Annotated in this window: 111 protein-coding genes, 1 pseudogene and 1 riboswitch (1 of these 113 running past the window's edge); of the genes and pseudogenes, 59 read left to right on the plus strand and 53 right to left on the minus strand. The window is 59.7% G+C overall.

The window, feature by feature from the left end; genetic code table 11:
• The 3 genes from RTCIAT899_RS25820 to RTCIAT899_RS25830 form a co-directional block, all read right to left on the minus strand.
• A protein-coding gene (locus RTCIAT899_RS25820) for a glycoside hydrolase family 5 protein (protein WP_015342772.1) crosses the window boundary here: on the minus strand, positions 1–919 show its 5' portion. It extends 338 nt beyond the left edge of the window; only the first 919 of its 1,257 coding nucleotides appear in the window; its start codon is at positions 917–919; its stop codon lies beyond the left edge, outside the window.
• Between the two features lie 76 nt (positions 920–995).
• The gene (locus RTCIAT899_RS25825) at positions 996–1,478 is read right to left on the minus strand and encodes a YybH family protein (RefSeq protein WP_015342773.1); all 483 of its coding nucleotides are present in this window, start codon (positions 1,476–1,478) and stop codon (positions 996–998) included.
• A 17-nt stretch (positions 1,479–1,495) separates the two neighbouring features.
• On the minus strand, positions 1,496–2,734 hold the full coding sequence (locus RTCIAT899_RS25830) for a YbfB/YjiJ family MFS transporter (RefSeq protein ID WP_015342774.1): 1,239 nt from the start codon (positions 2,732–2,734) through the stop codon (positions 1,496–1,498).
• 104 nt (positions 2,735–2,838) lie between these two features.
• Between RTCIAT899_RS25830 and RTCIAT899_RS25835 the strand changes: the two genes are divergently transcribed.
• A complete protein-coding gene (locus RTCIAT899_RS25835) occupies positions 2,839–3,711 on the plus strand; it encodes a LysR family transcriptional regulator (RefSeq protein WP_015342775.1) in 873 nt (290 codons plus the stop codon).
• On the opposite strand, the gene RTCIAT899_RS25840 is transcribed toward RTCIAT899_RS25835, so the two are convergent.
• The 5 genes from RTCIAT899_RS25840 to RTCIAT899_RS25860 form a co-directional block, all read right to left on the minus strand.
• Positions 3,708–5,438 carry a M14 family metallopeptidase gene (locus RTCIAT899_RS25840; protein ID WP_015342776.1) on the minus strand — a complete coding sequence of 577 codons (1,731 nt, stop codon included), beginning with the start codon at positions 5,436–5,438 and terminating at the stop codon, positions 3,708–3,710. The two genes, RTCIAT899_RS25835 and RTCIAT899_RS25840, sit on opposite strands and share 4 nt — an antisense overlap.
• 4 nt (positions 5,439–5,442) lie before the next feature.
• Complete coding sequence (locus RTCIAT899_RS25845; RefSeq protein WP_015342777.1) at positions 5,443–6,291, minus strand: ABC transporter permease; 849 nt, start codon at positions 6,289–6,291, stop codon at positions 5,443–5,445.
• A gap of 4 nt (positions 6,292–6,295) precedes the next feature.
• Positions 6,296–7,219 carry an ABC transporter permease gene (locus RTCIAT899_RS25850; RefSeq protein ID WP_015342778.1) on the minus strand — a complete coding sequence of 308 codons (924 nt, stop codon included), beginning with the start codon at positions 7,217–7,219 and terminating at the stop codon, positions 6,296–6,298.
• A 63-nt stretch (positions 7,220–7,282) separates the two neighbouring features.
• Positions 7,283–8,809, minus strand: coding sequence for an ABC transporter substrate-binding protein (locus RTCIAT899_RS25855; RefSeq protein WP_376766878.1), 1,527 nt, complete (start codon positions 8,807–8,809; stop codon positions 7,283–7,285).
• A 53-nt stretch (positions 8,810–8,862) separates the two neighbouring features.
• Complete coding sequence (locus tag RTCIAT899_RS25860; protein WP_015342780.1) at positions 8,863–10,689, minus strand: ABC transporter ATP-binding protein; 1,827 nt, start codon at positions 10,687–10,689, stop codon at positions 8,863–8,865.
• Between the two features lie 442 nt (positions 10,690–11,131).
• Here RTCIAT899_RS25860 and RTCIAT899_RS25865 point away from each other — a divergent pair, with 442 nt between their 5' ends.
• From RTCIAT899_RS25865 to RTCIAT899_RS25880, 4 genes are all read left to right on the plus strand, one after another.
• On the plus strand, positions 11,132–11,824 hold the full coding sequence (locus tag RTCIAT899_RS25865; protein WP_041678176.1) for a GntR family transcriptional regulator: 693 nt from the start codon (positions 11,132–11,134) through the stop codon (positions 11,822–11,824).
• A 157-nt stretch (positions 11,825–11,981) separates the two neighbouring features.
• Positions 11,982–13,187, plus strand: a complete 1,206-nt coding sequence (locus RTCIAT899_RS25870; protein WP_015342782.1) for an MFS transporter — start codon at positions 11,982–11,984, stop codon at positions 13,185–13,187.
• A gap of 85 nt (positions 13,188–13,272) precedes the next feature.
• Positions 13,273–13,950, plus strand: a complete 678-nt coding sequence (locus RTCIAT899_RS25875; protein WP_015342783.1) for a FadR/GntR family transcriptional regulator — start codon at positions 13,273–13,275, stop codon at positions 13,948–13,950.
• A complete protein-coding gene (locus tag RTCIAT899_RS25880) occupies positions 13,947–15,218 on the plus strand; it encodes a CynX/NimT family MFS transporter (RefSeq protein WP_015342784.1) in 1,272 nt (423 codons plus the stop codon). Before RTCIAT899_RS25875 ends, RTCIAT899_RS25880 begins: the two co-directional genes overlap by 4 nt.
• A gap of 193 nt (positions 15,219–15,411) precedes the next feature.
• On the opposite strand, the gene RTCIAT899_RS25885 is transcribed toward RTCIAT899_RS25880, so the two are convergent.
• Positions 15,412–15,885, minus strand: coding sequence for a Ros/MucR family transcriptional regulator (locus RTCIAT899_RS25885; RefSeq protein WP_015342785.1), 474 nt, complete (start codon positions 15,883–15,885; stop codon positions 15,412–15,414).
• A 248-nt stretch (positions 15,886–16,133) separates the two neighbouring features.
• A pseudogene (locus tag RTCIAT899_RS25890) lies at positions 16,134–16,552 on the minus strand (NUDIX hydrolase).
• Positions 16,553–16,779: 227 nt separating this feature from the next.
• Here RTCIAT899_RS25890 and RTCIAT899_RS25895 point away from each other — a divergent pair.
• The 4 genes from RTCIAT899_RS25895 (at position 16,780) to hpaR (ending at position 19,064) form a co-directional block, all read left to right on the plus strand.
• Positions 16,780–17,106 carry a PadR family transcriptional regulator gene (locus RTCIAT899_RS25895; RefSeq protein WP_015342786.1) on the plus strand — a complete coding sequence of 109 codons (327 nt, stop codon included), beginning with the start codon at positions 16,780–16,782 and terminating at the stop codon, positions 17,104–17,106.
• Positions 17,103–17,675, plus strand: coding sequence for a DUF1700 domain-containing protein (locus RTCIAT899_RS25900; protein WP_015342787.1), 573 nt, complete (start codon positions 17,103–17,105; stop codon positions 17,673–17,675). The genes RTCIAT899_RS25895 and RTCIAT899_RS25900 overlap by 4 nt, the downstream gene beginning before the upstream one ends.
• A 34-nt stretch (positions 17,676–17,709) precedes the next feature.
• Positions 17,710–18,417 carry a GIN domain-containing protein gene (locus RTCIAT899_RS25905; protein WP_015342788.1) on the plus strand — a complete coding sequence of 236 codons (708 nt, stop codon included), beginning with the start codon at positions 17,710–17,712 and terminating at the stop codon, positions 18,415–18,417.
• Positions 18,418–18,542: 125 nt separating this feature from the next.
• On the plus strand, positions 18,543–19,064 hold the full coding sequence (gene hpaR / locus RTCIAT899_RS25910; protein WP_015342789.1) for a homoprotocatechuate degradation operon regulator HpaR: 522 nt from the start codon (positions 18,543–18,545) through the stop codon (positions 19,062–19,064).
• Positions 19,065–19,134: 70 nt separating this feature from the next.
• Here the strand turns inward: hpaR and hpaI are convergent, their stop codons facing one another.
• The 13 genes from hpaI to RTCIAT899_RS25975 form a co-directional block, all read right to left on the minus strand.
• Positions 19,135–19,941, minus strand: coding sequence for a 4-hydroxy-2-oxoheptanedioate aldolase (gene hpaI, locus RTCIAT899_RS25915; RefSeq protein ID WP_015342790.1), 807 nt, complete (start codon positions 19,939–19,941; stop codon positions 19,135–19,137).
• Positions 19,942–19,952: 11 nt separating this feature from the next.
• Positions 19,953–20,756, minus strand: coding sequence for a 2-oxo-hept-4-ene-1,7-dioate hydratase (hpaH, locus tag RTCIAT899_RS25920; RefSeq protein ID WP_015342791.1), 804 nt, complete (start codon positions 20,754–20,756; stop codon positions 19,953–19,955).
• Positions 20,756–21,628, minus strand: coding sequence for a fumarylacetoacetate hydrolase family protein (locus tag RTCIAT899_RS25925; RefSeq protein WP_015342792.1), 873 nt, complete (start codon positions 21,626–21,628; stop codon positions 20,756–20,758). Before RTCIAT899_RS25925 ends, hpaH begins: the two co-directional genes overlap by 1 nt.
• 23 nt (positions 21,629–21,651) lie before the next feature.
• Positions 21,652–23,106, minus strand: a complete 1,455-nt coding sequence (gene gabD, locus RTCIAT899_RS25930) for an NADP-dependent succinate-semialdehyde dehydrogenase (RefSeq protein ID WP_015342793.1) — start codon at positions 23,104–23,106, stop codon at positions 21,652–21,654.
• Between the two features lie 68 nt (positions 23,107–23,174).
• The gene (gene hpaD, locus RTCIAT899_RS25935) at positions 23,175–24,155 is read right to left on the minus strand and encodes a 3,4-dihydroxyphenylacetate 2,3-dioxygenase (protein WP_015342794.1); all 981 of its coding nucleotides are present in this window, start codon (positions 24,153–24,155) and stop codon (positions 23,175–23,177) included.
• A gap of 39 nt (positions 24,156–24,194) precedes the next feature.
• The gene (hpaE, locus tag RTCIAT899_RS25940) at positions 24,195–25,712 is read right to left on the minus strand and encodes a 5-carboxymethyl-2-hydroxymuconate semialdehyde dehydrogenase (protein ID WP_015342795.1); all 1,518 of its coding nucleotides are present in this window, start codon (positions 25,710–25,712) and stop codon (positions 24,195–24,197) included.
• A gap of 41 nt (positions 25,713–25,753) precedes the next feature.
• Entirely contained in the window at positions 25,754–26,140 is a 387-nt protein-coding gene (locus tag RTCIAT899_RS25945) for a 5-carboxymethyl-2-hydroxymuconate Delta-isomerase (protein WP_015342796.1), read from the minus strand.
• Positions 26,141–26,194: 54 nt separating this feature from the next.
• Entirely contained in the window at positions 26,195–27,214 is a 1,020-nt protein-coding gene (locus tag RTCIAT899_RS25950; RefSeq protein ID WP_015342797.1) for a homoserine kinase, read from the minus strand.
• Positions 27,215–27,220: 6 nt separating this feature from the next.
• Entirely contained in the window at positions 27,221–28,504 is a 1,284-nt protein-coding gene (locus RTCIAT899_RS25955) for an aspartate aminotransferase family protein (RefSeq protein WP_015342798.1), read from the minus strand.
• A 2-nt stretch (positions 28,505–28,506) separates the two neighbouring features.
• Positions 28,507–29,862 (minus strand): aspartate aminotransferase family protein, encoded by a 1,356-nt coding sequence (locus tag RTCIAT899_RS25960; RefSeq protein WP_015342799.1) that lies wholly within the window; start codon positions 29,860–29,862, stop codon positions 28,507–28,509.
• Between the two features lie 16 nt (positions 29,863–29,878).
• A complete protein-coding gene (locus tag RTCIAT899_RS25965) occupies positions 29,879–30,529 on the minus strand; it encodes an HAD family hydrolase (protein WP_015342800.1) in 651 nt (216 codons plus the stop codon).
• On the minus strand, positions 30,526–31,779 hold the full coding sequence (locus RTCIAT899_RS25970; RefSeq protein ID WP_041678177.1) for a Tm-1-like ATP-binding domain-containing protein: 1,254 nt from the start codon (positions 31,777–31,779) through the stop codon (positions 30,526–30,528). The genes RTCIAT899_RS25965 and RTCIAT899_RS25970 overlap by 4 nt, the downstream gene beginning before the upstream one ends.
• Positions 31,779–32,564, minus strand: a complete 786-nt coding sequence (locus RTCIAT899_RS25975; protein WP_015342802.1) for an IclR family transcriptional regulator — start codon at positions 32,562–32,564, stop codon at positions 31,779–31,781. Before RTCIAT899_RS25975 ends, RTCIAT899_RS25970 begins: the two co-directional genes overlap by 1 nt.
• A gap of 317 nt (positions 32,565–32,881) precedes the next feature.
• On the opposite strand from RTCIAT899_RS25975, the gene RTCIAT899_RS25980 reads away from it, so the two are divergent.
• Positions 32,882–34,336: an APC family permease gene (locus RTCIAT899_RS25980; protein WP_015342803.1), complete on the plus strand. Its 1,455-nt coding sequence runs from the start codon at positions 32,882–32,884 to the stop codon at positions 34,334–34,336.
• Between the two features lie 56 nt (positions 34,337–34,392).
• Complete coding sequence (locus tag RTCIAT899_RS25985) at positions 34,393–35,871, plus strand: aldehyde dehydrogenase (RefSeq protein ID WP_015342804.1); 1,479 nt, start codon at positions 34,393–34,395, stop codon at positions 35,869–35,871.
• A gap of 89 nt (positions 35,872–35,960) precedes the next feature.
• On the opposite strand, the gene RTCIAT899_RS25990 is transcribed toward RTCIAT899_RS25985, so the two are convergent.
• Together RTCIAT899_RS25990 and RTCIAT899_RS25995 are read right to left on the minus strand one after the other, a co-directional pair.
• Positions 35,961–36,473, minus strand: coding sequence for a flavin reductase (locus tag RTCIAT899_RS25990; protein ID WP_015342805.1), 513 nt, complete (start codon positions 36,471–36,473; stop codon positions 35,961–35,963).
• Positions 36,474–36,483: 10 nt separating this feature from the next.
• Positions 36,484–38,046 (minus strand): 4-hydroxyphenylacetate 3-hydroxylase N-terminal domain-containing protein, encoded by a 1,563-nt coding sequence (locus tag RTCIAT899_RS25995; RefSeq protein WP_015342806.1) that lies wholly within the window; start codon positions 38,044–38,046, stop codon positions 36,484–36,486.
• Positions 38,047–38,141: 95 nt separating this feature from the next.
• On the opposite strand from RTCIAT899_RS25995, the gene RTCIAT899_RS26000 reads away from it, so the two are divergent.
• On the plus strand, positions 38,142–39,035 hold the full coding sequence (locus RTCIAT899_RS26000) for a helix-turn-helix domain-containing protein (protein WP_015342807.1): 894 nt from the start codon (positions 38,142–38,144) through the stop codon (positions 39,033–39,035).
• A 42-nt stretch (positions 39,036–39,077) separates the two neighbouring features.
• Here the strand turns inward: RTCIAT899_RS26000 and RTCIAT899_RS26005 are convergent, their stop codons facing one another.
• Positions 39,078–39,905, minus strand: a complete 828-nt coding sequence (locus tag RTCIAT899_RS26005) for a helix-turn-helix domain-containing protein (RefSeq protein ID WP_041678178.1) — start codon at positions 39,903–39,905, stop codon at positions 39,078–39,080.
• 97 nt (positions 39,906–40,002) lie between these two features.
• Between RTCIAT899_RS26005 and RTCIAT899_RS26010 the strand changes: the two genes are divergently transcribed.
• Positions 40,003–40,926: a phytanoyl-CoA dioxygenase family protein gene (locus tag RTCIAT899_RS26010; protein ID WP_041678179.1), complete on the plus strand. Its 924-nt coding sequence runs from the start codon at positions 40,003–40,005 to the stop codon at positions 40,924–40,926.
• Position 40,927: 1 nt separating this feature from the next.
• On the opposite strand, the gene RTCIAT899_RS26015 is transcribed toward RTCIAT899_RS26010, so the two are convergent.
• Positions 40,928–41,560, minus strand: a complete 633-nt coding sequence (locus tag RTCIAT899_RS26015) for a putative nucleotide-diphospho-sugar transferase (protein WP_135488114.1) — start codon at positions 41,558–41,560, stop codon at positions 40,928–40,930.
• 742 nt (positions 41,561–42,302) lie between these two features.
• Between RTCIAT899_RS26015 and RTCIAT899_RS26020 the strand changes: the two genes are divergently transcribed.
• A complete protein-coding gene (locus tag RTCIAT899_RS26020) occupies positions 42,303–42,527 on the plus strand; it encodes a hypothetical protein (RefSeq protein WP_015342812.1) in 225 nt (74 codons plus the stop codon).
• A 74-nt stretch (positions 42,528–42,601) separates the two neighbouring features.
• Here RTCIAT899_RS26020 and RTCIAT899_RS26025 read toward each other — a convergent pair whose 3' ends face one another.
• Together RTCIAT899_RS26025 and RTCIAT899_RS33705 are read right to left on the minus strand one after the other, a co-directional pair.
• Positions 42,602–43,081, minus strand: a complete 480-nt coding sequence (locus RTCIAT899_RS26025; protein ID WP_015342813.1) for a pyridoxamine 5'-phosphate oxidase family protein — start codon at positions 43,079–43,081, stop codon at positions 42,602–42,604.
• 62 nt (positions 43,082–43,143) lie between these two features.
• A complete protein-coding gene (locus RTCIAT899_RS33705) occupies positions 43,144–43,410 on the minus strand; it encodes a hypothetical protein (RefSeq protein ID WP_135488115.1) in 267 nt (88 codons plus the stop codon).
• A 280-nt stretch (positions 43,411–43,690) separates the two neighbouring features.
• Here RTCIAT899_RS33705 and RTCIAT899_RS26035 point away from each other — a divergent pair, with 280 nt between their 5' ends.
• The 3 genes from RTCIAT899_RS26035 to RTCIAT899_RS26045 all read left to right on the plus strand — a co-directional run bounded on the left by RTCIAT899_RS26035 (position 43,691) and on the right by RTCIAT899_RS26045 (position 45,669).
• Positions 43,691–43,981 (plus strand): hypothetical protein, encoded by a 291-nt coding sequence (locus RTCIAT899_RS26035; RefSeq protein WP_015342815.1) that lies wholly within the window; start codon positions 43,691–43,693, stop codon positions 43,979–43,981.
• A 50-nt stretch (positions 43,982–44,031) separates the two neighbouring features.
• The gene (locus tag RTCIAT899_RS26040; protein WP_015342816.1) at positions 44,032–44,574 is read left to right on the plus strand and encodes a DUF1269 domain-containing protein; all 543 of its coding nucleotides are present in this window, start codon (positions 44,032–44,034) and stop codon (positions 44,572–44,574) included.
• A 225-nt stretch (positions 44,575–44,799) separates the two neighbouring features.
• Positions 44,800–45,669 carry an FUSC family protein gene (locus tag RTCIAT899_RS26045; RefSeq protein ID WP_051043338.1) on the plus strand — a complete coding sequence of 290 codons (870 nt, stop codon included), beginning with the start codon at positions 44,800–44,802 and terminating at the stop codon, positions 45,667–45,669.
• A 40-nt stretch (positions 45,670–45,709) separates the two neighbouring features.
• On the opposite strand, the gene RTCIAT899_RS26050 is transcribed toward RTCIAT899_RS26045, so the two are convergent.
• Positions 45,710–46,906 carry an IS256 family transposase gene (locus tag RTCIAT899_RS26050; protein WP_004110519.1) on the minus strand — a complete coding sequence of 399 codons (1,197 nt, stop codon included), beginning with the start codon at positions 46,904–46,906 and terminating at the stop codon, positions 45,710–45,712.
• 54 nt (positions 46,907–46,960) lie between these two features.
• Between RTCIAT899_RS26050 and RTCIAT899_RS33580 the strand changes: the two genes are divergently transcribed.
• From RTCIAT899_RS33580 to nrdF, 5 genes are all read left to right on the plus strand, one after another.
• Positions 46,961–47,263 (plus strand): hypothetical protein, encoded by a 303-nt coding sequence (locus tag RTCIAT899_RS33580; RefSeq protein WP_041678181.1) that lies wholly within the window; start codon positions 46,961–46,963, stop codon positions 47,261–47,263.
• A 121-nt stretch (positions 47,264–47,384) separates the two neighbouring features.
• A riboswitch (cobalamin riboswitch) is annotated at positions 47,385–47,602 on the plus strand.
• Between the two features lie 247 nt (positions 47,603–47,849).
• Positions 47,850–48,071 (plus strand): glutaredoxin-like protein NrdH, encoded by a 222-nt coding sequence (gene nrdH, locus RTCIAT899_RS26065; RefSeq protein ID WP_015342817.1) that lies wholly within the window; start codon positions 47,850–47,852, stop codon positions 48,069–48,071.
• 11 nt (positions 48,072–48,082) lie between these two features.
• Positions 48,083–48,478 carry a class Ib ribonucleoside-diphosphate reductase assembly flavoprotein NrdI gene (nrdI, locus tag RTCIAT899_RS26070; RefSeq protein WP_015342818.1) on the plus strand — a complete coding sequence of 132 codons (396 nt, stop codon included), beginning with the start codon at positions 48,083–48,085 and terminating at the stop codon, positions 48,476–48,478.
• 116 nt (positions 48,479–48,594) lie between these two features.
• A complete protein-coding gene (nrdE, locus tag RTCIAT899_RS26075) occupies positions 48,595–50,676 on the plus strand; it encodes a class 1b ribonucleoside-diphosphate reductase subunit alpha (RefSeq protein ID WP_425281489.1) in 2,082 nt (693 codons plus the stop codon).
• A gap of 20 nt (positions 50,677–50,696) precedes the next feature.
• On the plus strand, positions 50,697–51,671 hold the full coding sequence (gene nrdF, locus RTCIAT899_RS26080; protein ID WP_015342820.1) for a class 1b ribonucleoside-diphosphate reductase subunit beta: 975 nt from the start codon (positions 50,697–50,699) through the stop codon (positions 51,669–51,671).
• 156 nt (positions 51,672–51,827) lie between these two features.
• Here nrdF and RTCIAT899_RS26085 read toward each other — a convergent pair whose 3' ends face one another.
• Positions 51,828–52,106 (minus strand): HU family DNA-binding protein, encoded by a 279-nt coding sequence (locus tag RTCIAT899_RS26085; RefSeq protein ID WP_015342821.1) that lies wholly within the window; start codon positions 52,104–52,106, stop codon positions 51,828–51,830.
• 355 nt (positions 52,107–52,461) lie between these two features.
• Here RTCIAT899_RS26085 and RTCIAT899_RS26095 point away from each other — a divergent pair, with 355 nt between their 5' ends.
• From RTCIAT899_RS26095 to RTCIAT899_RS26160, 15 genes are all read left to right on the plus strand, one after another.
• Positions 52,462–52,683 carry a hypothetical protein gene (locus RTCIAT899_RS26095; protein ID WP_015342823.1) on the plus strand — a complete coding sequence of 74 codons (222 nt, stop codon included), beginning with the start codon at positions 52,462–52,464 and terminating at the stop codon, positions 52,681–52,683.
• A gap of 161 nt (positions 52,684–52,844) precedes the next feature.
• Entirely contained in the window at positions 52,845–53,843 is a 999-nt protein-coding gene (locus RTCIAT899_RS26100; RefSeq protein WP_015342824.1) for a Tim44 domain-containing protein, read from the plus strand.
• A gap of 317 nt (positions 53,844–54,160) precedes the next feature.
• Entirely contained in the window at positions 54,161–55,171 is a 1,011-nt protein-coding gene (locus RTCIAT899_RS26105; RefSeq protein ID WP_015342825.1) for a zinc-dependent alcohol dehydrogenase family protein, read from the plus strand.
• Between the two features lie 507 nt (positions 55,172–55,678).
• The gene (gene kdpF / locus RTCIAT899_RS26110) at positions 55,679–55,768 is read left to right on the plus strand and encodes a K(+)-transporting ATPase subunit F (RefSeq protein WP_041678183.1); all 90 of its coding nucleotides are present in this window, start codon (positions 55,679–55,681) and stop codon (positions 55,766–55,768) included.
• A gap of 27 nt (positions 55,769–55,795) precedes the next feature.
• Positions 55,796–57,499 carry a potassium-transporting ATPase subunit KdpA gene (gene kdpA, locus RTCIAT899_RS26115; protein ID WP_015342828.1) on the plus strand — a complete coding sequence of 568 codons (1,704 nt, stop codon included), beginning with the start codon at positions 55,796–55,798 and terminating at the stop codon, positions 57,497–57,499.
• Between the two features lie 11 nt (positions 57,500–57,510).
• A complete protein-coding gene (locus RTCIAT899_RS33585) occupies positions 57,511–57,672 on the plus strand; it encodes a hypothetical protein (protein WP_154660810.1) in 162 nt (53 codons plus the stop codon).
• Between the two features lie 48 nt (positions 57,673–57,720).
• Positions 57,721–59,808 carry a potassium-transporting ATPase subunit KdpB gene (gene kdpB / locus RTCIAT899_RS26120; RefSeq protein WP_015342829.1) on the plus strand — a complete coding sequence of 696 codons (2,088 nt, stop codon included), beginning with the start codon at positions 57,721–57,723 and terminating at the stop codon, positions 59,806–59,808.
• A 12-nt stretch (positions 59,809–59,820) separates the two neighbouring features.
• The gene (locus RTCIAT899_RS26125; protein ID WP_015342830.1) at positions 59,821–60,426 is read left to right on the plus strand and encodes a K(+)-transporting ATPase subunit C; all 606 of its coding nucleotides are present in this window, start codon (positions 59,821–59,823) and stop codon (positions 60,424–60,426) included.
• 59 nt (positions 60,427–60,485) lie between these two features.
• A complete protein-coding gene (locus tag RTCIAT899_RS26130) occupies positions 60,486–63,197 on the plus strand; it encodes a sensor histidine kinase (protein ID WP_015342831.1) in 2,712 nt (903 codons plus the stop codon).
• Positions 63,194–63,886, plus strand: a complete 693-nt coding sequence (locus RTCIAT899_RS26135; RefSeq protein WP_015342832.1) for a response regulator transcription factor — start codon at positions 63,194–63,196, stop codon at positions 63,884–63,886. Before RTCIAT899_RS26130 ends, RTCIAT899_RS26135 begins: the two co-directional genes overlap by 4 nt.
• Positions 63,887–63,985: 99 nt before the next feature.
• Positions 63,986–64,441, plus strand: a complete 456-nt coding sequence (locus RTCIAT899_RS26140) for a PTS sugar transporter subunit IIA (RefSeq protein WP_015342833.1) — start codon at positions 63,986–63,988, stop codon at positions 64,439–64,441.
• Positions 64,442–64,602: 161 nt separating this feature from the next.
• Positions 64,603–65,631, plus strand: a complete 1,029-nt coding sequence (locus RTCIAT899_RS26145; protein WP_015342834.1) for a sulfate ABC transporter substrate-binding protein — start codon at positions 64,603–64,605, stop codon at positions 65,629–65,631.
• 6 nt (positions 65,632–65,637) lie between these two features.
• Entirely contained in the window at positions 65,638–66,495 is an 858-nt protein-coding gene (cysT, locus tag RTCIAT899_RS26150; RefSeq protein WP_015342835.1) for a sulfate ABC transporter permease subunit CysT, read from the plus strand.
• Entirely contained in the window at positions 66,485–67,357 is an 873-nt protein-coding gene (cysW, locus tag RTCIAT899_RS26155) for a sulfate ABC transporter permease subunit CysW (protein ID WP_015342836.1), read from the plus strand. The genes cysT and cysW overlap by 11 nt, the downstream gene beginning before the upstream one ends.
• 11 nt (positions 67,358–67,368) lie before the next feature.
• Entirely contained in the window at positions 67,369–68,415 is a 1,047-nt protein-coding gene (locus RTCIAT899_RS26160) for a sulfate/molybdate ABC transporter ATP-binding protein (RefSeq protein ID WP_015342837.1), read from the plus strand.
• Positions 68,416–68,418: 3 nt separating this feature from the next.
• Here RTCIAT899_RS26160 and RTCIAT899_RS26165 read toward each other — a convergent pair whose 3' ends face one another.
• The 3 genes from RTCIAT899_RS26165 to RTCIAT899_RS26175 form a co-directional block, all read right to left on the minus strand.
• Positions 68,419–69,216 carry an NAD-dependent epimerase/dehydratase family protein gene (locus RTCIAT899_RS26165; RefSeq protein WP_015342838.1) on the minus strand — a complete coding sequence of 266 codons (798 nt, stop codon included), beginning with the start codon at positions 69,214–69,216 and terminating at the stop codon, positions 68,419–68,421.
• A 102-nt stretch (positions 69,217–69,318) separates the two neighbouring features.
• The gene (locus tag RTCIAT899_RS26170; RefSeq protein WP_015342839.1) at positions 69,319–70,161 is read right to left on the minus strand and encodes an endonuclease/exonuclease/phosphatase family protein; all 843 of its coding nucleotides are present in this window, start codon (positions 70,159–70,161) and stop codon (positions 69,319–69,321) included.
• Between the two features lie 123 nt (positions 70,162–70,284).
• The gene (locus tag RTCIAT899_RS26175; RefSeq protein WP_015342840.1) at positions 70,285–71,748 is read right to left on the minus strand and encodes a phospholipase D-like domain-containing protein; all 1,464 of its coding nucleotides are present in this window, start codon (positions 71,746–71,748) and stop codon (positions 70,285–70,287) included.
• A gap of 325 nt (positions 71,749–72,073) precedes the next feature.
• Between RTCIAT899_RS26175 and RTCIAT899_RS26180 the strand changes: the two genes are divergently transcribed.
• The 5 genes from RTCIAT899_RS26180 (at position 72,074) to RTCIAT899_RS26200 (ending at position 74,712) form a co-directional block, all read left to right on the plus strand.
• Entirely contained in the window at positions 72,074–72,343 is a 270-nt protein-coding gene (locus RTCIAT899_RS26180; protein WP_015342841.1) for a DUF2934 domain-containing protein, read from the plus strand.
• A gap of 293 nt (positions 72,344–72,636) precedes the next feature.
• Positions 72,637–72,828 (plus strand): hypothetical protein, encoded by a 192-nt coding sequence (locus tag RTCIAT899_RS26185; RefSeq protein ID WP_135488117.1) that lies wholly within the window; start codon positions 72,637–72,639, stop codon positions 72,826–72,828.
• A 38-nt stretch (positions 72,829–72,866) separates the two neighbouring features.
• The gene (locus RTCIAT899_RS26190) at positions 72,867–73,181 is read left to right on the plus strand and encodes a hypothetical protein (protein ID WP_015342844.1); all 315 of its coding nucleotides are present in this window, start codon (positions 72,867–72,869) and stop codon (positions 73,179–73,181) included.
• Between the two features lie 223 nt (positions 73,182–73,404).
• Positions 73,405–74,142 (plus strand): glutathione S-transferase, encoded by a 738-nt coding sequence (locus RTCIAT899_RS26195; protein WP_015342845.1) that lies wholly within the window; start codon positions 73,405–73,407, stop codon positions 74,140–74,142.
• 3 nt (positions 74,143–74,145) lie between these two features.
• Positions 74,146–74,712 (plus strand): methyltransferase family protein, encoded by a 567-nt coding sequence (locus tag RTCIAT899_RS26200; protein WP_015342846.1) that lies wholly within the window; start codon positions 74,146–74,148, stop codon positions 74,710–74,712.
• A 2-nt stretch (positions 74,713–74,714) separates the two neighbouring features.
• On the opposite strand, the gene ligD is transcribed toward RTCIAT899_RS26200, so the two are convergent.
• Positions 74,715–75,608 (minus strand): non-homologous end-joining DNA ligase, encoded by an 894-nt coding sequence (gene ligD / locus RTCIAT899_RS26205; RefSeq protein ID WP_376766874.1) that lies wholly within the window; start codon positions 75,606–75,608, stop codon positions 74,715–74,717.
• Positions 75,609–75,691: 83 nt separating this feature from the next.
• Positions 75,692–76,486: an SDR family NAD(P)-dependent oxidoreductase gene (locus tag RTCIAT899_RS26210; RefSeq protein ID WP_015342848.1), complete on the minus strand. Its 795-nt coding sequence runs from the start codon at positions 76,484–76,486 to the stop codon at positions 75,692–75,694.
• A 353-nt stretch (positions 76,487–76,839) separates the two neighbouring features.
• Here RTCIAT899_RS26210 and RTCIAT899_RS26215 point away from each other — a divergent pair, with 353 nt between their 5' ends.
• The 8 genes from RTCIAT899_RS26215 (at position 76,840) to RTCIAT899_RS26250 (ending at position 85,502) form a co-directional block, all read left to right on the plus strand.
• On the plus strand, positions 76,840–77,235 hold the full coding sequence (locus tag RTCIAT899_RS26215) for a RidA family protein (RefSeq protein WP_081598470.1): 396 nt from the start codon (positions 76,840–76,842) through the stop codon (positions 77,233–77,235).
• Positions 77,236–77,643: 408 nt separating this feature from the next.
• Positions 77,644–79,332, plus strand: coding sequence for an ABC transporter substrate-binding protein (locus RTCIAT899_RS26220; RefSeq protein ID WP_041678184.1), 1,689 nt, complete (start codon positions 77,644–77,646; stop codon positions 79,330–79,332).
• A gap of 22 nt (positions 79,333–79,354) precedes the next feature.
• Positions 79,355–80,338, plus strand: coding sequence for an ABC transporter permease (locus RTCIAT899_RS26225; RefSeq protein ID WP_015342851.1), 984 nt, complete (start codon positions 79,355–79,357; stop codon positions 80,336–80,338).
• On the plus strand, positions 80,335–81,237 hold the full coding sequence (locus tag RTCIAT899_RS26230) for an ABC transporter permease (protein WP_015342852.1): 903 nt from the start codon (positions 80,335–80,337) through the stop codon (positions 81,235–81,237). Before RTCIAT899_RS26225 ends, RTCIAT899_RS26230 begins: the two co-directional genes overlap by 4 nt.
• The gene (locus RTCIAT899_RS26235; protein ID WP_015342853.1) at positions 81,234–82,049 is read left to right on the plus strand and encodes an ABC transporter ATP-binding protein; all 816 of its coding nucleotides are present in this window, start codon (positions 81,234–81,236) and stop codon (positions 82,047–82,049) included. The genes RTCIAT899_RS26230 and RTCIAT899_RS26235 overlap by 4 nt, the downstream gene beginning before the upstream one ends.
• A complete protein-coding gene (locus RTCIAT899_RS26240) occupies positions 82,046–82,969 on the plus strand; it encodes an ABC transporter ATP-binding protein (protein WP_015342854.1) in 924 nt (307 codons plus the stop codon). The genes RTCIAT899_RS26235 and RTCIAT899_RS26240 overlap by 4 nt, the downstream gene beginning before the upstream one ends.
• Before the next feature lie 12 nt (positions 82,970–82,981).
• Positions 82,982–83,452 (plus strand): GNAT family N-acetyltransferase, encoded by a 471-nt coding sequence (locus tag RTCIAT899_RS26245; protein WP_015342855.1) that lies wholly within the window; start codon positions 82,982–82,984, stop codon positions 83,450–83,452.
• A 22-nt stretch (positions 83,453–83,474) separates the two neighbouring features.
• Positions 83,475–85,502, plus strand: a complete 2,028-nt coding sequence (locus tag RTCIAT899_RS26250; RefSeq protein WP_015342856.1) for a beta-N-acetylhexosaminidase — start codon at positions 83,475–83,477, stop codon at positions 85,500–85,502.
• A gap of 82 nt (positions 85,503–85,584) precedes the next feature.
• Here RTCIAT899_RS26250 and RTCIAT899_RS26255 read toward each other — a convergent pair whose 3' ends face one another.
• The gene (locus RTCIAT899_RS26255) at positions 85,585–86,805 is read right to left on the minus strand and encodes an ROK family transcriptional regulator (RefSeq protein ID WP_015342857.1); all 1,221 of its coding nucleotides are present in this window, start codon (positions 86,803–86,805) and stop codon (positions 85,585–85,587) included.
• A gap of 275 nt (positions 86,806–87,080) precedes the next feature.
• Between RTCIAT899_RS26255 and RTCIAT899_RS26260 the strand changes: the two genes are divergently transcribed.
• Positions 87,081–87,329, plus strand: coding sequence for a hypothetical protein (locus RTCIAT899_RS26260; protein WP_015342858.1), 249 nt, complete (start codon positions 87,081–87,083; stop codon positions 87,327–87,329).
• Between the two features lie 149 nt (positions 87,330–87,478).
• Here RTCIAT899_RS26260 and RTCIAT899_RS31775 read toward each other — a convergent pair whose 3' ends face one another.
• A complete protein-coding gene (locus tag RTCIAT899_RS31775) occupies positions 87,479–88,060 on the minus strand; it encodes a lysozyme inhibitor LprI family protein (RefSeq protein ID WP_244441558.1) in 582 nt (193 codons plus the stop codon).
• Between the two features lie 199 nt (positions 88,061–88,259).
• Here RTCIAT899_RS31775 and RTCIAT899_RS26270 point away from each other — a divergent pair, with 199 nt between their 5' ends.
• On the plus strand, positions 88,260–88,784 hold the full coding sequence (locus RTCIAT899_RS26270) for a hypothetical protein (protein WP_041678185.1): 525 nt from the start codon (positions 88,260–88,262) through the stop codon (positions 88,782–88,784).
• A 79-nt stretch (positions 88,785–88,863) separates the two neighbouring features.
• On the opposite strand, the gene RTCIAT899_RS26275 is transcribed toward RTCIAT899_RS26270, so the two are convergent.
• Positions 88,864–90,132: an FAD-dependent monooxygenase gene (locus RTCIAT899_RS26275; protein WP_015342861.1), complete on the minus strand. Its 1,269-nt coding sequence runs from the start codon at positions 90,130–90,132 to the stop codon at positions 88,864–88,866.
• Between the two features lie 39 nt (positions 90,133–90,171).
• Between RTCIAT899_RS26275 and RTCIAT899_RS26280 the strand changes: the two genes are divergently transcribed.
• The 3 genes from RTCIAT899_RS26280 to RTCIAT899_RS26290 all read left to right on the plus strand — a co-directional run bounded on the left by RTCIAT899_RS26280 (position 90,172) and on the right by RTCIAT899_RS26290 (position 93,491).
• Positions 90,172–90,654, plus strand: coding sequence for a MarR family winged helix-turn-helix transcriptional regulator (locus RTCIAT899_RS26280; protein WP_041678391.1), 483 nt, complete (start codon positions 90,172–90,174; stop codon positions 90,652–90,654).
• Between the two features lie 102 nt (positions 90,655–90,756).
• Complete coding sequence (locus RTCIAT899_RS26285) at positions 90,757–92,367, plus strand: sensor domain-containing protein (protein WP_015342863.1); 1,611 nt, start codon at positions 90,757–90,759, stop codon at positions 92,365–92,367.
• A 161-nt stretch (positions 92,368–92,528) separates the two neighbouring features.
• Positions 92,529–93,491, plus strand: a complete 963-nt coding sequence (locus tag RTCIAT899_RS26290) for a S1C family serine protease (RefSeq protein ID WP_015342864.1) — start codon at positions 92,529–92,531, stop codon at positions 93,489–93,491.
• A gap of 59 nt (positions 93,492–93,550) precedes the next feature.
• Here the strand turns inward: RTCIAT899_RS26290 and RTCIAT899_RS26295 are convergent, their stop codons facing one another.
• From RTCIAT899_RS26295 to ltnD, 6 genes are all read right to left on the minus strand, one after another.
• Positions 93,551–94,327 (minus strand): SDR family oxidoreductase, encoded by a 777-nt coding sequence (locus tag RTCIAT899_RS26295; protein ID WP_015342865.1) that lies wholly within the window; start codon positions 94,325–94,327, stop codon positions 93,551–93,553.
• Positions 94,324–95,310 (minus strand): D-erythronate dehydrogenase, encoded by a 987-nt coding sequence (gene denD / locus RTCIAT899_RS26300; RefSeq protein WP_015342866.1) that lies wholly within the window; start codon positions 95,308–95,310, stop codon positions 94,324–94,326. The genes RTCIAT899_RS26295 and denD overlap by 4 nt, the downstream gene beginning before the upstream one ends.
• Positions 95,311–95,511: 201 nt before the next feature.
• A complete protein-coding gene (locus tag RTCIAT899_RS26305) occupies positions 95,512–96,276 on the minus strand; it encodes a hydroxypyruvate isomerase family protein (protein ID WP_041678186.1) in 765 nt (254 codons plus the stop codon).
• Between the two features lie 2 nt (positions 96,277–96,278).
• Positions 96,279–96,929 (minus strand): 3-oxo-tetronate 4-phosphate decarboxylase, encoded by a 651-nt coding sequence (gene otnC, locus RTCIAT899_RS26310; RefSeq protein WP_015342868.1) that lies wholly within the window; start codon positions 96,927–96,929, stop codon positions 96,279–96,281.
• Positions 96,926–98,200, minus strand: coding sequence for a 3-oxo-tetronate kinase (gene otnK, locus RTCIAT899_RS26315; protein WP_015342869.1), 1,275 nt, complete (start codon positions 98,198–98,200; stop codon positions 96,926–96,928). The genes otnC and otnK overlap by 4 nt, the downstream gene beginning before the upstream one ends.
• Positions 98,201–98,203: 3 nt before the next feature.
• Entirely contained in the window at positions 98,204–99,112 is a 909-nt protein-coding gene (gene ltnD, locus RTCIAT899_RS26320; protein ID WP_015342870.1) for an L-threonate dehydrogenase, read from the minus strand.
• A gap of 168 nt (positions 99,113–99,280) precedes the next feature.
• Here ltnD and RTCIAT899_RS26325 point away from each other — a divergent pair, with 168 nt between their 5' ends.
• The 3 genes from RTCIAT899_RS26325 (at position 99,281) to RTCIAT899_RS26335 (ending at position 101,369) form a co-directional block, all read left to right on the plus strand.
• Positions 99,281–100,279, plus strand: coding sequence for a LacI family DNA-binding transcriptional regulator (locus tag RTCIAT899_RS26325; RefSeq protein WP_015342871.1), 999 nt, complete (start codon positions 99,281–99,283; stop codon positions 100,277–100,279).
• Between the two features lie 171 nt (positions 100,280–100,450).
• The gene (locus tag RTCIAT899_RS26330; protein WP_148289264.1) at positions 100,451–100,822 is read left to right on the plus strand and encodes a hypothetical protein; all 372 of its coding nucleotides are present in this window, start codon (positions 100,451–100,453) and stop codon (positions 100,820–100,822) included.
• Between the two features lie 157 nt (positions 100,823–100,979).
• Positions 100,980–101,369 carry a hypothetical protein gene (locus RTCIAT899_RS26335; protein ID WP_041678188.1) on the plus strand — a complete coding sequence of 130 codons (390 nt, stop codon included), beginning with the start codon at positions 100,980–100,982 and terminating at the stop codon, positions 101,367–101,369.
• Between the two features lie 141 nt (positions 101,370–101,510).
• Here RTCIAT899_RS26335 and RTCIAT899_RS26340 read toward each other — a convergent pair whose 3' ends face one another.
• From RTCIAT899_RS26340 to RTCIAT899_RS26350, 3 genes are all read right to left on the minus strand, one after another.
• Complete coding sequence (locus RTCIAT899_RS26340; protein ID WP_244441559.1) at positions 101,511–102,080, minus strand: VOC family protein; 570 nt, start codon at positions 102,078–102,080, stop codon at positions 101,511–101,513.
• Between the two features lie 63 nt (positions 102,081–102,143).
• Positions 102,144–102,365 carry a hypothetical protein gene (locus tag RTCIAT899_RS26345; RefSeq protein WP_015342875.1) on the minus strand — a complete coding sequence of 74 codons (222 nt, stop codon included), beginning with the start codon at positions 102,363–102,365 and terminating at the stop codon, positions 102,144–102,146.
• A 278-nt stretch (positions 102,366–102,643) separates the two neighbouring features.
• Positions 102,644–103,747, minus strand: a complete 1,104-nt coding sequence (locus tag RTCIAT899_RS26350; RefSeq protein ID WP_015342876.1) for a helix-turn-helix domain-containing protein — start codon at positions 103,745–103,747, stop codon at positions 102,644–102,646.
• A gap of 666 nt (positions 103,748–104,413) precedes the next feature.
• On the opposite strand from RTCIAT899_RS26350, the gene RTCIAT899_RS26355 reads away from it, so the two are divergent.
• Positions 104,414–105,451, plus strand: a complete 1,038-nt coding sequence (locus RTCIAT899_RS26355; protein ID WP_015342878.1) for a dipeptidase — start codon at positions 104,414–104,416, stop codon at positions 105,449–105,451.
• A 49-nt stretch (positions 105,452–105,500) separates the two neighbouring features.
• Here the strand turns inward: RTCIAT899_RS26355 and RTCIAT899_RS26360 are convergent, their stop codons facing one another.
• The 5 genes from RTCIAT899_RS26360 to RTCIAT899_RS26380 form a co-directional block, all read right to left on the minus strand.
• The gene (locus RTCIAT899_RS26360; protein WP_015342879.1) at positions 105,501–106,898 is read right to left on the minus strand and encodes an LLM class flavin-dependent oxidoreductase; all 1,398 of its coding nucleotides are present in this window, start codon (positions 106,896–106,898) and stop codon (positions 105,501–105,503) included.
• Positions 106,899–106,934: 36 nt separating this feature from the next.
• Complete coding sequence (locus RTCIAT899_RS26365; protein WP_015342880.1) at positions 106,935–107,912, minus strand: ABC transporter permease; 978 nt, start codon at positions 107,910–107,912, stop codon at positions 106,935–106,937.
• A 3-nt stretch (positions 107,913–107,915) separates the two neighbouring features.
• Positions 107,916–108,935 carry an ABC transporter permease gene (locus RTCIAT899_RS26370; RefSeq protein WP_015342881.1) on the minus strand — a complete coding sequence of 340 codons (1,020 nt, stop codon included), beginning with the start codon at positions 108,933–108,935 and terminating at the stop codon, positions 107,916–107,918.
• Positions 108,925–110,475: a sugar ABC transporter ATP-binding protein gene (locus tag RTCIAT899_RS26375; RefSeq protein WP_015342882.1), complete on the minus strand. Its 1,551-nt coding sequence runs from the start codon at positions 110,473–110,475 to the stop codon at positions 108,925–108,927. Before RTCIAT899_RS26375 ends, RTCIAT899_RS26370 begins: the two co-directional genes overlap by 11 nt.
• 61 nt (positions 110,476–110,536) lie before the next feature.
• Complete coding sequence (locus tag RTCIAT899_RS26380; RefSeq protein ID WP_015342883.1) at positions 110,537–111,544, minus strand: sugar ABC transporter substrate-binding protein; 1,008 nt, start codon at positions 111,542–111,544, stop codon at positions 110,537–110,539.
• Positions 111,545–111,960 lie beyond the last annotated feature (416 nt).

Here is a 111,960-nt window from a genome sequence, read left to right on the forward strand (position 1 = left end):
CGCGCAGCTTCAGGAAGGGTTCGATCGATTCCTGCGTCGTCGGCGTCCAGTATTTGTGGAAGCTGAGCGTCGTGTTGCGGTCATCGATCGGCAGCACGCCGGCATAATTGTTGCCCCAGCAATTGCCCTCAATAATAAGCATGTGGTTGGTGTCGATCGCGCGGATGGCGCGGATGGTGCGCTGATAGATGTCACGCAGTGGCCGGTTTTCGGTCTCGCGGCAGCCGCCTTTGTCTTTTTTGTCCTGAAAGCCCCAGTTCGGCTCGTTGAGCAGGTCGTAACCCGCGATTGTCGGCTCGTCCCTATAGCGACGGGCGATCTCGCTCCACAGCGCGATCATTATTGCCTGGTTCTCATCGCTGTGCCAGAGCGAGGACTTGTCCGGATCGCGGTCGGAAATGGCGATGTCGTGACCCTGGCCGCCGGGTGCCGCATGTAGATCGAGGATCAAATACATGTCGTTGGCTCTCAGCCAGCGGATCAGTGCATCGACCCGCCGAAAGCCCTCTTCGTTCCAGACAATGCTTTTTGACGTGCTGTTGCCTTTGATGAAGAGCCGCCAGTGCATCGGCAGGCGCACGCTGTTGAAGCCCCATTTGGCCATTGCGTCGATATCGGTTTTCGTCACGGCATTATCGAGCCAGGATCGATAGAATTGCTCGGTCCTTTTCTCGCCGATGATTTCGGAAATGCGGCGGCGAATGATGTGCTGCGCCTTCAGATTGGCAAGCCCCATCATGTAGCCTTCCTGCACCATCCAGCCGCCGAGGCCGAGACCGCGCAGGATCAGCGGATTGCCCTTGCCGTCGACGATCTGCTGATGATCGGCGCGAACGAATCCCTCGGCATGTGCCGGCGGCGCAAATGACCCCAGACAAATAATAGACAGGCTGGCGAGCAACAGCAGAAAATGCCTCATGAATCCCAACTCGCGTGAAACTTTGGCGCCATGTGGGCAAGGTAGCGCGCCGAGGGCCAAAGTCTCGTGACAACATCTACGCCGGTCGCTCCAATGGTGCGCCGAAGATGATCTCCTGATAGGCAGCAAGCAGGGCAGGTTCCTCAATGGAGCCGTGATGGTGAAGCTGACGCCAGACGCCGTCGATCCGGGTGAACCAGCGTGTCGTGCGAATGCGAAGCTCGATACTCCTGTCGGCCGTGACGCAACGTCCCCTCTCACGCCCGACGAACAGGTGCCAGTCATCGCCGCCCTGGCTGCTAAAATCGTGGAATGCGACCTGGACTTTCGCCTTTCCACCAAACAGCTTCGCATAGCCCTCGCGGATCGACGGCCATCCGCGCCGAATGCCTCCGATCGGATTGTCCATGCTTGGCTTGTCGCCATCGGCCCAGTTGGCAGCGAGTGCTTCCAGGTCGCCGGCATTGAAGGCGCGATAAAAGCCGATGAGCGCATCAAGGGCGCCGCCATCGCCCAACATGTTTTCGCGGCCGGTAATCTCGGTCAAGTGTTCTGTCATGTCCAATTCTCCTGCTGTTATGAATCATGATCCTGGGCGTGTTTCTGCGGAGTGCGGATAAACACCGCGACAGAGAGGTCGATCGCCAAAGCGAGAACCATTGCACCGGCTCCGACAAAGAAGAGCACGCCGTAGTTTCCGCCGGTTCGGGCAAAGACGAAGGAAAGTCCGTAGGCGGCTGCCGCCTGAAACAGGGCGAAGAATACGGTTGCCAGGCTCCAGGCGACTTTCTGTTGTGCCGGATGGTGTGGAAGCAGTTCTGCGATCCTTCCGAGCATTAGGGGAACCGTGCCGGTTACGAAGGCGCCGACGATCAGGCTCGAGGCAATAAGCCACGCCTGCCCGAGGCCAGAGGCGGGAATGGCGACCGCGACTGCCTCGAGAAGAAAGGCGAACCGCAGTGCTGCGGCGAAATCCGTGCGATCCGCGAGATGGCCGGCGAGAATCGGGCCGATGGTGGCGCCGAGGCCAAACAGCACCCAGTATTCCGCGCCGACCTGCAAGCCCTCTCCCAATCCGCGGGCAACGAAATCCACGAGGAAGATCATGTGCGGAACCCAGCCGGCGGCATTCAGTGCATATTCGATGTAGAGCGCACGCAGCGTCCAGCGTTTCGGGACATGCGTGGCATTATGGCTTGTGGCGGTGTGGCCGACGACATCGCGCGGCCATCCGGACCAGGCAATGATCGTGAGCAGCAGCGATAGGGCGCCGAGGCCAAGCCATGTTTCGCGCAGCCCCTGTTGCAGCAGCAGGGGAACCAATGTGCCCGATAGTGCGACGCCAGCACCGATGCCCATGAAGATTATACCGCTGGCAAGCCCTCGGCGAGACGGTGCGATCAGCGGCAGGACGGTCGGCGCCGCGAGTACCATCAGGGCGCCACCGGCAAGGCCGGCTGCGAAACGCCATGCGAAGAACCATAGAAAGCTGACAGGAAAGGCGCAGGCAAAGAAGGCTGCCGTTGCGGCAAGCATCATGATCCTGAGCGTCAGGACAGTGGAGGCACGCGCGGCGATCGTCCGCCCGAGCAATGCGCCGACCAGATAACCGGAAAGATTTGCGGCGCCGAGATAGGCGGCAGCCGAGGCTTCGAACCAGTGGGCATCGACGATGGCAGGCAGAAGCGGCGTATAGGCGAAGCGCGCAAGGCCGATGCCGATCAGGCAAGCACAGAATGCCGACAGGATGGCACGCCATGCCATCCGGGCATTCTGATGGTTCCGGTCGGTTTCATGCGCGGTAGTGTCGGTCATGGGAACTCTCTCAGCGATCTGTGCTTGAGAGAATACGCCGCGCGTTATATCATAAAAACTGAATTATTATGAGAGCAGTTATCTCAATTGGAGATAAGGCAAAGATGGACGTATCCGATCTCAGGGTTTTCGAAGCGGTATCGCGGCACGGCAGCATGAACCGGGCGGCACAGGAGCTGCACACGGTTCAATCGAATGTGACGGCGCGCATCCGGGCGCTGGAAGAGGAGCTGGGCGTCAGCCTGTTCCAGCGGCATGCAAGGGGCGTATCGACCACGCCGGCGGGACAACGAATTCTGCCATTTGTCGGTCGCATCACCAGGCTTCTGGCCGATGCCCGCACCGCCGCCAAGGATGATGGTGAGCCGGGCGGGACGCTTTCACTCGGCAGCCTGGAAACAACCACGGCGCTGCGATTGTCGCCGCTTCTCGGCCAATTCGCCAAGACCTATCCACAGGTACGTCTTGTCGTGACAACAGGTACGACCCGCCGGCTGATCGACGATGTCGTTTCATGCCGGGTCGAGGGTGCCTTCGTGGCGGGTCCCGTCAACCACCCCGATCTCGATCATGAGGTGATCTTTCAGGAAGAGCTTGTCCTCGTTACAACACCTGCCATTCGTAGAGTGGAAGATCTGGCCGGCATTGTCGATCTGAAGACTATCGTCTTCCAGATCGGATGTTCTTATCGGCAGCGGCTGGAGTCGCTTCTTGCCGATATGGGTATCGTCACGTCGAAGCCGCTGGAATTCGGTTCTCTCGACACGATCATAAGCTGCGTGTCGGCCGGCGTCGGCATCACTCTTCTGCCGAGAGGCGTCGTCGCTGCTGCTGTCCGGGAGGACAGGGTTGCAATCCACGAGCTCTCGCCGGAACGGTCGCTGGTGGATACGCTCTTCGTACGCCGATCGGACGCCTATACGACGAGCGCCATGACCGCGCTTCTCGATATGCTCGGTTCGACGCGTACGGCCTAGCTCGAAGCCATGATTTCCTGCCAGGCGCTATAGGCGGAAAGCACTGTTTCCATCTGCGCGGTATGGCCGGCGATGAATGCGTCGCCATAAATGGTCTCGTCTGGATATTCGGTGATCAAGGTCATAGGCACCGTATGGCGATCGTCGATACTGGCGAGGCAGGGGAAGCCGTTGATGATGCGGAAGCCTGTTTCGCCGGCGTGTATTTCATAGAGTGCGATCTGGCGGTCGTTGTAATCCAGCAGACCCGGTGTGGCGCCGAGGTGCCGGGTGACCTTGTCGAGAAGCTGCTCCGCCTGAGCGGCCCAGCCGGAATGATAGCGAGCAATCAGGAAAAAGCCTTTGGGCAGTGTCCACATGGCGAAATTGCGGGGAACGTAGCCGGAGAGCGGGCGCGTCCATTCATGGGTGGGGTAGCCGTGGAGATTGACGTGCAGCCGCGCGCCGCTCAGACTTTCCGCCTGGAAGCGGATTTTCTTTTCAAAGAGGTAGGGGCCGGCGGTCTCTTCGCTCCGATATTCGAGATCGTCGCCGAGCGCGGTATAGCGGGCGGCATGATACATGTGCCGCGGGCTGTCCTGGCGCAGGCGCTGATGAAGGGCGTAACCGTCGGGATTTTCGAGGGGCGAAATAGTGAAATGCGCGCCTTCGAGCTTGGCAAGCCGACGCGCGGCACGCAGAGCTCCCGCGCCGCCGGTTGTCTCGTTGGCGTGCTGTCCGCCGCTGATCATCACGGCTGCATCGCGGCCCTTGATATAGCGGGCTCTGACGGTGCGGCCGGAGCGAGTAAGGGCCTCAAACGCTTCGCCGCCAATCTTGTCAAGCTCGGCCTCGATCTGCTGTACGGCCACAGGTTCCGTTGCTGTCTCGATCTGCTGTTCGGCTCCATCCCAATAGCGAGACGTCAGCGGCTGCGTTTCCACTCGGACGAAAATATCGCCGGAGGAGGGCAGAATCTGCGGAACGATCTGCCCCGGCTTCAAACCGCGGTCGCCGAGCGGGCGGCCTGACTTTTTCTGGAAGAATTCGAGCAGCGAAAAATAGAAGTCCTCGTGCAGCGCCTCGCGAAGGCTCATGACTTCGTCGCCGATAGGCAAGGCCTCATCCAACGCCGGCAGGGCAACGCGAATGTTCAGTTCCTGGAAATAGGGTTCGGTTGCGCCCCAGTCGAAGTGCGTGACCGCGTTGATGGTCTCCTCGAAGAGCTGCTCATAGTCCGTGGCGAGCCGTTCGCCCGTCGCATTGCCGTTCCTCATGAGCCAGCCGGTCGGGGAGACGCTCGTTTCGCCGGCGGCATCAATATGGACGCGATTGGGCGCCAGCACCTTCAGCCGGCGCTCGCTGCCTGCAACGCTCTTCAAAAGAACGTCATAGTCAAAGTCGCTGTCGGCTCTTGCGACGAAGGTGATCGGGCGATTTCCGACCATGGCGGCAAGCGGATAGGCTTCCAGCCTGAAGCGGTTTTCCGGTGCATTGGGATGGACGGGATAGCGGACTTCGATCGCCTCCACATCCTGCAGATCGATCTCTTCGATGAAGGCGTTCACCAGCGGCTTGTAGGCGTTCCGAATACGCGCCCTTACGCCCTTTTCCTTGAGCGTGCGCTCGGCCTGCTGGCGGCTTTCCCTGTCATCGAAGGTCCAGGCCTCGAAATTCTGGCCGTTCGTGGCATCGGCGACGAGCCGTGCGAGCGTGCGCTCAAAGCTTCTTTCGAAAATCACAGTCATGATGTCACCTTGTCGTTCTGCCAGTCGGGTCGAGGCTGTCGCGCAGCCAGTCGCCCAGGAGATTGAGACCGAGCACGGTCAAAAGGATCGCGAGACCGGGGAAGAGGCTGACCCACCATGCCGTCTGCAGATAGGTGCGGCCATCGGCCAACATGCCGCCCCAACTCGGAATTGTCGGGTCGACACCCATGCCAAGGAAGGTCAGGCTGCTTTCCAGTAGGATGTTGTTGGCGATGTTCAGCGTCATCAGCACGATCACCGGCCCGACAAGGTTCGGCAGCAGATGCTGGAAGATGATACGCCAGTCTTTGACGCCGATGGCGCGTGCCGAGAGGATGAATTCCCGCTCGCGCAGGCTCAGCACCGAGCCGCGCACGAGGCGGGCATACTGCACCCATTGCGAGACGATCAGCAGGATGATGGTGTTGGTCAGGCTGCCGCCGACGATGGCGATAAACGTGATCGCCAGCAGGATGAAAGGCATGGCGAGCTGGATATCGGCAAAGCGCATGAGGATCATATCCCAGATGCCGCGATAATAGCCCGCGGCAAGCCCCACAAGCACGCCGAAAACAACGCCGCCGATCACGGAAATAAGGCCGACCGTCAGCGATATCTTGCCGCCCGCAACGACGCGGGCAAGCACGTCGCGTCCGAGCGGATCGGTGCCGAAGGGATGGGCGAGGCTGACAAAGGGTCTGGCAAGCCTGGCCATCAGGTCGATCTTTTCGGCCCCGCCGGGAAAGAGGACGTCTGAGAGCAGAACAGCAAGGCAGATGACGACCGTGAGCAACGTACCGAATATGAACTCGAAGCTCAGGAAACGCGAACGGCGTGAAATCGTGGCGGCCATCGGCTTACTCCGTGCGGATACGAGGATCGACGAGGCCGTAGGCGATGTCGACGAGGAGGTTGACGCCGACGATGAACAGCGCCAGCACGGTGATCACGCCCTGCAAGACCGGGTAGTCGCGGGCGCCGACGGCGTCGAATGCCAGGGTGCCGAGGCCAGGCCAGTTGAAGACACGCTCGATGACGACGATGCCGCCGAGCAGGCCGCCGAACTGGATGCCGAAATAGGTGATGAGCGGTATCGCGCAATTGCGCAGCGCGTGCTTGTAGAGCACCTTGCTTTCGCTGAGGCCCTTGGCGCGAGCGACCATGATATATTGCGACTGCAGCGTTTCCAGCATGGCAGTGCGCACCAGGCGCACATTCGTTGCCGTCAGGATGACGCCCATCGTCACCGCCGGCATGACGTAGCTCGAAATCCCGACCATGCCGCTCGGGGGCAGCCAGCCGAGCGTGATGGAAAACAACAGCACCATCATCAGCGCCAGCCAGAAATTTGGGAAGGAAAGGCCGAGCAGCGAGAGAACGCGAATGATCTGGTCTGCCGTCTTGCCGCGCGCCGTCGCAGCCTTGATCCCGAGCGGGATGGAGAGCGCAATCGAGACCACCATGGAGATGAAGGCAAGCAGCAGCGTCGCGGGCAGGGCGTTGGCAATCAGCTGGGAAACCGGCGTGCCGCCGGTGAAGCTGCGGCCGAAATTAAGTGTCAGCAGTCCCTTTAGGAAGCTGAAATACTGCACGAGGAAGGGCTGATCCGTGCCGAGGGCTGTGCGGATTCGGGCAAGATCCTCTTCCGTCATGCTGCCGCCACCCTGAAACATCATCACTGCAGGGTCGCCGGTGAGGCGGATGGCGAATGAGACGAGAAGAGTGATGGCGATCACGACGAAAATCGCCTGCAGCAATCGCTTGATGAGAAAACCGGCCACGTTCTTACCCTAAGAGCTTTCTGGGGACGCCGCCGACCGAGCCGACGGCGTCCTTCTGGATGTTTAGTCGACGGAGACTTCGTTCAGCTTGATGCGGGTATCGGGAGCGGGCACGAAGCCCTTGACCCGCTTGCTGACGCCGTAGATCGCGTTGCTATTGTAGAGCGGCAGTTCGAGCGCCTTCTCGGCGACATACTTGCCAATGTCCTTCAGCACCTTTTCGCGCTCGGCGCGCTCGGTGAGCGGGCGCTGCGATTCCAACAGCTTGTCCAGCGTCGTATCCTTTTCGTACGGATTCCACTTTTCGCCGGAGTGGTACATCGAATAAGCGGTGTTGTCGTAGTCGAAGGTCCAGCCGCCCCATTTCTGCTGGAACATCGCGCCGGTCTTGCCCTGCGGGATGATGTCGTTCAGCAGAACGTTGGTTTCATACGGCTTGATGGTGGCGGTGAGGCCGACCATCTGCAGATAGCTTGCCACGACCTGCGCCACCTCGTTCATCGTCGCGTCGTTGCCACGAATGTCGATCTGCAATGCCGCGCCCGGCTTCACGCCGGCCTCGGCAAGCAGCTTCTTGGCGCCTGCCGGATCATAGGGAAGCGGCTTCAGGTCGGGATCGTAGCCGAAGGACAGGGAGTTCTGGAAGCTGACGATTTCGGTTCCCTGTCCAGCGAGGATCGACTTGACGATCGTGTCGCGGTCGACGGCCATGATGATCGCCTTGCGCACGCGCGGATCGGTCGTGATGCCGTCGCGGGTGTTGAAGCGCAGCGCATCGACGGTCGGGCCGGGAACACTGGCGATTTCCAGCTTGGAATCGCCCTGGATGACCGGCAGCATGCCGATCGGAATGGTCGGCGGGATGACGATATCGACGCGGCCGGCCTGAAGCTCGGCAACGGCCGTCGCCGGCTCGCTGATGAAGCGGTATTCAAGCTCGGAAAGTTTCGGTGCGCCGCCCCAATAATCCGGATTGGCTTCGAGCTTGATGTTCACCTTCGGCGTATAGGAGACGAACTTGAAGGCGCCGGTACCGACCGGGTTGAGGTTGAAATAATCCTCGCCCTTTTCCTTGATGTATTTCGGCGGAACGATCATCGCGCCATAGCCGGCAAGCTTCGTCAGGAGCACGGGGTCAGGCGTCTTCAGCTTCATGTCGATCGTGTAGTCGTCGATGATGTCGATGCTTTCGATCGCGGTGTAGTTCGAGCGCTGCGGTCCCTTGGCACCTTGTTCGCCGAGCAGGCGGTCGAAGGTGAATTTCACTGCTTCGGCATTGAAGGGCTCGCCGTCATGGAACTTCACGTTATGACGCAGCTTGAAGCGGATGCGCTTGCCCTGATCCAGCTCTTCCCAGAATTCGGCAAGGCCCGGAACCAGCTTGAGATCGGGGCCACGATAGGTGAGGCCATCGAAGATGTTGGTCGAAACGGCAGCCCATGCCACCAGGAAGGTGTCGATCGGATCCCAGCTGCCCGGATCTTGCGACGATGATACCGTCAGCTTGCCCGCGGCCAGCGCCGGCGAGGCGGTGATGGCGACGCTCGACATGACGAGTGCGGTCAGAGCGGTCTTCAATCCCCATTTCATTCTTTTCATTGAACCTGTTTCCTCTTCAGATCGATATTACGGTTTGCTGTCGTTTAGGCGCTCTTGGCGATGAAATGGCCTGAAGTGATTTCCTCGTGAGCCAGGATCGGCGGTTCGTCGCCGACGCGGCGGACGGGATTGGGGATCTCACCTTCCAGCAGGGCAGTTCGGCGCTCCTGTGTCGGATCGGCGATCGGCACGGCCGAGATCAGGCGCTGCGTATAGGCGTGCATCGGCGTTTCGAAGACCTGGCGGCGACTGCCGATCTCCATGATCTGGCCGAGATAGAGCACGGCGACGCGGTGGCTGATCTTTTCCACTACGGCCATGTCATGGCTGATGAACAGATAGGCGAGCCCCCGTTCGGCCTGGAGATCCATCAATAGGTTGATGATCTGCGCCTGGATCGACACATCCAGAGCGGAAAGCGCCTCGTCAGCGATGATGAGTTTCGGATTGGATGCGAGCGCGCGGGCGATGCAGACGCGCTGACGCTGGCCGCCGGAGAATTCGTGCGGATAGCGATCGGCATGGGCAGATGTCAGGCCGACGCGCTCCAGAAGCTCATCCACCCTGCGGCGCACCTCTTTCGATCCGGAAATGATGCCGTGGGTATTGATCGGTTCGGCAATGGAGAATCCCACAGTCTTGCGCGGGTCGAGCGAGGCGAAGGGATCCTGGAAGATATACTGCACGTCGCGGCGAAGCCGGAAGCGTTCGAGCTGCGACATGGCGGCAAAGCTCTTGCCATTGAAGGTGATTTCGCCCGAACGTGCCTTCTGCAATTGCTGGATCGTGCGGCCGATCGTCGATTTGCCGGAGCCGGATTCGCCGACGAGGGCCAGCGTCTCGCCGGGATGAATATCGAAAGCGACCTTCTGGACGGCGCTGCAGCGATGCGTGACCTGGCCGAATATGTTCTTCTTGATATCGAAGCGCACGAAGAGATCGCGCACCGACAGGAGCGGCTGCTGGTCGTAGCGGGCGGTGTTCTGTACACGCTCCTCGCCGACGATTTTGGGCTCGCCGCCATCGAGCACGGTCAGCGGCATGCGTTTCGGAAAATCCTGGCCGGTCATGCTGCCAAGTTTGGGGACTGCGGCGAGGAGCGCCTTCGTATAAGGGTGCTGCGGATTGGCGAATATCTTGCGAACCGGGCCTTCCTCGACCTTCTTGCCCTTCCACATGACCACGACATCATCAGCCATCTCGGCAACCACGCCCATGTCGTGGGTGATGAAGATCATACCCATGCCGAGATCCTTCTGCAGATCACGCATGATGTTGAGAATCTGCGCCTGGATCGTCACGTCGAGCGCCGTCGTCGGCTCGTCTGCGATCAAGAGCTTCGGACGGCAGGCAAGCGCCATGGCGATCATGACGCGCTGGCGCATGCCGCCGGAAAGCTGATGTGGATAGCGGTTCAAAAGGGCGGCCGCATCCGGCAGGCGTACCATCTCCAGAAGGCGACGGGCTTCTGCCATGGCGGCGGATTTGCCGAGTTTCTCATGAAGAAGAAGGACCTCGCAGATCTGGTCACCGATGGTGAAGACGGGATTGAGCGAGGTCATCGGCTCCTGGAAGATCATGGCGATCTCCTTGCCGCGAACTGCGCGCATGTCCTTCTGCGAGAGCTTGAGCAGGTCCTTGCCATTGAAGAGGATGCTGCCCGTCTCGAAGCGCGCGCCCATCATGTCGGCAAGGCGCATGACCGAAAGCGAGGTCACCGATTTGCCGGAGCCGGATTCGCCGACGACTGCGAGCGTTCTGCCTGGCTCGACCGAAAATGAAAGCTCTTCTACCACGCGGTTTTCGCCGAACCGCACAGTCAGATCCGCTACGGACAGAAGCGGTTTATTGTCGCTTGCGGCCTTGGTCATGCGCTTACCTCGGTATTGGGCACGTCGTTCATGGCATCCGGGATGATGGCCATATTGCTCTTTGCATCGATGATGCAAACGCATTCGCTGGGATCGCTACCAAAATCGGACCGCAGCATACTCATGCCGACACTCGTTGCAGCCTGGCAAAAGCAGGCGATGTTTTTCTAAGAAACAGGCGTCTCATGAACATCTGTATCTGCGTTCCCATTATATTTGTTAGAGCTTGAGATAGCATCAAACGACAATCTGGTCTATATTGTTCAACAATTTTCATATTGGCAATCAAAATGAGGACAAATCTGCGCAAAATCGCCCGAGGGACTTGCCGTTGAAACAGGCCGACAGCCTCAGACGAGCACAGAATAGCAACCCGCTTTCCGGCAAGTGGCTGATATAGGCGGACGTTGGAGACGATTGGGCGCAGATGCCGGGAGAGCGAATGAAGCAGACAAATCTTGCCAGCATCGAGCCGGCAGTCGTCGCGGAAGCAGGGCAGACCGTTGCAGAACTGACCGCCGCCCGCATCCGAGAGCGCGTGATCAGCGGCACGCTCTCACCCGGCAGCCATTTATCGGAGGCGGCTCTTTGCGAGGAGTTGCAGGTCTCGCGCAATACGCTGCGCGAGGTTTTCCGGCTGCTGACGAAAGAGGGCGTGCTGCGCCACGAGGCCAATCGCGGCGTCTTCGTTTCCACGCCGAGCATTTCGACGATCATGGATATCTTCCAGATTCGTCGTCTGATCGAGTGCTCGGCACTCGCCAATGCACATCACCGCCACCCAAGCGTCGACAAGATGCGTGCCGCCATCGATGCCGCCGTCCAGCATCGTCAGCGTGGCGAATGGCTGGAGGTCGGCAGCGCCGATATCGCCTTTCATGCCGCGATTGTCGAGCTTGCCGACAGTCCCAGGCTTTCGGCCTTCTATGCGCAGATCTCGCTGGAGCTGCGCCTCGTCTTTGGGCTGATCCGCGATCCCGAATATCTGCACGCTCCCTATGTCGGCCAGAACGCGACCATTCTTGCGCATCTGGAGGAGGGGGCTCCGGCGAGCGCCGCCGACGCACTGGAGAAATACCTGTTCCAGGCCGAACGCTTCATTCTGGCCGCCTATTCGCGAGCGATGCCTGGCTGAACGCCCAGTTGTCCCGATTGATATGATGAATAATGTGGACAATCCACGTCGGAAGGGTGCAAGCGCAATGCAACCATTTGCGTCTCGATCAGCTTTGACGGATGGATATCCAGCGCCTCGGATGAAGGCGTGATTTGCAACATCCTCGATCCCGCTAATGACCCGCCTTCTTCCCGACGTTTTTCGCGACCCGACCATACGGGTGAGCATGCTTGCCATTTTTGCCTTTGGTTTTGCCGGCGCCGCGACGTCGCCCTATCAATCGGTCGTCGGCATCCGCGAGCTCGGCCTCAGCAACGGGCTCTATTCGACGCTGATCTTCTGCGCGGCGGCGGTGAATGTCGTCGTCAGTATTCTACTTGGAAATCTGGCGGACAGGCTCGGCCAATATAAAATGATGATGCTGACGGTCGCCACTTTCGGCGTGCTGGGCTATGGCGCCGTCTATATCGTGCCGGCGCAGGCGACTTTCGTGCTCAGCGCCTTGTTCTTCCTGCCGATCTATGGCTCGCTCAACTCGCTGCTCTTTGCCAATGTCCGCGTTGCGACGAGGGGAATGGAGCGCAACGATATCGCCACGGTCAATTCGGGCGTGCGGGCGATGATCTCCCTTTCCTGGGTACTGGTTCCCGGCATAACCGGAGCATTGCTTGCCAATTCGGCGAGCATGCTTCCGGCCTATCTGTTCGCAGGTCTCGCCTGCGTCGCCTGTTTTGGATTGATCGCGATTTTCCTGCCGCGCCAGGATGGCATAGACAAGGCGGCGGCACATCACCTTTCCTATCTTGCCGCGCTTGGCGAGGTCATTTCGCCGCCGGTCTTTCTGCGCCTTATCGCCGTCGCGCTGATCAGCAGCACGCTGCATGTCAACGGCGCCATCCTGCCACTTATTGTCACCGGTGCGGCACACGGAACCGTGGCGGACATCGGCATTTTGGTTGGGATAGTCGCCCTTCTCGAAATCATCTTCATCGTCGTTTGGGGACGTGCGCAGCGGATTATGAGCCACGTCGTGGCGCTGGCGATCGGTACCGTGATCTATATCATCTATCTGGTCCTGCTCGGATTGGCGTCGGCGCCCTGGCATGTCTATGCGCTGACCCTCATCAGCGGGATCGGGGCGGCTGCCCTGATCAGTATTCCGATCACCTATCTGCAGGATCTGATTGCCGAGCGCCCGGGTTTGGGCAGCGCCTTGATCTCGGTCAATATCTTTCTAAGCGCAGGGCTTAGCGCCCTTCTTTTCGCAATCGGCACGGCCGTCAGCAATTATTCCGGAACGGCGCTTATCGGGGCCGCTGCCGGTTTGCTGGGGCTTGCCTTGCTGCTCTTCTTCGAAAGAGCGAAGCTGCATGGCTGGTGATCGTTCGTCTACTGAAATTGATTGACGAGGCATCGAGTATTGCCTAAGTGATAAAGTCATCTGATGATTTGATGAAAATTCAGCCATGCGCGCTCTGACAAAAATGACGCTCGCGGATACCGCCGTTGAAGCAATCCGCAACGAAATCACCGCCCGACGTTGGCTGGTCGGGGAAAAGCTGCCGAACGAAGCCTCCCTTTCATCCATGCTGTCGGTCAGCCGCGGTACGATCCGCGAGGCGGTGAGGGTGCTGGTGTCGCAGGGTTATCTCGAAACTCGGCAGGGATCCGGGACCTATGTTCGGTCTAACAGGGATGTCAGTCTCCCCCTGGATATGGCGCGTCGCGCTGGATTGAGGGATCAGTTCGAGGCCCGGCTTGCGCTGGAGGTCGAGGCCGCGCGGCTTGCCGCGCTGCGCCACTCACCGGACGTTGTTTCCCAGTTGCGCGCCTTGCTGGTTGCTCGCGGCAATTATACGGGCGGCGATAAGGCCGCATTCGTCGAGCGCGATCTTGCCTTTCACAGGGCGGTCGTTGCTGCCTCGCAGAACAGGGCCATGATCGAAATCTACGAGTTCTTCTCTTTCTCGATTGCCGAAACCATCGAGGCGACGCTCGGCGAGGATATTCCCGAGCCGGATATGCAGGCGCATATCGCCATCGTCGATGCCATCGAAAGCGGCAGTCCCGAAGCGGCCGACAGAGCCGTGCGCCACTTCATGGCCCCCATCGTCGCTACTCTTGATCGGTTGCTTATGTCATGACCATGCCGTCGCAAAATCCCGCCTCGGTCGAATTGATCGATGCCGAGGCCGATGAAATTCCAGCACCGCTGCCGCATGGAGGCAAATCGCCGATCGGCAGGTTTCTGCTGGGTGCGAGCCTTGTGCTCATCGCTTTCAATTTGAGGCCGGTCTTTTCCAGCGCATCGACACTTTTGCCGGAGATACGGGCCGGACTTGGTCTCTCCGCCTTCGGCACCAGCATTCTCACGACCTTGCCCGTCATCTGCATGGGACTGTTTTCACCACTTGCGCCAAGGCTCGCACAACGCATGGGCACCGAGCGTGTTCTGCTCGGCGTCGTTTTCCTTCTTGCACTCGGTACGACGCTACGGGGCTTTTCCTCGATATCGCTGCTGTTCTTGGGAACGGGCTTGGCCGGTGCCTGCATTGCGATCGGCAATGTGCTGCTGCCGGGCGTCGTCAAGCGCGACTTCCCCGACAGGGCGGCGCTGATGACGGGTTGCTATACGATGGCGCTATGCGCGGGTGCTGCGAGTGCGGCCGGGTTCACCCTTCCCGTCGAACATGCTCTCGGCGGTTCGCTGGGCGGCGCGCTCGCCATCTGGGCCCTGCCTGCCTTCGCAGTCGGACTTCTCTGGTTGCCGCAGGTGATCAGAGCGCACAGCCAGGCGCGGCGCACCGGCTTTCGCGTGACTGGTTTATGGCGTGACCGCATTGCCTGGCAGGTGACGCTTTTCATGGGGCTGCAATCGGCGCTCGCCTACTGCATCTTCGGCTGGCTCGTGCCCATTCTGCGCGAGCGTGGTCTCGACGGCGTGACGGCTGGCGTCATCGTGTCGGTCTCGGTCATGGTGCAGGCGGCCGCCTGTCTGGTGGCCCCACATATCGCCGTTAAGGGTAAGGATCAGCGCGCCATCAACGTCAGCCTCTGCGCGATCGCAGTCATCGCCTTGCTGGGTCTGCTTTTCGCTCCGCTTTGGACAGTCTGGTTCTGGGCCGTACTTCAGGGCATCGGTCAGGGTGGATTGATCGCGGTGGCGCTGACGGTCATTGTGTTGCGTTCGCCCGACGCGCATGTGGCGGCGCATCTCTCCGGCATGGCGCAATTCGTCGGCTATTTGCTCGCTGCAATTGGCCCCCTCGTCGTCGGCATGATTCATGGCTGGACGGGAAGCTTTGCCTGGTGCGCAGTGTTGTTCGTGCTGCTCGGTCTCGGGGCTGCGATCAACGGCTGGTTTGCCGGCCGCGCGATCACCGTCAATACGAGGACAATCGAAACCCCATGATGGAATAAGTGCTTGTCGCTTGCAGAGTGATGGGTGAGGGCGCGGAAGCGCCGGGGCAGATCACATATGGGGTCGCCGGCAGAGGGCGGTTCTATCGATGCGCCAGCAGCCGGGATGAATTTGCTCACGCAAGAGCGATCGCTCATTAAAAAACGCAGTGCACGCTCACGGCGCCTGGCGAAGCGCCCGGGGATTATCCGATCTTGCGTTGCCGGCGGGGCGGCTCAACCACCGGAGGAATCTCGGTCGCGCCCTTGGCGTGGCCAAGGAGAGCCTTCTTGGCCAGCGTCGATCTTGCGGCGGCATAGGAGGCACACACCATTGGATAATCCGCAGGCAAGCCCCATTTCCTTCGGTATTCTTCGGGCGTGAGACCATACTTGCTGTTCAAGTGCCGTTTTAGGGATTTGTATTTCCCACCGTCTTCCAGGCACACAAGATAATGATCCGTGATGGATTTCTTGATCGGGACCGCTGGCTTCTGAGACTTTTCCATCGGCGCTGTCGACGGCACAAGTTGCTGAGAGCCTGCGAGTGCGGAATAAGTTTCCGCAATGAGCCTCGACAAATCTTTCATCGCGAGCGTATTGTTAAGGACGTAGGCGGAGACGATCTTGCCCGTCAGCTCAAGAAACCTTTCGCCAGCGACAGTATTTCCTGTTTTCATTTCCCGCCTCCCACGATTACTTTAATTATTTATGCAATATGGTTTCGGCTTTCAATGGAAGATTGAGCGATTTTGGAGATTATTTTTTAGGGTTATTGTTATAGTAAATATGAGGGGCTTAGGATCTGCAAATTGTTATTTGCTCTGCATGGGCGTTCTCGAACTCACGGTCTCTGCTGCTTGACCGAAAGTCGATAGATTTCCACGAGGTAAGCCATATCGTGCTTTGGCTCTGCCGGAGTCGAATGTTAGTTGCCGGGGGATAGACTATATTGTCGATGAAATGGCAGGACGTGATGTTCGGTAAGCGGCGCCATGACGATATCAGGCGGATTTTGTGGTGAAATCCAGCGAATCTCCTCGATCTCGGCCGTTGCTCCGATTTCGGCATCGCCCACGTGCAGCCGGAATATATCCGCAATGACGGTATGGTCCGGCTCGTTGGCGGCCGGCGCCTGGAAGCGGCCGATGAAAGTCAAATCGCTTGTGTTTACCGTGAGGCCGAGCTCTTCGAAAGCTCTCTGACAACGGCTGCCTCTGCCGTTTCCCGCGGCTCGATCTTGCCTCCCGGTTGCATGAAGGCAATCGTGCCGCGCTTGCGCACAAGCAGCGTTTTTCCATCCGGGCGTAGTACCAAGGCCGCCGCTATCCGTATCGTTTTCGCCATGCCGTGATCTGAGCGGATTCGCCGGTAAGTTTCAACGCTCATAATGTCTGCGCATGGTGCCTTACGATAGCCGTTTGGCGCCCGGCAACGTTCATCGTTACGATGCTGTCAGATGCTGCGGGAAAAATGCGACGATCGCAGTACCGAACTACTTGTGGGATGCGCCGCGTTGCTACCTTGCATAAACAGATAGCTTGTTATATTCTTTCTATAAAGTTGAGGCGTTCATGACCGACTCGATCCAAGTTCAATTGCGGAAGGGCGTGCTCGATCTTTGCGTCCTGGCCGTACTCTCCCGGGGCGAAAGCTACGGCTATGAAATTGCGAGCACACTTGTCGCGGCGGTCGGCATGGGTGAAGGAACGATCTACCCGCTGATGCGCAGGATGCAGAATGACGGCTTGGTCGCGACCCGCATCGTCGAGTCGAGCAACGGGCCGCCGCGTAAATATTATCGGCTCACGCCGCTGGGGCGTTCGATTTTCGAAGCGCATCGCCGCGATTGGCTGACGTTAGCAGGCTCCGTCGACAAGCTACTTGAGGATTTACCATGAGCAGGGAAGCCTTTTTGCGCACGCTGAGATTGGGGCTTGCAGGCCTGCCTCCGCACGAGATCGATGATATCGTGGCCGACTATTCTGCCCATTTCTCCGAATCCGAGGCGTCAGGCCGAAGCGAGGAGGAGGTTTGCTCCGCGCTCGGCGATCCCGCCAGGGTCGCAAGGGAATTGCGTGCAGATGTCGGGCTGCGTCGTTTCGAGGCGCAGTGGAGCGTACCGAACCTCTTGGCCGCCATGATGGCTCTGGCGGGCCTTGCCGTCGTCGATATCTTCTTCCTGCTACCTTTGCTGTTTGCGGCGATTTTCGTGACGCTCGGCCTTGCGATCGCTTTGGTAGCCGTTGGCGCCGTCGGTCTGAAGATTGTCGTGACGACCGTGCTGTTTCACGTCGGCTTGCCCTCCGTCGGCATGCTGGCTCGTCTGCTTGTTGGCGCCGGGCTGGTGAGTTGCTTCGTGGGCGGCGGGGCCTTGCTGCTGATGGGGTTGAGTTTGGGTATCCGCATGCTTGGGCAATATGCCCGCCTGCATTTCCGCTTGGCGCAGGTAGACGAAAGCCGCGCTTGAACGCTGGGCCGCGAATCCTTGGAGGAAATGAACAATGAACGGGAAATTGGCGACTATCGCGACGACCGGACTGATTTGTGCATTCGTCTTTCTTGCGCTCGGCATCGGGCTTTCGGGGCCGGATTGGGCCAATGCAGGGCATTGGTGGGGTGGCACGCAATCCAGTTGCGGATCTGCCGCATCCGGTGGACAGCAGGTTATCCTGCCTTTCAGCTCCAATGGCAGCCTGACGATCGATATTCCGGCCTCTGTACACTATCAGCCGGGCGGAAGGGCGGAGGCCGTCATAACCGGCGATCCAGCGCTGCTCAATCATGTGCGGCTGGAGGGCGGAAGGCTGAGCATGGATTGCAATCCGGGTTGGTCCAATTCCAAATTCGACGTCAGCCTGTCAGGACCGCTCGTCACTGATTGGAGAGTACGGGGCAGCGGCGATCTCGCTCTGTCGCAGCTCGATCAATCAGACCTGCGCCTGAGGATATCCGGAAGCGGCAGCGTCACGGCCACGGGAAGCGCGCGCTCGGTCGATCTCGATGTATCCGGTTCGGGCACCGCGCGCCTAAAGGACCTGGCCGCTCAATCCGCGAAGATCAGAATTCAGGGCAGTGGCGACGCGGAAGTCGCCGCTGCTGCGGATGCTGATGTTTCGATCAGCGGAAGTGGCAATATCGAACTCTACGGGCATCCGGTGCTGCGGCGTTCCGAGATCAGAGGCAGCGGCCGCCTGGTTGAGGTGCCATGAGGTCAGTGCGACGAAACTTCTCGTGATAGCTTTGACCTCTTATAGGGCCCGTATTCAGCGCTCACCTTGCTTTGGGTGATTCTCATGTTAATCAGTGAGAATCGTAATCGAAGCGAATATGCCGAATGCAGAGCAAAACAGACGCTAATGCCAAGCCACGCCCGGAGCCTGACACGAGAAAGGCACAATCAAAGAGACTGCTGAGCGACCGCCGCCGTTCTCTGGCGATCGGACTTCTGCGCGCCCGTGAAGCGGTCATGAGCCATTTCCGACCGATCCTGGTGGCGCATGATGTGACCGAGCAGCAATGGCGTGTCATTCGCGTTCTCTATGAAGGCGGAAAGCTCGATGCCACGGAACTCGCAGACAAGGCATCCATTCTTGCCCCGAGCCTGACGCGCATGATCCGTTCGCTCGAAGAGCGCGGCTTTATCACCAAGCATAAGGATGATGCCGACGGCCGCAGGGTATTGTTGCAGATCACGGCGGCCGGGGAGGCGGTTGTCGAGGACGTTATGCCGGAAAGCCTGAAGGTCTATGCAGATATCGATGCCCGGTTCGGTGTGGAGCGCGTCGAGAAGCTTCTCGATATGCTGGATGAACTGGCGGCATTGAAATTGGAGAATGGCTCGGTCGGCGAGGAGTGATGGGCCGCTTCGGTTTTATTGATCCGCAAAATACGCAATAGGCGAACGACGACCGCCGTGGCCCCTGCTGTTAATAGACCTTGACGTCCTCAGGCGGCTTGGCTGCATCCGCCTTCTTGAAATCGTCAAGAAGCTTGATGGTAGCATTGGCAAGCAGTGTGACGTCGTTGCCGATCGCGACGAAGGTCGCGCCGAGCTCCAGATAGCGTTTTGCCAGAGAGAGATCGCCGATCAAGATGCCTGCCGCCTTGCCATGCGACTGGATTTTTGCGAGCGCCTTTTCGACTTCTGCCTGCACTTCAGGGGCACCCGGCTTGCCGAGATAACCCATGTCTGCGGCGAGATCGGATGGTCCGATAAAGACGCCGTCGACGCCTTCCGTCGAGGCGATGTCGTCGAGCGCCGCAAGTCCGGCGTGGCTTTCCACCTGCAGAAGCAGGCAGATCTCGTCATTGGCCGTCGCAAGGTAGTCCGGAATGCGGTTAAAGGCGGAGGCGCGGGCGAGGGCTGCGCCGACGCCGCGTACGCCATGCGGTGGGTATCGCACCGCCTTGACCATGGTCTCGGCCATCTCCTTGCTGTCGACCATCGGGATGAGCAAGGTCTGCGCGCCGATGTCGAGCATCTGCTTGATGATCCAGGTTTCGCCGATCGGCGGACGGATCACCGCATGGCTGGGCGTGCCTTTCATCGCCTGCAGTTGCGAGACGAGAAGCGGCACGTCGTTCGGGGCATGCTCGGCATCGAGCAGCAACCAGTCGTAGCCGGCGCCCGCGCAGATTTCGACCGTGTAGGCATTGGCGAGCGCCTGCCAGAGGCCGATCTGCGCCCGACCTTCCTTCAGAGCCTGTTTGAAGAGATTTTTAGGCGCCGGCATACTTCACTCCTTCATGCGAAAAACAGGCTGACCGATCCGTAGGGGCCGAAATCGGCATTGATCGTATCGCCATGCCGCGCCTCGATCGGGCGGATGAAAGACCCGGCGAGCACGATCTGACCGGCTTCGATGCCGTCGCCATATTGCGACAGGCGATTGGCAAGCCAGGCGATCCCGCGCGCGGGCTGGTTGAGCACACCGGCGCCAAGCCCGGTTTCCTCCACTTCGGCATTGCGGCTGACGATCGCGCCCATCCAGCGCATGTCGATCTCACCCGGCCGCACAGCACGGCCGCCGGTGACGATGCCGGCATTGGCGGCATTGTCGGAAATAGTGTCGACGATGGTGCGCGCCGTCTTCGTCTCCGGATCGACGCGAAGGATGCGTGTGTCAAGGATCTCGAGGGCTGGCGTCACATAGTCGGTGGCATTCAGCACATCGAAGATCGAGATATCAGGCCCCTTGAGCGGCGCCTTCATGACGAAAGCGATCTCGGCTTCGATACGCGGCTGGATGAAGCGGTCGGCCGGCACTGTCGCGCCATCTTCGAAGACCATATCGTCAAAGAGCACCCCGGAATCGGGGATGTTGATGTTCAGCGCATATTGCATCGCTTTCGACGTCAGCCCGATCTTCCAGCCGATGGGTTTGCGGCCACTCGCGATCTTCTTCTGCACCCAGGCGCTCTGGACGGCATAGGAATCATCCATGGTCATCTGGGGATACTTGAGCGAAAGGAGCCCTGTCTGGACGCGCGTCCGCTCGGCCTGATCGAGGTTTTCGGCCGCGGCCTGGATTTCATCTTGCGACAGCATCAGCGCACCTCATCGGCGATGGTGTTTCTCAGGATGCCAAGGCCATCGGCCTCGACTTCGACGACATCGCCGGGCTTCAGCCAGATCGGCGGATCGAAGCGGGCGCCGGCACCGGTCGGCGTGCCCGTGACGATCACGTCGCCGGGCACGAGCGTTGTGAAGGTGGAGATATAGTTGATGATCTTGCGGAAAGAGAAGATCATCCGGCTGGTACGGTCGCTCTGGCGCACTTCGCCATTGACGCGCGTCGTGAGCGCAATGTCGTCGAGCTGCGCTGCATCGGTGAAGGGGATCAGCCAGGGGCCGATCCCGCCGGTATTGTCGAAGTTCTTGCCCTGGGTGACGTTGAATTTTGCGTGCCGCACCCAGTCGCGGATCGTGCCCTCGTTGCAGAGCGACAGGGCCGCGATATGGGAGAAGGCATCGGCTTCGGCAATCCGGCGGCCACCCTTGCCGATGACGATGACGACCTCGCCTTCATAGTCGAGCTGCGGGCTTTCCGGCGGCCGGATCAAGGGCTGTTCGTGCCCTGTAAACGACCGCGGAAAGCGGATGAAGAGAGAGGGATTGGAGGGGGCGGCCTGCCCATCCTTGTATTCCTCATTGCGGTCGGGGAAATTGACCCCGACGCAAATGATCTTTTCCGGCGACGGAATGGGAATCTCGAAGCGGATGTCGTCAAGTGCGAAATCCGGCTTCAATGATTTGGCTTCTTCTGCGAGCCGAGCGAGGCGACCGGCCTCGATCACCTCCCGCAGCGTCGGCCAAGTCGCGCCGTGGCGCGCGGAGAGGTCGACGACACCGTTGCCGACCGCAAGTCCATAGCCATGACGGCCGTTTCTCGAAAAGGACAGGAATCTGGGATGGGTCATGCTTTCACGGCCTTCTCTTGACCTCAGACGACGCCGCCGAGGCAGACATATTTGATTTCGGTGAATTCCTCGATGCCGTAGCGCGAACCTTCGCGACCGAGGCCGGAGAGCTTGACGCCGCCGAAGGGCGCTTCGGCCGTCGAGATCAGGCCGGTATTGACGCCAACCATGCCGTATTCCAGGGCTTCGGCAACGCGGAAGACGCGGGCGAGGTCCTTGGCATAGAAATAGGAAGCAAGGCCGAACTCGGTGTCGTTGGCCTGGGCGATGACGTCGGCCTCGTCCTTGAAGCGGAAGAGGGGAGCCACCGGCCCAAAGGTCTCTTCCTTCGCGACGGCCATGGCAGGCGTGACATCGGCAAGTACGGTTGCCTCATAGAAGCGCCCGCCGAGCTGATGGCGATGCCCACCGGCAATGACACGGCCGCCCTTGGAAAGCGCATCGGCGACATGCTCTTCGACCTTGGCAAGGGCCGCCTCGTCGATCAGCGGGCCGAGATTAATGCCTTCGTCGAAGCCATTGCCGGTCTTAAGCCCGCCGACCGCCTTCGAGAGCTTCTCGGTAAAGGCGTCGTAGACGCCCTCCTGCACGTAGAGCCTGTTTGCGCAGACGCAGGTTTGGCCATTGTTGCGGAACTTGGCGATCAGCGCGCCTTCGACGGCGGCATCGAGATCGGCATCGTCGAACACGATGAAAGGCGCATTGCCGCCAAGCTCCAGGCCGAGTTTCTTGATGGTCGGCGCGCTCTGCTTGTAAAGTTCCGCACCGACCTCTGTCGAGCCGGTGAAGGTGAGCTTGCGCACGACCGGGCTTGCGGTCATCTCGCCGCCGATGGCACGGGCCGAGCCTGTCAGCACACTGAAGAGGCCCTTGGGCAGGCCGGCACGTTCGGCCAGGATCGCGATCGCAATTGCCGAAAACGGTGTCTGCGAGGCCGGCTTCAGCACCATGGCGCAGCCGGCTGCAAAGGCCGGACCGGCCTTGCGGGTGATCATCGCATTCGGGAAGTTCCAGGGCGTGATCGCCGCGACGACGCCAATCGGCTGCTTCATGATCAGAATGCGCTTGTCTTTCTGGTGGCCGGGAATGATGTCGCCATAGACGCGCCGGGCTTCTTCCGCAAACCATTCGATGAAGCTCGCGCCATAGGCGATTTCACCCTTGGCTTCGGGCAGCGGCTTGCCCTGTTCGGCTGTCAGGATGCGTCCGAGGTCATCCTGGTTTTCCATCATCAGCTCGAACCAGCGGCGCAAGATGCCGGAGCGTTCCTTGGCCGTGCGGGCCGCCCATTCCCTCTGCGCGACTTCGGCTGCGGCAATCGCCTTTTTGGTCTCGGCAGCACCTAGATTGGGAACGAGGCCGATGATTTCGCCCGTTGCGGGATTGTCGACCTTGATCGCATTGGATGGATCGGCCTCGATCCACTCTCCGCCGACCAATGCGGCCTGCCGGAACAATGTTGCGTCTTTCAATTTCATGACTGCCTCCTCGCGCTTTCGAACGTTGGTGAGAGCGGGCGTTTTCCACCCGCTCTCAAGGGTAACGCTTAAGGAGCGATAATCGGCTGTGCCTTCAGATCAGGCTCGGCCACTTCCGCACCGGCAAACAGGCTACCATGTTCGAACCAGGATTTGGGAGCGGGTGCGCCCCACAATGTCTGGCGCTGCGGATCCTTGAGATCCCATTTGATCGGTTCCAGATCGGGATCGACGGTCTGGTAGTCCGAGCAATAGATCTCGATGCGGTGGCCGTCGGGATCGAGAATATAGAGGAAGAAGGCGTTGGAGATGCCGTGGCGGCCCGGGCCGCGCTCGATATTGGTGACCCAACCTGTTGTTGCCATCAGATCGAGCAGATCGATGATGTTGAGCGGCGTCGGCACCCAGAAGGCGGTGTGGTGCAGGCGCGGGCCGCGGCCATTGGTGAAGGCGATGTCGTGGACGCCGCCCTTGCGATGCGTCCAGGCCGCCCAGAGACGGCCGGTTTCTTCGTCCTCAGTATATTCGGTGACGCGGAAGCCGAGCTCGTTGTAGAAAGCGACGCTTTCGTCAACATTGGTCGAGAAGCAGTTGAAGTGGTCGATGCGCAGCGGCTTCACGCCCTTGTAAAGCGCGTATTTCTGATGGATCGGCGGCAGGCGGTCCATCTTCGAATAGAACTCAAGCGGGATGCCGTGCGGGTCGCGGGTGCGGAAGGTCCGTGCCTGGTAGGGACGTTCGACCCATTCAACCGGCAGGTCCTTGTCCTTGAAGAAATGCGCCGCCTTGTCGAGATCCTCGTCACTGAAGACCTTGAAGCCGAGATCGCGGGCTTCGGCCTTATCGGACTTTTTCAGCACGATGCAATGATGGCCGCGCTCTTCCATCGCACGCAGGTAGATCGTGTCGGCCGTCTCGTCCGTCACCTGAAGGCCGAGCGTGTCGACATAGAAGGCGCGCGACTTGGCAAGATCGGTGACGCCGAACTCGATGTGGCTGAGGCGCACGATGTTGAAGGGCGGATAGAGATTGGGTTTCGGCAGGGGCATTTGTTCCTCCTCTTATGCGTATTTATGTGCGTTGGCGGCTCAGCCGCCGAGTTTCTGGATCGCGTGCGGCTTGGTGGCGAAGGCGACGTTCTTGGTTTCCATGTAAAAATCGAAGGACCAGTCGCCGCCGTCGCGGCCGATGCCGGAGCTCTTGACCCCGCCGAAGGGCGTGGGCAGGTGACGGACGTTTTCCGAATTGACCCAGATCATGCCGGCTTCGAGATGATCGGTGAAACGGAACGCGCGAGTGACGTCGGAGGTCCAGAGATAGCCGGTCAGGCCGTATTGCACGTCATTGGCCAGTGCCAGCGCGTCGGCTTCATCCTTGAAGGGAATGGCGGTCAGCACGGGACCGAAGATTTCTTCCTGCGCAATGCGCATCTGGTTGTTGGCACCGGTGAAGAGTGTGGGCGAGACGTAGCAGCCACCGCCCGGGCCGTTGACCTTCTCGCCGCCGGCGGCAAGCGTGGCACCTTCCGAACGGCCGATCTGAATGTATTCCAGCACCTTCTTTTCATGCACGGGATGGACGAGCGGGCCGACGACCGTTTCAGGATCGAGGGGATGGCCGACCTTGATGCGCTTGGCCTTTTCGGCGACGATCGCGGTGAATTTGTCGTAGACGCTTTCCTCGACCAGCAGGCGCGAGGACGAGGTGCAGCGCTCGCCGTTTAGCGAATAGATCATGAAGACGGCGGCATCGGCGGCGCGCTCGAGATCGGCATCGGCAAAGACGATGACCGGGTTCTTGCCGCCAAGCTCGAAATGCACCCGCTTCAGCGTATCTGCCCCCTGCTTCATGATCATCGAGCCGGTGCGGCTTTCGCCGACAAAACCGATCGCCTTGATCAGGGGATGTTCCGTCAGCGCACGACCGGCATCTTCGCCCATACCGTTGACGAGGTTCCAAACACCCTTCGGCAGGCCGGCTTCCTCGGCAATTTCGACAAGCAGGCGGGCCGTCAGCGGCGAGAATTCTGCCGGCTTGTGGACGATGGTGCAACCGGCGGCAAGCGCCGGCGCGATCTTCCAGGTCGACAGCATGAAGGGCGTATTCCAGGGCGTGATGATGCCGACCGGGCCGATCGGAACGCGCGTTGTCAGGTTCACCTGGCCGTCGGCGCGGATCGCCTTGCCGTCACGCGCTTCTGGTGCGCGGTCGGCGAAGAAACGGAAGTTTTCCGCGCCGCGCAGGGCGGCCTTGGCCATGAACTTCAGCGACTGTCCGGTGTCCATGCACTCGACAAAAGCGATCTCTTCGGCGCGGGCGACGATCGCGTCGGCAATCTTGTGAAGGAGTTTCTTGCGCGCGTCACCGGGCATCGCAGCCCATTCAGCAAAGGCGGCTTTTGCGGCCTTTGCGGCGCGATCGATATCGGCAGCCTTACCGTGAGCAACGGTTGCGAGCGGCTTCAGATCAACGGGGGATATGGTCTCGAATGTGGAGCCATCATCGGCACGCACATCCTCGCCATTGACGTGGTTCAGTACGCCGTTATCCTTGAATCGGGCGAGAAAGCCTTCGGCCTTTGCGATGTTTTCCTGCAGTTTGGACATCGTCTATTCCTTTGGTGTTATGTCGTCCCACGAAGGGAATGTCATTTGCCGCGCAGCCGCGGATGAATGGCGTTCTTTTTCCAGCTCAGCTCCGCATCGATCTCGCGGATCTCCAGCGAAAGCGCGAAATGCGGCGTCTCGAATAGGGGGGCGAGAACGTCGATCGCGGCGGCAAAGATTGCTTCGCCGGTGCGCTTCTTCTCTTCGTCCGTGCGGCCCTTGCCGATGCGGAAGTTCAGATCGACGAAGGCGTTTTCCGGCAGCTTGTCGGCGATGGCGTAGTGATCGGCGCGAAAGGCGCGCACCCGCACGGCACCGATCTCGAAAAGGCCGGTGTCCAGAACCGTCTTCAGCAGCCGTTTGCAGAGCGCGCCGATATCGGCGCGGCCCTCCAGATTGGCCGAATATTCGATGGCGAGATGTGGCATTGAGTCCTCCCGATCTCTTATTTATTTAACACGTTAACAATTGTGTCGAGGATGTCAAGCGGCTGCCTTGAGCATTCTTGCCATATCGAGGCTTTCATCGACGTAACGCGACAGACGCTCGGCGCTGTCCGGAATTTCCGGGCGTTCGGCGAGCCATCCGATATATGTAAGGCTCCGCAGCAGCATGAATAGAGGCAGGCTCGCCAGCGTTGCGTCGGAGAGCACCCGTCGACTGCGATAGCCTGATATCAATGCTTTCTCGATTGCGGGATAGGCGGGTTCGCTGCGGTTCTTGAGCAGAGTCGTCGCGAGATCGAACAGGCGGAAGCCATGCCCCGCATCGTCGAAATCGATGAAAGCGACATTGCCGTCAGTTCCTGTCAGGAAGATGTTTTCCCGCACGAGGTCGGCATGGATCAGCCCGCAATCGAGAGTTTGACTGTTCGCGTTCGCAAGGGCGTGGCGTAGCTCGTCGCGCAAAGCCGAGAGCGCGATGATGCTGTCGGATGGAAGGCCTCGGCAATCCCAGAAGCGGCCCCAGAGCGGCTTTTCGCCGAGCAGCCCATTGATGTCCCAAACCGGGCGGCGAAAACGTTCCGGTGGTTCCCACGCATCGGCAAGCGCGTGCATGGTGGCCATGTTCTGCCCGATACGGAAGAAGATTGCTTCCTGCAACTCGACAGACTGCGATAGCGGCACGCCACTTTGGCCAAGCGGCACACCATCGATCCAGCTCACCACATCGGCATGCTGCTCGGCAAAATGCCTGTTGGCCGGCAGTCGGACGAGGCTCTGCTTTCTGCTTGTCGGCACAGGGCTCGGCACATCCAGGCCGCCGAGCTTGAGGGCGGCCATGAAGTGCAGCTCCGAGCGCAGGCTCGTTTCATCATGATAGCCCGGGCGATGCAGCCGGAGCGCGGCGAATTGCCCGTCTTCCAATGTAATGCGGAAGACGGCGTTCTCCCGATATTTCATCAGCATGGGCTCGTGCGCCCGCACGGACCAATTGTCGAGCGCCTCAAGCGCCCGCTTCTGCAAGGCGTCGTGGATGTTTTGCGGCAACTGATCAGCCATATCGCCTCACAGGCCAGACAGGACGTCGTCGAAGATCGACAACATGTAGTCGGCATTTTCCCGCGTGAACGGCATGGGCGGGCGGATCTTCGTGGCGCATTGGTGAATGCCGATCTTGCCCATCAGCACGCCGCGTTCGCGCATTTCGTTGACGATGCGGGTCGCCTCAGCGGTTGCCGGCTCCTTCGTTTGCCTGTCGAGCACGAATTCCGTACCCATGAAGAGGCCGCTGCCGCGCACGTCGCCGATGATCGAATGTTTCTCGGCCAGCCGCTGGAAGGCATGGCGGGTGTATTCGCCGACATTGCGGGCATTCTCGATGAGGTTTTCGTCCCCGATGACATCGAGCACGGCCATGGCAGCCGCGCAGGAGACCGGATTGCCGCCGAAGGTATTGAAATAGCGGAACGCCTTGCGAAAGGCGTTTATCGTGTCGAGATTGGCAATCACGCCGCCAACAGGGTGGCCGTTCGCCATCGGCTTGCCGAGTGTCACGATATCGGGAACGATGCCGGCGTGCTGGTGACCCCACATATGCGTGCCGGTACGGCCAAAACCGGGCTGCACCTCGTCGGTAATCACGAGGCCGCCGGCTTTGCGTACGGCTGTGACCGTCTTGTCGAGAAAGCCCGGCGGCAGATCCGGAAAGCCTTCATTGGCAAAGAACGGATCGATGATGATCGCCGAGAATCCGTGAGGTGTGTCTTGAAGCGAGGCGATCGCCCTCTCGACTTCGGCCGCGAAGGCCGTAGCAAAGGCCTCTCCGCCCTCGCCATCGAGCGGACGGTAGCTGTCGGGAGCCGGCACATGGCGGACATGGCCGCCGAAACCGCCAACCGGCGGCATACGGGTCGAGAGCTGCGATACCGCGGTCGTATTGCCATGATAGGTGTGGTTCGTGGCGATGACGCCGGTCTTGCCGGTCACAGCCTGCGCCATGCGCAGGGCCACGTCGTTCGCCTCGCTGCCGGTGCAGGTCAGGATCGCAGCATTGAGGCTTTTGTCGAAGGTTGCAGTCAGCCGCTCGACATAGTCGAGAATGCTTTCATGCAGGTAGCGGGTATGCGTGTTCAGCGTCGAAGCCTGCCGCGCGATCGCTTCCACCACACGGGGGTGGCAATGGCCGACATGCGGCACATTGTTGTAGCAATCGAGATATTTACGGCCGTCGGCATCCCATAGCCAAACGCCTTCCCCCCGCACGAGATGCACGGGGTCGTCATAGAAGAGCGACATGTTGCGGCCTAAAAGTCGTTCACGGCGCGCGATAAGGGCGGCATTGTCGGACATGGTTAGCCCCTTGCGGCGGTGAGACCTGCGTCGAGCGCGGTCAGCATGGTCTGGACATTCTCGGCGGTCACGATCAGCGGCGGCGACATGATGACGTTGGCGCCCGAGGTGCGCACGAGAACGCCGGCGTCGTAGGTCGCGTCCTGCACCTTCTGGATCACATCCTTGGCGGCGCCACTCTTTTTGGCACGGTCGCTGACGAGCTCGAGGGCGCACATCAGGCCTTTGCCGCGAACGTCGCCCACCAGTTCATGCTTGTCCTGCAGCTTCTTCAGGCCGGCGAGCAGTTCTTCACCACGCGCGGCAGCGTTATCCGCGACGTTGAGCCGCTTGGTTTCCTTCAAGGTGGCAAGGGCTGCTGCGGCGCCAACCGGATGGCCGGAATAGGTGTAGCCGTGACCGATGCTTCCGACCGCGCTCTTGTTGCTTTCGAAGACCTGAGCGACCTTGTCGGAGATCATCACGGCTCCGAAGGGGAAATAGCCGTTGGTGATCGCCTTGGCCGTCGACATCATGTCCGGCTGTACGCCCCAGAGGCGCGATCCGGTCCACGCGCCGGTGCGGCCGAAAGCGGTGATGACCTCGTCGGCGATCAAGAGAATGCCGTGACGGTCGCAGATTTCACGCATCAACGGCAGGAAGGTTTCGTGCGGGACGATGACGCCGCCGGCGCCGAGCACCGGTTCGACGATCAGCGCGGCAATGGTATCGGCTCCCTGGAAGGCAATCTCGTCCTCGAAGAGCCTGCCGATGGCAGCCGCAATCTCGGCGCCATCGGTGGTGTTGAATGGGTTGCGATAGGGGAAGGGCGCGGGCAGATGGATGACGCCCGGGAGCAGCGGTTCGTAATTGCGGCGGAAATTCTGGTTGCCGTTGACGGAAGCGCCGCCAAAATGCGTGCCGTGATAGCCCTTCTTCAGCGCAAAGAATTTGGTGCGCTCGGGCTGGCCGTTGACCTTGTGGTATTGCCGAGCCAGCCGCAGGCAGGTCTCGACCGAATCCGAGCCGCCCGAGGTGAAGAAGGAACGGCTGAGGCCATCCGGCTTGAACCATTCGGCAAGCTCGTAGGACAGTTCGATCAGCGGCGAGTTGGTCGTGCCGCGGAAAGTCGAATAATAGGGCAGATCGTCGAGCTGGTCGCGGATCGCCTTCTTCACCGGCTCGCAGGAGTAGCCGAGATTGACGTTCCAGAGGCCGCCGACGGCATCAAGTACCTTCTGGCCGTGAATATCGACTATTTCGACGCCTTCGCCGGAATTGATGATGCGAGGCGGATTGGCCTGCATCTCGGCTGGATGGGCCATCGGGTGCCACAGGTGGCGTGCGTTATTTTCGATGATGAAATTGGTCTCACGCATGTCAAATTCCTCTTGTTCAGAGCCCCAGCATCGCAAGTGCGCGGGCATAGCTTTCGGCAGGGCGGGTCACGTCGAAATGCACGTGAGGCAGGTTCACGGCTTCGGCACCCTCGATGTTCTTCCTCTGGTCGTCGACGAAGACGCAGGCCTCGCGTGCCAAATTGAGCTCGGCAAGAACGAGCTCGTAGGCGCGGAGATCGGGTTTCAGGATCTTCGTATAGGTCGCATCGACGATGACGTCGAAAAGCTCGATCAGCGGAAAACGTTGGCGGAATTCGACGCCATAGAAGAGGTCGAGCTCGTTCGACAGGATCGCCAGCTTCAGGCCGGCTTCTTTCGCACGCAGGATAGCGTCGCGGGCTTCCGGGCGCAGAACCAGCTCCGGTTCGGCTCCGCGCGCCCGGCGCACGAAGGTCTGCATGTCCGTCCAGTTTTCGCCGACCATCTTGCCGACTTCGCCGGCCCGCGTGAGCCAATAGTCGCGTTCTGTAATCTCGCGGTTCTGCATTGCGACCCAAAGCGGGTCTGTCGCCGTGTCGAACGGCCCGAGCCAGGTCAGCGATCCCGGGGGAAGGCCAAGCGTGCGCTCGGTGATGTCATGGGTTTCGAACAGCGTGCGGGTAACGACGCCGCCAAAATCGAGGATAAGTGCGCGATCTTGGGTCATGGCCGTCCCTCCGGAATGACGCCTTCGGCGACCCATCGATCGAAGATGGCAAGGGCGGCGGCAGAGAAGGCGGGCGCATTGATATGGGCGTCAACTTCGTGAAGAGCGACAGAGGGCGGAACGGCGCGGCGCATCTCATCGATGAATGCGTCAAGGCCTTCCGGATCATGGAGGGGCTCATCCGGCTTGTCCCATTCCTGCAATCCTTCGGTCGGCAGCAGGAAGGCGACTTTCGCTTCTGCGCGTTGCAATTTCCGTCCGATCAGCCGCGCGACTTCACGCCGGCCTTCAGGCGAGGTCGTCACCGATCCGATCAGCCGGTTATGAGCGTGGTAGGGTCGATCCGCGAAGATTGTGGGCAAGTCCTGCCACGCCTGGAGATCGACCATATCGACGGCACCGGGTGCGACGATCTGCGGAATGCCGGCCCGCCCTGCGTTTTCCAAACGATCGGGTCCAGAGGTGACGACGCTGCTATAATGATGATTGCTGACTTCCTGGATGCAGAAATCGAAGACGGCGGCAAAGTCTCCCTTCGCAGCGATTGCTTCATAGGCGCGCCCGCCCATGCCGGTGGAATGGAATACGGCGACGTCATAGCCGCGCTTTTCCAGCTCGGGCCGCAGATATTTCATATATTTGAGGCAGGACGAGCCGAGCGAGGTCATGCCGACGAGGGGTCGTTCTCGATCGGGCTTGGTGCCGTGCTTGGCAGCGCCGACGACCGCGCCGCAGGCTTGCGAGAGCACGGAGCGGCAGATGCTGTTAAGGCCGTAGAGACCGCCAGCCCACAGAATCATCATCAGATCGGGGGCAATGCGTTCGGGCGGAATGAGGTGGGAGTAGGCAATGGTCGAGACCACGAATTTGGGGACGCCGAGCGGCAGGATGGCGGCCACATCGAGCGCCAGGTCCGTTCCCATGGAGCCGCCGAGCACGATGATGCCGTCGATGAGCCCGTCTTCATAGAGGCGGAGGGTCAGGACCGACGCACCCTTCGCCATAGCCGCCATGGCGCTGTTTTCATCGCCGCTTTCGGCAATCGCCGCAATCGTGGTTCCGGCAGCCTCGGCAATGTCGTGCTTGGAATAATCAGGATTATAGGGCGGATCGCTGAGAATGCTGACATCCATCATCACCGGGCGGCCGCCCGCTTCGGAGATGACGGATGCCATAAACTGCAGTTCGTCGCATTTGGTGTCACCGGTTCCGATGACGAGTATCCGTGGTGAGGGAGCCTCCGGGCTCATCAATCCGTCCTCTTGGGTTTCGCAATGGTTTCCGTGGGTCTTTCCGACCCGTAGTATTTTTCTGAGATAGCGTTGGCTGCAGCAGCTGTCTGCGCGCCGAATTCGTGAATGGCGGCCGTGTTGGTGCGCGAGAGCGGAGCGGCGATCGCCACACAGCCAATCGGTCGGCCGGCTGGGGTGCGCACGGGTGCCGCCGTGCTGATGACGCCGGCCTCCAGGCCCTGGTCAATGATGGAAAAACCTCGTGCTGCGGTTTCAGCGAGCATCTTACGCAGCAATTGGGGATCGGTGACGGTGTGATCGGTAAATTTCTCAATCGGCTTTTTAAGCGCTGCGTCGATTTCTGCCTGTGGACAGAAGGCCAGAAAGGCGAGGCCCGATGCCGTCGCATGGAAGGGAAGGAGGCTGCCGACATCGACGATGATGCGGTGCGCGCGTGCCGAATCCTCGACGTGAATGGTCGAGAGCTGTCCGCCTGAAAACTCCGAGAGATGAACGGTCTCGGTCGAGGCTTCGGCAAGCGCCTTGATGAAAGGAATTGCGATCCGCAGGAAGGGAAAGCGCGCTTCCCGGATGCGAGCGAGGCGGACCGGCGCCGAGCCGATGCGGTAGCGGCGCGTGTCCTGATCCTGCTCGACGAAGCTGTGTTTTTCCAGCTCCACGAGAAAGCGTCGTGCCGTTGCCTTGTCCAGCGCGCACAGGCGAGCGATGTCGGTCAGACCCGCCTCCTTGTCCAGCCGTGACAGGGTGTCAAGCAATGCCAGCGCCTTTCCGATCGTGCTCATTGTTCCTCCTCTTGGGTTGGTCAGGTTCTGATTCTGTGCGTTCCAGCCTCGGCTTCCGTCAAATCAGCTTGCTGACCCTGCACCACGGCACGATAGCAGTGACCCAAGATACTTAACATGCGAAATAACTTGACAGAGGCCGGCAATGTTTGCAAGTCTATATTTGAAGCTGTGGTTCAAATAATGAACCATAAGCGCTGACGACGGCTAAATCAACAAAAGCATAAGCCCGCTCGTCAGTCCGGTTTTTGGTGGAGGTCGCACGCGTGCAATCGCAGCGATGATCGGATGTTCTTAAACAAGGGGAACGAACGCAGATGAACACGCAAAATTCGCAAGGTGCGGCTGAAAACCAGCTGCGCAAAAACAGTCTCGGCGTCGGTGCCGTGACCTTCCTCGTCGTTTCGGCTGCCGCGCCGCTGACGGCTGTTGCCGGCGGCGTGCCGCTTTCGATGATGCTCGGCAACGGGCCGGGTATTCCGCTCACCTTCCTACTGGTGACGGCTATTCTGTTGCTGTTTGCAGTCGGCTACGTCGCCATGGCGCGTCATATTCGCAATGCTGGTGCCTTCTATGCCTATACGGCGCAGGGCCTTGGCGGTCTCATGGGCGGTGCCGCCGCGCTCATTGCCATTCTCGCCTATAATGCCATGCAGGTCGGCGTTCTCGGGCTTTTCGGTGCCGCGACCAAGGGCTTCTTCGCCGAGCAGCTCGGTCTCGATCTTCCGTGGTGGGTCTGGAGCTTCATCGGCATCGCCTTCGTTGCCGTCTTCGGCTATCGGCGCGTCGATCTGTCGGCCAAGGTGCTGACCGTGCTTGTCATTCTCGAATATCTCGTCGTGCTCGTCATCGACGCCGCGATCTTCGCCAAAGGTGGCGATGCCGGCCTCTCGGCATCGCCTTTCACGCCGACCGCCTTTTGGAGCGGAACGCCGGCCATCGGCCTCCTGTTCTGCTTTGCCGCCTTCATCGGCTTCGAAGCGACGACCATCTATAGCGAAGAGGCCCGTGAGCCGGAAAAGACCGTGCCGCGCGCCACCTATATCTCCGTTCTCATCATCGGCCTTTTCTATATGCTGACCTCCTGGCTGATGGTGACGGGCGCCGGCGTCGACAAGCTCGTGCCGACCCTGCAGGGCCTCGCCGATCCCACCACCTTCCTCTTCGGCCTTGCCGAGCGCTATGTCGGCCATTGGATTACCGTCGTGATGAGCGTGCTCTTCATCACCAGCCTGTTTGCCGGCATTCTTGCCTTCCACAACGGCGTGGCGCGCTACATGTATGTCGCCGGCCGCGAAGGCCTGCTGCCGAAGTCGGTCGGCGTCACGCATCCGGTCTTCCAGAGCCCGCATGTCGGCTCGATCATTCAGACCGTTATTGCTATTCTGGTGATCGCGCTTTTCGCGGTGACAGGCCAGGATCCAGTGCTGGCGCTCTTCTCCTGGCTCACCAATGTTGCGACGCTGGCGATCATCCTACTGATGGCCTTCACCGCCTTCTCGATCGTGGTGTTCTTCAGCCGCAATCCGGGGTTCGAGAGCAATGTGCTCGTTATCAAGGTGCTTCCGATCGTGACGGGACTCATTCTGCTCGCACTCGTCTATTATATCTCGGCGAATTTCGGCGCGATTGCCGGCGCCAATGGCGTGCTTGCGGTGGTCTTGCCGGGCCTGGTGCTGATTGCCGGCATCATCGGCTTTATCGCGGCGGCTCGCCTGAAGTCGTCCGATGCGGCAGGCTATGCCCGCCTCGGCGCCGGCCAGGAAGCCTGAACCAGTTCCAATCACGGTGGCGGGAAAACCCGCCACCCTCTCTGTGAGACAATGAGATGCAGGAAAAGATCGACCAGCTCCGGACTTTATCCGTTTCGCCGCAGGCATTGTTCATCGCAGGCGCCTGGCGCCAGCCGATCAGCGGCGCTGCGATGGACGTCACTTCGCCGATCGACGGAACAAAGCTGACCACCATTGCCGATGCCGGCACTGATGATGTCGATCTGGCCGTCAAGGCTGCACGCCATTCCTTCGAAAAGGGCAGTTGGTCGAAGGCGGCGCCGGCCGAACGCAAGAAGGTGTTGCTGAAAATTGCCGAACTGATCGAGAAGAACGCGCTTGAACTCGCCGTACTCGGCGTGCGTGACAACGGCACGGAAATTTCGATGGCGCTAAAGGCCGAGCCCGGCAGCGCCGCCGGCACGTTCCGTTACTATGCCGAGGCGGTCGACAAGGTCTATGGCCAGATCGCGCCGACGGCTCAGAATATTCTCGGTCTCGTCCATCGCGAGGCCATCGGCGTCGTTGCCGCTATCGTGCCGTGGAATTTCCCGATGATGATCGGCGCCTGGAAGATCGCGCCGGCGCTTGCTGCCGGCAATTCCGTCGTGCTGAAGCCCGCCGAGGGCGCGTCGCTGACGCTGCTGAAGCTTGCCGAAATTTGCGCCGAGGCCGGATTGCCCGAAGGCGTGCTCAACGTCGTGACCGGGCGCGGTGCGGTCTGCGGCGAGGCACTGGGGCTGCACATGGATATCGATGTCCTCGCCTTCACCGGTTCCGGCCCCGTCGGACGGCGGCTCCTGGAATATTCGGCGCGCTCGAATCTGAAGCGTGTCTACCTGGAGCTTGGCGGCAAGTCGCCGAACATCGTCTTTGCCGATGCGCCCGATCTCGATCAGGCGGCCAAGGTTTCCGCCTATGGCATTTTTCGCAATTCCGGCCAGGTCTGTGTCGCCGGTTCCCGGCTGCTTGTGGAGAAGTCGATTCATAAGGCCTTCTCCGAGAAAGTGACCGGCATTGCCGAAAGCATGAAAGTTGGCGATCCCCTGCAGCTTTCGACGGAAGCCGGAGCTATCTCCAGCGAGGTCCAGCTGAGAAAAGACCTTGGCTATGTCTCGCAGGCGGTATCGGAGGGTGCATCGCTGCGCACCGGTGGTTCGCGTATTCTTGAGGAGACGGGCGGCTATTACATGCGGCCGACCGTATTCGATGCGACGCCGTCGATGACGCTGGCGCGGGAAGAGGTCTTCGGCCCGATCCTGTCGATCATCCCCTTCGAAACGGAGGCCGAGGCACTTGAGATCGCCAATGCCACTGAATACGGCCTTGCCTCGGCCGTCTGGACGTCGAACATGTCGTGCGCCCATCGGATGGTGCGGGGCATCCGCGCCGGCGTGGTGCATGTCAACACCTATGGCGGCAGCGATAACAGCGTGCCGCTCGGCGGCGTCAAGCAATCCGGCAATGGTCATGACAAGTCGCTGCATGCGCTCGACAAATATGTCGATCTGAAGACGGCTTGGATTCAGCTCTGACGGATTGCTTGCTCATGCAAACAGGGTGCCGCGTTATCGCGGGCACCCTGTTTTCGTTTCTCGTGATCGCCAGCCATTCCATGCGGCACTCAGCCGCCGAAGCTGCCCGTCTGGGTCGGCACATGCACATAGTTGCGGTCAAAATAGAGCAGGGCATGCCCATCCTTGCGGCTGCGGATATCCATGACTTCACCGATGAAGATATGGTGCGTGCCGACCAGGCGCGCTTCCGTCAGACGGCAATCGAAGGAGACGATCGCATCGGAAAGCGCCTGGCTGCCGGAGCGGAAGTTGATCCATTCCGCCGCGGCATAGCGCTCCTCCATGTCGGCGCGTTGGCCGGCGAAATAGCCGGCCAGTTCCTTGTGCTCCTGCGTCAGGACATTGACGCAGAAGCGACGATTATCAAGGAAGAGGCTTGTTTGCGCCGAGCGGCTGTTCATGCAGACCAGCAGCGTCGGCGGCTCGTCGGTGACGCTGCACATGGCGGTCGCGGTAAAGCCGCCGCGGCCGGCAGGGCCGTTGGTGGTGATCACGTTGACCGGCGCGCAAACCCTGGCCATGGCGTTGCGAAATTCGGTTTTCGAGAGTTGCTCCTCCATGGCAACGTCCTCACTCGGCAGCGCTGCGGACTGGGGAGGTGTCACCGAGGGGTGGCAGCCACGTATCTCCGGTCCAGCCGTTCTCGTCGTAATCGCTCATGCACTGATCGACGAGCGCTTCCATTTCCTTCAGCCGCCCGCCGCGCTCGGCGCCCTTCAGCACCTGCAGACGGACTTCCTCCGGCGCGCCGGCATAGTTGAGCTCATAGAGGGCATGGCGTCCGCCGAATTCGGTGCCCGTTGCGTCCCACAGCAGCTTCATGATCTTGATGCGCTCGATATGGCCCATATCGTTGGAACCGCGCACATATTGCGCGAGGTAGCGGTCGATCTCCGGATTGCCGAAATCCTTGGCCGAGGAAGGCAGGTAGATCAGCCCCGAAGCGATGACCCTGCGTACGGTTTCGATGACGCGCGGATAGGCCTCCGACATGAAGGTGCGATAGGAGAGGGCTGCTTCCATGTTCGGCAGCACCGCGCCATTGGCCCAAGGCTGCGGATTATAGGCCATGGCGTTGGAAAACGACCAGAACATGTGGCGAAGCGCGATGATTTCGCCGAGTGCCGCCTGGTTGCCGCGGAAGGCATCGCCGCCGGTCGCGCGCAGCGCCTTGGCGAGCAGCCCGGCGATGAAGTCGAGCTTCACGGCAAAACGGGTGCAGCCCTGGAAGCAATAGCCATGCATGAAGCCCGAGGCCGGATGAAAGGAGAGTATCTTGGCCGCATCGCGCAGCACGAGCACGTCCTCCCAGGGCACGAAGACATTATCGAGCACCAGGATCGCGTCGTTCTCGTCAAAGCGAGAAGACAACGGATAGTCGAAGGGATGTCCCACGGTATTGGCGGTCTGCTCGTAGGAGACGCGGCAGAACATCTTGATGCCAGGGGCATTCATCGGAACGATGAACATGACCGACAGAGACGGGTCTTCCGTGACCGTCGCCGAGCTCTGGGCAAGGAAATTATAGTGGGTCAACGCCGAAGACGTCGCTACCACCTTGGCACCGGAGACGTAGATGCCGGCATCGGTCTCCTTGGTGATGTGGACGAAAACGTCCTTAACGGCATCGGCCGGCTTGTGACGGTCGATCGGCGGATTGACGATCGCGTGGTTCATGAAGAGCACGGATTCCTGCGCCCGCTTATGCCAGGAAAGCGCATTGTCCTTGAACGGCCCATACCAGTCGGCATTGGCGCCGAGCGTGTTCATGAGGGCCGCCTTGTAATCGGCGGTGCGGCCCATCCAGCCATAGGACATGCGCGCCCAATCGGCGATGGCGCCTTGCTGGGCGACAAGCTCGGCGGAGGATTTTGCTACCCGGAAGTATTTGTGGGTATAGCCGCCTGAACCGGTATCGGTCGGGGATGTCAGACGATCCTTGGTCTTTTCATCGTGCAGCGCGTCGTACATGCGGGCGAGCGAGCGGACGGAATTGCGCATGGCTGGATGCGCAGTTACATCGGCGATGCGCTCGCCATTGATATAGACTTCGCGGCCGTCGCGCAGGCTTTCCAGATATTCGGCGCCGGTAAATGGGCGGGTCTTGTCGCTGCGGTGATCTTCAGCTCGCATCTCGTATTCCTCCCTTGAGATCATGGCTGACGCTACGTCCGGAGCCTTGCCGCGACCATGGACAAAGAGGGCAATTCGCTGGTACTTTTTCCGGCATGTCGCAGAAGAACGAAATCCCGAATTTCTTTGTCTATGGCGTGCCGAGCCGGGCGCTGGATGTCGGATTCCTGCATGTGGAAACGGTCATGGACCGAAAAACACTGCATTTTGGGCATGTCGCATCCCATAAACACCCGCTGATGGGGCAGATCACCTATTGGTACAAGGGCGGTGGTCGCTACAGGATCGAGGATCGGACTTGGAATTTTTCCGCTCCGACGATCAGTTTCGTGCCGAGCAACATCATTCATGGATTCGATGTCGATGATCAGTCCGATGCCATCGTCCTTTCGATATCGGACGATACCTTAAAGGCTTTGGCACCCCAGGTGGATCTAAGCCTTGATGTGCCCACCTTTCTGACAGCGCGGCCGGACGATCCTTCCTGGCAAAAGCTCGACACGCTGCTGCAGATGGTGAGTGCGGAATATCGCGAGCGTAGCGGCCAGAGTGAAAAGGTCATGTTGGGTCTGATCGGCGTTGTACTGTCGCTGATGAGCCGGCTTGGCGGCAGCGCGGCGCTGCCTTCGGCTTCGCCGACCGTGGCGCTCGCGCTCGCGTTGCGGAGCGCCATCGACCGGCATTACAAGAGCGATTGGCCGGTCGGCACCTATGTCGACCTGCTCGCCACGACGCCGCATCTGCTCGATAAGGCGGCGCGCGAGGTGTTTGGACACAGCGTAAAGGAGATGCTTTTGGACCGGCGGCTGCTGGAAGCCAAGCGCCTCTTGATGTTCACCATCCGCTCCGTCGAGGATATCGGCCGCGAAGTGGGTTTTGAAGACCCCGCCTATTTCTCGCGCTTCTTTCGCAAGCGGATGGGGGAGGCGCCGGCGGCCTGGCGGCGCCGGAATTTGGAACGGGAGCCATCGGGTAATGATGCGGCGTAACACGGGCGGGTCGCAGCGACATGTTCGAGATATCTTGATCGATCAGCTTCTCCGATAGCGGGCGCGGAATTCGCGCGGCGTGCAGTTTTCGCGCTCATGGAATAGTCGGGAGAAATAGAACGGATCATCGAACCCGACTTTCGAGGCGATGATCTCGATCTTGTCGTCCGTCATCGTCAGCAACTCCTTGGCACGGTCCATGCGCACACGAAGCTGAAAGCCCTTTGGCGGAAGCCCGACTTCCGCCGTGATTTTCCGCCGTAGCGTTGCGGATGACATGCCGTATTCAGCGGCAAAAGCTGCCATATCAAGGGATTGTGTCGCTCTTTGGCGAAGCGCCTCGATGATTTCCCCGATATCCGAGCCTTGCTGAGGGGAGGGAACGGCCTGGCTCGCCTGCCGTGCGGCCAGAATGACCATCTGATGAAGAGCGGCGGCGGCGGCTGCTCTCGACAGGTTGGTATCCTCGATGAGATCGTCTTGGATCGTGCCGAAAAGACGCTGCACGCTGTCGAGATTACGTAGGGTAATGAGCGGATTCTGCTCGCTGATGAGGCGAAGGCGCAGAAAGTCGCGCACGAGAGAGCCTTCGAAAAGCGCCCATCGTTCGCTCCAACCTTCAGCATCAGGGCCGTACGAATGCTGGCGGTTCGGGAAGAGCCAGAAGAGCGCCGGGCCTTTCACGCTTCTGCGGCCGGCGGCATCCGTTTCGAGAAAGCCCTGGCCGCTCTCGACGAGAACCACCGCATAGCTCGGCAGCTTCCGCGCGGTGACGGCATGCATGGCGTGTTGCCTGCCGCTGCCGGTGACCGACAGTCCTCCCGTGGCTGCAAGCGGTGAGCGGTAGATGGCATGTTTTGCCGGCTTCATGGTGAGCGAAAAGTCCAGTATCACTTTCGTCCATGTAGTGAACCATCGCTGACAGCTAGATTCAATGGGCAATCAGTTCAAACCATAGGCGAGTGAAATGTCGATTCCCATGCAGGCCGTGCCCTCCGGCGAGAATGCACTCAACCTTGTTGCCAATGGAAAGATTCTCTCTACTGCGGCTCATCGGCTCGGCTATCTCACCCCGACCGATCCAGGCATCGGTATGGAGCCAATCCGTCGGCTTTACGAGGAGAACGGCTATGTATGGCTCAAGGGTTTCCTGCCGCGTAGGGACGTGATCGATTTTCGCGGCTGGGTCTTCGGCCATATGGCGAAGACAGGGCTGATTGCGGAAGGAACGGACCCGAGGGATGGAATCGCCTCGGCGGCGGAAGGCCGGGATGTCGATCGTTGCCTGATGTCGCTCGTGCGCTCGGTCGCCTATGAGGGCTTTTGCGCCCAGCCGCGTCTTTCGCGCTTCATGGACGAATTCCTCTCGGGCATCTCCTATCTGCACAAGCGCAAGATCATGCGCCATGTGCGGCCGGGAACGACGACGGCGACGCCAGCCCATTACGATCTGGTCTATCTTCGCGGCGGCACCAGCCGGATCGTGACGGCATGGATACCGATCGGGGATATCCCGATCGAAATGAGCGGTCTGACCTATTTGGAAGGATCGCACGCCATCGGTGCCCGAATGGAGCACGAGTTCAGCGAAAAGAACAAGGATCTCAGTCCTGAGGAACGCGTGAGCGCCTATAATCGAAACATGACGGAGGGTGGCTGGGTCTCGAAGGATCTGCCGGATATGGCGGAACGCTTCGATACGCGCTGGCTGGTCGCCGACTATGAGGCAGGCGACGTCATGCTCCATTCACCGTTCATGATCCACGCCTCGACCACCAATCAGGACAGGCAGCACAGATTGCGCCTTTCCACCGACATTCGCTATCAGAACGTCGAGGACGAGATCGATGCGCGATGGAACAACCACTGGACGCTCGGCGACATGCTGTGAGTCAGGTTTGATCCTGTTGCAGGCTCGTTCGAAGCGTGCCCCAATTGTCATCCTTTAGCACGCGTTCGATTTCCTCGACCCGATCGCGACGGCGCTTCAGCCGTTTGCCGATGCGGCCAAACCAGCGTTTGCGCTTGGTCGCCTCGCGGCTTGCCTGTAGCTGCTCGATGAAGACTTCGCCGACGGACCCATTTTCGAGCCGGTCGAATATCCAGCAGAAGGCGGCAGGCAGTTTCGCCACCTTGAATTGCGGCTTCGTGCTTGCCGCATCCTCGGTGATGATTTCCTCCAGAACGACCTGATCCCACACGTCGGGCTTGGCAAGGCATCCTTCCCGCCAGCGCTCGATGAGCTGCGCCGCGCCAGGCGTATCGTTGATGAGAATGGTCGCGCTGATAAGGCGTTCATCGCCTTCATAATAGACGGCAATATCGCATTCGAGCTTACGAAGCTCCGGCCAGGGATTGCGGTGGAAGACGGCATCGACGTCGACATAGAGCAAAGGCCCGCGCAGCCTTGCCCTTTCCTGAAGCAGGAAACCTGGTTTCAGCCCGGCATTCAATACCCAGCTGCCGGCGCTGGGGACTGCCGTTGCAGAGACCTTCAGCCCGATCCGCTCCGCTGAATGGGCCATACGTTCCTTTTCCTGTTCGTAAAAACTGCCCTCGGTAAAAAATGCCACAATCGGGCCGTCGGCGCTGGTTGCCTTGGATGTGCGTTCGGCCAGATCCCGTGTGGCTGGGAAGGGGACAATCAATGCACGCTGCTGCGGACTCCAGGGGCGAATTTTATTGAGGATATTCAAGAAGGCACCTTCGGGGTTTGTAAGCTTCAATCGATATCCGCCACCTTGAAAGCGTTGCGGACGAGATTGAGAGTTTGGATGAATGGGCATTTTGGCTGGCCGATGGCGGATAGGTCACATCGCTGGCGTTCGTACCGGATTGGCAAACCGTTTGATCTTCGCTAATCGATTGTCATGTCCGATAATGTCATCAAGTTTGAACGTCGTCCGAAGCCGAAACCACCGAGACAAACGCCTCCCTGGCTCAAGCGTTTGTTGGCGATCCTGGCCGTCATTGCGTTTTTCGTAGCAGCCTTTGCTTATTTCACGCTGAAGAGCGGCGCAGCCGGCCCAACATTCTGAGCAGTTCAAGACTGCTCCCCTTGCTTTTCGTAGAAAGCCGTTGAGCCTGGACACAGTTCATCTCGGCAAGATTTTCTTTTGCTGGAAATGAAGGTTTTTATCTAGATATTTCAATTATTTAATGGAGATACTTTGTGTCTCCGCAGCTTGGTCGCGGGTGGAAGTTGATCCCAGCGTTTCTATATTTCAGGGATGTTCATGGTCTGACAAACAGGAAGAGGAGCAGGACATGACATTGACCTCGCAAGACGTCACCACCGTACTCGGCCCTGTCGACGAGACCCTTATCGCCGATATCGTTGCGACAGGCGCAACGCCGACGGATCTGTCCGAGGCATGGGCTTGGGTCAATAGCGATGAGGCTTTGATCGGCGAGGGCCGCCATCTGCCTGATGGTAAGGTGGCAGCGCTGGTGGATCTGCTTTCCGCCGACGATGAGGAGTGGGAAGAGTAGCAATTGGCGTTTTCAAGGCCTGATGCTAGCCATGCCGCCACCTATATACGGCATGGCTGCAGGCTCTAATATTCCTAAAGCTCAACCTTTGCATTGTCGCCCATGTCGGGTCTCGAATTCGAGATAGCTGCCGCCGCCATCTTGATGTAGCTGATGACGCTGCCGGGGCTATCCCAATATTCAGCGAAGACAGGCGTCACTTTCAAAACGCGGATCGAGGGATCGTCGGCGCTGTCCCACCAGGCCCTGGCTCCCGTGGACCAGAGATCCCTAACGCGTTCACGGTCGTTGCTGACTTCAGCCGTCCCGGAGATCGAAACATATTTTTGACCCCGGGTGTCGGCGAAGGCGAGGCAGACATTCGGCCAGCGGGCGATCTCCTCATCCTTGTGGCCCGCGACATCCGTCAGGAAATAAATCGCATTTTCGATCGGTTCGGGATGTGCAGCCATCGGCCGTGCGCGCAGGCTTCCGGATATTTGCGTGGTCAGCATGCAAAAGCCGATCTTGTCGACCAATTCCCAAACGCGCGCGTTCTCGTCGGTGTCCGTCATGGCTGTCTCCTGGTTTTGATTGCAAAGAGAGGGAGTTGAGTTGAGATCATCCGCTGAAGGATCTATGGCTGCTCGCGAGTGCCCGGTGTAGCCTCACGCTGGTCCGCATCGTCAAGATCGCTCTTCACGACGAAGGCGTCGCCATGCTGGCGAACGGCTTCTTTTTCCGCTTCGATATTGGGCACGTCGTCAGCAGCGCGCTCTTTGACGTGTTCCGACGCCGCGTCGATCTCACCTTTGGTCTGGTCGGCGGGAACCGATCCAGCGCGATTGCGGGTGGCGTCATGCTCGGTCTTCGAGTTGCCATTGTCGCGTCGCGTGTCTGTCATTTCGCTCATCCTGTTCGTCTGCTCCGCGAAGTCTCGCGTCATTTTGAAGATGGCGCGGCCGAGAGCCTTCCTTAGTGCGGGGGCGACTGGCCACGTCGGTCAAACCGCGCGGCGCGCCCATTGTTCCGTACTCGCGAGGCAAACGCGGATTTCCTTTGTCGATGGAGGCCAGAAGGCTGGGCGGAATGGAACCTTGAACCCGAATTTGCGTCTTCCTAAGTGAGTGACAGCCGAGGCTTTATGAGCTCGGTCACAATCACGTCTCTCAGGAGTGACCAAAATGGAAGTAAGAACAAAAACCATCGAAGAACTCAGCGTCGAAGAGCGCGAGGAAATTCTCATCGATGTTGCGAAGACATTGGAAGGCAATGCACGCGAGGCCCTCGTCGAAGGCAACAAACAATTCGCCATCCTGTCCACCAATATGGCGGAAGCGATCCGCGTCAATGCAGACGAGCTTGCCCGCGACGATCCGGAAAATGCCGAACGGCTTTTGCAACAAGCTGTCGCAATGATCTCGCAGTTCAATGCTACTCATCCTTACCGATTGGTCAGCACGGCTGTTCACTAAGGGCTGCACGCCTCACTTCTCGTTTCGACAACACGACCCGGAGGATTTCGATGTCAGAACTTATTGTGCTTGGTTTCGATGATGCCGACAAAGCGGACGCTGTCCTGAACCGCCTCGTTCAGCTCGAAAAAGAATATTTGATCGATCTGGAGGATGCCGTCATCGCCGTTCGTGATGAATCCGGAAAGGTTCGTCTGAAGCAGAGTGTCAATCTGACGGCGGCAGGCGCTGCAAGCGGTGGTCTTTCGGGCGCTCTCTGGGGTTCGCTCGTTGGTCTACTTTTCCTCAATCCTCTTGCTGGGCTCGTCGTCGGCGGCGCAATCGGTGCCGGCTCCGGCGCTCTTGCCGGATCGATGGCCGATTACGGTATCGACGACGATCTCATGAAGCGCCTGGCCGAAACCATTCCGGCGAAGAGTTCCGCGCTTTTCCTCCTGATCCGCAAGGTTCAGCCGGAAAAGGTGCTTGCCGAATTCAAGGGCGAGCATGCGCGGCTGCTGCGCACCTCGCTGTCGCCCGAGCAGGAGGCGCGGCTGCGCCAGGTGCTTGTCGACGAGACCTCACCGACGCCTGAGGCTTCCGCCACCGTCTGAACGTAATTCCGATCTCTACTCCTGTCGTCGGCGGAGGCCGTGCTTTCGTCCAGGAAGCACGGTGGCTCGAGGATTGAACGGTGCGCTCGCCATTACCTGCGCGCCTTCCCTAATCGGGCAAATACTGCCATTGTAGGTCATGCGGTCATTCACTAGCCGCAGCAGGGAGAGGGCAAGCCCCGGACGGCCATTGTCAGCACATGTTTCCAGGCGAAAACTTGCGCGATGACCGATCCTGTAATTCGTCAAAACCAGCCGCCGGAAAAACCCAAAATATCGCTGATTCAGACCAAACGCGCGACGCTGCAGGCGCTAAGAGTCATGATCGCGTGCACGATCACCTATGCCATTTCACAGCATCTCCATCTCCAGCAGGGCTATTGGGCCGTCTTCACGGTACTGATCGTCATGCAGGCGTCGGTGGGCGCGACCGCTGGAGCGGCTTTCGACCGGCTGATTGCGACGGTCGCAGGCGCCGTGCTCGGAGGTATTGCGGTCTTCGTCACGCCGCAGGAGCCGCTTGCGATTGGCATTGCCCTGATCTGCGTCGTCGGCTTTTCAAGTTTCGTGGCGGCGCGCGTGCCTCGTCTGCGCAATGCCGGACTGACGGCCGCGATCGTCATGTTGACACATTCCGCCGCCGTTCCCGTCGAGATTTTCGTGATCGATCGCATTGCCGAGATTACGCTCGGCGGTGTCGTCGGCGTGCTCGCCAGCCTGTTCATCCTGCCGACGCGCTCGCGGACCATGGTGTTGGATCGCTTCGGGTCGGCACTCGACCTCATGGCGCAGATCTTGCGAAGGCTTGCAGCCGGCGTCGAAAAGGGTGAGCCTGTATCGGCCACCGAGGCAAATATTGCCCTGCGTCAGTCCTTGATGGCGACGGAAGCGCTTTTGACCGACGCGCAGCGCGAGCGCGCCTTCTGGCTGACACGCCAGGGAATTTCGGAAGCCATTCCCCGTTCGCTCTGGCGCATCCGCAACGACATGACCTATCTCAGCCACATCGTGGAAACACCTTTCCCGCCAGCGATTGTAGAAGCGATCGGGCTCCAGGCTGGCGGAATGCTGATCATGTCCCAGGACGTGGTGTAGCTTAGACGACCACGGCTCATCCCAGAGGGTCGGATGAGTATCAGCTTGCTGCTGGCAGGCTGATGAGCGGATCATCGCTCATTGTGGCGATTGTCTCAAGTGTCATGTAGCGGGATCGCTGGACGGCCCATTCATCGTTCTGTTCGAGCAGCAGCGCACCGACCAGGCGCACGATGGCGTCGTCGTTGGGGAAAATGCCGACGACCTCTGTGCGCCGCTTGATCTCACCGTTCAATCGCTCAATGGGGTTGGTCGAGTGAAGTTTGGCCCAATGCTGCTTGGGAAAGGTCATGTAGGCGAGCACGTCTTGCTCGGCACTGTCCATGAGACTGGCGAGCTTCGGTACCTTTGGCCTGATCTGGTCGGCGACGTTGCGCCACTGAGTGCTTGCGGCCTCCGGCGTGTCCTGAGCGAAGGCCGTTGCAATGAACGCGGAGACAACCCGGCGTCCGCTCTTTCCAGCATGGGCCAAGGCATTGCGCATAAAGTGCACCCTGCAGCGCTGCCAGGTGGCGGAAAGCACTTTCGATACTGCGGCCTTGATGCCCTCATGGGCATCGGAGACGACGAGCTTGACGCCGCGCAGCCCCCGCCTGATCAGCTTTCGAAGAAACTCGGTCCAGATCGCCTCGGCCTCGGACGTGCCGATCTCCATGCCGAGCACTTCGCGTCGGCCATCGGTGTTGACGCCGACGGCGATGATTACGGCGACGGAGACAATACGACCACCGCGCCGAACCTTGAGGTAGGTCGCATCGATCCACAGGTAGGGCCATTCTCCTTCGATGGGCCTGTCGAGGAAGGCCTTCACCTTCTCATCGATCTCCTCGCAGAGCCGGGACACCTGACTTTTGGAGATGCCCGACATGCCCATGGCCTTGACGAGGTCATCAACAGAGCGGGTCGAAACACCCTGGATATAAGCCTCCTGGATGACCGCCGTCAGAGCCTTCTCGGCCATGCGGCGCGGCTCCAGGAAGCTCGGGAAGTAGCTGCCGGTGCGAAGCTTGGGAATGCGCAGCTCGACGGTGCCCGCCCGTGTCTCCCAATCCCGGTCGCGATAGCCGTTACGCTGGGCCAGCCGGAAGCCATTCTTCTCGCCATAGGCCGCGCCGGTCTTCGTGCCGACCTCCAGCGCCATCAGCTTCTCGGCAGCAAAGCCGATCATCTCCCGCAGCAAATCGGCATCAGCGCTCTTCTCAACGAGTGAGCGCAGGTTCATCATGTCGTCGGTCATCGGTGGTGTCCCTCAGGTTGGCTCTAAGCAACCCGACCCTACCGGAAATCACCGATGGCTATGAAATCAAGCTACACCACTCCATGGGACACGATCGGAATGCTGGAGGCACAGGCCCGTTTTGCGGAGGCATGCGGCCGGGCGTTGCGTGCCGGTGGCGAAATCGATCCGGATGTGCTTTCGGCAGGCGACGCGGCTTTCGAGGCCGCGTTCAGCACTCTTCAGACTTCCGAGGCCGCCCAGTCGATGGGATTTAGCGAAACGGGCCGGTTGTTCGGTCTCGATTTCACATTGCGGCGCATGCGCCAGAATTTTCTCGATCTCGCCGACCGCATCCGCGAAAGCAACGTCAATTGAAAGGCTCCAGCCTGTTTTTGGCCAGTCCCAAGTCTCTGCGTTGGGTGCGATGGTCGACATCCAGCAACGTGGAAATCCGATTGAGGCTGTCGAAGCAGTTGACGCAATTTTAACCGAGGATACTATATCTTGTGTTCGAGGTTCTTCTGATTCGCAAGGATTGGAGGCTAAGATGGGAATCCGGTCGGCGAGCATGATGCTTGCCAAGCCGGAGCTGCCCCCGCAACTGTGAGCGGTGAGCATTCGTTTGATGACGTCACTGAGGCCTCGTGCTTTGGGAAGGCAAGACGAATGTTATGACCCGCGAGCCAGGAGACCTGCCTTGAGCATTGACGTCCACGGGCGGGGTGTCCGACTGGCGAGCGATGATCCAAGCGGCATGATGGTCGCCATCGCTTCCTCGAAGGTCCCGCTGATAACTTCGGGGTGAAGTGCATGTTCCTGAGTATCCATAGTCGCCCGCGCGAGTGACGGTCGCTTAAATGCGTCCGGCCACGAGCTAGGTTTGCCTCCGCTTTTCACCCGCCGAGCGGGCATCATCCGATGCCCGAGCGATTTTCCATGCCCATCCATACGAGGATATCTCATGAGCATTACCGTCTACAGCAAGCCCGCCTGCGTCCAGTGCACAGCCACGACCCGCGCCCTTGATCGCCAAGGCATCGACTACACCATCGTCGACGTATCGACCGACGCTGCCGCTTATGAACTGGTGCAAGGTCTCGGCTATCGCCAGGTTCCGGTTGTTGTCGCCGGCGAGCTGCATTGGGCCGGCTTCCGTCCCGACATGATCAGCACCCTCGCTTGAGGATCCGGGCGGTGGGCGAGATCGTCTATTTCTCCAGCCGGTCGGAAAATACCCATCGCTTCGTTGTCAAGCTCGCATTGCCGGCTGCTCGTATCCCGCTTTCCGTGGGGGACGAGTTTCGTGCGACCTCGCCCTACGTCCTGATCGTCCCGACCTATTGCGGCGACGGCGGCAAGGGGGCCGTGCCCAAGCAGGTGATCCGCTTCCTCAACGATGCGGGCAACCGTTCGAACATCCGCGGGGTCATCGCCGCGGGCAACAGCAACTTCGGCGCGACCTATGGGATCGCCGGCGACATTGTCTCTGCCAAATGCCAGGTACCGTATCTCTATCGGTTCGAACTTCTGGGCACGGATGAGGATGTCGCCAATGTCAGATACGGATTGGAACGATTTTGGACACGCTAAGCTCTTCTTTATCGCGGGATGCGGGCGAAAAACCGCTGAGCACTTTTTCTCATCCCGCGAATGACCGGCCAGCCAAGGCCGCGGAACCGGCCTTGGATTATCACGCACTGAACGCCATGCTGAACCTCTATGACGAGCACGGAAAAATCCAGCTCGACAGGGATCGCATGGCGGCCAAGCAGTACTTTCTCCAGCACGTCAACCAGAACACGGTCTTCTTCCATAACCTGAGGGAAAAGCTCGATTATCTGGTGACGGAAGGCTACTACGAGCAGGAGGTGCTGGATCAATATTCCTTCAATTTCGTGCGCGATCTCTTCGATCAGGCCTATGCGAAGAAATTCCGTTTTCCGACCTTCCTCGGCGCCTTCAAATACTACACCAGCTACACGCTGAAGACCTTCGATGGAAAGCGCTATCTCGAGCGTTATGAAGACCGCATCTGCATGGTAGCGCTGACGCTGGCGCAGGGCAGCGAGCAGATCGCGCGCGATCTGGTGGACGAGATCATCTCCGGCCGGTTCCAGCCGGCAACGCCGACCTTCCTCAATGCCGGCAAGAAGCAGCGCGGAGAGCTGGTCTCCTGCTTCCTGCTGCGTGTCGAAGACAATATGGAATCGATCGGCCGCGCCATTAACTCGGCTCTGCAGCTTTCGAAACGCGGCGGAGGCGTGGCGCTATCGCTCACCAACATCCGTGAGGCCGGTGCGCCGATCAAGCACATCGAGAACCAGTCGTCCGGCATCATTCCTGTCATGAAGCTGCTTGAGGACTCCTTCTCCTACGCCAACCAGCTTGGCGCGCGGCAGGGGGCGGGCGCCGTCTATCTGAACGCCCACCACCCGGACATCATGCGCTTCCTCGATACCAAGCGCGAAAATGCCGACGAGAAGATCCGCATCAAGACGCTGTCGCTCGGTGTCGTCATTCCCGACATCACCTTCGAGCTCGCGAAGAACAACGACGATATGTACCTGTTCTCGCCCTATGACGTGGAACGCGTCTATGGCGTGCCGTTTACCGAGATCTCGGTGACGGAAAAGTACCGCGAGATGGTGGCAGACAGCCGCATCCGCAAGAAGAAGATCAAGGCGCGCGACTTCTTCCAGGTCATCGCCGAAATCCAGTTCGAGAGCGGCTATCCCTACATCATGTTCGAGGACACGGTGAATCGTGCAAACCCCATCGCCGGCCGTATCACCATGAGCAATCTCTGCTCGGAAATCCTGCAGGTGAGCGAAGCCAGCGAATATGGCGACGACCTCTCCTACAAGCATATGGGCAAGGACATCTCCTGCAATCTCGGCTCGCTCAACATTGCTGCCGCCATGGACAGCCCCGATTTCGGCAAGACGATCGAAATGTCGATCCGCGCGCTGACGGCTGTCTCCGACATGAGCCACATCTCTTCCGTGCCTTCGATCGAGAAGGGCAATGACGAAAGCCATGCGATCGGCCTCGGCCAGATGAACCTGCACGGCTATCTCGCCCGCGAGCGCATCTTCTACGGTTCGGAAGAAGGCGTCGATTTTACCAATATCTACTTCTACACGGTGACCTACCACGCCATTCGCGCTTCGAACCTGCTTGCGGTCGAGCGAAGCCAGAGCTTCAAGGGTTTCGAGAATTCGAAATATGCCTCCGGCGAGTATTTCGACAAATATACCGAGCGGGAATGGAAGCCGGCGACCGAGCGTGTCGCGGAAATCTTTGAAAGAGCCGGCATCGCCATCCCGACGCAGGAGGATTGGCTCGAATTGAAGCAGGCCGTAATGGAAGGCGGTCTCTATAATCAGAACCTGCAGGCCGTGCCGCCGACGGGCTCGATCTCCTATATCAACCACTCGACCTCTTCGATCCACCCGATCGTCTCCAAGATCGAGATCCGCAAGGAAGGCAAGATCGGCCGCGTCTACTACCCGGCTGCCTTCATGACGAACGACAATCTCGATTACTACCAGGACGCCTACGAAATCGGTCCGGAAAAGATCATCGATACCTATGCGGCCGCGACCCAGCATGTCGACCAGGGCCTGTCGCTCACGCTGTTCTTCCGCGACACCGCGACCACGCGCGATATCAACAAGGCGCAGATCTATGCCTGGAAGAAGGGCATCAAGACCATCTACTACATCCGGCTTCGCCAGATGGCGCTCGAAGGCACGCAGGTTCAGGGCTGCGTTTCCTGCACGCTCTGAACCTTTGAGGGACGATGACAATGAACATGCAATTCAAGCCGGCAAGCCGCGTTCGCGCCATTAACTGGAACCGCATTGAAGACGATAAGGATCTCGAAGTCTGGAACCGCCTGACCGGTAATTTCTGGCTGCCGGAAAAGGTGCCGCTGTCGAATGACATCCAGTCCTGGGCCACGCTGAAGCCGGAGGAACAGCAGCTCACCATCCGCGTCTTCACCGGCCTCACGCTGCTCGACACGATCCAGAACGGCGTCGGCGCCGTAAAGCTGATGGCTGATGCCGTAACCCCGCACGAAGAAGCGGTGCTGTCGAATATCTCCTTCATGGAAGCGGTGCATGCGCGCTCCTATTCGTCGATCTTTTCGACGCTCTGCCTGACGCCGGATGTCGATGATGCCTATCGCTGGTCGGAGGAGAACGAATTCCTACAGAAGAAGTCTACGCTGATCATCGAGCAATATGCCTCCGGCGATCCCTTGAAGAAGAAAGTCGCGAGCGTCTTCCTTGAGAGCTTCCTGTTCTATTCCGGCTTCTATCTGCCGATGTTCTGGTCGAGCCGCGCCAAGCTCACCAACACAGCCGATATGATCCGCCTCATCATCCGCGACGAAGCCGTGCATGGCTATTACATCGGCTACAAATTTCAGCGCGGGCTTGAGCGGCTTTCGGACGGGCAACGCCAGGAGATCAAGGACTTTGCCTTCGATCTTCTGCTGGAGCTTTATGACAACGAGGCCAAATATACCGAAGCGCTCTATGACGGCGTCGGGCTATCAGAAGACGTCAAGAAGTTTCTGCATTACAACGCCAACAAGGCGCTGATGAACCTAGGCTACGAGGCGCTCTTCCCCGCTGAAGCCTGCAAGGTCAATCCCGCCATCCTCTCGGCGTTATCGCCGAATGCGGATGAGAACCACGACTTCTTTTCTGGCTCGGGCTCGTCCTATGTGATCGGCAAGGCGGTCGCCACAGAGGATGAGGATTGGAATTTCTGAGGATGGAGCTTGGCGCAGCTTAGGCAGTTCGAGCCAGTATTTTCGAAACCGCCTCAAGACGAAGCGGCGCTTGCGTTCGTATGAAACGCCAAATGACCGGCCCTAGCGGATAGGGTCGGTCATGGAGCCTACGGGCCTTGCCGGCCAGAGCAGGGATTATTTGTTGAGCGCATCCTTCAGCGCCTTTGCAGGCGTGAAGGTCAGCTTCTTCGATGCTGCAACCTTGATGGTTGCGCCCGTTCCGGGGTTGCGTGCTTCGCGCTCCGGCGTATCCTTGACCTTGAACTTGCCAAAACCCGGAATGGAGGTTTCGGCGCCGGAGGTCGCGGCTCCGGTGATGGCGGCAAAGACGGCTTCGACGATTGCCTTGCCCTGTGCCTTGGTCAGCTTGTGGTCAGCGGCAATCTTGTCTGCAATTTCATTGGTAGTGGTCATGAGGCTTCCCCCGCATTGATAACGGCGGAATCATTTCCATTGGAGATGCCAGTTGTCACGAGGAGTTCTGACATGAAAGGGCGAGAAAGCCTGCATTTCCACAGGTTCCGACGCATTGACGCCATTTTGGAGCCTTTCCGAGGATGATTTTCCAGGCGAAGACCTGATCATGCAGCCGATAGAGAGCGACAAACGGGTATCCGCAGAAGCGCGCGAATCTCCGGAAATGGACGAACCTTGGGGCAACGGCGCATCTTTTCACCATATGGACACCCGCTATGGCGGCGCGATCGGGGTGGCCTTTCGCTGGTTGGCTCTATAGAGGCTTGCTCACGATGGATGAATGGGACAAGCAATGGAACACGAGATCAAGATAGACAACCGCGGCGATTTCGGGCTGTGGGCAATCGAGGTCGCAAAGCAGATCATCAGCAATGAAGGCTTTGAACTGGCAAGAGCAGCACGGGACGGCACGGATGACGATGTCCGCGCGGCCGGCAACGCACTTGGCCAGGCGATCACCAACGCAATGATGGAAATCTATGATGGCCTGATCGATAAAGCTGATGAAGATTAGGATCGTCTTCGAAGATTGTGGGCAGTCATCCGTGTGCGGCCACCTTTCTTTGGGGTTGAAGTCCAAAAATTGCACCAACTTAAAATCGCAGCCTTACAATCACGAACAGGCATCCCCATATTAGGGCAAATTCGTCTTTCTGCCCTATGACAGGAGAGCCAATGTTCAGTGCAGTGCCGCGCTTTGCCAAGATCGCAGCTATCGTCGTCCTCGCCGCCGCGTCGTCCGTGGCGACCTTTGATGCCGCCGATGCGCGCCGGGCCGGATCCAGCGGCTTCGGAAGCCGTGGAACGCGCACCTTCGATACCCCGGCCATTACGAGGACAGCGCCCACGCAGGCCGCACCCATTGACCGGACGATGACGCAGCGGCCGCCGCAGCAGACGACGACCCAGCCGCCGCTTGGCGCGCCCCAGCGTCCTGGCCTTTTCGGTGGATTCGGCGGGTCGATGATCGGCGGCCTGATCGCCGGTGGCCTTCTCGGCATGCTGCTCGGCCATGGTTTCGGCGGTGGCATCGGCTTCCTCGGAATGCTGCTGCAGATCGGTCTGATCGTGCTGCTCATCAGCTTTGCGATGCGCTTCTTCGCAAACCGGCAGCGCACGCAATATGCGGCACCCGGATCTGGGTCGTCCTACAATATGAACCCGATGAACAATGCCAGCGCATCGCCGCGTCCTTCCTTCTCCATCCCGTCTATCGGCGGCGGAGCAGCGGCCGCCCAAAAGATGCGCCAAGCCAATGACGAAATCGGGCTGCAGCAGGCTGATCTCGATCGTTTCGAGCACCTTCTCACCGAAATCCAAACAGCCTATGGCACGGAGGATTATGCGGCGATACGTCGGCTGACCACGCCGGAGGCGATGTCTTATCTGGCCGAGGAGCTCGGTGAGAACGCTACCAATGGCGTGCGTAACAGCGTTTCCGATGTGCGCCTGTTGCAGGGTGATATCGCCGAGGCTTGGCGTGAGGAAGACACTGAATACGCAACGCTTGCAATGCGCTACTCGAGCATCGACGCGATGGTCGATCGCACGACCGGAAAGCTTGTGGATGGCGACGACCGCATTCCTTCCGAGACGACGGAACTCTGGACCTTCGTGCGCAAGCCGGGTTCGGACTGGAAGCTTTCGGCGATCCAGGGAACTGGCCAGCATTGATCTTGAACTGACTCCAGCTGGAGATTGCCCCGAGCGGAAGCCGGGGCAATCGGCTGATCCTGCGCAGGCATGAATGCTCCCAAGGCGGGCTCGGCTTTTATTTAAGCCTTATTTCGGTCGCGGCGCTGTCCGAAGGCCATTCGTTTTTTCAAAACGTTCCAGCGCCAATGTTAGAAGACTTTCAGGAGAGTGCTTTGGTGCTGCTCGAGCGTCTAGCGCACCGACTATGGAGCGGCTACGCGCACCATTGAGTGCTATAGTGCGGATGGGAGCAGCGCAGTAGCGCAAGAATCAAACCTTATGCTTGGAGGAGGCGAATGAGGGCAGTCCGTTTGGAAGCGATCGGCGATATGACCATGCGTATGGTCGAGAAGCCGAGCGCCGGGCCGGGAGAGATCATCGTCCGGGTTCTTGCCGCCGGCATCTGTGGGTCCGACCGGCACATGTACAAGGGCGAATATCCGACGGCGATCCCGGTGACCCTGGGTCACGAGTTCTGCGGCCTCGTGGAAGAGGTGGGTGAGGGTGTTTCGTCATTTGTAGGCGGAGAACTCGTCACGGTCGATCCGAATATTGCCTGCGGTACCTGCCCTGCCTGCCGGCGTGGGCGGCCGAATCTCTGCGCCAACCTCACGGCTATCGGCGTGACGCGGGATGGCGGCTTTGCCGACTATGTTGCGGTTCCCTGCAGCCAGGCTTTCACGCTGCCTCCGGATCTCGATCCCGTCCATGGCGCCTTCTGCGAGCCGCTGGCCTGCTGCATCCATGCCATCGACAAGGCACAAATCCGTCCGGGCGATAGCGTTGCCATATTGGGCGGCGGCGTGATCGGCCTGCTCATGGTCCAACTGGCCCGTTTGGCCGGCGCAGACCAGATCATCCTTGTCACGAGACAGCTGTCGCGGCGCGAGGCGGCGTTGCGCCTGGGAGCGACGCTGGCCCTCGACCCGACGGCGATCGATGCGGTTGCCGCCGTCAAGGACGCGACCCATGGCGGCGTTGACGTCGTCATAGAATGTGCCGGCGTTCCCGAAACGCTTCAGAGCGGCGTTCGGATGGCGCGGCGCGGCGGTGCTTTCGTGCTCTTCGGTGTAACGCCAGCAGGCCTCGAAGTGCCCGTTCTGCCATTCGATCTGCTCGTCAATGAGGTCGAGATCAGGCCGGCCTATCTCAATCCCTTTACCCACGCTCGCGCCGCCGCCATGGTGGCAGGCGGGATTCTGGAGCTGGATTCGCTTGTTACGAAGACGATCGGCCTTGAAGACGTCGCAGGTGTGGTTGGCAGCGCGCCGCTGGCCGGCGAAATCAAGGTCATAGTCCGGCCCTGAGCGCGCTCACATCCATGTGCGAACGGGACCGGTGGACTCGCGCTCGATCAAGGTAACAGACACTTTGACGAGATATCGTGGCGCGGTCGCCATCGGTGTGGCTGCTTCGATAAGGGTTTCCAATCGGCGGACGGCCTGACTCTTCGAACGAGTTCGGCAACGCAGGCGGGCGCTTCGATAAGCGCATCAACGTGCTCGTAGCCCATCATCAACCGCACTGGCATTTATAAGATTTTTATATCTTCCGCTTTTCCGCCGTCTCGAACCTTAATGCGGTTCGGTCGCATATTACATTCGGAAGATGCACCCCAAGTGATCTTTCTGGTCGGCAGGAAAAAAGAGGCGCCTGAGTAAAGGGCGCTCTCCATCGTTTCTGCATTCAACAATAACAATCAAGGAATCGCGATCGATGATGGACATTCTTCTTGTCGGGATCGGCGTTTTATTCTTCCTCCTTTGCGTCGCTTACACCAAGGCCTGCGACAGCCTCTAGTCGGAGAGACGGCAATGCTTCTCGATTACATTCTCGGTGGCGGCGTGACGATCTTTCTCACCGTCTACCTGGTCTACGCTCTCATTCGCCCCGAGCGCTTCTAATAGCGCTTCATAGGGAAAGTTACCTCCATGACCTTCAACGGATGGCTTCAGATCCTCATTTACATCGGGATCCTTCTCCTGCTCGTCAAACCGCTCGGCGGTTACATGACACGTGTCTTCACCGGCGAGCGCACCTTCCTCTCCTTCGTCCTCCGTCCTGTGGAACGGGGGCTTTATCGTTTGGCCGGCACGGATGAGCGCGAAGAGCAGCACTGGACAGCCTATTCGGTTTCCATGCTGTTGTTCAGCCTCGCCGGCTTTCTCGTTCTTTATGCGCTGCAGCGCCTGCAAGGCAGCCTGCCGTACAATCCGGCCGGCATGACCGCAGTTGGCCCGGAACTGTCCTTCAACACGGCAACCAGCTTCGTCACCAATACCAATTGGCAGAACTACGGCGGCGAAAGCACGATGTCCTACCTCGTGCAGATGGCCGGCCTGACAGTCCAGAACTTCGTTTCCGCGGCAACCGGCATCGCCATAGCCATTGCGCTGATCCGTGCTTTCGCACGTGCCTCGGGCAAGGCGATCGGCAACTTCTGGGTCGATATGGTCCGCGCGACGCTCTATGTCCTCTTGCCGATCTGCATCTTGCTGACAATTGCTTTCGTCTATCTCGGCGTGCCGCAGACGCTCGGTCCCTATGTCGATGCCACGACGCTCGAAGGCGCCAAGCAGACGATTGCCGTTGGTCCCGTCGCTTCGCAGCTCGCCATCAAGATGCTTGGCACGAATGGCGGCGGCTTCTTCAACGCCAACTCGGCGCATCCCTTCGAAAACCCCGATGCCATCTCCAACTTCATCCAGATGCTGGCGATCTTCGCCATCGGTGCTGCGCTGACGAACGTCTTCGGCCGCATGGTCGGCAGCCAGCGTCAGGGCTGGGCGATCCTGGCAGCAATGGGAACGCTCTTCATCGCTGGCGTCATCGTCACCTACTGGGCCGAAGCAGCCGGTAATCCGCTTGTTCATGCGCTCGGTATCCAGGGCGGCAATATGGAAGGCAAGGAAGTGCGCTTCGGGCTTGCCGCATCCTCGCTGTTCGCAGTCATTACCACGGCGGCATCCTGCGGCGCGGTCAATGGCATGTTGGGCAGCTTTACGGCTATCGGCGGCATGATCCCGCTCATCAACCTGCAGCTCGGCGAAGTCATCGTCGGCGGCGTCGGCGCCGGCTTCTACGGCATCCTGATGTTCGTCATCATTGCGATCTTCGTCGCCGGCCTGATGGTTGGGCGCACGCCGGAATATCTCGGCAAGAAGATCGAAGCGAAGGAAGTGAAGATGGCGATGCTCGCCGTACTTTGCCTCCCCTTCGGGATGCTGATCTTTACCGCAATCTCCGCGGTATTACCGTCAGCAGTCGCCGCTATCGGCAATTCCGGCCCGCATGGGTTCTCTGAAATCCTCTATGCCTACAGCTCTGCGGCAGCGAATAACGGCTCGGCCTTTGCCGGTCTGTCGGCCAACACCCCCTGGTACAACACCACGCTCGGTATCGTCATGCTGATCGGCCGCTTCCTGGTCATCGTTCCGGCCCTTGCGATTGCCGGTTCCCTGATCAGCAAGAAGACGGTTCCTGCCTCGGCCGGCACGTTCCCAACGGATGGCCCGCTCTTCGTCGGTTTGCTGGTTGGTACGATCCTGATTGTCGGTGGCCTGACCTTCTTCCCGGCACTGGCGCTCGGACCGATCGTCGAACATCTCGCGATGATCGCAGGCCAGACCTTCTAGGGATCACTGTCATGAGCCACCTGCTTTTGGCCAGGCTTAGAAAAGCTATCGACCCACGCCCCTTCGACAGGGGGCCTGGCCCGGCCGGAATAACCTGCGCTTCCGACGCCATTTTGCTGGCGATGGTTGCCCTGTTCCTCGGCCTTGTCGTCTTCGGATTTTTGATCGGCTGATCGGCTGCGTTCCGATCTGACGTTTTCCTCTTCACGCTGGAGCCTCTTATGAGCCAGTTAAAATCAGCGAGTATTCTGGATTCTCGCATTCTCGTTCCGGCCATCGGCGCTTCGTTCAAGAAGTTGAACCCGCGCACGCTCGCCAAGAACCCCGTCATGTTCGTGGTCGCCGTCGTTTCGATGCTGACGACCGTCCTCTTCCTGCGCGACCTCGTCACCGGCGGCGGCAATCTCGGCTTTTCGCTGCAGATCAATATCTGGCTGTGGTTCACCGTGCTATTTGCCAATTTCGCCGAAGCCGTTGCCGAGGGGCGCGGCAAGGCGCAGGCGGATTCGCTGCGCAAGTCGCGCACGGAAACCCAGGCGAAGCTGCTCGCCGGTAACAGCCGCACGGATTACAAGATGGTGCCTGGCACCAGCCTGAAGGTCGGTGACGTCGTTCTGGTGGAAGCCGGCGATATCATCCCGTCGGACGGCGAAGTCATCGAAGGCGTCGCCTCCGTCAATGAGGCTGCGATCACCGGTGAATCCGCGCCCGTCATCCGTGAATCGGGCGGCGACCGCTCGGCTGTGACCGGCGGTACGCAGGTTCTCTCGGATGAGATCCGCGTGCGCATCACGGCCGCTGCAGGCTCGACCTTCATCGACCGTATGATCGCGCTGGTCGAAGGTGCCGAACGGCAGAAGACGCCGAACGAAATCGCGCTCAATATCCTGCTGGCCGGCATGACGCTGATCTTCGTGCTTGCAACCGTCACTATCCCGAGCTTTGCCGCCTATGCCGGCGGTTCAATCCAGACGGTCGTGCTCGTTGCACTCTTCGTGACGCTGATCCCGACCACCATCGGCGCGTTGCTTTCGGCGATCGGTATTGCCGGTATGGACCGCCTGGTGCGCTTCAACGTGCTTGCCATGTCTGGTCGTGCCGTCGAAGCCGCCGGCGATGTCGACACGCTGCTCCTCGATAAGACCGGCACGATCACGCTCGGCAACCGTCAGGCAACCGCCTTCCGCCCGGTCCGGGGTATCAGCGAGCACGATCTCGCCGATGCCGCGCAGCTTGCCTCGCTGGCCGACGAGACGCCGGAGGGACGCTCGATCGTCGTGCTCGCCAAGGAGAAATATGCGATCCGTGGCCGAGACATGACCAGCCTGAAGGCGACCTTCGTTCCTTTTACCGCTCAGACCCGCATGAGTGGCGTCGATCTCGATGGCTCCTCGATCCGCAAGGGCGCGGTCGATGCTGTCGTCGCCTATGTCGAAGGTGCAGCCAATGGTGCGACGGAAGGTACAGCCGTTATCTCGCGCACATCCAGCGAAACGCTGCGCGAGCTACAGGTGATCGCCGATGAGATCGCCAAGGCCGGCGGTACGCCGCTCGCCGTTGCACGTGACGGTCGTCTTCTCGGGGTTATCCATCTCAAGGATATCGTCAAGGGCGGTATTCGCGAGCGTTTTGCGGAACTGCGCCGCATGGGCATCCGCACGGTCATGATCACCGGCGATAATCCGCTGACGGCCGCCGCGATTGCCGCCGAAGCCGGTGTCGACGACTTCCTCGCTCAGGCAACGCCTGAGATGAAGCTGGCACTGATGCGTCAGGAGCAGGCACAGGGCAAGCTGGTCGCCATGTGCGGCGACGGCACGAACGACGCGCCCGCACTCGCCCAGGCCGATGTCGGCGTGGCCATGAACACCGGCACGGTCGCCGCCCGCGAAGCCGGCAACATGGTCGATCTCGACAGTGACCCGACGAAGCTCATCGAGATCGTCGAGATTGGCAAGCAGCTGCTGATGACCCGCGGTGCGTTGACCACCTTCTCCATCGCCAACGATATCGCGAAGTACTTCGCCATCATCCCGGCGATGTTCATCGCCTTCTATCCGCAGCTGAAGATGCTTAATGTCATGGGGCTGGCAACGCCGCAGAGCGCCATCCTCTCGGCTATCATCTTTAACGCGCTCATCATCGTCGCGCTGATCCCGCTGTCATTGAAGGGTGTCCGCTACCGGCCGATCGGCGCCGGCGCGCTGCTCAGCCGCAACCTGCTGATCTACGGCCTCGGCGGCATCATCGTTCCCTTCATCGGCATCAAGGCCATCGACATGGCGATCACTGCCATCGGCCTCGCCTAAGGAGTTTCTCTCATGTTGAAACAAATCAGACCCGCGATCGTCATGATCGTCGCTACGACCGTTCTGACTGGCCTTGCCTATCCGCTTGCCATGACCGGTGTCGCCCAGGCGCTCTTTCCCCATCAGGCCAATGGCAGCCTGGTGGAGAAGGACGGCAAGGTGATCGGCTCCAGCCTTATCGGCCAGAATTTTACGGCGGATAAATATTTCCACGGTCGTCCCTCGGCCACGACCGGTGCCGATCCGAATGACCCGACCAAATCGGTCTCCGCACCCTATAATGCCGCCAATTCCGGCGGCTCCAATCTCGGTCCGACCAATTCGGCTCTGATGACACGTATCAAGGGCGATGCCGCAACGCTGCAGGCCCAGAATCCCAATACGCCGGTTCCGATCGATCTGGTCACGACATCGGGCAGCGGTCTCGATCCGGACATCTCGCCTCAAGATGCCTATTTCCAGATCCCGCGCGTTGCCAAAGCACGAAACATGGATGAGGCCAAGGTCAAGTCGCTCGTCGACGCTGCCATCGAGCCTCGAGAACTCGGCGTTCTCGGCGAGCCAGTGGTCAATGTGCTGGCATTGAACCAGGCGCTTGATGCTTCTATGACTCAATAAGTTGAAGAGGTTGAGACGGTTAACGCCGTCCCGACCTTAACTGGAAAGACGATCCGTGAATGGCAGACGACAGCCGCGATATGCTGAGCAGGCCTTCTCCCGATGCGCTTCTCGAAAAGGCGCGGGCAGAAACACGCGGACGGCTGAAGATATTCCTGGGAGCGGCACCAGGCGTCGGTAAGACCTATGAGATGCTGATGTCAGGCAGGGCGAAGATCGCCGACGGCGTCGATGTTGTGATCGGCGTGGTCGAGACCCATGGCCGCCGCGAGACACAGGCCCTGCTTGAAGGATTCGAGATCGTTCCGCGCGTCAATGTCGATTACAAGGGCAGGGCGCTTGAGGAAATGGATCTCGATGCCATCCTGAAGCGCCGCCCCGACCTGGTGCTTGTCGACGAACTTGCCCATACCAATGCTTATGGCAGCCGGCATCCCAAACGCTATCTCGATGTGAAGGAGCTTCTCGACCGTGGGATCGACGTCTATACGACGCTTAATATCCAGCATGTTGAAAGCCTGAATGACGTCGTCTCGCAGATTACCCGCATCCGGGTGCGCGAGACGGTGCCGGATTCGATCATCGATCTCGCCGACGATGTCGAAATCATCGATCTGACGCCTGATGATCTCATTAAGCGGCTACATGACGGCAAGGTCTATGTCTCAAAGACGGCTGAGCGGGCGCTGACTAATTATTTCACGCCCGGCAACCTGACGGCACTCCGCGAACTGGCGCTGCGGCGCACCGCCCAGCGCGTCGACGACCAGCTCCTGACCCATATGCAGGCGCACGCGATCCAGGGGCCGTGGGCTGCCGGCGAGCGTGTGCTCGTTTCCATCGATCATCACCCGCGCTCGGCGTCGTTGGTCCGCTACGCCGCCCGCATGGCTGCGCGCCTGCGGGCTCCCTGGGCGGCCGTCTATGTCGAAACCAACCGCTCGATCAGCTTGAGCGAGGCGCAGCGCGACACGATTGCCGCGACGCTCAGGCTCGCCGAGCAGCTCGGCGGTGAAGCTATCACGCTTCCGGGCCGCGAGGTGGCGGAGGAATTGCTTCGCCATTCGGCGAGCAACAATGTCACCCACATCGTCATCGGTTCGCCAAAAATCGGCTCCTGGCGCGATTGGTCGCGGCGTTCTGTGTCCTACGATCTCATCCGCAGGGCCGGGGACATCAGCGTCCATGTCATTTCCGGCAGCGAAGCGGATGGCGAGGCTGCAAGGCGGGGTGTCAAAGTGGCGCCTTCGCCGCCGCCTTTCCAGCTCCGTGGTTATGTCCTGGCAACGCTCTATGTCGCCATCGCGCTCGGTTTCTGCGTCATTCTCGATCAGGTGCTGGACGTACGCAACCTGGCGCTCGTCTTTCTGATGGCGGTTCTGGCCAGCGCGGTAACGCAGGGCCTGCGCCCGGCGCTCTATTCCTGTTTTCTCGGCGCTCTTGCCTTCAACTTCTTCTTCCTGCCGCCGCGCTACACACTGACGATCAGCGATCCGGAAAGCGTGCTTGCCTTCTTTTTCTTCCTCGGTGTCGCGGTGATCGCGAGTAACCTGACGGCAACGGTGCAGCGCCAGGCGGCGGCGGCGCGGCAACGGGCGCGAACCACCGAAGACCTTTATCTTTTCTCCAAGAAGCTTGCCGGCACGGGTACGCTGGACGATGTTCTCTGGGCAACCGCCTTTCAATTGGCGTCGATGCTGAAACTGCGGGTCGTGCTGCTCCTTCCCGAACTTGGCACGATTGCCGTCAAGGCGGGCTATCCGCCTGACGATACGCTTGACGATGCCGATATTGCGGCGGCGCGCTGGGCATGGGAGCACAATCACGCCGCCGGCCGCGGCGCCGATACCTTGCCGGGTGCCAAACGTCTTTACGTCCCCCTGCGCACCGGCCGCGCTGCCGTGGGCGTCATCGGCCTCGATAGCGACCGGCGCGACGGCCCGCTCTTGACGCCGGAGCAACAGCGGCTGCTCGATGCACTCGCCGATCAGGCGGCTCTTGCCATCGAGCGCGTACAACTGGTTGCCGATGTCGACCGGGCGAAGCTTGCCGTCGAGGCGGACCGGCTGCGCTCGGCGCTGCTGACCTCGATTTCGCATGATCTGAAGACGCCGCTTGCTGCCATCCTTGGTGCGGCCGGAACCTTGCGCGATTATCTGGAGACGCTGCCGAACGAGGACCGGGTGGATCTCCTGTCGACCGTCATCGACGAATCCGAGCGCCTCAACCGCTTCATCGCCAATCTTCTCGATATGACCAAGATCGAGTCCGGTGCGATGGAGCCGAATTATGCCTTGCATTATGCCGGCGACATTGTCGGCAGCGCGCTGCGGCGGGCGGAAAAAATCCTGGCGCAACACCGTGTTGACGTGAAGATGCCCGTCGATCTGCCGATGGTGAAGGTCGACCCGGTCCTGTTCGAGCAGGTGCTGTTCAATCTGCTCGACAATGCCGCCAAATATGCGCCGGAGGGATCGGCCATTCGGCTGGAGGCCTGGTCCGATATCGACAACATCGTCTTCCGCGTGATGGACGAGGGACCGGGTATTCCGCCCACCGACCTCGAGCGCGTCTTCGATATATTCTACCGCGTACGCAAGGGCGATCAGGTGCGCGCGGGAACCGGTCTTGGCCTGTCCATCTGCCGCGGTTTCATCGAGGCGATGGGTGGCACGATTGCCGCCGGTAACAGAACGGATCGGCAGGGAGCGGGCTTCACCATCCGTCTGCCGAAACCAACAGATGTCCTGAAGTTGGATGAATTGAAATGAACACTACCGCTGTCAAGATTCTCGTTGTCGATGATGAACCGCCGATCCGCAAATTGCTGCGCGTCGGTCTTGGCGCCCAGGGCTACGTCGTCAACGAGGCGCAGAGCGCCGCATCGGCTCGGGTATCGGTCGCCGAGGATCAACCCGATCTGATCGTGCTGGATCTCGGCTTGCCCGACAAATCCGGCCAGGACCTGCTTTTGGAATGGCGTGAGGATGGGGTGCAGATCCCGGTGGTCATTCTGTCGAGCCGCACCGATGAAGCTGGTATCGTCAAGGCGCTGGAGAGCGGCGCCGATGATTATGTGACCAAGCCTTTCGGCGTCAACGAGCTTGCCGCCCGCATCCGCGTAGCGCTGCGACATCGCCTGCAGCAGCAGGGCGAAAAGGCGATTTTCCAGACCGGCGGCCTTTCCATTGATCTCGTCAAGCGCATCGTCAAGGTCGATGGCAGGGAGATCAAGCTGTCGCCGAAGGAGTACGACATCCTGCGGGTGCTTGCCCAGCATGCCGGCAAGGTCCTGACGCATCAGTTTTTGCTGAAGCAGATCTGGGGGCCGGCGGCCGATGTGCAGTATCTGCGCGTCTATGTGCGCCAGCTCCGGCAGAAGATCGAAGAAATCCCGGATCAGCCACGCTATATCACCACCGAGACTGGCGTTGGCTATCGGCTGCGTGAGCCTGATTGAGGCGGCGCAGATTTCGAGCCCGTTATCGAGGCGATTTGGCCTCGGATTTGTGGCGATGAATACCATTTCAGAATTTATTGCCGGACCTTGAGTGCGACTATGGACCTTTCCACGATCATTCTTCCGGAACACGTCTTTGTCGGCGTCTCCACTCCGACGAAATGGCGCGCATTGCAGATGCTGTCGTCGAAGGCAGCCCATTGCTTTGGTCTGGACGAGGCAGTGGTCCTGCGGGCGCTGGAGACGCGCGAAAAATTGGGCACGACGGGGATCGGCAATGGCGTTGCGGTTCCGCATGCCGCCATCGCTGCCATGACGAGGCCTCGGGGACTGATGGTGCATTTTACACATCCCGTCGATTTCGATGCCATCGACGACGTGCCGACGGAATGGGCTTTCGTGCTGTTGTTCGGAGAGGGCGGTCGGAGCGACTATCTGAACGTGCTTGCCGCGATCGCGAGGCGTTTGCGCACGGAAGGCGTTCTGACGGCGATGCGGCAGACAAAGAGCGCTGATGAACTCTATTCCGTCTTCATGTCCGACACAATTTGCTGACGACGCACTCGTTGCGCGTCTGATGTCATTCAGGAATGTGATTTCACTTTTCTGGATTCTATGGGATGCTGTTCTCCACGGTTGCCGAAAACGGGAACTGTCTTCGTTACTTTATACGACCAAGTTGGTAGGGTTTAAGGACAAACGAAGGGGGTGTATTCATGCAGACGATAAAGCTTTCACGGCTTCTCGCCACAGCTGTTCTGATCGGCAGTTTCTCGATCGCGGCCGTCGCACCGACCTGGGCGGCGGACAAGACGCTTCTCAATGTTTCCTACGATCCGACCCGTGAACTCTATAAGGATTTCAACACGGCCTTTGCTGCCAACTGGAAGAAGGACACGGGTGAAACCATCAATATCAAGGCTTCGCATGGCGGTTCCGGCGCGCAGGCCCGCTCGGTCATCGACGGTCTTGATGCCGATGTCGTGACGCTGGCGCTTGAAGGCGATATCGATGCGATCGCCAAGGCGACGCACAAGATCCCCGCCGACTGGAAGACCAAGTTCCCGAACAATTCCGTTCCCTATACCTCCACCATCGTTTTCCTGGTGCGCAAGGGCAATCCCAAGGGCATTAAGGACTGGGGGGATCTGGTGAAGGACGGCGTCGAAGTCATCACGCCGAACCCGAAGACATCGGGCGGTGCCCGCTGGAACATTCTGGCGGCATGGGCCTGGGCCAAGCAGGCCAATGGCGGCGATGATGCCAAGGCGCAGGACTACGTCGGGCAGCTCCTCAAGCATGTGCCGGTCCTCGACACCGGTGCGCGCGGGGCGACGACGACCTTTGTGCAGCGTGGTCTTGGTGATGTTCTGCTCGCCTGGGAAAACGAAGCCTACCTCTCGCTCGACGAGCTCGGTCCCGATAAATTCGAGATCGTGACACCGTCCGTTTCGATCCGCGCCGATCCTCCGGTTGCCGTCGTCGATGGCAATGTCGACACGAAGGGCACGCGCAAGGTCGCGGAAGCATACCTGAAATACCTGTACTCGGATGAAGGTCAGAAGATCGCTGCGAAGCACTATTACCGGCCGATCAAGCCGGAAGCAGCCGATCCGAAGGATGTCGCTCGTTTCCCGTCCCTGAAGCTCGCAACTATTGACGACTTCGGCGGATGGTCTCAAGCTCAGCCGAAATTCTTCGCTGACGGGGGCGTCTTCGATCAGATCTATAAGCCGGGACAATAAGACTGAATGCATTCTATAACCCGCAAGCGGTGGCGGTTACGGCAGCCGAGCGTCATTCCAGGATTCGGATTGGCGCTCGGCGTTACCTTGGCTTGGCTCATCTTCATCGTTCTCATTCCGCTGTCGGGACTGCTGTGGAAGAGCAGCGCCCTCGGCTGGCAGAATTTCTGGGCCCTCGCGCTTGACGTGCGCACGCTCTATGCGCTGCGCATGAGCTTCGGCGGCGCCTTCATCGCTGCGCTCGTCAATGCCGTGCTCGGACTTATCCTGGCTTGGGTGCTGGTGCGTTACCGCTTTCCGGGCAAGCGCATCCTGGATGCCATGGTTGATCTGCCGTTCGCCCTGCCGACGGCAGTCGCCGGGATTGCCTTGACGACGCTCTATGCGCCGAATGGCTGGATCGGTCAGTTCCTGACGCCGCTCGGCATCAAGATCGCGTTCACCCCGGTGGGTATCGTCATCGCGCTGATTTTCGTCGGCTTACCGTTCGTGGTGCGCACTGCGCAGCCCGTCATGGAGGAGATCGACCGCGAGGTCGAGGAGGCGGCAGCGACCCTCGGCGCGTCGCGTTTCCAGACGATAACCCGCGTGCTCTTGCCAGGCCTTGCGCCCGCGGCGCTGACGGGCTTTGCATTGGCGTTTGCGCGCGCGGCCGGCGAATACGGATCGGTCATCTTCATCGCCGGCAACAAGCCCTATGTTTCCGAAATCGCACCGCTGCTCATCGTCATTCGCCTGGAGGAATACAATTATTCCGCGGCGACGGCGATTGCGACGTTGATGCTGTTTATTTCCTTCACCATGCTTTTGATCATCAACCTCATCCAGTCCTGGAGCAGAAGGAGGTATGGCTATGGCGCATGATCTTTCTGCACCAGTCGAAACGGGTCATTCCGTCATCACCGAAAGCCGCATCGCACGCATTATTTTCGTGCTGATTTCGTTGGTCTTCCTGACATTGATGGTCCTGCTGCCGCTCGCTGCCGTTTTCGTCGAGGCTTTCCGGAAAGGAATCGAAACCTTCTTCGGAGCCTTGGTCGACGAGGAGACCTTCGCGGCGATCCGGCTGACCCTGATCGTTGCCGGCATCAGCGTGCCCCTGAACCTCGTCTGCGGTGTTGCTGCCGCCTGGGCGATCGCCAAGTTCGAATTCAAGGGCAAAGCCTTTCTCACCACCCTGATAGATCTGCCCTTCTCGGTGTCGCCGGTCATATCGGGTCTGGTCTTCGTGCTGTTGTTCAATTCCAACAGCACACTCGGGCCCTGGCTGCAGAGCCACGGCATACAGATATTGTTTGCGGTTCCGGGCCTTGTACTGGCGACGATGTTTGTCACCTTTCCCTTCGTCGCGCGTGAGCTGATCCCGCTGATGCAGGAGCAGGGCAGCGCAGACGAGGAGGCCGCACTTTCGCTTGGGGCGAATGGCTGGCAGACCTTCTGGTATGTCACGCTGCCGAACATCAAATGGGGTCTGCTTTACGGGGTCCTGCTCTGCAATGCCCGCGCCATGGGCGAGTTCGGCGCCGTTTCGGTGGTTTCCGGCCACATTCGCGGCGAAACAAACACCATGCCGCTGCAGGTCGAGATTCTCTATAACGAATATAATTTCTCCGGGGCCTTTGCCGTTGCTACGCTCCTGGCTCTGCTTGCCCTCGTTACATTGATACTGAAGACGCTGCTGGAAATGCGCTATAGCGAAGAGATCGCAGCCAGCCGGCGTCACTGAAGGAATTCTTAATGGAAGTTCGCGTTCAAAACCTGCGTAAGGAATTCGGTCGCTTTCCCGCATTGCATGACGTGTCCCTGGATATCCGCTCGAGCGAACTGATCGCGCTTCTCGGACCGTCTGGCTCTGGCAAGACGACGCTGCTGCGCCTGATTGCCGGTTTGGAAACGCCCACGGAGGGCAAGATCTTCTTTGGCGAAGAGGATGCTTCGCTGAAGACCGTCCAACAGCGTAATATCGGCTTCGTGTTTCAGCATTATGCGCTGTTCAGGCACATGACGGTGCTCGACAATATCTCCTTCGGTCTGAAGGTTCGCTCGGCATCGCGGCGCCCGCCGCGCGATGAAATCCGCCGCCGTGCAACGGAGCTGCTAGAACTGGTGCAACTAAATGGCCTGGAGAAGCGCTATCCAACGCAGCTTTCAGGCGGCCAGCGCCAGCGTGTTGCGCTGGCGCGGGCCATGGCGGTGGAGCCGAATGTCTTGCTTCTCGACGAGCCCTTCGGGGCTCTCGATGCGCAGGTGCGCAAGGACCTGCGCAAATGGCTGCGTGAGATTCACGACCGCACCGGCCACACCACCGTTTTCGTGACCCATGACCAGGAAGAAGCACTGGAGCTCGCCGACCGGGTCGTCGTTCTCAATAAGGGCGCGATCGAACAGGTCGGCACGCCGGACGAGATCTACGACACGCCGAACTCGCCTTTCGTTTATGGCTTCATCGGTCAGTCCAATCGTCTCAAGGTGCGCATCACCAGCGGTGAGATCTGGTTCGATGACAAGCCGCTGGGGCTCAGCACGCCGCATGAGCCCGATGGCGAAGCCTATCTCTATTTCCGACCCCACGATATCGAGATCCGCGACGGCGATGGCGGCGCGATCGCGGGGCTGCTCGTTGCCAGCAGGCGCGTGGCAGGCACCCGCCATCTTGAGATCAACATCGGTGCCGAGCACGATCCTATCGAAATCGAACTGCCACCGAACAAGGCGGATGCATTGGACCGCAACCGCATCGCCTTCAGGCCGACGCGCTGGAAGCTCTTTCGCAACGGCGTCTGACGATCAGTCCTCGGGGTGAGCGGCAGAAGCGAAGCCGCCGCCCTGATAGACGATTGCGGGATCGTTCGGATCCTCAGCGGGTGTTCTCGACAGAATTTCGGCCCGCCACGGCGCTGCGCTATCGCGCGGCTTCCAGCCGAGGAAGGCTGCGTTGCCGTTGTCCCACCATTGCTCGTCATTGTCCGAGACACCGTAGACGATCGTGTGGCCGAGACGCGGGGCGTTGAAGGCGCAATCGCACAGCGAGACGAAATCCCTGATGCTGAACCAGGTGGCGAGCATGCGCGTATTGCGCGGCTCCGGGAAGCACGAACCAATACGTACCGAAAGCGTTTCCTGGCCGAACTTGTCGAAGTAAAGGCTTGCGACCGCCTCGCCGAATACTTTTGAGACGCCATAGAGCGAATCCGGCCGTGTCGGCACCTTGTTGTCGATCCGCTCGTCGCGACGGTAGAAGCCGATCGTGTGATTGGAGCTTGCAAAAACGATGCGCGGCTTGCCGGCGGCACGCGCTGCTTCATAAAGATTGTAGAGGCCGACGATATTGCCCTGCAGGATCAGATCGAATGGCTTCTCGACCGAAATGCCGCCGAGATGGATGATCCCGTCCACACCCTTGACCATTGCCTCGACGCCGCCACGGTCGGCGAGATCGCAAGCGACAAAACGCTCGTTCGGACGCAAGTCGCTTATCGGCGAGAGATCGGATAAAACGACATTCTCGGCAATTTGCGACAGAAGCGGCCTGATCGCCTGCCCGACGCCACCGGCGGCGCCAGTCAGCAACAAAGTCTTCAGCATGGATTGTCTCCCGGATCGGTCAATTGCGGGCAGCCTATAAGATGGTCCTTCGCCCGTCATCACATATATCGGTGGGATCAACATGAAGCATGTCGATAAAGTCTAGGCTGTCTGTGGATGTCGCTGCGCGTCGTTGTCGAACGTTTCGAGACTGACGACTGCCTTGATGGGCAGATGATCCGACGCCAGGCGCGCCAGCGGTGAATCATGCACCTCGACCGCGGAGATCATGCCGCGGCGATTTGCCATGATGCGATCGAGCGCCAGGAGCGGCAGCGTCGAGGGAAAGCTCGGAACGGCAGGGGGAAGCGGGCCGAAGGCGGCCTGGAAGGTATTGAGCGATGAGCGATCGCCCAGCCGCCATTCATTGAGATCGCCCAGCAGGATGGTCGGCATCTCGCTGCCGTCATTCATGAGGTCGACGATCAGGCGCGTCTGCTGCGCACGCGAGCGATGCAGCAGGCCGAGGTGCGCGGCGATGATCCTTAGGCTTCCGCCGCGCGCCAATTCCAGTTCGGCAATGAGTGCGCCGCGCGGCTCCAGCCCGGGCAGATTGATCTGATGGACATCGCGAACCGTGCCCTGCTTGAAAAGCACGACATTGCCATGCCAGCCATGAGCCTTGGTGACGCCGGTGATCGGCACCGGAATAAGCCCTGTTTCACGCTCGAGGCGGCGCAGATCAAGGATACCCGTGCGTTCCCCGAAACGGGTGTCCGCTTCCTGCAGACCGATGATATCGGCATCGATTTCATGAATGACGCGGCTGGTGCGTTCCGGATCGAAGCGGCGGTCGGCGCCGACGCATTTGTGGACATTGTAGGAGGCGATCAATGTGCCTTCCGGTCGGTCCACCTTGCCGCCAGCCGGCTTGGGGCGCGATTTCTTGCGGTTCTTCAGGCTTTCCAGAATGCTCGCACGGAGGCTTTCTTTCTTCTTTCGCATCTATCCGTCGACCGTTCCTTGATCAGACCATGTCGGGCACATGGGAAAGAGTATAAGAAGCGATCGTTGGCCTTGTCATGTAAAAAGGCTGCGACCAGGCCAGATTGTTCGGTCAAGCTAGCGTCAGAGATAGGGCGAACCGAGCCAAAGCACCTTTTCGACAAGTCTGACGATGAAGGGCCGCGCCCGAAGCTTTTCGAGATCGACCGGATGCGCCGTTTCGAGGATTGCGCCGATATGCGCATCGATCGTGCCGGCAAAGCCGCGATCGAGCACCTCGAGATCCACCTCGAAATTGAGCCTCAGCGAGCGCGGATCGAGATTGGAAGAGCCGACATAGGCCCAGATGCCGTCGACGGCCAAAAGCTTGGAATGGTTGAAAGCGCCTTTGGCGCGCCAGATGCGGCAATAATTCTTCAGCATCTGGTCGAATTGCGCCGTCATGGCACGGTCGACGAGTACGAGATTATTGGCTGTCGGCACGACGATATCGACCTCGACGCCGCGCCGGGCTGCTGTCACCAGTGCGCTGATCAATTCTCGATCCGGCAGGAAATAAGGTGACATGATGCGAATTGATTTATGCGCTACCGACAGCGCTCCAATCAGCATCTTATGATTGGTCTCGACGCTGCGATCCGGGCCGGAGGCGACGACCCGCATAAAGACTGGGGCACCCGGCTCGTTGGAAGGGGAGGCAATCCGCCATTCCGGAGTGCTTAGGACCTCGCCCGTGGTAAAGCGCCAGTCTTCGGCTGCCGTATTGAAGAGATCGGCGACTGCCGGGCCTGTGACGCAGAAATGCATGTCGCGGGCGCAGTGATCGCGAGCGAATTCGCGCGTAAAACCCTGGCGTATGTTCATGCCGCCGGTAAAGGCAATTCGCCCGTCGATGCTGAGGATCTTACGGTGGGTGCGCAGGTTGGCATAGGGCAACCGGAGGCCGATGATGACATTGCCGTTGAAGACGTCGACCGGAACGCCGCCCTGGCGCAGATAACCCATGATGCTCGGCACGGAATAGCGGGCGCCGACGGCGTCGATAAGTACGCGGACGCTGACGCCGCGTTTGGTCGCGGCAATCAGGGCATCGGCGATGCGAAGGCCGATCGGATCGCGATCGAAAATATAGGTTTCCATCAGGATGCTGCGTTCGGCGCCATCGATTGCGGCTTTCATCGCGGCATAGGCGACATCGCCGTTCGCCAGCATCTCGATCGTGTTTCCGGTGCTCATCGTGTAACGGACGACACGGTCGCCGAGCGTCTTCATCGAGCCGAAACGTTCGCCGAAGAGCCGCCGCACCTCGCCGCCATCGGCGTCGAAGCTGGAGAGCTCGCCATTCGCATCCTTGCGAAAAAGCGCATCTCGCTGCGAGCTGAGGGAGGCCCGGCGGATGCGATTGATGCCGGCGACAGCATAGAGGACGGCACCAATGATGGGGGACAAGATGATGACGCCGACCCAGCCGATCGCGGCGCGGACATCCTCTTTGGTCATGGCTGCATGAATTGCAGCAGCGGCCCCCATAGCGATGGAAAGGACGGCGAGAATTTGGCCCCAATGGGCGGCCACGAGGTCGATCATAATGCAAGTATATCCTTGCGCGCAAAAGCTGCAATGAGCCGGCTTGCGGTCATCAGAAGGCTATCGGTGCGAAAATTCATCCTATTAGATAATTTTAATTGAACCCCGTTGTCACCGCCTTCATAGTTAGGGTGCTTCGGCTGCTTCGCTACCGTCCCCCACGGTAAATCTGTCTTTTGTTTGAAGCGCCACTGCGGTTCGAGAGTCGAGACCGAAGAACGCTTGACCTAGCGTCTTGACTGCTCGGGGGAGGCGTAAAGCCCGCATTTCAAGAACGGGCATTGTTCATCAAACCATGTTCAATGATGCGAACGGAGAACAGCAGATGTTGGAACCTCGGGACGAATGGATCAAGAAACGCGCATACGCCATATGGGAAGAGGAAGGTCATCCTTCGGGACGCGACGCCGAGCACTGGGCGCAGGCGAGCAGCGAGCGTATTGCGCTTGAAAAGACCGTAGCAAACGGCAGCACGATCGATATCAAGCCAAAGGCGAAGCGCAAGACGGCGGTCGCTGCGGCGGCTGTTGCCGAGGAGAAATCGGCCAAACCCGCGAAGAAAACGCCGAAGAAGGCTGTAGTGCCGAAGGTGTAAGGCGTGTCGGTCTTAAGAGTGTGGCGGAGACAGGAGCGGCCTGTTGGCAACGGCAGGCGCCCTCTCTTTCAAAAGACGGCGGCCGGCGGAATATTTGCAATAATTCCGGTGATTTGGCTCTCTTGCGCGACATAGTTGTCACACATCGATGCTACGAATTGCGAAGGGAGCTTAGCAATGGGTCGTAGCGACATCGATGATAGGGAAATGACCGTTGCCGCAATCGTTGCGGCGTGCTGCGTTGCCTGTTTTGCCAATGGGTTTGGAGCGATGCGATGACATCTCTCCTTATATTGACCGCGCTCTATCTGCTGGCCGCCTTGGTCCTGATTTTGATCATCGATCGTTCAGTCGGCATCTTTTTCCCGGCTTCAGCCAAGCAATCTGCCGCCGCGCGGCATGATCGGCGCTTGCGAATGCTTCCAGCCAGTCTGCTGTCCAGTAATCGCAATTCGCCCGGGCGGATCTCGGAACCTTTTCTCTGACGACGGGTTGGTTTTTCGTCCTAACAAGGAGAAAGATCATGCCCCGAGGAGACAAATCGGCCTATACGGACAAACAGAAGCGCAAGGCTGAGCATATCGAGGAAGGATATGAAGAGCGCGGCGTTTCCAATGAGGAGGCGGAGCGGCGTGCCTGGGCGACGGTCAATAAGGAAAGCGGCGGCGGTAAGAAATCCGGCTCCGGTCGCGGCCATTCCGAAAATCACGAATCGTCCGAAAAGGGCGGCAGGATCGGCGGACGTGCTGCTGCCAAGCGACCGGCTGCGGAGCGTTCCGCCTCTGCAAAGAAGGCGGCTGCGACGCGCAAACGTCACGAGCATAATGCGCGCAGCTAGCCTCCCTGTTAGAGGTCTCGCCGGACCTTTCTCACAGGCCGACGATGAAATTCACAGGGCTTCTGGCGCATATGTGTAGCCTATAACCGGGTCGCCACTTATCTTCTGCACTATCGGCGCTAAATTGCAGGCTTGCGATGCGCCGATGGTGACGATGACGAGAATATGCCCGTCGCTACGACTGCCGCGGCTGGCTTTTCAATTCTCGGGAGGGAAAAACGGAATGGCTTACGAACTCTATTATTGGGATGGCATTCAAGGGCGCGGCGAATTCGTTCGGCTGGCGCTGGAGGAGGCGGGTGCGGAGTATGTCGATGTTTGTCGCGGACCGGCAAGCAAGGGGCAGGGAATGCCCGCCATGTTCGCCATCATGGGCGGAAAATCCGACTTCGATCTTCCGTTTGCGCCGCCATTTCTGAAGGATGGCGATCTCATCATTCCGCATGTGGCGAATATCCTGATGTATCTCGGCCCGAAACTAGGTCTGGCACCGAGGGACGAAGGAAAGCGCCACGTGTTGAACGGCCTGCAGTTGACCATCACCGATCTCGTCGCCGAGGTACACGACACACATCACCCGATCGCAACGTCGAAATATTACGAGGACCAGAAGCAAGAGGCCAAAGCGCGCGCTGCAGAATTCATCGAAAACCGCATTCCCAAGTTTCTCGGCTATTTCGAGAAAGTGCTTCAGCAGAACCCCGAAGGATCGAGCCATATCTTCGGAAATGAATTGACCTATGTCGATCTATCGCTGTTCCAGGTCTATGAGGGATTGCACTATGCCTTCCCGCGCGCGACAAAGCATTTTGAGCGCGATTATCCGCATCTGACTGCGCTGCATGCAGCTGTCATGAAACGGCCCAACATTGCTCGCTATCTTCAGTCCGATCGCCGCATTCCCTTCAATGAGAACGGCATTTTCCGGCACTATCCGGAACTGGACAAAGATGTGGCCTGAGCGATGCTGCTTTATCAGTTCATTCCCGCATGCTGGATCATCTGGCTGTTGATCTGGCTTTTCGCTTCTTTCGGCGTCAAGAAGAGCGTGCGGCAGGAGGATCCGTTGTCGCGGCTCGGCAATACTGCGCCGATCTGGATCGGCGCCTTCCTGCTTTCAATCGATCCATCCTGGTTCGGCCCCTTGCGATATCGTATCATTCCGCAAGACCCTGCATCTTATGCAATCGGTGCTGCTCTGACCTTCATCGGTCTGCTCTTCGCCGTCTGGGCGCGCTATCATATTGGCAGAAACTGGAGTGGCGTGATTACCCTCAAGGAAGATCACGCGCTTATACGCTCCGGTCCATATGCGCTTGTCCGGCATCCGATCTATTCCGGTCTGATGCTCGCCATCATCGGCTCGGCAATTGCGCGAGGCGATATCGCGGCGGCCCTGGCCATCGTCGCCGTTCTCTATGCCGTGCTGCGCCGTGTGCGAATCGAGGAAAGTTGGATGAGCGAGACCTTCGGCTCGGCCTATGCCGACTATAAGGCCAGCACGCCCGCGCTGGTCCCGTTTCTCGTGTAGCGTCAGACCTTCAGCGGCGCTGCCGTCTTGAAGAAATCCGCCCAGGGATCGGTGCTCGATTGGCCGAGGCGCGATGCTGCATTCTTGACCGTAAAGGAAGCAGGCCCGATCGTGCCGTCCAATTCCTCCCAATTGACCGGCATCGAAACGGCGGTGCCCTTTCTGGCGCGCGTCGAATAGGGTGCCACGGCAGTATTGCCGCGACCGTTGCGCAGATAGTCGATGAAGATATGGCCCGCCCGCTTCGCCTTGCTGGCGACCGACAAATATGTCTGCGGACTATCGGCACTCATGGCATGGGCGATCGCTTCGGCGGCATCCTTGATATCAGGCCAGGTCGCCTGCGGTTTGACGGATGCGACCACATGCAGTCCCTTGCCGCCAGAGGTTTTGACAAAGGAGGTCAGTCCCTGGGCCGCGAACCGCTCCCTGATCTCTTTCGCGGCAGTCACGACCTTGCGCCATGCGATATCCTCGCCGGGATCGAGGTCCATGATGATCATGTCGGGCTTTTCCCAATGCTCGATCGCGGTGCCCCAGGGGTGTATCTCCAGGGCGGCTGATTGGACGAGTGCAGCAAGCCCGTCGAAACTCTCGATCTTCAAAAGTTTTGCAGCGTCTTTGTCTTCAGGATCGGCGATTTCGGTGATGTTATGATTGATGCCTTTCCAGGCGTGTTTCTGGAAGAACCGTGGCCCATCGATACCATCGGGGCAGCGCAAGAGGGCGAGGGGGCGATTGATGACGAATGGCGACATGCGCTCCCACGCCAGGGCATAATATTCGAGAAGATCTTGCTTGGTAATCTCGTCGTCGGGCCAATAGACCCGCTCCGGGTGGGTCAATTCCACCGACGTCTTGATGCCGTCATGAGTGGGCGTCTTTGCCATCTGCATGCGCTCCATCTTCTTGGACGCGAAGGTCCCGCGCCGGGCAAGACTAACATTGCCCGGCACACAAAGCGACCGCTGACCGCATCTCAGGGCATGAGCTGGCCGCCATTGACCTCGATGATCTGGCCGGTGATGTAGCCGGACAGGGTGGGAGAGGCGAGGAAGAGATAAGCGCCGACGCAGTCTTCCGGCGTGCCGACGAATCCCATGGGAATCGTCTTGCGCTGTAGTTCCATCTGCTCGTCGTTGGTATAGCGCTCATGGAACGGCGTCGCGATGACGCCGGGTGCGACGGCATTGACGCGGATCTTGTCGTTGACGAATTCCTTGGCGTGCCCATGGGTAATGGTCGAGACGAAACCCTTCGAGGCGGCATAGAGAATTGCGCCATTGCCGCCGCCGTTGCGCGCGGCAATCGAGGTCGTGTTGATGACGAAGCCGCCTTGTTTTTTCAGGTGTGGATGAGCGGCACGGGTTGCCGCAAGGACGGAGCGGGCATTGAGGTTCATCACCCGCTCATAATGCTCATCCGTCATTTCGGCGGTCGGAAGCCGCCCGAGCATGCCGCCGGCATTGTTGACCAGGCCATCGAGGCCACCCAAAACGTCTACCGCATCCTCGACGACGCGCTCGGTCCCGCCGTCTTGCGAGACATCGCCCTGAATGAGATGGACGGTTCCGCCGCCAGCCTTGATTTCATCGGCCAGCTTTTCCGCCGGTTCACGGCTTGCATTGAAATGCAGGCCGATTTTCATGCCCTGTGCGGCAAAGGCGCGTGCCACGGCAGCGCCGATGCCGGTCGAAGCACCCGTTATCAATACTCTTTTGCCGGCAAGATCGGGAATGCGAATGGACGCAAGCGATTGCGCGAGTTCTGTCATGACGACTCCTCCTGAACGTCAACCAATCATACGACGAAATATGCCTTTGTCTTATCAGGCTCGGGGGCAAAAAGGCAATCATGCCAAGCGCGACAAAAGGACGACATGTCCTTTGTCGAGGAAGCGTCCTTAGTCGCCGGAAAACAAAAGGGTTTTTCTTGTTTTTGAAGTTAAGGTTTCGATCGAAGTCGCAGAAGCATCGCTCCATGTCCATCCCGCAAGCGAACAAAACGATCTGGCGTAGCGCCGTTGCGGCAGATAAGGAAGCTACCAGGAGAGTCGAACGCTTGGGCCTGTTCACGATAAATGATGGCGACTGCGACTTTCAGCAACGGGGTAAGACTGAGGATATCATGAGCAAGAACAAGCTGATCCGTTTCGACGTCGCCGACAATCAGGCCGGCGGCCAGCGTCGCCCCTTCGCCAAGGCTGTCAGGGCAGGCGATTTCGTGTACGTTTCGGGCCAGGTTCCGACGATCAACGGCGAAATCGTTACGGGCAATATCGTCACGCAGACCGAGCAGGTCATTGCCAATATCAAGGATGTCCTTGCCCTTGCCGATTGCACGCTCGAGCATGTGGTGAAGGTCAATGTGTGGCTGGATGACGCTCGTGATTTCTCCAGCTTCAACTCTGTCTTCGAAAAGCACTTCATCGATCATCCGCCAGCCCGCTCGACCGTTCAGTCGCCAATGATGGTCGATGTGAAGGTGGAAATGGACGTCATCGCCTACAAACCGCTCGACTGACCGAGCGCTGTTTTTTGCCTCGATTGCGGTGCGGCAAGGGCTGCATCGCAATCCATCTCGCGCCCATTTGCGATGGCGCGCCCCAGATGATCAATCTCCCGACTATCTGCCTTAAAATCCCAAAGCCTGCAGGCCGCCGCCTGCTTCGGTAATGCGGATAGGCGCCGCTTTTTCTCGATTGCGGCTCCGCGCGACCGCATCTCCAAGCGCGCGCACGCTGCCACCAGGCCGCAGTCCTCAATATATCCGCGCAATTTCCAGTAGCGGCGAAGTGCGTGCCGACATCGGCGACAATCCTTCAAACCTCAAAATCAATGCCTTTGACTTCCAATCAGCGATTGACGAGTTTCAAAACTCACTATTAAATCAATTTGATTGACTACTCCAAAACAACAAGAGGGGTTGGAAATGGGAATGAGGAAAAGGTCATTGCGCAATCTATTTCAGCGGACATCACTGGCAGCGGCGGTGCTTGGCGCTTCGCTGGCATTCGGTGCAGGCATGGCATCCGCGGAATCCGTGCTGACGATGCACATCGAGGAGCAGACCAGCTGGGTCAGCAACTTCAATCCATTCGATCTGGCCGGTCGTCGCCAGAGCACGATGGATTTCATCTACGAGCCCTTGGTCATCTTCAACGCCAATGACGGCGGCAAGCCGGTCTGGCGTTTGGCGACCAGCTACAAGTTCTCCGACGATCTGATGTCGATCACGTACGAACTGCGTCCCGGCGTGAAATGGTCGGATGGCCAGCCGCTGACCTCGGCCGACGTGAAATACACGATCGACCTGATGCTGAAGAACCCGGCCGTCGATACCGTCGGTGCCGGTCAAACAGTCGCATCGGTCGAGGCACCGTCGCCGACAGAGGTGACGATCAAGCTCAAGGCCGTGAATTCCGAATTCCCGGAATCGCTCGCCGATCTCGCCGTCGTGCCCGAGCATATCTGGAAGGACGTGGCCGATCCGGTCGCCTTCAAGAACGAGAAGCCCGTCGGCTCTGGCCCGATGACCGAGGTTCGCCGTTTCACCCCGCAGGTTTACGAGCAGTGCCGCAATCCGAACTACTGGGATGCCGCATCGCTTCATGTCGATTGCCTGCGCCTGCCGCAGATCTCGGGCAACGACCAGATGCTGGCGCTGCTGCCGGAAGGAACCGTCGATTGGATCGGCTCGTTCCTGCCGCAGATCGACAAGACCTTCGTCGCGCTCGACCCGCAGCACAATGGTTACTGGCAGCCGCCGGCGGAAACCGTTGCCTTCGAGATGAACTTCAAATCTTCGAATATCGGTAATTTCGAGGCATTCAAGGATCTCAATTTCCGCCATGCGTTCAGCCTGGCGATGGACCGCAAGTCGATGGTCGATATTGCCGGCTTCGGCTATCCGGTCGTCAACCTGCACGCCAGCGGCCTGCCACCACGCTTTGACAGCTGGCGCAACAAGGCTGCCGAAGGCGACAAGGACGCCTTCATGGGCTTTGATACCGACAAGGCCAACAAGATCCTCGACGATGCCGGCTACAAGAAGGGCGCCGACGGCTTCCGCACGACGCCGAGCGGCAAGCCGATCACCTTCGCGGTCATCGTGCCGAACGGTTGGACGGACTGGATCGATGCCGTGCAGATCGCCGTCGAAGGACTTCGCGCCGCGGGCATCAACGCCTCAGTTGCCACCCCCGAATACGAGCAGTGGCGCAAGCAACTTCTCGATGGCAGCTTCGATGTGGTCATGAATTCGCGCGCCGACAGTGCCACCCCATTCCAGGGCTATTATCAGAGCCTGTCGACGGCCTATGCCGGCAAGCTCACCGTCGCCGCGCCACGCTACTCCAACCCGAAGCTCGATGCGCTCTTCGATCAGTATCTGAAGTCGTCTTCCGATGATGATCACAAGAAGATCTTCAACGATATCCAGGTTCTGATCGCAGACGATTTCCCGGTCGTTCCCGTCTTCAACGGCCCGACCTGGTATCAGTATTCCAGCAAGCGTTTCACCGGTTGGGTCACGGACAAGGATCCGGTGATGAATCCGGAAAACCACGATAACAACCGCATGCGTCTCATGCATCTTCTGCGTCTGAAGCCGGTCCAATAAGGCCACAGCGAAGGAAGCAGATATGCGTGTTTCGAGCCGGCGCCTCGGCGTCTATGCGGTGGCTTTGGCTTTCGCGATCGTCGTGAACTTCATTCTTCCCCGGCTTATGCCGGGGAGCCCCGTCGATGCCATGGTCGCCCAGCTCGGGCCGCGGGCCACGCCCGCGGCCGTGGAGGCGATCAAGGCCCGTTTCGGCGAGATCGATCAGCCGATCATGATGCAGTTCCTCGACTACCTTAAAGGCCTCGCCACTTTCGATCTCGGCGTTTCGGTCAAATACTATCCGCAGACGGTGGTCCAGGTGCTGAGCCGGGCGACGCTCTGGACCATCTTCCTTGTGGTCACCGCGATCATATTTTCGCTGTGTGTCGGTGTCGTGCTCGGCGCCATCGCGGCCTGGAGACGCGGCGGGCGGTTCGATACGATCGTATCGCCTTTCGCAGTCATCCTGTTTTCGATACCGCCCGTCATCGTCGCGCTCACGACCCTGTTCGTCTTCGCCGTATCGTTGCGCTGGTTTCCCGTGGGATATGCCTATGATCCCAACCTAGATCCGGGCTTCAACTTCACCTTCTTCGGCAGCGTCTTCGTGCATGCCATCCTGCCGGTGCTGACGCTGTCGCCATTCCTTGTCGGCGAGTTCCAGACCACCATGCGATCTTCGATGATCGTCGTGCTTGGCGAGGATTACGTGACGATGGGCCGCGCCAAGGGGCTGAGCAATCTCGCCGTCATGTTCGGCTATGGCGCGCGTAACGCGCTCTTGCCTGTCCTGACCAATCTTGCGCTGATACTCGGCGCCGTCTTCGGCGGCTCGATCGTTACCGAGATTGTCTTCAATTATCCGGGTCTTGGGCTGACGTTGTTTACCGCCAGCGTGGCGCGCGACTATCCCGTCATTCAGGGGCAATTGCTGCTGATGACGCTTGCGACACTTGGCGCCAATTTCCTCGTCGACATCATCTACGGCCTTGTCGATCCGCGATTGAGGGAGGCAGGTCGATGAGCTTTTCCTTCCGATCCGTTTTCAGCCAGAAGAAGGCGCTTGTCGGCTTCATCATCGTTGCAGCACTATGCCTGATGGCGATCTTCGCGCCGATCATCGCTCCCGGCGAGCCCGGCGCCCGTGTGGGGCGCTCGCATCAGCCACCATCCGTCGAACATGTATTCGGCACGACGAAGATGGGTCGCGACGTCTACAAGCAATTCGTCTGGGGCGCCAGAAGCTCGCTTTCCGTCGGTTTCGCGACGGGCATCGTGATTACCGTGCTCGGCACCGCCATTGGCCTAATCGCCGGCTATACCGGCGGCAAGACCGATGCAGCGCTCGACCTCGCCACCAATGCCGTGCTTGTTATCCCGAACATGCCGCTCCTCATCCTGCTTGCCTCCTTTGCCGGCACGGTCGGGCCCATGACGATCATGACCATCATCGCCTTGACGTCATGGCCCTGGGGCGCGCGCATGACGCGGTCGCAGACGATGGCATTGCGCAACCGCGATTTCGTCACCGCCGCCAAGATGATCGGCGAGCCGGCCTGGCGCATTATCTTCGTCGAGATCCTGCCCAATCTGACGCCGCTCATCGGCATCAATCTGGTCGGCAGCATCATTTACGCGATCGTCGCCCAGACCACGCTCGAATATCTCGGCTTCGGCGATCCGCTGAAGGTCACCTGGGGAACCATGCTCTACAACGCCCAGAATGCCTCGGCCATCATGGTCGGAGCCTGGTGGGATATCGGCATTCCCGCCATCGGCATCGCGCTGACGGGGCTCGGTCTCGCGCTGATCAACTTCACCTTCGATGAAATCGCCAATCCGCAATTGCGTTCCGGCCCGGCCTTGACCCGCTGGTTCCGCCTGACACGCGCTCGCAACCGCATGATGAGGGCCGAGCAATGAGCGACAATCTGCTTGAGATCGAGCATCTCAATATCGACTATCTGCTCGACAAGGGCGATTTCCGCGCGGTGAAGGATGTGTCTTTCAACGTCGGCCGCGGCGAGATCTTCGGACTTGCGGGCGAATCCGGCTGCGGCAAGAGCACGATCGCCTATGCGATCACCCGGCTTTCCAAGGCTCCGGCCTGGATCAGCGGTGGAAGCATCAGGCTCGACGGGCAGGATCTGCTCAAGATGCCGGAAGGCGAGCTGCAGAAGATCCGCTGGAAGCGCGTCGGCATGGTATTCCAGAGCGCCATGAATTCGCTCAATCCACTGATGCGGGTGGAGGCACAATTCCACGACGTCTTGCGTCGCCATACCGGCTGCTCACGCCAGGAATCGCGTGCCCGTGCCGAGGAAATGTTCAAGCTGGTGGGTATTCCCCCGCATCGCGTCGGCGATTATCCGCATCAGTTTTCCGGTGGCATGCGCCAGCGCATCGTTATCGCCATCTGCCTGGCGCTGCGCCCCGAACTCATCATCATGGATGAACCGACGACGGCGCTCGATGTTGTCGTGCAGCGCGAGATCCTGGAGCAGGTTCTCGACCTGCAGCAGACCTACGGCTTCTCGGTGCTCTTCATCACCCATGACCTGCATCTGATGGCGCAGCTCTGCCACCGTATCGGCGTTATGCTGAGGGGCGAGCTGGTCGAGGTCGGCGATGTCACTCAGGTCAGCCAGTCGCCCGTTCACGAGTACACGCGCAAGCTTTGGAATGCCATTCCGCAGCTTCCGGCCAGCGCCCACCCTCCCGGAGTTTTCGCATGAAACCGCAGATACAGGCCGTGACTGCAGAACCCGTCATCCAGCTGGATGATGTCCAGCGCCATTTCGGCCCCGTGCACGCGTTGAAAAGCGTTTCCTTTTCACTATTCGCGGGAAAGGCACTGGCATTGGTCGGCGAATCCGGCTGCGGCAAGACCACCTGCGCCCGCATCATCGCCCGGCTCGACAAGCCCACAGCCGGCAGGCTGCTGTTCCGTGGGCAAGACCGCACGGCGCGCGGTTCGGGCAGGGACGAGCGGATGTACCGCAAGAATGTCCAGATGGTCTTCCAGGACCCGTTCTCGTCGCTCAATCCGGCCTTCACGATCGATCATCACATCGCAAGGCCACTGCAGTTGCACGGAGACAAGCCGAAGGCGGAGCGAGAGGATGATATTGCGAAGTTGCTGGAGAGTGTCGGGCTCGATCCTGCAGTGACGCGGCAGAAGTTCCCGCACGAACTCTCCGGCGGCCAGCGCCAGCGCGTCAATATTGCCCGTGCGCTTGCGGTCTCTCCGAGCGTGCTGGTGGCGGACGAACCGACCTCGATGCTTGATGTCTCGATCCGCAAGGACATTCTCGATCTGCTGGCGCGGGTAAAACGGGAAAACGATCTGGCCATGCTTTACATCACCCATGATATTGCGACGGCTGCCCATGTTGCGGAGGAGATCGTGGTGATGTTTGCCGGCCAGATGGTCGAGTGGGGCGAGACCGATGCCGTCCTCGCCAGTCCGAAGCACCCCTATACGCAGCTTTTACTTTCTGCTGTGCCGGATGGTGGCCGTAGGTTCGTGACCGGCGGCAGTGCCCGCTTCCTGGAGCAGGCGGAGAAGATCCGCGCGCTCAGCCGGCCGGTCTCGACAGTGGTCGAGGAGGTCGGCCCCAATCATTTCATGCGTGCGCTCGTCGCATCGAATTAGGAGGAATTCCCCTTGGACTACCTGGTCAATCTATCGACCCTGCCGATCGATATGCAATCGGCCGAGCGCATGGCGAAGACGGGCGTTACCGTAAGGCGCGCACTGCCGCCTGAGCTGCGGCTGATCACCGGTTGGGTGGCCGAACATTTCCGCCAGGGATGGGCAAGCGAGACGACGGTGGCGATGACGCGTCAGCCGCCGACATGCTTCATCGCCACGCGCAATCGGGAGCTTGTCGGCTTTGCTTGCCACGAGGCGACGGCACGCGGCTTCTTCGGCCCGACCGGCGTCGACGAAAGCGTTCGCGGCCTCGGCATCGGCCGTGCATTGCTCTTTGCCTGCCTCAACGACCAGAAGGCCATGGGCTATGCCTACACCGTCATAGGCGATGTCGGCCCGTCGGAATTCTACGAGAAGACGGTCGGCGCGATCCAGATCCCCAATTCCGCACCCGGCATCTACGCCGGCATGCTCAAGCTTTGAACGATACCTTCAGGAAGAGAGAATGCTCATGTCCACACCGCGATCCCTGGCTTTGCGGCTTGAAACAACCTGGAACCCGCCTGCCGACGACAAGGAGTTTTCCTATGTCCTGCGGCTGAAGAACCTATCGTCGGAGCCGCTTTCCGGCTTCGCGCTCTGCGTCAGCGGCCCCGGCCGCGTCGATCCCGCCGGCGTCGTCGAAGGCGCGACGGTCACGAAACGGCTGTCCAATTTCACCGAATTCCAGCCGCCGGAAGGCTTCATACTGGCTGGCGGTGAGACATGGACCATCACGGTGCACGCGCTCAGCTGGACGTTCCGCCATTGGACCGACGGTGCCACAAGTGCTTATCTGGCGCTTTCCGATGGAACTGCCGTATCCCTTGCCACAGAGCCGACGCGCACATCGTCAAGCAATGCGCCTTTGAAGCGTGGCGCCGAAATCTATCCCGTTCCGGCCAATCCTCCCGTTCCACTGGCGATCATTCCCTGGCCTAACCGCGTTGCCGTTTCGTCGCGCCGACCGCTGCCGGCAGGCTTTACGCTGAAGGCGGCGACACCAGAAGCACAGGCTGCGGCTGCAAGCTTCACGGCGCTTGTCGAGCATCTTTTCGCGGCTGAGGGACTTGTCCGTTCCGAGGCGGAAGGCGCTGCAACGGTGGTGCTGCGTCAAACGGAAGGTCTAGGCCACGAAGCCTATAGGCTGGAATTTGCCTCGGAGAGCGTCACTGTCGAGGCGAGCACCCAGACCGGCTTCATCTATGGCCTCGTCACCATCGGCCAGATCTGGCGCGGCGCACGCCTGCATCCACAGGCTTTCCATTTCCCGGCCGGCGGCGAGATTGTCGACGAGCCGTCCATGAGCTGGCGCGGCCTGCATCTCGACGTCTCGCGCCAATTCTACGGCACGGCTGAAATCAAGAAGCTGATGGCGGTTCTTGCCTGGAACAAGCTCAATCGCTTCCACTGGCACCTGTCGGACGACGAATCCTGGCGCATCGAGATCGATGCCTATCTGGCATTGACGGAGATCGGCGCATGGCGGGGCCACGGACTGCCGTTGCCGCCGCTTCTCGGTTCGAGCCCGGCTCGCACCGGCGGCTATTATACCAAGGCGGCCGTGCGCGAGATCGTCGCTTACGCCAAGGGCTTCGGCATCGAGATCCTGCCCGAGATCGATATGCCCGGCCATTGCTATGCGATGCAGCAGGCAATCCCGGAGCTTCGCGATCCGAACGAGGTCGGCAGCTATTATTCGGTGCAAGGCTTCCCGGACAATTGCATCAATCCGGCGCGAGAGAAGACTTATGAGGTCATCGAGACCATCCTTTCCGAACTGATCGAACTCTTCCCGTTCAAGACGATCCATATCGGCGCCGATGAAGTGCCGCTTGGCGCTTGGTCCGGCTCCCCGGAGGCACTTGCCCGTCTGCGCGAACTGGCCGGCGACGAGTTAGCGGAGGCCCATGCCAAGCGCCTGAACGTCATCACCAATACGCACGGGGCTGACGATATTCACGGCTCGGGCGCGGCCTTCCTGCAGGCCGAATTCCTGGAGCGCATCCAGGCGTTTCTTGCCTCCAAGGGCTGCATAACTGGCGGCTGGGAAGAAGCGGCGCACGGCGACAGGATCGACAAGGGGAAGAGCTATCTTTGCAGCTGGCGCAACGTCGAGGTGGCGGCCGAGCTTGCGGGGCGCGGTTATGAGATCGTCGTCTGTCCTGGCCAGGTCTATTATCTCGACATGGCGATGCGCCCGGATTGGGACGAACCGGGCGGCAGCTGGGCCGGCTACTCCGATGCGGAGAAGATCTACACCTTCGATCCCGTCGGCGGCTGGACGGAAGCGCAGAAGGAGAAGCTTCGCGGCATCCAGGCCTGCATCTGGTCGGAACCGATGACCGACCGCGCCGTTTTCGACCGGCTCGTCTTCCCGCGTCTTTCGGCGCTGGCGGAAACCGGCTGGACCAAGCCTTCGGCCAAATCCTGGGAGCGATTCAAGGCGCTCGCAGGCACGATGCCGCTGCTTTACGGCCTGCATCAATTTTGACAGCCTGATGCACGGCCCTCAGGCGCGACCCAGCCAGGTCGCGCCTGAGCAAGGTTGCCAGAACGCAGGTCGAGCCGTTTGCCTAGCCCATGACGGCGCGGTGCGTCAGCGGCTTCTGAAGCACATCGAATTGAGGGTTGGTTTCCGAGAAAATGGGCAAGGCCGCCGCGCCTAGGATGGCGGTGTCCTTACCGGTGGCGCCGATCATCAAACGGGGAATGGTGCGCTTTTCCATCGGATTCACTGGAGTGTACAGCGGTTCCACGCGCTCGGCCAGTCCGATCATGAGGGATGTGGGAGCGCTGCCGCCAAGCACGATCGTCTGCGGATCGAAGGCCAGTTCGAGAAAATCGATCGTCTGTCGAAGCGGCTGCACCGCCTGTTCCAGCCAGACCTCCAGGCCGCGACTGTTGGCCGCAATCATCGCATCCAGTTCATCGGGGTCCAGCTCCTGCGCGTCCTCGATCTCCAGACATTCGTAGGCGACGGATGGCGAGACATAGCGGTCGAGACAGCCGCGTTTACCGCAGGTGCAAAGCCTGCCATGCGGCTCGACGATGATGTGGCCGATTTCGCCGGCATTGGCACGGCTGCCCTTGTAGAGGTGGCCGTCGAGGAACATGCCGGCGCCGATGCCGCCGTCACCCGCCAGAAAGAGATAGACGAAGCTTCCGAGGCCGCGGGCAACACCATGGAGCCGCTCGCCGATCGCCGCCGCTGTGGCATCGTTTTCGACAAGCACAGGCAGGCCGATCAGGCGTTCGAGTTCACGGGCCACGGGAAAATCCTGCCAGCCCGGCAGGTTCAGTGGGCTCAGCGAGGTGACGCCACCATCGGCGTAGCGCCCGGGCAGGGCAATGCCGATGCCCAGCAACCGGGCGCGATCGAAGGAAAAGGCTTCCTGCAGATCCCTGACGATCTCGGCAAAGACCGGCATTGCCTCGGTTGGTCCCGGCCTGTCGACATGGCGGTCAATGCGGGCGCAAACCGTGCCGGAAAGATCCGTGAGTACCCCGGCCGCACGCTGGCGGCCGAGTTCGAGGCCGATGGAATAGGCTCCCATGGGATTGATGGTGTATGGGATGATGGGCTGGCCGCGGGCGATCTTCTGCGCCTCCATCGGGATGAGGAGGTGCGAACGCGCGAGTTCCTCCACGATATTCGAAACCGTCTGCGTGGTCAGTGCTGTCATGCGCGCAATCGCTGCGCGCGACATCGGCCCGTTGGTGCGAATGGCTTCGATCACGACACGCCGATTATGCGATTTGGCCTGTTCGAGATTCGTGCCTGAAATTGTCTTCATGTGAGGACCGGAGATGACTTTATTTTATGTTGTTGCTTGCCACGCTTGCCATGGCGTGGAGGAGGGGCCGCATGCCGCTTCTGCGTCTATATGTAGTTTCTATGCTTTTGCCGATGCGTTCAAGCGGCGATCAGCTGAGGTCGCGTCGTTTGAACGGGAGTGTATGGCGCTTTTTCTCTTCCATAGATCATCTGCGCGTCTCTTTACTGCGGCCGACATTGCGTTAGTGTCTGGTTACCTCGGCCTTTTGCCGCGGTAAGCCCCGGAGGAATTCGATGATCAGACTGCTCGGAATCGCCATTATCTCGACCTGCATTGCCGGTGGTGCGATGGCGGCGGATGCGACATGTAAGGCCCAGGCCGCCGACAAGAAGCTGGCAGGCGCCGCTTTGACGAGTTTCACCAAGAAATGCGAGAAGGATGCCGCAGCCGCCTGCGATACTCAGGCAGCATCGAAGAAGCTTGCCGGCGCCGCAAAGACCAGCTTCGTCAAGAAGTGCACGTCCGACGCCGTCGGCAGCTGATCGCCCAATTTTTGTCCTTTCTCAAGAGGCTTCGGCCGCCGTTGGCGACCGGGTCAAAAAGCGCCTCGCTACCGACGTCGATCCGGCGATCAGTAATTCCGGTCTTGCGAGCTATGCTTTACCCAGCGGGCAACTGAGTTCGGACCATATTATTCCTTGCGGTAGGTACCTTGCAGGGTCACGCCATCGGCAAAATCACACACACCCGCCTGTGATACGCGCCAGGTCCTTGCGTTGAGACGGTCCAGGCCGATCTTGCACGCTTCTCTAGTGAGTTCAGCGTGCTCCTTCGTCAGCGGGACGACACTGTCGATGCCATCGGCATTGACATCGCCCGCGTCGGCGCCGCCCGGACCAACATAGGTCGAAGCGAGCGAGACCGCGAGAAAACCATCGACCGGCCCAAAGATTGCAAGATGGCCCTCATTGCCGTCGGCACTTTTCGACTGAAAATCCGTCGAGGCGCTTCGTCCGCCCTTGGTCCTCAGAAGAGACCCAATCCGGTCGTCGTAGGCCTGTCGAATGCATTCAGCGTCGCTGCAGGACTGTACCGTCGTAATCCAATGTCGTTGTTGTTCCCGGATTTTGCCCGCATCGTCGTGCTTCAGCGCGGCAGCATAGAGGTCGCTCACCATCACATCCCGGGCCAGCAGCGATTGGTCCCGACAAATCATGTGGTCGACTGTCGAACCAGGTCTTGCGCAATCGATCCCTGCGGCTTCGGCGTTCATGGCAAATAAGCCGATGATGACTACCGCCGAGGCGGATCTTGCAATCTTCATGGGTACCTCCATCCTCCGACACCGAAGCTAACTATGGCTGCTGGCGGTTTCGTAAAGGTCATCCGGGCAGATGGCCAAACTCGACAAATGTCGCACCGGTGTTTGACGATCGTCGATATTTTCCTAGTTGGACAATCGGAGTGGTTTGATGTCGATGAGAGGTCGCGTGGAAGGCGAAACGCAATTGTCCGGCAGGATCACGTTCCTGATTGTCGGTTCCTTGTTTCTTGCCATCGCCATAGCGATGGGAGCCTTGGCGCTTCACCTTTATCGGACCTACGCAAACGCGACCGCCATGGCAGCATGCACGGTTTTCTCCTGGGGCTTCGGCAGCATGCTCATTTCCATGGCGCTCGTGCTTCTGACTTCGAGAAAGAAGGTTAGGGGCAGGCTCGCCACCAGACGCGGCAAGGTGACGGTCAGGCTCGGCAATAGGTCCCCAGGCTCCAATAGTCATGTGACCGGCGATGGGGTCGAAGCCGAAGGCGAGGCGGGGGTACCCATCACCAGCATAATTCCCTCGCTCTTTTTGATCGCCTCCTCGATCGGCTTGGCGCTTCTCGGCCTCTTTCTTTTCGGCCGGCACCGGCTGGATTTTATTGGATCGGGAATGTTCATCGCATTCGTGATTTATATTGCAAATTGGAGCAGGCTGGCTTGGCCGCGGAGATAGCTTTCTTGTGTTGGCGGGGGCGTGGAAACTTCGCCGGCTCTTCCGCCTTCCCAGATCGGCCTCAGCAGACGATCCGATGTCAGGCGGCATCCTTGCGACCGCATTCGAACGAGGGATTTGCCTCCAGCGGATCGAGATCGACCCGATATGCGAACAATCTGCGGCTGGCTCTGACGGTCATCGGAATAAGCAGAGGCAGAAGCAAATCTCGCAGAAACAGGCTAAGCCGACTGTTTTTTCGTTTCCTGGAAGCGTTTTGCCGGGTGAGCTTCACTACGCGGGCAATACGTGGGCGCCGCAGGGCCTCATAGCGGGCAAAGGCTGCGCCGTAGTCGAGCGTCGCTACGAGACAGGATGAAAGGACTACCGCATCTTCTATCGCCATCGAGGCACCCTGGCCGGCATGTGGGCCGATGGCGTGCGCGGCGTCTCCGAGCAAGACGATACGCCCGGTCGACCAGACCGGAAGCTGTGGCATATCGAAAATAGGATAGCTGCGCTCGATCTGACCGACCGCCTGGAGGATCGATCTGTTTGGTTCGGGATCGTCGGCATGCATCTTGCGAACATGAGCGGCGAGTGCTGCCGGTTCCAATGCTCGTACCGCATCGGGCGTGTCGGCAGGGAAGGAATCAAACCAATATACGGGATGGGATGCCGTCTTGATGTAGCCGAAGAAAGCTTTCTCTCCGAACGTCATGCGCATGACGCCATCCGTATCTGGTATATTCGCATCGACGATGCCGCCTGTGCCGATCAGGCCGGTAAATTGCGGCAGGGGATAATCCGGAAATATTTGCGTGCGGACGAAGGATCGCAGTCCGTCGGCGGCGACGAGCAGGTCGACGGCAAGACCAGTTCCTTCGGAGAAATTAAGCGCTACGGCGTGCGCATGATTGTCGACCTTGGTCACTCGCCGGCCAAATTGTATGGTGATGCCTTCGGCTTGGCATTTTTCGATCAGGATGCCTGTGAGAACGCCGCGCCTGATGGTGACGGAGGGTGTGCCGAATGCCGCCAAATGGTCGCTCTGGTCGACGAGCGCAAGCCTTTTTCCGCGGGCGTTGCAGAGCTCGATGGCGCGAGTTTCCAATCCCCGGCGCAATACCTCTTCGTAGCAATCCACCGCCCGCAGCCCGTTCATTCCGTTCGAGGCAAGCGTCAGAAACTCTCCTTCGGACAAGGCGGCTTCTTTGGAGCGGGCTTCGAACAGGACCGGATGAAAGCCAAGTCTTGCCAGCCGGAGTGCGAGCACAAGCCCGCCTATGCCGGCGCCGCATATGCCGATCGTCGCCTCGGGGTTTGTCGCTCGATTCATGGTTGCAGCAGGATCGTCAATGGGGCACATTGGTTCTTCCTTCTAATAGTTTGATAAATGAATTATTCGATGATCGAACAAAAGTCAAATGAAGAACAGCATCGCCTCGTGGAAGCGATCAGCCTCGCCTGCATGCGCTGGCAGGAGGCGACCGAGAGCTTCGACGAAACCTTCGGCAAGTTGCATGGGCTCAACAGCGCCGAGCGGCGATGCCTCAGCGTGATCATGCGCGCGCCGCAGCCTGCAAACGCCGTCGCCAAGGCTATCGGCCTTGCGCCGCCATCGGTTACTGCCTTGATCGATCGCCTTTCGGCGCGTGACCTTCTCCACCGCGTTCCCGATCCGAACGACCGACGTCGCGTGCTGGTGGCACCGTCCGAAAAGGCGATCAGGCTGGGACAAGAAGCCTATGGCCCAATCGCGCAGGCTGGCGCGCAGATGCTTAAACAGTTTTCCGAGGCGGAAAAGCAGGTGATCTTGCGGTTCGTCACGCAAGCCATCGAGATGCAGGAGCGGCAGCTCGAGCGGCTGTTGCAGCAGGACAAGAGCTGAATTCAATCGCCGGCGGACGATGCTCCCATTTTTGGAGCGCGGCACGTCTTGTCATGATCTACGACATTTCTTTACTATCCGATGTTATAATCGGGCTTGAGGATGAATTTGAAGGCCCGCTGGGAGAAGATGCTGGACGCGGAAATCGTCGCATTCCTGGAAGCGTGTCCGATGGCGGCACTTGTGCTCGACGCCGTCGGCACGATCGTCTTCGCCAATGCGAGAGCCCTGGAGCTCTTTATCCTTTCAGATGCGCCTCGCGACCTATCTGTCTCGGATTTGATACCGGACTGGCCGCTGTCGGGCGCTGCGTCGCAGCCATTGCTCGTGACAGGCGCCGGCCATCGACGGGATTGCCGGGTCAACGTCATGACTTGGCTCTCAGCGTCAGGAAGGTTGACGGCGGTTCTCATCGAACCAGGGAGCGAAGACCGCCATGCCGCGATGGCGGCGAGAGAGGCCAATCTGCGCCTTCGATATGTGATCGAGATGCTGCCGGAAGCGGTCTGCGTCTTCGATGCGAGTGATCGCTACGTTCTGTGGAACGAGAAATATGCGGAGCTCTATCCGGATATCGCCGATCACCTCAAACCGGGCATCGCTTTCGAAGATATTCTGAAGATCAGCCTTGCCAGCGGCCGCATGCCGGAGGTCGTCGAAGACAAGGATATGTGGCTGAAGCAGCGCATGCGAAAGTTTCGCCAGCCGGTTTCACAGGAGGAGCAGCAGCTCCAGGATGGGCGATGGCTTCGGCATGATGATCGGCGCACGCCCGACGGCGGGGCCATCGGAATGCGGATAGACATTAGTGAGCTGAAACAGCGCGAAGAGCGATTGCGGCAGCTTTTCGATGCCAATCCGATGCCGATGCTTCTATGCGATGGCAGCAATCTGCAGATCCTTCAGGTCAACCGGGCAGCCATCGACTTCTATGGCTTTTCAAAAGCGACGCTGCTCTCGCGGAGGGCGTGCGACATGCATGCCGAGAGCGAAGCGGATCGCTTTGCAGATGGGCTTCTCGAGCTCGAAGGCGATTGCGAGGCCAGAACCGTCTGGCGGCAGAGAGTGGCCGATGGGTCGGAACGCCACGTGCTTGTCTACGTTCGATTGCTCCACGAAGGCCTGGAACGCCGCCTCCTGCTGACCATCGCCGATGTCAGCGATCGCATTCTCGCGGAGGCCGAAGCCAATCGCCTGGCACGGCACGACATGCTCACCGGATTGCCGAACCGGATGTGCTTCTACAAGGCCCTCGATGACACCTTGAAGATAGACAATGGAAGTGGCGTCGCTGTTTTCTGTCTTGATCTCGATGGGTTCAAGCCGGTCAACGACACTTTCGGACATGCCGCAGGCGACGAGGTTCTAAAGATGGTGGCCGAGCGGCTGCGCGGCGCAGCCAGAGGCCATATGGTTGCGCGCTTGGGCGGTGACGAGTTTGCCATCCTGATGACCGGGAAGGTGGACGATGTCGCCGATGTGGCGAAGGGTTGCATTGCTGCCTTCAAATCCTCCTTTCGCATTGCGGGTACCACGGTCGATATCGGTATCAGCATCGGCGTTTCGGTGGCGCCGGAGAATGGCGAGAACGGAGAAGTCCTGATTCAGGAAGCGGACCGTGCGCTCTACCGAGCCAAAGCCAACGGCCGGAACACATGGCGCACGGCGAGCAGCGACCATCGCCAACAGACTGTTTTAGGGCGCATGAGATAAGAGGCTGTTCAGAAACGCACGGGCATATGTGGCTCTTGAACTTGGCTTGATCTCTCCTCATTTCAGTAGTCACCGTTTCAATCTGTCGAACCGACAGCCTCCTGCTTTCCAACAGTTGCTGCCGTTCCTCTATGCGACGCGTCCGCGTCCTAGGAGTTTTCATGGGCTTTATTGATCGCGACATCCAGCCGTCATCCGATGCCGGGCTGCTGGATGCCTATTCTCAGTCGGTATCGAGTGCCGTCGATCTCGTCGGTCCGGCCGTCAGCCGGATCGAGCGTTTGGGCGGCCGTGCCGGACATGGCTCGGGCTTTGCCATTTCGCCTGATGGCCTGGTCGTCACCAACAATCATGTTGTCGACGATGCCAAGGCCGTACGCATCAAGACCCCGGAAGGGGCGACCGTTGAGGGCAGAGTGCTTGGGCGCGATCCGGATACCGACCTTGCGCTCATTCGCGCCAACGACTGGCCGGGCAATTGGGCACGACTTGGCGATTCCAAATCGCTGAAGCGCGGTCACATCGCGATCGCCATCGGCAATCCCCTGGGCTTCGAATGGACTGTGACCGCCGGCATCGTCTCGGCGCTTGGCCGCTCCATGCGTGCTGCGAGCGGGCGGCTGATGGAAGACATCATCCAGACGGATGCCGCCCTCAATCCCGGTAATTCCGGCGGTCCGCTGGTCTCGTCCGCCGGCGAAGTAATCGGCGTCAATACCGCCGTCATCCAAGGCGCCCAGAGCATCGCGTTTTCGGTCGCCTCTAATACGGCGAAGCATGTGGTGTCCGAAATCCTGCGTTTCGGCCATGTCCGGCGTGCTTATATCGGCATTGCCGCTGATACGGTCGAGCTGCATCGGCGCATCGCGCTGGAAGCCGGCGTCACCCATTCGACGGCCGTGCGCCTGCGCCGCGTCGAGAAGGATAGCCCTGCCGAGAAGGGCGGCTTGCAGGAGGGCGACTATCTGCTTGCCATCGACGGCCATCCGGTATCAGGCATAGACGATGTCGTCCGGCTGCTTGATGGCGACAAGATCGGTATGGAGATCGAGGTCTTGATCTTCAGCGTTGCCGGCCTGATCGAGCGAAGGCAGGTCAAGCCTTCGGCACGACCCGCCATCTAGCCTGTACGCCAACCCATACAATCGGCAGCATCCTACTCGCGCCGCTGCCGATTGTTTTCTTATCCTCTGCCGACAAGCGGCATTTTCGTTGCCATGACGGTCATGGAGAGAACGTTGGCGTCGAGGGGCAGTGTGGCCATGTAGACGACGGCGCGGGCGACATGCTCTGCCGAAATCGTCGGCTCTGCCGCGGTCTCGCCATTCGCCTGCAGCACGCCGGCGCTCATCCTTGCGGTCATGTCGGTGGCGGCGTTGCCGATATCGATCTGACCGCAGGCGATGTCGAAGGGACGGCCGTCCAGTGCCGTCGATTTCGTCAGCCCCGTGATGGCGTGTTTCGTCGCGGTATAGGGTGCGGAATGGGGCCGCGGCGTCGTTGCGGAGATCGAGCCGTTGTTGATGATGCGTCCACCTTGCGGCTCTTGGGCTTTCATCAGGCGGAAGGCCTGTTGCGTGCATAGGAACGCGCCGGTCAGGTTTGCGCCGACAATCGCATTCCACTGCTCGAAACTCAACTCCTCCATCGGCACGGCCGGCAGACCCATGCCGGCATTGTTGACCAGAAGATCGAGGCGGCCATAGTGACTGGAGATCGCATCGAAGAGGCAGCGGACCGAGTTGGGGTCGCTGACATCGGCCGCAACCGCAAGAAATTCCGCTCCGGTCTCCTCGGAAAGGTCGTGAGCAGCTTTCTCGAGAACATCAGCGCGGCGCCCCGATATGACGACCTTGAAGCCTGCCACGCCGAGCGCCTTGGCAATGGCTCGGCCGATGCCCGTCCCACCACCAGTCACCAATGCGATCGCATTTTTTACATCCGATGATGCCCGCGTCATGCGACCCTCCCGTCCAGTTCATCTTCGATATGCGCCCGCAGGATCTCGTCAAAGCTCTGTTCGGCCTTGAAACCGAGATCGGTCGCGCGCTCGGCGTCGAACTGTGTCGCCCAACCGGAAACGATGCGCTCGATCACCGGATCCGGCTCGCGGCGGATGAGCGCAACCGCCTTGTCGCCACCGACACGGCGCAGGGCATCGATCTCATCGGAAACGAGCGCCGAAAGTCCCGGCATGGTGAGATTGCGACGCGGCCCGACCTTCGCCGTATCGAGCGTTGCGGCGTGCACGAAGAAGCCGACGGCAGAGCGGGGACTTGCAAACCAGTGCCGCACCGTATCGCTGACGGGCAGAACGGCCTCTTTGCCGACCAGCGGTTCACGCAGGATGTTGGAAAAGAAGCCGGAGGCCGCCTTGTTGGGAGTGCCGGGACGCACGCAGATGGTCGGCAGTCGGATGCCAATGCCATCGAAAATGCCTCGGCGTGAGTAATCGGCAAGCAGGAGCTCCGTGATTGCCTTCTGCGTGCCGTAGCTCGTCAGCGGAGCTGTCAAGAATTCGTCGCCGATGACATCGGGGAAGGGGGTGCCGAACACGGCAATGGAAGAGGCGAAGATGACGCGCGGGGTATAGGCCAATTTCAGGCCTTGCTGGCGAATGGCTTCGAAGAGTGCCCGCGAGCCATCGAGATTGACGGCGTATCCTTTGTCGAAATCGGCCTCGGCCTCGCCGGAGACGATGGCGGCGAGATGGAAGATCATGTCCGGCCGATCTTCGATGAGCTTTTCCGCAACACCAGGGCTCGCAAGATCGATCGTCAGGGCTTTTGATATGGATTGAAGCGCTTCCGGCACCGGCGGCAGGAAGGTATCGACCAGCGTCAGGCGATCTATAGCCTTGCCGAGAACCTTCGGCTCGGCGGCGATGCGGTTGACGAGCTTGCGGCCGACCATGCCGGCAGCGCCCAGGATCAAAACATGCATATTGGATTTTCCTCCCAATAGAGCAATTCCAGGAAAAGTGCGTAGCGATTTTCCGTCCGGAATTGCGAGAAAACAGGCAGGTGGAGCGGCTCAAGGATTCAATGAAAAGCTGAACCACTCCAAACTGATATCAGTCTTCGGGATCGATCCCGAGCGAATGTCTTTGATTGCCATCCGGCATTGAGGATGCCAATCACCCTTTCATTTGTATGCTTGCAGCCAGGCGAGCCCGGCGTCTGTTGTGGTTGCCGGACGATATTCCGCGCCGATCGGCCTGTCATAGCCAAGCTTCTCCAGGAACTGCAGAATATGACGATAGTCGATCTCCCCGTGGTCCGGTTCCCGCCGATCCGGAACGGCGGCGATCTGGATGTGGCCGATTGCCGCCATATGATCGCGCAGCCTGCGGATGAGGTCGCCCTGCATGATCTGGAGGTGATAGCAGTCGAACATCAGCTTGAGGTTGGCGGCGCCGACCGTGGCTATGATGTCGAGTGCCTGATCGGCAGTCTGGAGGAAGTAGCCTGGCGCATCGCGATAGTTGAGCGGCTCGATCAGGATCGTCGTCCCCGTCTTGCCGGCGCGTTCGCAGGCATAACGCAGATTGGCGATGAAAGTACCCCGTGCCTCGTCGCCGGCGGCCTTGCCCGCCATCACATGCACGTTTCGCGCGTCGATGGCGGCTGCATAATCGATCGCCTGATCGATGAGACGACGGGCTTCATCCTCGCGGCCCGGAATGGCGACAAGTCCATTGTCACCGGCCGCGATATTGCCGCGGGCGGTGTTGAGGCCGAGCATGGAAAGACCAGTCTCCTCCAACGCCTGACGCACGGCTTCAGCGGGCGTGTCATAGGGATAGTGGCATTCAACGGCATCGAAACCGGCAGACTTGGCAGCGCGGATCGCGTCGGGAAGGGAAAGCTCCTGCCACAGGAAACCCAGATTGGCCGAAAAGCGGGTCATGTTCAGTCCCATTCCACATCATAGGTGCGGATGAGATCGGCGATCTGCGCCTCCGTCAACAGCGAAGGATTGGCTCCGCGTGTCAACATGGCAAGCTTTGCCGTCTCTTCCAGTTCTTCAATCGCATAGACCGCCGCCTCCAGATCTTTGGCTGAAACGACAGGTCCATGTGCCGCCAGCATAACGGCGCTGCGCTTGCCGGCCAGTCCGCGAATGGCATCGCCCATCGCTGGGTCGCCCGGCATGAAATAGGGCAGGAGTTTTACTTTGCCGAGCTTCATGATCGAATAGGCCGTCAACGGCGGCAGCATGTTGTCGGCATCGACGCCGGGCAGGATCGAGAGGGCCACCGAATGGCTCGAATGGAGATGAACGACGGCGCCCGTCTTCTTCGGCCGTGTCTCATAGAACGCGGCATGCAGCGGCATTTCCTTGGTCGGCTTGTCGCCGCCGATCAGACGCCCTTTGTCGTCGAATAGCGAGAGGCGCGCCGGATCGAGGCGTCCGAAGGAACTGCCCGTCGGCGTCACCAAAAGCCTGCCGTCGCTGAGGCGTGCCGAAATATTGCCCGAAGAGCCGGCGGTCAGGCCGCGGTCGTAGAGCGACTTGGCCATCATGCATATCTGTTCGCGCAAGTTCGCTTCTTCGCTCATGCCGTCTCCAATCGGTCGAAAGCGTCCGTAAAGAAGGTTTCTTTGCCGAAATTGCCAGATTTTAGAGCTAGAGCGACTGTTTCACCTCCAAGGGTCGTGAAAGTCCAAGGCACGCCGGGTGCGATTTCCGGCCCGATAGTCAAATGCGCCGCGCCGAGTGTCTGCGTGATTGCGCCGGACGTCTCGCCGCCTGCAACGACGAAGCGGCGCGTGCCGCAATCGAAGGCCGTGCGGGCGATCTCGGAAAGAGCGTCCTCGACCACTTTGCCTGCCTTGTCCCGCCCCAAACGCTCTTGCGCTTGCCGCACTTCATTAGGCTCGGCGGTGGCGTAGATGAGCTTCGGCGCGTCGGGGGATTGCTGGCGCAGCCATTCCAGCGCGGTACCGGGGCCTTCCTCTGCAAGCGCGATCGGATCGAGCCGCAGGCTGGTGACCTTGCCGGCGTAATTGGCAACCTGCTTCCGCGTCATGGCGGAGCAGCTGCCGGATAGGACGATCGAACCGCCGGTGATCTTTGGCAGTGCCTGTCGATGTTCGGAAAGGCTGACGAGACCTTGCTCCATGTAGAATTGCGGAAGCTGGCCGGCAATTGCGCTGCCGCCCGTTACCAGAGGCATGTCGAAAGATGCTGCTGCGATCGTTCGAAGATCGTCGTCGGACACAGCATCGACGATTACATGCCGAATGCCGTCGTTGCCGAGTTGCGCCAACTTTGCTCTTAGCGATTCCGCACCCTTGGAGACGATATTATGGTTGGCAAGGCCGACAGCGCCATTCACCTGCGGCGTCAGAAGCCGCACAAGGCTTGAATCGCGCATCGGCGTCAGCGGGTGGTCCTTCATCGGACTCTCCGACAGAAGCTGCTCGCCAACGAAGAGATGACCGATGAAGATGCTGCGTCCATTCTCCGGAAAGGCGGGGCAATAAATCGTCTGGGTCGCGCCGGTCTCCGCCATCAGCATATCCGCCACCGGCCCGATATTGCCTTCGGCCGTGCTGTCGAATGTCGAGCAATATTTCCAGAAGAAGCGGCTAGCACCGGCTTCCTTCAACCACGTCAGCGCCTGATGTGCCTGATTAACGGCGGTATCGACGGGCGATGTCCGGCATTTGAGGGCGATGACTTCAAAAGCCGCCGTCTCGTTCGGGTGGCGTCTGTCTTGCGGAATACCGATCCGAAGCGAAACGGGCAGTCCGCTGCGCGCCAGCAGCGCGGCAAGATCGGTTGCTCCGGTAAAGTCATCGGCGATGCAGCCAAGTAGGAGTGTCATGGCCTACCCCTTTACGCCTGGCAGGCTGGCGCCGCTCCGGGCAGCCAGGATCTTCGCAACCGCGGCGTCATCCTCCAGACCCAGGCCTGCCTCCGATGCTTCCACGAAGAGGTTGAGCGCGGCGGCGGCGAGTGGAGTGACAGCACCGGCTTTGTCGGCTTCAGATGTGACGATGCCGAGGTCCTTGACAAAGATATTGACTGCCGAGCGTGGCGTGTAATCGCCCGAAACGATGTGTTCCCCGCGGTTTTCGAACATCCAGGACGAGCCGGCAGACACGCAGATCACGTCATAGAGCGTCTTCAGATCGATGCCCGCCTTGGCGGCAAGTGTCATCGCCTCGGCCGTGGCGGCAATGTGCACGCCGGCCAGCAATTGGTTGATCATCTTAACCTGCGAGCCGGCGCCAGGGCGATCCCCGAGGCGGAATACCTTGGCGGAGATAGCTTCGAGCACTGCGGAGGCTCGTTCGAAAGCTTCGGGAGCGCCGGATGCCATGACGGTAATCTCACCCGCAAGTGCACGGACGTGACCCCCGGAGACTGGAGCGTCGATGACGAGCATGCCAGCTGCCTCCAGTCTTTCGGCAATGGCGATCGTGGCGCTCGGGGCCATGGTGGTGCAGAGCAGGAACACGGTCGAGGGCCGTGCGGTTTGCAGCGCGCCGTCCTGGCCGAAAAGTACGTCTTCGACCTGCTTGCTGTTGACGACATAGACGAGGATTACGTCGGCATCTTCCGCCGCTGACGCCGGCGTCGTGCAGGGCGTACCGCCGTTCTCCGCAAAACGGGCGAGAACCTCGCTGCGAACATCGCAGCCGCGCACGGCAAACCCCGCTTTCAGAAGGGAGAGAGCAGCGCCCCAGCCCATGGACCCCAGGCCGATAATGGCTGCCTTCTTCGTGTTCTCCACGGTGCTACCTCTGCTATTTTCAGCTATGTTACCGATACCGGTATCGGTAACATAGCTTTATTTTCCCAGGAATTGTCAATAGGCTGATGTTTGCCTTTTCGCGGAAACATTCTATGAAGAAGAACGGCATCGTGCCAGCCGCCATGGATCATCGAGGGTTGCTTGGGGATGCGCAAACCCACTCTGGAGGAAGTCGCGATCGAGGCGGGCGTCAGCAAGATGACGGCATCGCGCGCCTTGCGTGGCGTAGCCGACGTCTCCAGCGAAACGCGTGACAGGGTGATCGAAGCGGCAACGCGGATGAATTACGTCGGCAACAGGCTGGCGCTCTCCTTGTCCTCGCAACGCACAAACCTGGTCGCTGTCGTCGTTCCCAGCATGTCGAACATCGTCTTTCCAGAAGTACTTGCCGGTATTTCCGCCGGGCTCGATGGTTCCGGTATGCAAGCCGTGTTCGGCATATCCGACTATGACATGGCAAAGGAGCGCGAGATCATCCGCGACATGCTCTCCTGGCAGCCCTGCGCCATTATCGTCACCGGGCTCGATCAACCGGAGGAGACGGTGGAGTTGCTCCGCCACGCCAATATTCCAGTTATCCAGCTCATGGATCTCGACGGCACGCCGATCGATTTCAATGTCGGATTGTCTCATGGTGCGGCGGGAGAGGATATGGCGGAAGCGTTGATTGCGGCCGGGCGAAGACGGTTCGGTTATGTCGGCAGTGCCCTGGCTCGAGATCTGCGCGCGGGCAAGCGAAAGGCCGGCTTTGAGCGCGTCCTGCATGCGCATGGCCTTGGGTTTGCCGGGCTGCGGACCGATGACGTCTTTTCCTCGATCGCGCTCGGAAAGCAGCTCACGACATCGTTGCTCGCGGCGGTGCCAGACCTGGATTGCATCTATTATTCCAATGACGATATGGCGAGCGGCGGCTTGTTTGCCTGCATGGAACTGGGGGTTGCGGTTCCTGATAAAATGCTGATTGCCGGCTTCAACGGGCTGGATCTGGTCAATTCCTTGCCCGCGCCGATCGCAACCTCGCGCTCGCCCCGGCGTGCCATCGGCGAGGCTGCGGCGCAATTGGTGCGCCAAGCAGTCGGGATGGGCCGGGAACCGATGCGGAAAACAATAGTGTTCAAGCCGACGATCGCGGGAATTGACGGTTAAGGTTTAGGCCAAGACGGCATCGTCTTTTGGAGAATGCAGGGACAGAAGCAGCGCAAGAGAAAGTTGTCATTTCGGATGCGCAGCACTAATCTGTGCCGCATTGAAGGGTTGGCAATTCATGCATGACGATTCGATCCTGCCGATAGAGTTCGCCGTTTCGCTTGGCTTGTTATGCAATTCGGCGCTCCGCTTCTAGCCTTTTGGGTGGCGGGAAAATTGCCTCGTTTGCGCCTGTGGATTCATAGCGCCGCTTTCCTTGCGATCCTGGCTTCGCCGCTGACGGCGATGATGCTTGGGTTGCCGGATCTGCTCCCCGAAGAGGATGACAACCCCAGCGCTCGTTTTGCCTTTCTGCCGCTGATCGTCGAAACGGCCATCATTGTGTTGCTCTATTGCCTGGCAGGGGCGATGCTTCTTTCCCAATCCGTTCATTCGGCAATCACCGACTGGCATGGGGATACCAGGCTTTCGCAAGTGGCGTCGCGTCCACGCCGCGAGGGCACATCATCCTCTTTCGCATCCAAAGGTTCCAAGTCACAATAGATGTTGTCCAGCCGAACGCCGGATCGGCGCCGATCCTAAACTCGCGCGACCATGTGACAGGGCGCGCGATCTGGTTCTGGCTGTGTTCAGGCAGAGTTCATGCGAATCGGCGTATCTCTATTTTCATCCGCAAGACAGGAAATTGGGGGTAAGGAAAATGCTTGAAGGTTTGGTACGGATCTCGCGTGTCGCTGTGGTCGGATTGGCCGCGTTGCAGCTGATGACCTCTGCGGCATCGGCTCAATATTACGGCGGCGACGACGGTTATGCACCGCCGCCCTGGCAGCGCGATCAAGGTCGCGACTGGAGAGGGCCGCCGCGCGATCGTGGTTGGGATCGCGACAGAGGCTGGGACCGTGACAGAGGTTGGGACCGCGATCGGGGCTGCGACAGACGTGACCTGATGCGCGCTGCGCGCGCGGAAGGCTTCCGCCGCATCGATTCGGTTGACAGCAACGGGCGCCGAATTGTCGTCCGCGGCTGGAATGACGGCGGCCCCGACCGCATGGTCTTCGCCAATCGGCGCGGCTGCCCGGTTATCGACTGACGCTCAAGTCAGCATGCGAGCGGAGCCGAGCTTGGATCGGCCTCCGCTTGCTTCGCGGCAGGCATGCTTTCGACTGGCTGAAGTTGGCGCATATGTCGCTAGCGGCGATCAGTTTTCCGATGATTTTGCTTCACTCGGGCGTCAGGCTGCGGCGGCTCGTGGTTTTGCGGCAATGATACGGCCGTCATGTTCCGGTTGAGCTTTGGCCGATGTTCCAAAATCGGCAGCTGGTGACCTGACCTGGAATTGCCAATATATGCCCCAGGGATCTATCACTCCGCCGCGATCATCCGGGCGACCCTTCCCCAGCGCATAACGCAAACGGTTCGCCTCGTCTTCCGTCGCGCACTCGACGGTGATCGAAGAACTATGCTCCAGGTAGTCGAATGGTCCAGCCTCGAATCCCATGTAGGAACGGTTTCCGAGTTTGAAGCCCGCGAATTTTACGCTGCCGGCCGGTCCATTCGGTTGATCGGCCAATATGTTCGAGATCCATCCAGCAGCCGAACCAGGGATAAGCGCCGTATAGAGTTCTATCGCTCTTTCCATATCCCGGCGAAACCAAAGATGCTGCCTGACCTTCATCGTAGCGCTTTCATCAAATCCTGGATGGATGGCGATTGGCATAAAGGAGCTACGCCTGCCGTTCGCCGAATAAAAAATCATGCCGCCGATGACCCGCTTCTTATGGAACGGTGCCGCCGGCGGCATGCTGAAGAGTTGCTTCTTACCGTTCGTGCTCACCCCTGCGGAGCGCGGACGGAGGCCGCAACACTATTTCTCCGCAACTCTACCGGCGAGAGCCATCACGTAATCATCGGCAATATCGGCCAAGGTCAAAGCGACCTCGGGCTCATTCCAGCCGGCGGCGACCACCGTTTGGACGAAATCGCGAAAGGCCAGTTCGAGGACCTCTTCGCGCTCAACTGCGCGGTATGAGTCACTGACGGGATGTTGGGGCTTGCTGATCTCTATTGTTTGGCGAGTAGATACCATTGCTGTTTTCCCTATGGCTTGCCCCGATGGACGCAGGGTACATTCACCAAACATTGGGGCTTTGGTGTCTGAGCGATTATTCCCTTTCGTTTTTAATGAGTTACCAGTCGCGTGTCGTTAGCCATGCATCCGGAAACTTGCAGCAGCGTCCATTTTCGCAATTGCTGAAGTGCGGTGTTTCGGCTTGTGCATGGATGAGCGCGCGACAGGACGCCGCGCAATAGAGCCTTTCGGCTGCGTTTTTTCAGGAGATCTCGAGGTCCGCTATGCGGACTTATCTAGTGATAATAGCCGAGGGTTTTCAGCCATTCGTCGAAAGAGTGGCTGTTGCCGGCAGGCGTCGGCGACACGATCTGCCCGACATAACGTGGAATGGTCAGGTTTCTGGCCTCGCGAGGGCTATAGCCGAATTCCTTGCCGAATGCCCGGCTGAAATGTGCTGCCGAGGAGAAGCCTACGGCAAAGGCGATATCGACGATCTGCTCGCGGTTGGCGGGATCACTGAGGGCCGCATGTGCCGATAGAAGGCGGCGGCGCTGGATATAGTGGTGCACCCCGCCATATTGTTCAAATATCTGATAGAGCCTCGTGCGCGATACGCCAAGCTCGCGGCATATGCGTTCGGCCGTCAGATTTTCCGAGATGAGGTTGGCTTCGACGAACCGCCGCACCCGCTCCGTCAGAGCGAGGGCGCTATGCTGTTCTGTACCGGTCGATTGAGCCGCCGAGGTCGAAACGGCTGCCACGATCATATTGCGCACTGTCTGGACGACATGGGGTAGGTCAGTGGCTGCAAGACGCGTGAGATTGTTTTCGACGCTATCGAGAAATTCGATCAGCATGTTGGTAAAGACGCCGGAGAGGGCAATATTGTTCTCGATCTCCACCGGTGTGGGAACGTCGAACAGCAATGCCCTCGGCAGAAAGAGCGAGAGAACCTTCGCCTCGGTCGAGCGCCCTCGAAAAGGGTGTCCCAGCGACCGCAATTCCACCTTGCCCGGCTCGCCATCCAGAACATGACCATCGACTTCCGTCCACGTCCGGCCGCTGGACAATACGGAAATGTGCCAGTGATCGACGTGATTGGCTTTCACTTTCGCCTGCGAGCGCATGTAACTGTGAGGCGGCGCATCCTGCTGAACGACAAGCATGCCGCCCAGATTCCATGCTGTATGGTCTGCCGGAAAGCCGGCTTCCGGAGAGGCATTATCCGGCAGCCGGACGTCGGCCAAGGGAGCGACATAGGTCTGCCAAGCGGCAAATTGATCGCCTGGCTCCATGCCACGTGTCGAAAATTTCAACGGCTGCAAGGCTGGCGGCGGCAGGTCGCCCTCCGTCGCTGCCTTCTCCGGCCGCGGAAAGCGCCGCCGTTCGGACTGCATGGATTTCCGGTCGCGACGCCATGACTCGTCCTGCGCCTCGTCTGATGCGGATTGGGATCGGTCTTCGCGTCGCAAATCAGACAATCAAGTCTCTCCGAATGCCGTCGGGCGGAAGATAAGCATCGCTGTCAACTCTCCATCCGCCATACCGACAGGTTCCTGCTGCCTGCTTCCATCGGATAAGCCCGAAACTTGCTATGAATTGCTCTTTTCAGCGAGCCGATACGCGGCGATCCTGGCCTTATCCCGGGTTTTTTCAACTCAATACGGTTTTCATTTGCTGCGCATTTTGGAAAAAGCAAGTCTCGCGGGTTGGCAAATCAATATTCCCGTTTCACTTGTCCCAATATATGGCACCAGTTCGCATCAATCTGTGCAGATGCGTCTGCTGGCCGACGCGACAGAGGGTCGGCGTCTCCATTTCAGGAGCTTGAAACGAAAGCGCAAATCGCTCAATGCGTGCCCTCTGCAACGCTCAACGCAACTCTACCCGTTTTTATTGCACTCGACCTGACATGGCTTCCACCCCATCTTACTTCCGCAGGAGTTTTAGCCAGGTGTCTTGCGAGCGACCAATTCGTTTTTGCAGAGCTATGAATAATTTGCAGTTGCCCATTCCGCCAAGCTTGCCTAGGCAGATAGCAACTGCGGTGTTTGGAATGAGACATGACCGAATCCTCGATAATTCCCGTATTCGATGGCCATAACGACGTGTTGCTTCGGTTGCGTCGCGGTGGCTTGAATTCCGTCGATGCTTTCCTGAACGGCGAAGCTGCCGGACATATCGACCTGCCTCGCGCGCGTCGTGGCGGTCTTGCCGGCGGGCTCTGCGCCATCTTCATCCCTTCGCCGGATCAGCCGAAGCCCGGAAATGCCGATTTTGCGACGCCCGCCCAGCCGGATGCGCTGAACGAAACCCTGGCCATGGCGCGGCTTTTGCTTGCGATCGAGGCCCGGTCGCAAGGAGCCGTAAAGGTTTGCCGTTCGGCCGCCGATATCAGGCGGTCGATTGCCGAGGGCCAGTTCGCCGCCGTTTTCCATATTGAGGGCGCGGAGGCGGTCGCGGCCGATCTCGATGCCCTATACGTCCTGCATCAGGCCGGTTTGCGCACGCTTGGACCTGTCTGGAGCCGCCCCAATGTCTTTGCCTATGGTGTGCCCTTCCGGTTTCCTTCGACGCCGGATATTGGCCCCGGGCTCACCGACGCCGGCAAGGATCTGATCCGCGCCTGCAACGAGCTCAGGATCATGATCGACCTCTCGCACATGAACGAGCAGGGGTTCTGGGATATCGCCAAATTGTCGAATGCGCCGCTGGTTGCCTCGCATTCCAACGCGCATGCCATCAGCCCGCACAGCCGCAACCTGACCGACAAGCAGCTTGACGCCATCCGCGATACCGGCGGTTTGGTCGGTATAAATTTCGGCGTGCTGTTCCTGCGTGACGATGGCATCAGGAACACCGATACGCCTCTCGAAGTCCTCGTTCGCCATGTTGCTTACATTGCCGAGCGCATCGGCATCGAGCATGTCGCGCTGGGTTCCGATTTCGATGGTACGACCATTCCGGCAGCGCTCGGTGATGCGGGTGGCCTGCCGAAGCTGATCGACGCCTTGCGCGCGCATGGGTTTGACGCTCCCTCGCTTGCCAAGATCGCGCATCAAAACTGGCTTCGAGTCCTCGAACAGACATGGGGCGGCTAAGACGGGAATTGTCCCGTCTCAGCCAAAGACACGCACCTTTGTCTAAAGCCTATCCGCCGCGTCTGGGAAGAGCGTTGGCTTCGCCAAGATTGCGATAGCCGGTCGCTGGATGCGGGGCTGCAAGCCGGGGTCCGCTGCCGCCAAGCTTCTCGCGCAAGGTGCCTGTGCGATACTCGGTCTTGTAGACGCCGCGCTTCTGCAGTTCCGGCACCAGAAGATCGACGGCATCCTCGAAGCTTTCGGGGGTGACGGCATAGGCGAGATTGAAGCCGTCGACGTCGGTATCCTCGATCCATTCCTGCATCAGGTCGGCAACCGTCTGTGGCGAGCCGACAAAGACCGGACCGAAGCCGCCAATGCCGACCCAATCGGCCATTTCGCGCATCGTCCATTCCTTGTCCGGATCGATGGTGGTGAAGGTCTCGACGGCCGATTGCACTGCATTGGTATAGCGATGGCGCAGCACCTCGTCGGGCGAGAATTGGCCGAAATCGATGCCGGTCCAGCCGGAGATCAGCGCCTGCGCCCCTTCGAGCGAAACATATTGACGGTATTCGTTGAACTTGCGCTGCGCCTCGGCATCGGTCTCGCCAAGAATTACGGTCTGAAGATTGAAGGAAAGGATTTCGCGGGGATTGCGTCCGATGCGCTCGGCTGCTTCGCGAACATTGGCGACATAGCGCTTCAGGACTGCCTTCGAAGGTGCCGCGACGAAAATACATTCGGCATGCGCGCCGGCGAAATCCTTGCCGCGGCTGGATGCGCCCGCCTGGTAAAGCACGGGGGTACGCTGCGGCGACGGCTCGCTGAGATGAATGCCGGGCACGTTGAAATGCTTGCCGGAATGGCGGATCGGGTGCACTTTTTCCGGTCTCGTAAAGATGCCGCTCTCGCGGTCGCGAATGACGGCGTCGTCTTCCCAGCTACCCTCCCACAGCTTGTAGCAGACTTCGAGATATTCCTCGGCCAGGGAATAGCGGTCGTCATGTTGCGTTTGCGCAGACTGCCCGATGTTGAGCGCGCCGCTGTTCAAATAGGAGGTGACGATATTCCAGCCGACGCGCCCTTTCGTCAGATGATCGAGCGTCGAGATACGCCGCGCGAAGGTGTAGGGATGCTCGAAAGAGAGCGAAGCCGTCAGGCCGAAGCCGAGATGCTCCGTCTCATAGGCCATGGTCGGGATGAGCTGCAGCGGATCGTTGACCGGCACCTGCGCCGAATGGCGCAAGGCCGCATCGACGTTGCCGTTCAGGACGTCATAAACACCAAGCACGTCGGCGATGAACAGGCCATCGAATTTGCCGCGTTCCAGCGTCTTCGCCAGATGGACCCAGTAATCGAGGTCCTTGTAGGTCCAGGATTTGTCGCGCGGATGGCGCCAGAGGCCCGGTGACTGGTGTCCGACGCAGTTCATGTCAAAGGCATTGAGCCTGATTTCGCTTGTCATCTTGCTATTCCTGCGATTGTATCGTTCGGTCGGCGCTCAGGCGCCAACCGCTTTCTTGTTGACGAAGCTGAAGGCGAGCACGGCAAAGATCAGAAGCCCGGTGCCGACCTGCTGCCAGTAGAAGTTCAGGCCCGTCAGCAGCAGGCCGTTGGCGACGATGCTTAAGAGCAGAACGCCAAGCACCGTGCCGGCGACGTTCGGCCGACCGAGTGGTGAAAACGTCGTGCCGATAAAGGTGGCGCCGATGGCGTTCAGCATGAAGCCGTTGCCGGAGGAGGGGATATAGACGGTCACCGTCGCCGTCAGGATCAGCCCGGCAAAAGCGGCAATCGTGCTCGCAAGAATGAAGGTCACGGTCACATGCTTCGCCACTCCGATGCCCGAATAACGAACGGTGCGCGGCTGGATGCCGATGGCAAGCACGACGCGGCCGAAGCGCATGCGGGCAAACAGCAGTGCCGCTGCCGCGATGATGACTGCTGCGATCAGAAGCGGCACCGGAAAGCCAACAAGCGTTCCATGCCCGATAAAGCGGAATGCTGCGGGAACACCGGAGGGCGGCAGATAAACCGGATTGCCGCCATCCGTCAGGAGCTGCTGAATGCTGCGGCCGATGAACAGCGTTCCGAGCGTTGCCAGGAACGGCGATACGCCGATTGCCGAGATCAGGATGGCATTGAAGGCACCGACCAATGCGCCCGCGCCAAGACCCGCCAGGGCGGCCAGTGGTACCGGTAGATCAGCCAATATGCCGGAGACGAACGCAAAGCTTGCGAAATCCACTGCCGTTCCGACGGAGAGATCGATGCCGCCGGCGGCAACAGCGAAGGTCATGGCGATCGAGACAATGGCAAGCAGGGTAAAGTTATTGACAAGGATGCTCTGCAGATTGCCGAGGCTGAGGAAGGTCGGCGCCACGGTCGAAAACAGCGAGAAGACGAGGACAAGGGCGACGATGAGCCCGTAGCGGGCAAGGCCAGCGAATGACCGTGTCGGGGCAATGGCAGCGGTCACGGTTCAGATCTCCCGTTTGCGAAGCAGTGTGGTGGCCGAAACCACGATGAGGATCAGAAGACCTTGAACCCCGCTGACCAGTGTGCTCGGCAGGTTGAGCAACTGGAAGCCATTGATGAGAAAGCCGACAAATAGCGTCGAGATCAGCGTGCCGCCGATGGTCGGCACGAGCCGGCGGGAAAACACCGAGCCGAGCAATGCGGTGACGACGACAGGAAGCAGCATCTCACCGGAGCCGGTAGTGCTGCCGCTGAGATAGGCGACGGAGAGGATGCCAGCGATTCCACCGCAGAACCCGCTCGCCACGAACGCCCCCACAACCAGGCTCTTCAACGGCAATCCGGCGGCGCGTGCGGCCTCGGGAAACTCGCCGACGGCATAAAGCCTGAGGCCAAGCGGGGTGAATTGTACGATCGCCGTGGCGATAATGGTAAAGCCGATCAGCACATAGGCGAGGATCGGAATGCCGAACCCGTCCGACGATGAAAGTGCGGTGAGAAGGTCGGTCGAGGCCGGAAGCACGGTATTCTGCGTCAGCACCAGCTCCAGCCCGGCGACCACATTCATCACGGCAAGCGTCGCGAGCAACGGCACAATGCCCGCAAAAACGATCGCCAGCGCATTGACGATGCCGATCGCCAGCCCGGTGGCCAGCGCGGCCGCCGTGGCGACCACATCGCTAAAGCCGAGCTGAATGAGGGTGGCGTAAACTGCTGCACTAAGCCCCATATTGGCGGCTAGCGAGAGGTCGATACCGCCGGTGACGACATTGGAGCCGCCGGCGATCAGGACGATCGTGAGGCCGATGGCAAGAACACCCGAAATGGCCGATTGCCCGAGCACGTTGCCGATATTGCCGACCGTCAGAAAATAGGGCGCCGTAGCTGCGAAAATCACCAGAATGGCTGCAAAGGCAAGCAGCGAACCGAACCGCAGGGCGGCAGCGGCAAGCTTGCCGCTGGCCGGCGACGCCTTTGTCGTCGAATTTTCGGGTAGGGAGGCAAATTGAACGTCAGCCGACATGGCGCAATCCTTCCAAGGCACCGGTCGATGCCGACAGAACTTCGTCCGTTGTCGTGTCGGAGGAGATCAGTTCGCGCGTCACGCGACCGCGAAACAGCACAAGGATCCTGTCGGTGATGCCGACAAGCTCCTGAAGATCCGAAGACAGCACGATTACGCCGGCACCGCGGGCGGCAAGTTCGCCGACCAATGTGTAGATTTCGACCTTCGAGCCGATATCGACGCCGACGGTCGGCTCGTCGAGCAGGTAGATCTCCGAGTGGCGGCTCAGCCATTTGGCAATCGCCACCTTCTGCTGGTTGCCGCCTGAGAGTGTCCGCACCAGCGCCTCGCGCCCAGCCGTCTTGATCTGCAGTCGCTTGATCAGCTCGTCGGCGTCGGCGCTTTCTCGCCTTCTGCTGAGAAAGCCGAAACGGGTATAGCGGCCGAGGCTCGACAGGGTGATGTTTTCACGGACGCTGAGCTCCAGGCCTACGCCGTGGCCGCGTCTGTCCTCCGGCACCAAGGCGATCTGATGATCGACAGCTTCGACCGGGTTGCGCGGCTTCAGGCCACGTGCATCGACATCGATCGTCCCACCTGTTGCCGCCTGCAACCCGAACAGGGTGCGAACCAGATCCTTTGCCCCCGAGCCAAGCAGGCCCGTAATGCCGAGGATCTCGCCGCGACGCAGTGAGAGGCTGACATCGTGAAAGCGGCCTATTGCCGAAAGATTCCTGACTTTGAGGATTTCCTTGCCGAGTTCGATCTGCCGCTTGGGAAACATGTCGGCGATGTCGCGTTCGATCATCAGGTTGGCAATCTTGCCTGCCGAGATTTCGCTTGCCCTCAGAGAAGCGACATCGACACCATTGCGCAGAACCGTAACATCGTCGCACAAGGCCTCGATTTCATTGAGATAATGCGAGACGTAGATAATGGTCACGCCTTCGCTGCGCAGGCGGCGGATGAGGCGGAACAGGATCTCGGCTTCCTGGCGCACCAGCGCCGCGGTCGGCTCATCGAAGACGAGAATCTTCGGCTTATGCAGCAGCGCGCGGGTGATCTGGACGATCTGCCGTTCCGCCGTCGAAAGCTTACTGATCAGCGCGTTCTTCGGCAAATCGACGCCGAAATAATTGGCAAGGAGTTCCGCGGCCCGCCGCTGCATGGCGCCGCGGTCGAGGAAAGGCGTCTTGCCGAGGCGGGTCTCTCGCCCGAGAAAAAGCGATTCTCCGACAGTGAAGGTTGGGACCAGCAGCCGATCCTGGTGGATGAAATGAATGCCGAGCTCTTCGCACAGATGCGGCGTCAGGCGGTCATAGGCCCGGTCCTCGATCTCAATCCGCCCCTCATCCGGGGTGTGCAGACCTGCCAGTAGCTTGATCAAGGTGGATTTGCCCGCGCCGTTCTGGCCGACAAGCCCATGGACGGTGCCGCGCCTGATGGCAAGCGACGCGCCGGCCAGCGCCTGCGCGCCGCCGAAGCGTTTGACGATGCCATCGAAGCGCAGGATGTGCGACTCGTTGTCTGCTGTGGTCGCATGCTCGGCTGCGGTCATAAAAGAGGCCCTTCGCCTTTTGAGGGGCGATGCGACGGAATCCGCATCGCCGGTTTGCGGGTCAGCCGATGCCGAGCTTCTTGACCACGTCGGCGATATTGCTTTTGTTTGCCAGCAGGGCAGGGACATAGGTTTCGCGTGGCAGCGTTTGCCCCGAAAGCAGCTTGGCGACGTTGCGGATGGCCGTGCGACCGATTTCCGCCGGCTGCTGGGCTGCATCGGCTCCGGCTGGCGAATTTGGATCTGCAACGAGCTGCAGCACTTCCGGGCTGCCGTCGACGCCGTAGGTGCGGATCTCGGTGCGGCCGGCGGCCGTGAGAGCCTGTGTGGCGCCGAGCTGGGGAATGTCCCAAGCCGACCAGATCGCCTTGATTGAGCCCTTCTCCGGGTATTTGTTGAGGATCGCGGTGATCTGCGCGAAGGCGTCCTGAACCGTGTTGGGAATGACATCCCGAAGTTCAGGTTGAATGATCTTCACCTTCGGAAAGTATTTGACGACATTGACGAGCTGGTCATAGCGGATCGCGCAGGGCGTTACGCCATAAAAGCCGTTGAAGACGATGACATTGCCTTCGCCGCCGATATCGGAGACGAGCTGCAGCGCCAGATCCTTGCCGATACCCCAATTGTCCGATGTGGTGTTGTTGATCGAATTGGTGGAGCCGACATCGACGGTCAAAACGGGAATGCTGGCATCGCGGGCCTTCTTCAGCCAGGGGTCGATGACGCTCAGCGTGCCGAGGATCTGGACGATGGCGTCCGGCTTCTGCGCAATCAGCGTCTGAAGCTGCGAGACAAGCTTGCCGTCGTTGCGGCCGGCATCGACGGCGATAGGCGTGCCGCCCAGCCGCTTCACCTCGTCAATCTGCGCATTGTAGGCCTGCAGGTCGAAATAGTGGTCGGTTCCCGTCGCGCTGATAGCGATCCGCTTGCCTTTCAGCGACAACGCGTCGTCGGCAGCAGCGGCGGTCTTCGACAGAATGGTCGAGGCCGCGAGCGCCGTTCCGGCAACCGCCGTCAGTTTAAGAATATCCCGGCGTCCGAGGCCGGTCGTCTGTCCCTTGGTCATGAAAGCATCCTCTCCAGCAATTCACAAATGCCAATAGAATATAAAATAGGTAGATTTAAACGATTTGCGGGAGAAACGTTTTTCCAAAACTGGTGCGGCAGGGGAAATTTCCGTCATTTGCCTTTCTAATGTACAGATCGGGTTTCCACAGCCCGCGTGACGATCGTTAGCTTTACGGTCACTTTTCGGATGCCGGTCTATCGCCCCTCAGCCATTGACCCGCGTGGACTGCCCGCGAGATTGCGCGATCTTTTAGGCAAGCCCTTGCCGCCAAGCCTTCCCGTCGCGAACAAAGAATCTCCGAAGGCGGCCAAAATCAGATGAATTAATCTACTAAAAACATAGAGTTTCTATCTAAATAATTGCATGCGTCGCAGGGTCCTCATTCCGTCAGACGACGCTTCCGATTGATCGTG

The sequence above is a fragment of the Rhizobium tropici CIAT 899 genome (assembly GCF_000330885.1).
GTDB classification, from domain to species: Bacteria; Pseudomonadota; Alphaproteobacteria; order Rhizobiales; family Rhizobiaceae; genus Rhizobium; species Rhizobium tropici.

Coding starts and splice junctions, on each gene's coding strand:
- RTCIAT899_RS25825 (WP_015342773.1), bottom strand. CDS start 1,478: ATGACAGAACACTTGACCGAGATTACCGGCCGCGAAAACATGTTGGGC.
- RTCIAT899_RS25830 (WP_015342774.1), bottom strand. CDS start 2,734: ATGACCGACACTACCGCGCATGAAACCGACCGGAACCATCAGAATGCC.
- RTCIAT899_RS25835 (WP_015342775.1), top strand. CDS start 2,839: ATGGACGTATCCGATCTCAGGGTTTTCGAAGCGGTATCGCGGCACGGC.
- RTCIAT899_RS25840 (WP_015342776.1), bottom strand. CDS start 5,438: ATGACTGTGATTTTCGAAAGAAGCTTTGAGCGCACGCTCGCACGGCTC.
- RTCIAT899_RS25845 (WP_015342777.1), bottom strand. CDS start 6,291: ATGGCCGCCACGATTTCACGCCGTTCGCGTTTCCTGAGCTTCGAGTTC.
- RTCIAT899_RS25855 (WP_376766878.1), bottom strand. CDS start 8,809: ATGAAATGGGGATTGAAGACCGCTCTGACCGCACTCGTCATGTCGAGC.
- RTCIAT899_RS25860 (WP_015342780.1), bottom strand. CDS start 10,689: ATGACCAAGGCCGCAAGCGACAATAAACCGCTTCTGTCCGTAGCGGAT.
- RTCIAT899_RS25865 (WP_041678176.1), top strand. CDS start 11,132: ATGAAGCAGACAAATCTTGCCAGCATCGAGCCGGCAGTCGTCGCGGAA.
- RTCIAT899_RS25870 (WP_015342782.1), top strand. CDS start 11,982: ATGACCCGCCTTCTTCCCGACGTTTTTCGCGACCCGACCATACGGGTG.
- RTCIAT899_RS25875 (WP_015342783.1), top strand. CDS start 13,273: ATGCGCGCTCTGACAAAAATGACGCTCGCGGATACCGCCGTTGAAGCA.
- RTCIAT899_RS25880 (WP_015342784.1), top strand. CDS start 13,947: ATGACCATGCCGTCGCAAAATCCCGCCTCGGTCGAATTGATCGATGCC.
- RTCIAT899_RS25885 (WP_015342785.1), bottom strand. CDS start 15,885: ATGAAAACAGGAAATACTGTCGCTGGCGAAAGGTTTCTTGAGCTGACG.
- RTCIAT899_RS25895 (WP_015342786.1), top strand. CDS start 16,780: ATGACCGACTCGATCCAAGTTCAATTGCGGAAGGGCGTGCTCGATCTT.
- RTCIAT899_RS25900 (WP_015342787.1), top strand. CDS start 17,103: ATGAGCAGGGAAGCCTTTTTGCGCACGCTGAGATTGGGGCTTGCAGGC.
- RTCIAT899_RS25905 (WP_015342788.1), top strand. CDS start 17,710: ATGAACGGGAAATTGGCGACTATCGCGACGACCGGACTGATTTGTGCA.
- hpaR (WP_015342789.1), top strand. CDS start 18,543: ATGCAGAGCAAAACAGACGCTAATGCCAAGCCACGCCCGGAGCCTGAC.
- hpaI (WP_015342790.1), bottom strand. CDS start 19,941: ATGCCGGCGCCTAAAAATCTCTTCAAACAGGCTCTGAAGGAAGGTCGG.
- hpaH (WP_015342791.1), bottom strand. CDS start 20,756: ATGCTGTCGCAAGATGAAATCCAGGCCGCGGCCGAAAACCTCGATCAG.
- RTCIAT899_RS25925 (WP_015342792.1), bottom strand. CDS start 21,628: ATGACCCATCCCAGATTCCTGTCCTTTTCGAGAAACGGCCGTCATGGC.
- gabD (WP_015342793.1), bottom strand. CDS start 23,106: ATGAAATTGAAAGACGCAACATTGTTCCGGCAGGCCGCATTGGTCGGC.
- hpaD (WP_015342794.1), bottom strand. CDS start 24,155: ATGCCCCTGCCGAAACCCAATCTCTATCCGCCCTTCAACATCGTGCGC.
- hpaE (WP_015342795.1), bottom strand. CDS start 25,712: ATGTCCAAACTGCAGGAAAACATCGCAAAGGCCGAAGGCTTTCTCGCC.
- RTCIAT899_RS25945 (WP_015342796.1), bottom strand. CDS start 26,140: ATGCCACATCTCGCCATCGAATATTCGGCCAATCTGGAGGGCCGCGCC.
- RTCIAT899_RS25950 (WP_015342797.1), bottom strand. CDS start 27,214: ATGGCTGATCAGTTGCCGCAAAACATCCACGACGCCTTGCAGAAGCGG.
- RTCIAT899_RS25955 (WP_015342798.1), bottom strand. CDS start 28,504: ATGTCCGACAATGCCGCCCTTATCGCGCGCCGTGAACGACTTTTAGGC.
- RTCIAT899_RS25960 (WP_015342799.1), bottom strand. CDS start 29,862: ATGCGTGAGACCAATTTCATCATCGAAAATAACGCACGCCACCTGTGG.
- RTCIAT899_RS25965 (WP_015342800.1), bottom strand. CDS start 30,529: ATGACCCAAGATCGCGCACTTATCCTCGATTTTGGCGGCGTCGTTACC.
- RTCIAT899_RS25970 (WP_041678177.1), bottom strand. CDS start 31,779: ATGAGCCCGGAGGCTCCCTCACCACGGATACTCGTCATCGGAACCGGT.
- RTCIAT899_RS25975 (WP_015342802.1), bottom strand. CDS start 32,564: ATGAGCACGATCGGAAAGGCGCTGGCATTGCTTGACACCCTGTCACGG.
- RTCIAT899_RS25980 (WP_015342803.1), top strand. CDS start 32,882: ATGAACACGCAAAATTCGCAAGGTGCGGCTGAAAACCAGCTGCGCAAA.
- RTCIAT899_RS25985 (WP_015342804.1), top strand. CDS start 34,393: ATGCAGGAAAAGATCGACCAGCTCCGGACTTTATCCGTTTCGCCGCAG.
- RTCIAT899_RS25990 (WP_015342805.1), bottom strand. CDS start 36,473: ATGGAGGAGCAACTCTCGAAAACCGAATTTCGCAACGCCATGGCCAGG.
- RTCIAT899_RS25995 (WP_015342806.1), bottom strand. CDS start 38,046: ATGCGAGCTGAAGATCACCGCAGCGACAAGACCCGCCCATTTACCGGC.
- RTCIAT899_RS26000 (WP_015342807.1), top strand. CDS start 38,142: ATGTCGCAGAAGAACGAAATCCCGAATTTCTTTGTCTATGGCGTGCCG.
- RTCIAT899_RS26005 (WP_041678178.1), bottom strand. CDS start 39,905: ATGAAGCCGGCAAAACATGCCATCTACCGCTCACCGCTTGCAGCCACG.
- RTCIAT899_RS26010 (WP_041678179.1), top strand. CDS start 40,003: ATGTCGATTCCCATGCAGGCCGTGCCCTCCGGCGAGAATGCACTCAAC.
- RTCIAT899_RS26015 (WP_135488114.1), bottom strand. CDS start 41,560: ATGGCCCATTCAGCGGAGCGGATCGGGCTGAAGGTCTCTGCAACGGCA.
- RTCIAT899_RS26020 (WP_015342812.1), top strand. CDS start 42,303: ATGACATTGACCTCGCAAGACGTCACCACCGTACTCGGCCCTGTCGAC.
- RTCIAT899_RS26025 (WP_015342813.1), bottom strand. CDS start 43,081: ATGACGGACACCGACGAGAACGCGCGCGTTTGGGAATTGGTCGACAAG.
- RTCIAT899_RS33705 (WP_135488115.1), bottom strand. CDS start 43,410: ATGACAGACACGCGACGCGACAATGGCAACTCGAAGACCGAGCATGAC.
- RTCIAT899_RS26035 (WP_015342815.1), top strand. CDS start 43,691: ATGGAAGTAAGAACAAAAACCATCGAAGAACTCAGCGTCGAAGAGCGC.
- RTCIAT899_RS26040 (WP_015342816.1), top strand. CDS start 44,032: ATGTCAGAACTTATTGTGCTTGGTTTCGATGATGCCGACAAAGCGGAC.
- RTCIAT899_RS26045 (WP_051043338.1), top strand. CDS start 44,800: ATGACCGATCCTGTAATTCGTCAAAACCAGCCGCCGGAAAAACCCAAA.
- RTCIAT899_RS26050 (WP_004110519.1), bottom strand. CDS start 46,906: ATGACCGACGACATGATGAACCTGCGCTCACTCGTTGAGAAGAGCGCT.
- RTCIAT899_RS33580 (WP_041678181.1), top strand. CDS start 46,961: ATGGCTATGAAATCAAGCTACACCACTCCATGGGACACGATCGGAATG.
- nrdH (WP_015342817.1), top strand. CDS start 47,850: ATGAGCATTACCGTCTACAGCAAGCCCGCCTGCGTCCAGTGCACAGCC.
- nrdE (WP_425281489.1), top strand. CDS start 48,595: ATGCTGAACCTCTATGACGAGCACGGAAAAATCCAGCTCGACAGGGAT.
- nrdF (WP_015342820.1), top strand. CDS start 50,697: ATGAACATGCAATTCAAGCCGGCAAGCCGCGTTCGCGCCATTAACTGG.
- RTCIAT899_RS26085 (WP_015342821.1), bottom strand. CDS start 52,106: ATGACCACTACCAATGAAATTGCAGACAAGATTGCCGCTGACCACAAG.
- RTCIAT899_RS26095 (WP_015342823.1), top strand. CDS start 52,462: ATGGAACACGAGATCAAGATAGACAACCGCGGCGATTTCGGGCTGTGG.
- RTCIAT899_RS26100 (WP_015342824.1), top strand. CDS start 52,845: ATGTTCAGTGCAGTGCCGCGCTTTGCCAAGATCGCAGCTATCGTCGTC.
- RTCIAT899_RS26105 (WP_015342825.1), top strand. CDS start 54,161: ATGAGGGCAGTCCGTTTGGAAGCGATCGGCGATATGACCATGCGTATG.
- kdpF (WP_041678183.1), top strand. CDS start 55,679: ATGCTTCTCGATTACATTCTCGGTGGCGGCGTGACGATCTTTCTCACC.
- kdpA (WP_015342828.1), top strand. CDS start 55,796: ATGACCTTCAACGGATGGCTTCAGATCCTCATTTACATCGGGATCCTT.
- RTCIAT899_RS33585 (WP_154660810.1), top strand. CDS start 57,511: ATGAGCCACCTGCTTTTGGCCAGGCTTAGAAAAGCTATCGACCCACGC.
- kdpB (WP_015342829.1), top strand. CDS start 57,721: ATGAGCCAGTTAAAATCAGCGAGTATTCTGGATTCTCGCATTCTCGTT.
- RTCIAT899_RS26125 (WP_015342830.1), top strand. CDS start 59,821: ATGTTGAAACAAATCAGACCCGCGATCGTCATGATCGTCGCTACGACC.
- RTCIAT899_RS26130 (WP_015342831.1), top strand. CDS start 60,486: ATGGCAGACGACAGCCGCGATATGCTGAGCAGGCCTTCTCCCGATGCG.
- RTCIAT899_RS26135 (WP_015342832.1), top strand. CDS start 63,194: ATGAACACTACCGCTGTCAAGATTCTCGTTGTCGATGATGAACCGCCG.
- RTCIAT899_RS26140 (WP_015342833.1), top strand. CDS start 63,986: ATGGACCTTTCCACGATCATTCTTCCGGAACACGTCTTTGTCGGCGTC.
- RTCIAT899_RS26145 (WP_015342834.1), top strand. CDS start 64,603: ATGCAGACGATAAAGCTTTCACGGCTTCTCGCCACAGCTGTTCTGATC.
- cysT (WP_015342835.1), top strand. CDS start 65,638: ATGCATTCTATAACCCGCAAGCGGTGGCGGTTACGGCAGCCGAGCGTC.
- cysW (WP_015342836.1), top strand. CDS start 66,485: ATGGCGCATGATCTTTCTGCACCAGTCGAAACGGGTCATTCCGTCATC.
- RTCIAT899_RS26160 (WP_015342837.1), top strand. CDS start 67,369: ATGGAAGTTCGCGTTCAAAACCTGCGTAAGGAATTCGGTCGCTTTCCC.
- RTCIAT899_RS26165 (WP_015342838.1), bottom strand. CDS start 69,216: ATGCTGAAGACTTTGTTGCTGACTGGCGCCGCCGGTGGCGTCGGGCAG.
- RTCIAT899_RS26170 (WP_015342839.1), bottom strand. CDS start 70,161: ATGCGAAAGAAGAAAGAAAGCCTCCGTGCGAGCATTCTGGAAAGCCTG.
- RTCIAT899_RS26175 (WP_015342840.1), bottom strand. CDS start 71,748: ATGATCGACCTCGTGGCCGCCCATTGGGGCCAAATTCTCGCCGTCCTT.
- RTCIAT899_RS26180 (WP_015342841.1), top strand. CDS start 72,074: ATGTTGGAACCTCGGGACGAATGGATCAAGAAACGCGCATACGCCATA.
- RTCIAT899_RS26190 (WP_015342844.1), top strand. CDS start 72,867: ATGCCCCGAGGAGACAAATCGGCCTATACGGACAAACAGAAGCGCAAG.
- RTCIAT899_RS26195 (WP_015342845.1), top strand. CDS start 73,405: ATGGCTTACGAACTCTATTATTGGGATGGCATTCAAGGGCGCGGCGAA.
- RTCIAT899_RS26200 (WP_015342846.1), top strand. CDS start 74,146: ATGCTGCTTTATCAGTTCATTCCCGCATGCTGGATCATCTGGCTGTTG.
- ligD (WP_376766874.1), bottom strand. CDS start 75,608: ATGCAGATGGCAAAGACGCCCACTCATGACGGCATCAAGACGTCGGTG.
- RTCIAT899_RS26210 (WP_015342848.1), bottom strand. CDS start 76,486: ATGACAGAACTCGCGCAATCGCTTGCGTCCATTCGCATTCCCGATCTT.
- RTCIAT899_RS26215 (WP_081598470.1), top strand. CDS start 76,840: ATGAGCAAGAACAAGCTGATCCGTTTCGACGTCGCCGACAATCAGGCC.
- RTCIAT899_RS26220 (WP_041678184.1), top strand. CDS start 77,644: ATGGGAATGAGGAAAAGGTCATTGCGCAATCTATTTCAGCGGACATCA.
- RTCIAT899_RS26225 (WP_015342851.1), top strand. CDS start 79,355: ATGCGTGTTTCGAGCCGGCGCCTCGGCGTCTATGCGGTGGCTTTGGCT.
- RTCIAT899_RS26230 (WP_015342852.1), top strand. CDS start 80,335: ATGAGCTTTTCCTTCCGATCCGTTTTCAGCCAGAAGAAGGCGCTTGTC.
- RTCIAT899_RS26235 (WP_015342853.1), top strand. CDS start 81,234: ATGAGCGACAATCTGCTTGAGATCGAGCATCTCAATATCGACTATCTG.
- RTCIAT899_RS26240 (WP_015342854.1), top strand. CDS start 82,046: ATGAAACCGCAGATACAGGCCGTGACTGCAGAACCCGTCATCCAGCTG.
- RTCIAT899_RS26250 (WP_015342856.1), top strand. CDS start 83,475: ATGCTCATGTCCACACCGCGATCCCTGGCTTTGCGGCTTGAAACAACC.
- RTCIAT899_RS26255 (WP_015342857.1), bottom strand. CDS start 86,805: ATGAAGACAATTTCAGGCACGAATCTCGAACAGGCCAAATCGCATAAT.
- RTCIAT899_RS26260 (WP_015342858.1), top strand. CDS start 87,081: ATGATCAGACTGCTCGGAATCGCCATTATCTCGACCTGCATTGCCGGT.
- RTCIAT899_RS31775 (WP_244441558.1), bottom strand. CDS start 88,060: ATGAACGCCGAAGCCGCAGGGATCGATTGCGCAAGACCTGGTTCGACA.
- RTCIAT899_RS26270 (WP_041678185.1), top strand. CDS start 88,260: ATGTCGATGAGAGGTCGCGTGGAAGGCGAAACGCAATTGTCCGGCAGG.
- RTCIAT899_RS26275 (WP_015342861.1), bottom strand. CDS start 90,132: ATGTGCCCCATTGACGATCCTGCTGCAACCATGAATCGAGCGACAAAC.
- RTCIAT899_RS26280 (WP_041678391.1), top strand. CDS start 90,172: ATGATCGAACAAAAGTCAAATGAAGAACAGCATCGCCTCGTGGAAGCG.
- RTCIAT899_RS26285 (WP_015342863.1), top strand. CDS start 90,757: ATGAATTTGAAGGCCCGCTGGGAGAAGATGCTGGACGCGGAAATCGTC.
- RTCIAT899_RS26290 (WP_015342864.1), top strand. CDS start 92,529: ATGGGCTTTATTGATCGCGACATCCAGCCGTCATCCGATGCCGGGCTG.
- RTCIAT899_RS26295 (WP_015342865.1), bottom strand. CDS start 94,327: ATGACGCGGGCATCATCGGATGTAAAAAATGCGATCGCATTGGTGACT.
- denD (WP_015342866.1), bottom strand. CDS start 95,310: ATGCATGTTTTGATCCTGGGCGCTGCCGGCATGGTCGGCCGCAAGCTC.
- RTCIAT899_RS26305 (WP_041678186.1), bottom strand. CDS start 96,276: ATGACCCGCTTTTCGGCCAATCTGGGTTTCCTGTGGCAGGAGCTTTCC.
- otnC (WP_015342868.1), bottom strand. CDS start 96,929: ATGAGCGAAGAAGCGAACTTGCGCGAACAGATATGCATGATGGCCAAG.
- otnK (WP_015342869.1), bottom strand. CDS start 98,200: ATGACACTCCTACTTGGCTGCATCGCCGATGACTTTACCGGAGCAACC.
- RTCIAT899_RS26325 (WP_015342871.1), top strand. CDS start 99,281: ATGCGCAAACCCACTCTGGAGGAAGTCGCGATCGAGGCGGGCGTCAGC.
- RTCIAT899_RS26330 (WP_148289264.1), top strand. CDS start 100,451: ATGCAATTCGGCGCTCCGCTTCTAGCCTTTTGGGTGGCGGGAAAATTG.
- RTCIAT899_RS26335 (WP_041678188.1), top strand. CDS start 100,980: ATGCTTGAAGGTTTGGTACGGATCTCGCGTGTCGCTGTGGTCGGATTG.
- RTCIAT899_RS26340 (WP_244441559.1), bottom strand. CDS start 102,080: ATGCCGCCGGCGGCACCGTTCCATAAGAAGCGGGTCATCGGCGGCATG.
- RTCIAT899_RS26345 (WP_015342875.1), bottom strand. CDS start 102,365: ATGGTATCTACTCGCCAAACAATAGAGATCAGCAAGCCCCAACATCCC.
- RTCIAT899_RS26350 (WP_015342876.1), bottom strand. CDS start 103,747: ATGCAGTCCGAACGGCGGCGCTTTCCGCGGCCGGAGAAGGCAGCGACG.
- RTCIAT899_RS26355 (WP_015342878.1), top strand. CDS start 104,414: ATGACCGAATCCTCGATAATTCCCGTATTCGATGGCCATAACGACGTG.
- RTCIAT899_RS26360 (WP_015342879.1), bottom strand. CDS start 106,898: ATGACAAGCGAAATCAGGCTCAATGCCTTTGACATGAACTGCGTCGGA.
- RTCIAT899_RS26370 (WP_015342881.1), bottom strand. CDS start 108,935: ATGTCGGCTGACGTTCAATTTGCCTCCCTACCCGAAAATTCGACGACA.
- RTCIAT899_RS26375 (WP_015342882.1), bottom strand. CDS start 110,475: ATGACCGCAGCCGAGCATGCGACCACAGCAGACAACGAGTCGCACATC.
- RTCIAT899_RS26380 (WP_015342883.1), bottom strand. CDS start 111,544: ATGACCAAGGGACAGACGACCGGCCTCGGACGCCGGGATATTCTTAAA.